This is a genomic window from Mucilaginibacter sp. P5_A6 (genome assembly GCF_056400585.1).
Genome location: NZ_JBFUKZ010000017.1, coordinates 57,672 through 154,451, shown reverse-complemented (window position 1 = coordinate 154,451; position 96,780 = coordinate 57,672). Strand labels below are relative to the sequence as shown.

At 41.6% G+C, this 96,780-nt stretch carries 77 protein-coding genes, 1 tRNA gene and 1 pseudogene; 49 read left to right on the top strand and 30 right to left on the bottom strand.

Translation table 11 applies throughout. The annotated features are described in order from the left end of the window. Positions 1-185: 185 nt before the first annotated feature. From AC1DO4_RS18070 to AC1DO4_RS18035, 8 genes are all read left to right on the top strand, one after another. Positions 186-1,985, top strand: coding sequence for a DUF885 family protein (locus AC1DO4_RS18070; RefSeq protein ID WP_477418311.1), 1,800 nt, complete (start codon positions 186-188; stop codon positions 1,983-1,985). 84 nt (positions 1,986-2,069) lie between these two features. Then, complete coding sequence (locus tag AC1DO4_RS18065; RefSeq protein ID WP_477418309.1) at positions 2,070-6,284, top strand: hybrid sensor histidine kinase/response regulator; 4,215 nt, start codon at positions 2,070-2,072, stop codon at positions 6,282-6,284. 659 nt (positions 6,285-6,943) lie between these two features. Continuing rightward, the gene (locus AC1DO4_RS18060; protein ID WP_477418307.1) at positions 6,944-10,090 is read left to right on the top strand and encodes a SusC/RagA family TonB-linked outer membrane protein; all 3,147 of its coding nucleotides are present in this window, start codon (positions 6,944-6,946) and stop codon (positions 10,088-10,090) included. A 21-nt stretch (positions 10,091-10,111) separates the two neighbouring features. Then, the gene (locus tag AC1DO4_RS18055; protein ID WP_477418305.1) at positions 10,112-11,779 is read left to right on the top strand and encodes a RagB/SusD family nutrient uptake outer membrane protein; all 1,668 of its coding nucleotides are present in this window, start codon (positions 10,112-10,114) and stop codon (positions 11,777-11,779) included. 8 nt (positions 11,780-11,787) lie between these two features. Next, complete coding sequence (locus AC1DO4_RS18050; RefSeq protein ID WP_477418303.1) at positions 11,788-12,948, top strand: IPT/TIG domain-containing protein; 1,161 nt, start codon at positions 11,788-11,790, stop codon at positions 12,946-12,948. Between the two features lie 72 nt (positions 12,949-13,020). Further along, entirely contained in the window at positions 13,021-13,560 is a 540-nt protein-coding gene (locus tag AC1DO4_RS18045) for a hypothetical protein (protein WP_477418301.1), read from the top strand. Positions 13,561-13,567: 7 nt separating this feature from the next. Then, entirely contained in the window at positions 13,568-14,479 is a 912-nt protein-coding gene (locus AC1DO4_RS18040) for an AraC family transcriptional regulator (RefSeq protein WP_477418299.1), read from the top strand. 78 nt (positions 14,480-14,557) lie between these two features. Beyond that, positions 14,558-16,300 carry an alpha-L-arabinofuranosidase gene (locus tag AC1DO4_RS18035; RefSeq protein WP_477418297.1) on the top strand — a complete coding sequence of 581 codons (1,743 nt, stop codon included), beginning with the start codon at positions 14,558-14,560 and terminating at the stop codon, positions 16,298-16,300. A gap of 161 nt (positions 16,301-16,461) precedes the next feature. On the opposite strand, the gene AC1DO4_RS18030 is transcribed toward AC1DO4_RS18035, so the two are convergent. Next, entirely contained in the window at positions 16,462-16,734 is a 273-nt protein-coding gene (locus AC1DO4_RS18030; RefSeq protein ID WP_477418295.1) for a LytR/AlgR family response regulator transcription factor, read from the bottom strand. Positions 16,735-16,935: 201 nt separating this feature from the next. Between AC1DO4_RS18030 and AC1DO4_RS18025 the strand changes: the two genes are divergently transcribed. The 4 genes from AC1DO4_RS18025 (at position 16,936) to AC1DO4_RS18010 (ending at position 21,838) form a co-directional block, all read left to right on the top strand. Beyond that, the gene (locus AC1DO4_RS18025) at positions 16,936-18,012 is read left to right on the top strand and encodes a cellulase family glycosylhydrolase (RefSeq protein ID WP_477418293.1); all 1,077 of its coding nucleotides are present in this window, start codon (positions 16,936-16,938) and stop codon (positions 18,010-18,012) included. A gap of 312 nt (positions 18,013-18,324) precedes the next feature. After that, the gene (gene nagA / locus AC1DO4_RS18020) at positions 18,325-19,521 is read left to right on the top strand and encodes an N-acetylglucosamine-6-phosphate deacetylase (protein ID WP_477418291.1); all 1,197 of its coding nucleotides are present in this window, start codon (positions 18,325-18,327) and stop codon (positions 19,519-19,521) included. Between the two features lie 3 nt (positions 19,522-19,524). Further along, positions 19,525-20,280, top strand: coding sequence for a 6-phosphogluconolactonase (locus AC1DO4_RS18015; protein WP_477418289.1), 756 nt, complete (start codon positions 19,525-19,527; stop codon positions 20,278-20,280). A 10-nt stretch (positions 20,281-20,290) separates the two neighbouring features. Further along, on the top strand, positions 20,291-21,838 hold the full coding sequence (locus AC1DO4_RS18010) for a beta-N-acetylhexosaminidase (RefSeq protein ID WP_477418287.1): 1,548 nt from the start codon (positions 20,291-20,293) through the stop codon (positions 21,836-21,838). Positions 21,839-22,178: 340 nt separating this feature from the next. On the opposite strand, the gene AC1DO4_RS18005 is transcribed toward AC1DO4_RS18010, so the two are convergent. After that, positions 22,179-23,267 (bottom strand): phosphotransferase enzyme family protein, encoded by a 1,089-nt coding sequence (locus AC1DO4_RS18005; RefSeq protein WP_477418285.1) that lies wholly within the window; start codon positions 23,265-23,267, stop codon positions 22,179-22,181. Positions 23,268-23,351: 84 nt separating this feature from the next. Beyond that, positions 23,352-24,377: a LacI family DNA-binding transcriptional regulator gene (locus AC1DO4_RS18000; protein WP_477402874.1), complete on the bottom strand. Its 1,026-nt coding sequence runs from the start codon at positions 24,375-24,377 to the stop codon at positions 23,352-23,354. A 626-nt stretch (positions 24,378-25,003) separates the two neighbouring features. On the opposite strand from AC1DO4_RS18000, the gene AC1DO4_RS17995 reads away from it, so the two are divergent. From AC1DO4_RS17995 to AC1DO4_RS17960, 8 genes are all read left to right on the top strand, one after another. Continuing rightward, positions 25,004-26,353: a Gfo/Idh/MocA family protein gene (locus AC1DO4_RS17995; protein ID WP_477418283.1), complete on the top strand. Its 1,350-nt coding sequence runs from the start codon at positions 25,004-25,006 to the stop codon at positions 26,351-26,353. A 388-nt stretch (positions 26,354-26,741) separates the two neighbouring features. After that, entirely contained in the window at positions 26,742-28,187 is a 1,446-nt protein-coding gene (gene sufB, locus AC1DO4_RS17990) for a Fe-S cluster assembly protein SufB (RefSeq protein WP_477418280.1), read from the top strand. Positions 28,188-28,232: 45 nt separating this feature from the next. Next, positions 28,233-29,012, top strand: coding sequence for a Fe-S cluster assembly ATPase SufC (sufC, locus tag AC1DO4_RS17985; RefSeq protein WP_477418278.1), 780 nt, complete (start codon positions 28,233-28,235; stop codon positions 29,010-29,012). A gap of 8 nt (positions 29,013-29,020) precedes the next feature. Then, a complete protein-coding gene (gene sufD, locus AC1DO4_RS17980) occupies positions 29,021-30,334 on the top strand; it encodes a Fe-S cluster assembly protein SufD (RefSeq protein ID WP_477418276.1) in 1,314 nt (437 codons plus the stop codon). Between the two features lie 4 nt (positions 30,335-30,338). Next, entirely contained in the window at positions 30,339-31,583 is a 1,245-nt protein-coding gene (locus AC1DO4_RS17975) for a SufS family cysteine desulfurase (RefSeq protein WP_477418274.1), read from the top strand. Next, complete coding sequence (locus AC1DO4_RS17970; RefSeq protein WP_477418272.1) at positions 31,580-32,023, top strand: SufE family protein; 444 nt, start codon at positions 31,580-31,582, stop codon at positions 32,021-32,023. The genes AC1DO4_RS17975 and AC1DO4_RS17970 overlap by 4 nt, the downstream gene beginning before the upstream one ends. Before the next feature lie 9 nt (positions 32,024-32,032). Next, on the top strand, positions 32,033-32,350 hold the full coding sequence (locus tag AC1DO4_RS17965; protein ID WP_477418270.1) for an iron-sulfur cluster assembly protein: 318 nt from the start codon (positions 32,033-32,035) through the stop codon (positions 32,348-32,350). A 37-nt stretch (positions 32,351-32,387) separates the two neighbouring features. Then, the gene (locus tag AC1DO4_RS17960; protein WP_477418268.1) at positions 32,388-32,861 is read left to right on the top strand and encodes an RrF2 family transcriptional regulator; all 474 of its coding nucleotides are present in this window, start codon (positions 32,388-32,390) and stop codon (positions 32,859-32,861) included. A gap of 150 nt (positions 32,862-33,011) precedes the next feature. Here AC1DO4_RS17960 and AC1DO4_RS17955 read toward each other — a convergent pair. Beyond that, a pseudogene (locus tag AC1DO4_RS17955) lies at positions 33,012-33,302 on the bottom strand (carbonic anhydrase); the annotation flags it as partial. Between the two features lie 161 nt (positions 33,303-33,463). On the opposite strand from AC1DO4_RS17955, the gene AC1DO4_RS17950 reads away from it, so the two are divergent. The 5 genes from AC1DO4_RS17950 (at position 33,464) to AC1DO4_RS17930 (ending at position 41,891) form a co-directional block, all read left to right on the top strand. Continuing rightward, positions 33,464-34,582: a Gfo/Idh/MocA family protein gene (locus tag AC1DO4_RS17950; RefSeq protein WP_477418266.1), complete on the top strand. Its 1,119-nt coding sequence runs from the start codon at positions 33,464-33,466 to the stop codon at positions 34,580-34,582. 404 nt (positions 34,583-34,986) lie between these two features. Beyond that, complete coding sequence (locus tag AC1DO4_RS17945; protein ID WP_477418264.1) at positions 34,987-35,559, top strand: RNA polymerase sigma-70 factor; 573 nt, start codon at positions 34,987-34,989, stop codon at positions 35,557-35,559. 68 nt (positions 35,560-35,627) lie between these two features. Next, the gene (locus AC1DO4_RS17940) at positions 35,628-36,758 is read left to right on the top strand and encodes a FecR family protein (RefSeq protein ID WP_477418262.1); all 1,131 of its coding nucleotides are present in this window, start codon (positions 35,628-35,630) and stop codon (positions 36,756-36,758) included. 263 nt (positions 36,759-37,021) lie between these two features. Next, positions 37,022-40,360, top strand: a complete 3,339-nt coding sequence (locus tag AC1DO4_RS17935; protein WP_477418260.1) for a TonB-dependent receptor — start codon at positions 37,022-37,024, stop codon at positions 40,358-40,360. Between the two features lie 28 nt (positions 40,361-40,388). Beyond that, positions 40,389-41,891 (top strand): RagB/SusD family nutrient uptake outer membrane protein, encoded by a 1,503-nt coding sequence (locus AC1DO4_RS17930; RefSeq protein ID WP_477418258.1) that lies wholly within the window; start codon positions 40,389-40,391, stop codon positions 41,889-41,891. A 300-nt stretch (positions 41,892-42,191) separates the two neighbouring features. On the opposite strand, the gene AC1DO4_RS17925 is transcribed toward AC1DO4_RS17930, so the two are convergent. Continuing rightward, positions 42,192-43,103: an AraC family transcriptional regulator gene (locus tag AC1DO4_RS17925; protein ID WP_477418255.1), complete on the bottom strand. Its 912-nt coding sequence runs from the start codon at positions 43,101-43,103 to the stop codon at positions 42,192-42,194. A gap of 496 nt (positions 43,104-43,599) precedes the next feature. Between AC1DO4_RS17925 and AC1DO4_RS17920 the strand changes: the two genes are divergently transcribed. Further along, positions 43,600-46,320: a sugar-binding domain-containing protein gene (locus tag AC1DO4_RS17920; RefSeq protein ID WP_477418253.1), complete on the top strand. Its 2,721-nt coding sequence runs from the start codon at positions 43,600-43,602 to the stop codon at positions 46,318-46,320. A 135-nt stretch (positions 46,321-46,455) separates the two neighbouring features. Here the strand turns inward: AC1DO4_RS17920 and AC1DO4_RS17915 are convergent. The 4 genes from AC1DO4_RS17915 to pyrE form a co-directional block, all read right to left on the bottom strand. Next, positions 46,456-46,528, bottom strand: a tRNA-Lys gene (locus AC1DO4_RS17915). Positions 46,529-46,658: 130 nt separating this feature from the next. Then, a complete protein-coding gene (locus AC1DO4_RS17910; RefSeq protein ID WP_477418251.1) occupies positions 46,659-48,287 on the bottom strand; it encodes an ABC-F family ATP-binding cassette domain-containing protein in 1,629 nt (542 codons plus the stop codon). Between the two features lie 389 nt (positions 48,288-48,676). After that, the gene (locus tag AC1DO4_RS17905) at positions 48,677-49,072 is read right to left on the bottom strand and encodes an SRPBCC family protein (protein WP_477418249.1); all 396 of its coding nucleotides are present in this window, start codon (positions 49,070-49,072) and stop codon (positions 48,677-48,679) included. Between the two features lie 148 nt (positions 49,073-49,220). Next, positions 49,221-49,880 (bottom strand): orotate phosphoribosyltransferase, encoded by a 660-nt coding sequence (gene pyrE / locus AC1DO4_RS17900; protein WP_477418247.1) that lies wholly within the window; start codon positions 49,878-49,880, stop codon positions 49,221-49,223. Here pyrE and AC1DO4_RS17895 point away from each other — a divergent pair. Further along, on the top strand, positions 49,879-50,517 hold the full coding sequence (locus tag AC1DO4_RS17895; RefSeq protein ID WP_477418245.1) for an NUDIX hydrolase: 639 nt from the start codon (positions 49,879-49,881) through the stop codon (positions 50,515-50,517). The two genes, pyrE and AC1DO4_RS17895, sit on opposite strands and share 2 nt — an antisense overlap. Here the strand turns inward: AC1DO4_RS17895 and coaD are convergent. From coaD to nudK, 3 genes are all read right to left on the bottom strand, one after another. Further along, on the bottom strand, positions 50,486-50,947 hold the full coding sequence (gene coaD / locus AC1DO4_RS17890) for a pantetheine-phosphate adenylyltransferase (protein WP_477418243.1): 462 nt from the start codon (positions 50,945-50,947) through the stop codon (positions 50,486-50,488). The two genes, AC1DO4_RS17895 and coaD, sit on opposite strands and share 32 nt — an antisense overlap. A gap of 70 nt (positions 50,948-51,017) precedes the next feature. Next, complete coding sequence (locus tag AC1DO4_RS17885; protein WP_477418241.1) at positions 51,018-51,386, bottom strand: DUF4406 domain-containing protein; 369 nt, start codon at positions 51,384-51,386, stop codon at positions 51,018-51,020. Beyond that, positions 51,383-51,961, bottom strand: coding sequence for a GDP-mannose pyrophosphatase NudK (nudK, locus tag AC1DO4_RS17880; RefSeq protein ID WP_477418239.1), 579 nt, complete (start codon positions 51,959-51,961; stop codon positions 51,383-51,385). Before nudK ends, AC1DO4_RS17885 begins: the two co-directional genes overlap by 4 nt. 58 nt (positions 51,962-52,019) lie before the next feature. Here nudK and AC1DO4_RS17875 point away from each other — a divergent pair, with 58 nt between their 5' ends. Beyond that, positions 52,020-52,769, top strand: coding sequence for a DeoR/GlpR family DNA-binding transcription regulator (locus AC1DO4_RS17875; RefSeq protein WP_477418237.1), 750 nt, complete (start codon positions 52,020-52,022; stop codon positions 52,767-52,769). Here the strand turns inward: AC1DO4_RS17875 and rsmD are convergent. The 3 genes from rsmD to AC1DO4_RS17860 form a co-directional block, all read right to left on the bottom strand. Beyond that, positions 52,766-53,317, bottom strand: coding sequence for a 16S rRNA (guanine(966)-N(2))-methyltransferase RsmD (gene rsmD / locus AC1DO4_RS17870; RefSeq protein ID WP_477418235.1), 552 nt, complete (start codon positions 53,315-53,317; stop codon positions 52,766-52,768). The two genes, AC1DO4_RS17875 and rsmD, sit on opposite strands and share 4 nt — an antisense overlap. Beyond that, a complete protein-coding gene (locus AC1DO4_RS17865) occupies positions 53,293-54,105 on the bottom strand; it encodes a DUF3822 family protein (RefSeq protein ID WP_477418233.1) in 813 nt (270 codons plus the stop codon). The genes rsmD and AC1DO4_RS17865 overlap by 25 nt, the downstream gene beginning before the upstream one ends. Before the next feature lie 80 nt (positions 54,106-54,185). Continuing rightward, complete coding sequence (locus tag AC1DO4_RS17860; RefSeq protein ID WP_477418231.1) at positions 54,186-54,650, bottom strand: hypothetical protein; 465 nt, start codon at positions 54,648-54,650, stop codon at positions 54,186-54,188. 78 nt (positions 54,651-54,728) lie between these two features. On the opposite strand from AC1DO4_RS17860, the gene AC1DO4_RS17855 reads away from it, so the two are divergent. The 3 genes from AC1DO4_RS17855 to AC1DO4_RS17845 all read left to right on the top strand — a co-directional run bounded on the left by AC1DO4_RS17855 (position 54,729) and on the right by AC1DO4_RS17845 (position 59,466). Beyond that, a complete protein-coding gene (locus AC1DO4_RS17855; protein WP_477418228.1) occupies positions 54,729-56,150 on the top strand; it encodes an ATP-dependent DNA helicase in 1,422 nt (473 codons plus the stop codon). A gap of 549 nt (positions 56,151-56,699) precedes the next feature. Beyond that, entirely contained in the window at positions 56,700-57,452 is a 753-nt protein-coding gene (locus AC1DO4_RS17850; RefSeq protein ID WP_477418226.1) for a nuclear transport factor 2 family protein, read from the top strand. 895 nt (positions 57,453-58,347) lie between these two features. Beyond that, a complete protein-coding gene (locus tag AC1DO4_RS17845) occupies positions 58,348-59,466 on the top strand; it encodes a hypothetical protein (RefSeq protein WP_477418224.1) in 1,119 nt (372 codons plus the stop codon). Between the two features lie 926 nt (positions 59,467-60,392). Here AC1DO4_RS17845 and AC1DO4_RS17840 read toward each other — a convergent pair. Next, positions 60,393-60,998, bottom strand: a complete 606-nt coding sequence (locus tag AC1DO4_RS17840) for a hypothetical protein (RefSeq protein ID WP_477418222.1) — start codon at positions 60,996-60,998, stop codon at positions 60,393-60,395. A 257-nt stretch (positions 60,999-61,255) separates the two neighbouring features. Between AC1DO4_RS17840 and AC1DO4_RS17835 the strand changes: the two genes are divergently transcribed. From AC1DO4_RS17835 to AC1DO4_RS17805, 7 genes are all read left to right on the top strand, one after another. Then, positions 61,256-61,699 (top strand): hypothetical protein, encoded by a 444-nt coding sequence (locus AC1DO4_RS17835; RefSeq protein WP_477418220.1) that lies wholly within the window; start codon positions 61,256-61,258, stop codon positions 61,697-61,699. A 562-nt stretch (positions 61,700-62,261) separates the two neighbouring features. Further along, on the top strand, positions 62,262-62,609 hold the full coding sequence (locus tag AC1DO4_RS17830) for a winged helix-turn-helix transcriptional regulator (protein WP_477418218.1): 348 nt from the start codon (positions 62,262-62,264) through the stop codon (positions 62,607-62,609). A gap of 567 nt (positions 62,610-63,176) precedes the next feature. Beyond that, positions 63,177-63,857, top strand: coding sequence for an NADPH-dependent F420 reductase (locus AC1DO4_RS17825; protein WP_477418215.1), 681 nt, complete (start codon positions 63,177-63,179; stop codon positions 63,855-63,857). 206 nt (positions 63,858-64,063) lie between these two features. Next, positions 64,064-64,852: an NADPH-dependent F420 reductase gene (locus AC1DO4_RS17820; RefSeq protein ID WP_477418213.1), complete on the top strand. Its 789-nt coding sequence runs from the start codon at positions 64,064-64,066 to the stop codon at positions 64,850-64,852. 263 nt (positions 64,853-65,115) lie between these two features. Further along, on the top strand, positions 65,116-65,934 hold the full coding sequence (locus tag AC1DO4_RS17815) for an SDR family NAD(P)-dependent oxidoreductase (protein WP_477418211.1): 819 nt from the start codon (positions 65,116-65,118) through the stop codon (positions 65,932-65,934). Between the two features lie 60 nt (positions 65,935-65,994). Beyond that, complete coding sequence (locus AC1DO4_RS17810; protein WP_477418209.1) at positions 65,995-66,891, top strand: helix-turn-helix domain-containing protein; 897 nt, start codon at positions 65,995-65,997, stop codon at positions 66,889-66,891. A 98-nt stretch (positions 66,892-66,989) separates the two neighbouring features. Next, complete coding sequence (locus AC1DO4_RS17805; RefSeq protein ID WP_477418207.1) at positions 66,990-67,160, top strand: OsmC family protein; 171 nt, start codon at positions 66,990-66,992, stop codon at positions 67,158-67,160. A gap of 146 nt (positions 67,161-67,306) precedes the next feature. Here AC1DO4_RS17805 and AC1DO4_RS17800 read toward each other — a convergent pair whose 3' ends face one another. From AC1DO4_RS17800 to AC1DO4_RS17790, 3 genes are all read right to left on the bottom strand, one after another. Further along, positions 67,307-68,101, bottom strand: a complete 795-nt coding sequence (locus tag AC1DO4_RS17800; protein WP_477418205.1) for a hypothetical protein — start codon at positions 68,099-68,101, stop codon at positions 67,307-67,309. A gap of 476 nt (positions 68,102-68,577) precedes the next feature. Continuing rightward, on the bottom strand, positions 68,578-69,207 hold the full coding sequence (locus AC1DO4_RS17795) for a response regulator (protein WP_477418203.1): 630 nt from the start codon (positions 69,205-69,207) through the stop codon (positions 68,578-68,580). Positions 69,208-69,270: 63 nt separating this feature from the next. Continuing rightward, on the bottom strand, positions 69,271-72,135 hold the full coding sequence (locus tag AC1DO4_RS17790) for a sensor histidine kinase (protein ID WP_477418201.1): 2,865 nt from the start codon (positions 72,133-72,135) through the stop codon (positions 69,271-69,273). 811 nt (positions 72,136-72,946) lie between these two features. Between AC1DO4_RS17790 and AC1DO4_RS17785 the strand changes: the two genes are divergently transcribed. The 4 genes from AC1DO4_RS17785 (at position 72,947) to AC1DO4_RS17770 (ending at position 80,066) form a co-directional block, all read left to right on the top strand. Next, positions 72,947-74,872 carry a glycoside hydrolase family 127 protein gene (locus tag AC1DO4_RS17785; protein ID WP_477418199.1) on the top strand — a complete coding sequence of 642 codons (1,926 nt, stop codon included), beginning with the start codon at positions 72,947-72,949 and terminating at the stop codon, positions 74,870-74,872. Between the two features lie 89 nt (positions 74,873-74,961). Further along, positions 74,962-75,888 carry a hydroxypyruvate isomerase family protein gene (locus AC1DO4_RS17780; protein WP_477418197.1) on the top strand — a complete coding sequence of 309 codons (927 nt, stop codon included), beginning with the start codon at positions 74,962-74,964 and terminating at the stop codon, positions 75,886-75,888. A gap of 90 nt (positions 75,889-75,978) precedes the next feature. Further along, the gene (locus AC1DO4_RS17775; RefSeq protein WP_477418195.1) at positions 75,979-79,104 is read left to right on the top strand and encodes a PVC-type heme-binding CxxCH protein; all 3,126 of its coding nucleotides are present in this window, start codon (positions 75,979-75,981) and stop codon (positions 79,102-79,104) included. Positions 79,105-79,535: 431 nt separating this feature from the next. Beyond that, a complete protein-coding gene (locus AC1DO4_RS17770) occupies positions 79,536-80,066 on the top strand; it encodes an SRPBCC family protein (protein WP_477418193.1) in 531 nt (176 codons plus the stop codon). A gap of 567 nt (positions 80,067-80,633) precedes the next feature. On the opposite strand, the gene AC1DO4_RS17765 is transcribed toward AC1DO4_RS17770, so the two are convergent. The 4 genes from AC1DO4_RS17765 to AC1DO4_RS17750 all read right to left on the bottom strand — a co-directional run bounded on the left by AC1DO4_RS17765 (position 80,634) and on the right by AC1DO4_RS17750 (position 84,257). Then, positions 80,634-81,857, bottom strand: a complete 1,224-nt coding sequence (locus AC1DO4_RS17765; protein ID WP_477418191.1) for an IS4 family transposase — start codon at positions 81,855-81,857, stop codon at positions 80,634-80,636. A 180-nt stretch (positions 81,858-82,037) separates the two neighbouring features. Beyond that, entirely contained in the window at positions 82,038-82,364 is a 327-nt protein-coding gene (locus AC1DO4_RS17760) for a HesB/IscA family protein (RefSeq protein WP_477403396.1), read from the bottom strand. Between the two features lie 139 nt (positions 82,365-82,503). After that, positions 82,504-82,917, bottom strand: coding sequence for a Fe-S cluster assembly scaffold IscU (gene iscU, locus AC1DO4_RS17755; RefSeq protein WP_090646927.1), 414 nt, complete (start codon positions 82,915-82,917; stop codon positions 82,504-82,506). A gap of 128 nt (positions 82,918-83,045) precedes the next feature. Continuing rightward, positions 83,046-84,257 (bottom strand): IscS subfamily cysteine desulfurase, encoded by a 1,212-nt coding sequence (locus AC1DO4_RS17750; RefSeq protein WP_477403399.1) that lies wholly within the window; start codon positions 84,255-84,257, stop codon positions 83,046-83,048. Between the two features lie 107 nt (positions 84,258-84,364). Here AC1DO4_RS17750 and mce point away from each other — a divergent pair, with 107 nt between their 5' ends. The 6 genes from mce to prmA all read left to right on the top strand — a co-directional run bounded on the left by mce (position 84,365) and on the right by prmA (position 89,182). Beyond that, positions 84,365-84,763, top strand: coding sequence for a methylmalonyl-CoA epimerase (mce, locus tag AC1DO4_RS17745; RefSeq protein WP_477418189.1), 399 nt, complete (start codon positions 84,365-84,367; stop codon positions 84,761-84,763). 315 nt (positions 84,764-85,078) lie between these two features. Beyond that, positions 85,079-85,327 carry a type B 50S ribosomal protein L31 gene (locus AC1DO4_RS17740; RefSeq protein ID WP_477394939.1) on the top strand — a complete coding sequence of 83 codons (249 nt, stop codon included), beginning with the start codon at positions 85,079-85,081 and terminating at the stop codon, positions 85,325-85,327. 66 nt (positions 85,328-85,393) lie between these two features. Further along, entirely contained in the window at positions 85,394-86,578 is a 1,185-nt protein-coding gene (locus AC1DO4_RS17735; protein WP_477418186.1) for a GlmU family protein, read from the top strand. 147 nt (positions 86,579-86,725) lie between these two features. Next, the gene (gene tpiA, locus AC1DO4_RS17730) at positions 86,726-87,490 is read left to right on the top strand and encodes a triose-phosphate isomerase (RefSeq protein WP_477407830.1); all 765 of its coding nucleotides are present in this window, start codon (positions 86,726-86,728) and stop codon (positions 87,488-87,490) included. 120 nt (positions 87,491-87,610) lie between these two features. After that, positions 87,611-88,078, top strand: a complete 468-nt coding sequence (locus AC1DO4_RS17725; RefSeq protein WP_477418184.1) for a hypothetical protein — start codon at positions 87,611-87,613, stop codon at positions 88,076-88,078. Positions 88,079-88,345: 267 nt separating this feature from the next. Further along, entirely contained in the window at positions 88,346-89,182 is an 837-nt protein-coding gene (gene prmA, locus AC1DO4_RS17720) for a 50S ribosomal protein L11 methyltransferase (protein WP_477418182.1), read from the top strand. Positions 89,183-89,267: 85 nt separating this feature from the next. Here the strand turns inward: prmA and AC1DO4_RS17715 are convergent, their stop codons facing one another. Next, the gene (locus AC1DO4_RS17715; RefSeq protein ID WP_477418180.1) at positions 89,268-89,912 is read right to left on the bottom strand and encodes an NAD(P)-dependent oxidoreductase; all 645 of its coding nucleotides are present in this window, start codon (positions 89,910-89,912) and stop codon (positions 89,268-89,270) included. Positions 89,913-89,966: 54 nt separating this feature from the next. Further along, positions 89,967-90,374: an Rrf2 family transcriptional regulator gene (locus tag AC1DO4_RS17710; protein ID WP_477418178.1), complete on the bottom strand. Its 408-nt coding sequence runs from the start codon at positions 90,372-90,374 to the stop codon at positions 89,967-89,969. 348 nt (positions 90,375-90,722) lie between these two features. Between AC1DO4_RS17710 and AC1DO4_RS17705 the strand changes: the two genes are divergently transcribed. After that, on the top strand, positions 90,723-91,064 hold the full coding sequence (locus tag AC1DO4_RS17705) for a helix-turn-helix domain-containing protein (RefSeq protein WP_477418176.1): 342 nt from the start codon (positions 90,723-90,725) through the stop codon (positions 91,062-91,064). Between the two features lie 28 nt (positions 91,065-91,092). Here AC1DO4_RS17705 and AC1DO4_RS17700 read toward each other — a convergent pair whose 3' ends face one another. From AC1DO4_RS17700 to AC1DO4_RS17680, 5 genes are all read right to left on the bottom strand, one after another. Then, positions 91,093-92,211, bottom strand: a complete 1,119-nt coding sequence (locus tag AC1DO4_RS17700; protein WP_477418174.1) for a GNAT family N-acetyltransferase — start codon at positions 92,209-92,211, stop codon at positions 91,093-91,095. A 76-nt stretch (positions 92,212-92,287) separates the two neighbouring features. Further along, on the bottom strand, positions 92,288-92,485 hold the full coding sequence (locus AC1DO4_RS17695; protein ID WP_477418172.1) for a hypothetical protein: 198 nt from the start codon (positions 92,483-92,485) through the stop codon (positions 92,288-92,290). A gap of 139 nt (positions 92,486-92,624) precedes the next feature. Then, on the bottom strand, positions 92,625-93,176 hold the full coding sequence (gene scpB / locus AC1DO4_RS17690; RefSeq protein WP_477418170.1) for an SMC-Scp complex subunit ScpB: 552 nt from the start codon (positions 93,174-93,176) through the stop codon (positions 92,625-92,627). A 92-nt stretch (positions 93,177-93,268) separates the two neighbouring features. Further along, complete coding sequence (mqnC, locus tag AC1DO4_RS17685; protein ID WP_477418168.1) at positions 93,269-94,393, bottom strand: cyclic dehypoxanthinyl futalosine synthase; 1,125 nt, start codon at positions 94,391-94,393, stop codon at positions 93,269-93,271. Between the two features lie 137 nt (positions 94,394-94,530). Next, positions 94,531-96,528, bottom strand: coding sequence for a M1 family metallopeptidase (locus AC1DO4_RS17680; RefSeq protein ID WP_477418166.1), 1,998 nt, complete (start codon positions 96,526-96,528; stop codon positions 94,531-94,533). Positions 96,529-96,780 lie beyond the last annotated feature (252 nt).

Genomic DNA, 96,780 nt, shown 5'->3' with positions numbered 1-96,780 from the left:
GTTGCCTACAAATGCGGCTTTAAAAGCATCACCAATTTTAACCGTGTTTTTAAATATGTAATAGGCAACTCGCCACGCGGTTACCTTGATTCCTATAACAATAACCTCATTAGCCTGAGCAGGGCAGCAAGCTAAACTCATTTGATTAAATAACTACTTTCTACTTACGCTTTAAATATTCCATTGTGCCAATCACAACAAAAAAACTGTACACCTTTATCATTGTATTTTGCTTAACCATATGTGCATTTGCAGCTAATGCACAAACCGGTACATCCGCTACCAGTCTTTACGAACAAACCAGTGAATTAGCCGGTAAAATAATTCAATATGGGCAGGATATAAATGCCATAAAAGATTTTTACTCACCATACAATGTAAATGAGCATGCCGAAGATCAGGACAAAATGAATGTGCTTAATTCGCCCGAACAGCGTAAAAGGCTGGTTGAGGTGAATAACGACTATTTAAAGCAACTGCAGCAAACAGATTTTGAGTCGCTGAGCATTTATGGCAAGGTTGATTATATATTGCTTAAAAAGCGAATAAATTTTGATCTGAATGAGCTAAAAAAAGAAGAAGAGAAGTATAACCAGGTAACAAAATACCTTTCATTCGCCGATGAGATCTATCTGTTAGAGAAAAAGCGCCGCCGCGGTGACTTTGTGGATGGCGAAAAAGTGGCTACTGAACTTAATGGCATCCTTAAACAACTTAAAGCAGATTCGGCGGTATATTCAAAAAATGTAAGCGTGGATATGCCGCTGGCAAAAATTACCCGCGATGCGCTTATTGGTTTAAAAGGAAGGTTAAAGGATTTTTATGGATTTTATAATGGTTATGATCCTGCCTTTAGCTGGTGGGTGCCAGAGCCTTATAAAGCCCTTGATAAGGCATTGTTGAAATATAGCGAATTGGCAAAGCGTAAAGGAAAAGTTAATACAACTCAAAAGCCCGATAGCAGCGACATAAAAGGCGTACCTATTGGTCGTGATGCGTTGATAAGCCAGTTACAGGCCGAAATGATCCCTTACACACCGGAGGAACTGATAAAGCTGGCTAACAAAGAATTTGCCTGGTGTGATAAAGAAATGCTAAAAGCATCGCAGGAAATGGGCTTTGGCAACGATTGGAAAAAAGCGCTGGAAAAGGTAAAAAACAGTTATGTACCAGTAGGGCATCAGCCAGAACTTATTGTGAAACTATATAATGATGCCATCAGTTTTATTAAAGAGCGCGACCTGATAACCATACCTCCGCTTGCCGAAGAAACCTGGGGCATGGTCATGATGTCGCCGGAAAGGCAGCTGGTTAACCCTTTCTTTACAGGTGGTAAAGAGATCAGCATATCGTACCCCACAAATACCATGGAGGCCCGGGATAAGCTGATGAGTATGCGGGGCAACAACCCTTATTTTTCACGAGGTACCGTACAGCACGAATTGATCCCTGGTCATAACCTGCAATATTTTATGAATAGCCGGTACAAAGCCTACAGGCAGGATTTTACCACTCCCTTTGCTACCGAAGGGTGGGCCTTATATTGGGAGTTATTACTATATGATAAAGGCTTTGCCAAAACACCCGAGGAGCGGGTTGGTATGCTGTTTTGGCGCATGCACCGTTGTGCCCGCATCATATTTTCTTTAAATTATCATTTAGGCAACTGGACACCGCAACAATGTGTTGACTTTTTAGTAGATAGGGTAGGCCACGAAACAGCAAATGCCCAGGGCGAAGTAAGGCGTTCATTTGAAGGTGGATATAGTCCGCTTTACCAGGTAGCTTATTTACTGGGCGGATTGCAGCTTACGGAGCTGAAAAAGGAAATGGTTGATAGCGGCAAAATGACCTACAAACAGTTTCACGATGCCGTTATAAAAGAGAATCTTATTCCCATAGAAATGGTAAGAGCCACATTAATTAATCAGCCTTTAAAAAAGGATTTTACCACCAGCTGGAAGTTTTACGATTTTAACAAATAATCGCCTGCGTTCTTTTACCGTACTTAACTAAAAATCGATAGTTCTATATTAAGCTATAATTTTTCTTAATATTTCTTCATTTTAATGCTATATTTATGGTTATTTATCCGGGGTTATAAACCATTGTATACGCTTAGTACCGCCATGAGGCTTAGGGTTTTCCTATTGATTTTTTTGATGCAGTTTGTGCTGCGTACGGTAAACGCGCAAAATAACCAGTTCCTGTTTTCGCACCTCGATATCAAAGCTGGCCTGTCGCATAACCAGGTAAACTGCATTTATAAGGATAAAAAAGGGTTTATGTGGTTCGGCACGCTATCGGGCTTAAATAAGTACGATGGCTATAGCGTTAAAACCTTTAAACACATTGACGGCGATACCACAACCTTAGATGACGATTATATTGTAAGCATAAACCCCGGACCCGAAAATAAATTGTGGATAGAAACCCGTACGGGTTTTAATATATATGATCCTGCTACAGAAAAGTTTAGCAAAAATCTGAAGGATTTTATGTATAAAATTAAAGTGTATGATACGTACATTTTAGCCATTAAAAAGGATAGGTTCGGCAACTTTTGGTTTCTGGAACACAATAAAGATCAGGGTATTTTTAAGTATGATCCCATAACAAAAGAGACTATCAAACTGGTTCATAAGGATGGCGATACCACTTCTATTTATTCAAACCTGGTTACCGATCTGTCGGTTGATTCAAAAGGAAATATCTGGGTTGTATCCAGTTCCGGCATATTAGAACGGCTCGATCCCCGGAGCTATAAAGTTAATTACAGGCTAAAACTGGGCCAGCTACCTGCGGCTTTAAGCACAACCTATAAGATATTTATTGATAAGCAGGATGATATCTGGGCTTTTGTCCCCAGTTACTCAAAAGGGGTGTTTTTTATCAGCCTCAAAAACAAAATATTTAAGCACCTTTTAAAATCAACCGGCAATATAAATACCGATGTAATATCAGACGTAACCCAGGACTTTCAAAACAGGATGTGGATTGTTACCGACCATGGCGGTATAAATTTGCTAAGCAAGCAGGATTTTAAAACTCAATACCTGCTTAACCGCGAAGACGATGATAAAACAGTAGCTCAAAATAGTATCATCTGTGTTTATGTGGATGATTTAGGTATTATTTGGTGCGGTACCTATAAGCACGGCATTAGTTATTATCATCAAAGCATTATTAAGTTTGCCAATTATACACATCATCTGTCTGATAAAAATAGCCTGCCGTTTAGTGATGTTAACAGCTTTGCCGAAGATAAACTGGGCAATATATGGATTGGCACCAATGGGGGAGGGCTAATTTATTGGGACCGAAAAGCAGACACATTTAAGCAATATTTGCACAACGCTGCAGATAAAAATAGTCTCACTAATAACGTGATAGTTAAGCTGTTTATCGATCACGAACAAAAGTTGTGGATAGGCACCTACTATGGTGGCCTTGATTGTTTTGATGGCAAAGTTTTTAAACACTACAAGCATTCTGATGCCAATGCCAACAGCATATCCGAAGACAGAGTTTGTGCCATAGCAGAAGATAGTGAAAACAATTTGTTAGTGGGTACTATATCGGCTGGTTTGAATATCCTTGATAAAAACAGGAATGTTGTAGCAGTTTACAGGCTTGAAGGAGATGTGAGTAAAAGTACAATTCATTCCAATTATATAAGTTCGGTAATTGAAGACAGGCATAAAAATTTATGGATTGTAACGGCTTATGGTTTAGATCTTTTACTGAAAAAAAAACACCGGTTTCTACACTATTTACATGATGATAATAATCCCAACAGCCTGATTAATAATAATACCAATAATATTCTTGAAGATACAGATGGCCTGATCTGGATAAGCACCCGCGAGGGAATAAGCATATTTGATTACAAAACCGGCAAGTTTACCAATCTCAACAAGCTTAATGGTTTACCGGATAATACAGTGATTGATATGCAGGAGTATAGCAGGAATAATATTTGGGTGAGTACGCCCAATGGATTATCCAGCATTTTTATCGATCGGTCATCAGGTAAGTTAAAATTTCGTTTTGTAAATTATAATGAAACAGAAGGGCTGCAGGGACGGGAGTTTACCGAAAATTCATCATATAAAACCCGCGAAGGAGAATTATTGTTTGGCGGGGGCAATGGTTTTAACCTGTTTAAACCGTCAAATATCGTTACCAATAAAAAACAACCCGATTTGATATTTACCGATTTTCAGGTATTTAACAGGAGTTTAAATGTTGGTGAAAAAGTTAATGGCCGGGTTTTACTGCCAAAGTCAATAACAGTTTTGAAAGATCTTAAGCTTAATTATGATGATAATGTATTCGCTATAGAATTTGCGGCACTTAATTATTTTAACCCAGGTAAGGTAAAGTACCAGTATAAAATGGTGGGTTTTGATAATGATTGGATAAATGCCGATTACAAAACCAGAAAAGCCCCCTATACCAACCTCGATCCAGGTAATTATACATTTAAAGTAAGGGCCGGTGATAATGAAGGCTGGAATAATAAAGAACTTACATTAAACATCAGTATATCACCGCCATTTTGGAAAACTACCTGGGCTTATATCCTATATGTTGGCCTGGCAGTTGGTTCGCTATTGTATTTAAGAAAACGCGGCATCGAAAAGCTACGCGCGCAATTTTCTATTGAGAAAGAGCGCGAAGAGGCTCAGCGGATGCATGAACTTGATTTGATGAAGATTAAATTCTTCACAAACGTTAGTCATGAGTTCCGGACGCCTTTATCGCTCATTATGGCCCCGGTTGATAAGATACTTAAACAAATTAATGAGCCCGAAGTGCAGCGTCAGCTTATGCTGGTGAACCGCAATGCAAAACGTTTGCTCAACCTGGTTAATCAGCTGCTTGATTTCAGGAAGATGGAATATCAGGAACTAAAGCTGCATAAGATGAATGGCAATATTATCAGTTTTATAAGAGAGCTGTCATTTGCTTTCACCGATGTGGCTGACCAAAAAAATATCCGTTTTGTGTTTGATTCGGAAATTGAAACCTATTATACAAGTTTTGATCATGATAAAATAGAAAGGATTATGTTCAACCTGCTTTCAAATGCTTATAAGTTTACTCATGAGGGGGGGCAGGTAAGCGTTTTGATTAACCTGGTAGATAAAGGAGTTGAAAATGATGATTTACTGGAAATCAGGGTTGTGGATACCGGAATAGGTATTGCTGCCGATAAACTTAACAGGATATTTGATCCGTTTTTTCAGAATGATCTGCCGGGATCTATGCTCAACCAGGGTAGTGGGATAGGTTTATCGATAACCAAAGAGTTTGTAAAGCTTCATGATGGTGAAATTTTTGTTGAAAGTGAGTTTAACCAGGGAAGCTGTTTTACAGTTTTATTGCCTGTAAGCCGGTTAGATAACATTGTTTTTACCGATACACTTTTACCATTTGACCATACCAATGAATCATTACCCCACAACACCCCGCAAAGGAACGATCTTCCTAAAGAGAACCGGGATGGTAAAAAACCTACCGTATTATTGGTGGAGGATAATGAAGATTTCAGATTTTACATTAAGGACAATTTAAAATCGGCATTTAACATAATTGAAGCAGGGAACGGTAAAAAAGGTTGGCAAAAAGCACTGGCCCAGCATCCTAACCTGGTTGTGAGCGACATCAGTATGCCCGAAATGAACGGTATTGATCTGTGTTTAAAAATCAAGAATGATAAACGCACCTCACATATTCCTGTAATATTGTTAACGGCATTAACCGGGGAAGACCAGCAGTTAAAAGGGTTGGAAACAGGTGCTACCGATTATCTAACCAAACCTTTTAACTTCGAGATACTTCAGTCAAAGATTCGAAATATACTGAGCCAGCAGGAAAGCATGCGCAAAACCTATACCAAGCAGGTGGAAGTAAGTCCTACCGAGATGCATGTGGATTCGCCGGATGAACTGTTCATTAAAAAGGTGCTTACCCTGATTGACAGCAATATCTCGAACCCCAATTTTTCTGTTGAGGAATTAAGCAACGAGGTTTTTGTAAGCCGGTATACCTTATATAAAAAGATATTGGCTATGACAGGCAAAACTCCTAATGAACTGGTGCGATCCATGCGGTTAAAGCGCGCTGCCCAGCTTCTGGAAACGGGGCATCTAACCATATCCCAGATCTGCAATAAAGTAGGGTTCAAAAGCCAGAAATACTTTGTAAAGATGTTTAAGGCCGAATACAATACCATTCCATCTAAATACCTGGAAGATGCCGAAGAGGCAGAATTATAGTTTACTATACTATAATTTTCCTTTACAGAAATAGATTTTTGTAGGTCTTTTATTTATAAAACATAGATATATATAAGTCTTCTTTGGTGTTTCAAGTGGTTTTTCCGTTAGAAACAGGCAGCCTTAAATTATCAACTTGGTCTCCGTAATAGGTAAGCGTCTGCACTGTCAGGTGCAAATTGGGTTTCGATACCCTTCAGTTGTTAGCACCAAACTAATACTATTATAGCACTTTTAAAAACAAAATTGAAACAGTATGGGGATACATTTGTAATCTTTTTTGTGCCTTTTAATTGTAAATATCTCCTTTTATTTAATTAAATAGCTGATAATCAGTTAAATAATTCAGGTTGACATTTGTGCCCCTATTTATCCACAACCGGGGTTTGTTTAGCATATAATTTTACCATCAACAAAACGAATATTCAATGAATTGCTTTTAGCATATCAGCTGAATAATAAACCTGAAAAATTAGTTTACAGATTTTAGTGAAGACAGTTTACCCGCAATTATAGCTGGCCTAACTGTAGATGCCGGTTGAAGTTGTTAACCTGCATCTTTCCGAACCTACTGATCTGTTTCTGATTTGAAGAACGTGTTGTACCAATTAGCAAAACCAAAAACAATCAATAAATCAATTATCAATTAACCAATTATTATGCGAAAAATTCTACGAATAGCATTGCTGTTCCCCTTACTGTTAATGTGCATCCGGGGGGTGGCACAAAACCAGGGAACGGTGATCCAGGGAACAGTTTCTGACGAAAAAGGTCTTACCCTGCCTGGTGCTACAGTTTCAGTTAAAGATACCAAGGTTTCGGTTGTAACCGATATTAACGGTAAATACAGTGTTACCCTACCCGCAAACGCCAAAACTCTTGTTTTTTCGTTTATCGGAGCCGAGAAGCAGGAAGTGCTTATTGGCGCTAAAACAACGATTAATGTTACACTTAAATCATCAACAACAAGTTTAGCCGAAGTTACCGTAGCGATTGGTTACGGCCAGCAAAAGCGGCAGGATGTAAACGGTGCCATATCATCAGTAACCGCCAAAGACATTCAGAATATTCCCCAAACAAGCGTTGATCAATTGCTACAGGGAAAGGCCGCGGGTGTTACTGTTACCAACGGTACAGGCGCGCCGGGTAGTTCGGCCTCGGTGCACATCAGGGGTATCACATCTCTTTCAGGTTCAAATGAACCCTTATACGTAGTTGATGGTGTGTATATTGATGGTTCTGCCTATACCACTCAAAACCAAAATAATGGCGAAAATACAGTTAGCCCACTAAGCTATATTAACCCAAATGATATTGCATCTATCGATATATTGAAAGATGCATCGGCTACAGCTATATATGGTAGCCGTGGTTCAAATGGTGTAATCATTATTACCACCAAAAAAGGCAAAAATAGTACCGCCCATTTAAATTACGATGGTTATTATGGTATTCAGCAGCAGGGACGTTTCCTTAAAATGATGAACCTGCCTCAATATGCCGGTATACAAAATGCGATAGCAGATATTACCGGCATTGGCCGCAGAGGTGAGTTTGCAGATCCAAGCCTGCTTGGTCCGGGTACCGACTGGCAAAAGGCGGTGTTCAGAACCGCGCCAATGCAAAGCCATAACCTTTCGATGAACGGCGGTAACGAAAACGTGAACTACTATATATCAGGCGGTTTCCTTAAACAAAATGGTACTATCATAGGGTCAAACTTTAAACGCTACTCTTTCCGCACCAATGTGGAGGGAAAGTTGAAAGACTGGTTTAAACTTGGTTCAAACATCACGTTGAACCGTACTGACCAAAATATAGGTGCGAGTGATAATGGCGGTATTGTTTACCAGGCGTTGTTGAATGCCCCCGATCAGGCAGCCAGCAATCCCGATGGCAGCTTTACCGTAGCCCCGGCATCTTACGGCAGCGGTACTTTTATAAGCCCTGTTGCACTGGCAACCTTAAACACCAATAACCTGGTGCGCAGCCAAATAAATGCAAATTTTTACGCTGATATACGTTTTACAAAAGATCTGACATTAAGATCGGAAATTGGTGGTTATGATAATTTTTCAAAAAGTGTATTATTCTTCCCTTCGTACACCGTAACATCCCCCACTAATCCTACGCTGGTGTATGGTAATCCCATAGCAAAGTTAAGTGAATACACAGATCAGGCTTTGGGATGGAACTGGAAAGAATATATCACCTACAACCATACATTTGCCCAAAAACACAGCGTAACCGCAACTGCAGGTTATGAATTGAATGAGGGTAATTATAATAGTATGAGTGCGGGGACCGATACATTTTTAAGTAACGATTTACCCACGCTTAATCTTGGAGGCGCTAAAATACCTACAATTGGCGAAAACAAGTCGTCTAACACTTTGCAGTCTTTTTACGCCCGTGCAATTTATGACTACGATAACAGGTATAGCTTAACTGCAACTATCCGGTCGGATAGGTCTTCAAATTTTGCACAAGGCCACCAAATAGGTTATTTCCCATCTGCAGCCATTGGATGGACGGTTTCAAATGAATCATTTATGACCGGCATTAAAAGCGTAGCTGATAATGTTAAGTTCAGGATAGGTTACGGTGAAGTAGGCAACCAGAATATACCGGGTTATCAATACGGATCTGCACTTAATCCCACTATCACAGGCTTAGGTACCGGTTTTAACGTATCAAATTATAATAACCCTAACCTAACCTGGCAAACATCTATACAAACCGATATAGGTTTGGATTTCACTTTATTTGGCAGGGTTAATGCAACTGTTGACTGGTATAATAAAACCTCGAAGAAATTCCTTTTCCAGGCACCTTTGCCTGAGTTTTTAACCGGTGGCCCGAATTATCTTGGCGGGATCAGTCCGCTTTATGTAAATGGAGGCGAGGTTAGCAATAAAGGTATCGAGTTCAGCATTAATTCAAAAAATATTGTTTCAAAGAATTTTAACTGGAATACTACGGTAACGTTTAGCCATTACGTTAATAAAGTTGTTTCTACATATAACAACAGTATAATTAATGCGAGCGTTACCTCTGGTTTTTTGCAGATCCCTGTTACGCGAACTGCAGTTGGCGGCCCCATAGGCGAGTTTTATGGATATACTGTTAAAGGAATATTTAAAACTGACGACCAGCTCCAAAATGCGCCGATACAATTTGGCCAGCCTACAAGCGCAACGCCGGGTGCCACGGGTGCAACAACTTTAGGTGATATACAGTATGTTGATACAAACCATGATGGTAAGATTGATGCAAACGATATGAGTGCCATCGGTAACCCTAATCCTAAGTTTACTTATGGCTTTACAAATAATTTCAGCTATAAAGGTATTGATCTGTCCATATTCCTGTATGGGTCTTACGGTGGTAAAGTGCTGAACTATCTGGATTACACCATAGAAGGCCTGAACGGGTTATATACCAATCAACTTGCCGAAGCTTCGAATTACTGGAGCCCTACTAACCCTAATTCTAACATTCCTGCTCCAAAGGGCGGTGTTAACCCCAACCTCAACATGTCAACCAGGTTTTTGCAAAGCGCGTCTTTTTTAAGGTTTCAAAATGTGCGTTTAGGGTATAACGTACCGTTGGCATGGGCTAAACATATGGCGCTTAGTGGTTTAAAAGTGTATTGCAGTGCGCAAAATTTGTTTGTAATAACAGGTTATAAAGGTTTGGACCCTGAAGTTGGCCAGCAAAACCAAAACGTGTTTTTAACCAATGTAGATTTGGGAAGGTATCCTTCGCCAAGGGTTATTTCTTTTGGAATTAACGCGGAATTTTAATTTGACCATAAAAGATTTAAAATGAAAGCAAATATTAAATATATAATCAGCGCGACAGTTATTGGCTTTGTTACCATAACAGGCTGTAAAAAAGATTTCTTCAACAGGCCGCCCGAAAATGCGATCGCAATTGATAATTTTTATAAAACCGATGCCCAGGTAGCATCAAGCACAATTAACCTTTACAATTCACTTTGGTTTAACTATTGCGCCAAACCAGGCTGGGCGGTATGCGAGATGACCGGTGGCAACGGCCGCAGTTACTCATCAGACGTTACCGACTTTGGCAACCTGAACGGTGCGGTTACCAACCTCAATTCACAGAATGATGCTGCATGGTCTTCATTATGGACTGTCGTGGCGCAGGCTAATGCCCTTATCAACTTAATGCCCCCAAGAGCAGGTGCGGGCGTAACCCCGGCTGTTTTAAATAATGCTTTGGGCGAAGCTCATTTTATGCGTGCCATGGCTTATTTTCATATCGTTAGGTTATGGGGCGCGGTGCCTATAATTGAGGATGCCAGCAACTTTTTAACCAATTTTCAGGTAAATACCAACAGGATAGAGGATATATATACCTTTATGGTTAAGGATATGAAATTTGCCGAAGCAAATTGTACTGCTATGGTCAGGACCGGTTCTATTTCACAAGGACATGTATCCAGTGGTTCAGCTTCGGCTATGCTGGCCAAATTATACCTGTACATGCAGGATTATCCTAATGCGCTTAAGGAAGCACAAAAAGTAATTAACAGCGGCGAGTTTAAGTTATATGGTATAGATCTGCCTAATAAAACTTACAACGATCTGTTTAAAACAGCTAACAACAATAATGAAGAGAGCATTTGCCAGATACAATGGGCAGGCGGTGCTTCTTATGGTCACGGAAACCCGGCGCAAGCTTCTCTGGCGGCCAGTGGTATTATTACAGGTACAGGTGATGGCTATAGCGTATTGGGCCCAACTATCGACTTGCAAAAATCTTATGAAGGAGGAGATTTACGCCTGCATGCTACTATTATGCAAGCGAAGGATGTTTACCCCGAAATTACTGCGGCAGCCGGAGGTTACACAGTGCCTGATAATATTAATTCCCAGGGCACTGATGCTGCTATAAAAAAATATGTAGTTGGTACGCCTGCGGACAATGGTGGCATTGGCTCGGCACAATCTGCAGCAAATAACACTTATTTAATGCGTTATGCCGAAGTTTATTTAATTGCAGCAGAAGCAATTGTTGGCAAAAATTCTACCTCTACCGATGTACAGGCTTTGGCTTATATCAATGCCATCAGGAAAAGAGCGAATTTAGCGGCGTTGACAGTAATAAACCGCAACCACTTAGTTCCTAACCCTAACTATGATGCAACGTATAACAATGGTGTACCTAAAACTATTATCCAGGATGATATTTTAAGTGAAAGAAGGCACGAGTTTGCTATCGAAAACGACTACTGGTTTGACCTTTGCCGTATCGATGGATGGAATGGTATATTGAATAACGCACACCCACTGGCAACTCAATTGATAAGCCAGCAGGAAAGAGGTACTTATGCCGATGACCGTAAAACTATATACCATAGCGCGGTTGCGCCAAAAAGTACCGACTTTTTACTGCCTATACCAATAAATGAAACAACAGCCGACCCTAAATTATTAGAACCAGCAGTACCATACACATTTAAATAAATACAGCTATGAAAAATTTAAAATCGATATTTTTTTACTGCATACTTTCACTTGTGGTGGTATTAAGTATAAGCTCCTGTAAAAAGCATGATAGCGGCGGGGACGGCCCTCCGGTTATAACCAGGATACGCACTGTTTTCAAAAGCACCCAAACTTCACAATCCGTTACTGCTTTTGATTCAACAATAAGCGATGGGAAGATTGGAACCTTATATGCAATTATAGGTAACAATTTAAGCACTACAAAAGCTATTTATATTAATGGTACTTCTATATATTTCAACATAGCTTACGCTTCAAATACCAGCCTTCAATTTTCGCTGCCCAATACGGTGCCTTTTAGCAACGACACTACAAGTAATATACTTACTGTTGTTACAGCCCACGGAAAAGTTAGTACCCCTTTTATAATTGAACAACCTGTCCCTGGCATAATTTCGGTTAGCCAGCTTGCAGGCAACCCCGGCGATGTTATCACCATAACAGGTACAACATTCAATGGCCTTACAGGTGTGTCATTTGGTACAGTGCCGGCTACGGTGCTTACCAAATCACCTACGGTAATTACCGTAAAAGTACCATCAGGCGTAACTGCCGCGCATCTATTGGTTACCACATCAGCTACTAAAGGTGGGGGTGTAGGTACAGGGCCGGTTGTAACCTCGGGCACAAGCTTGTTATCTAATAATGTTTCATCTATAAAACAAACCAATTCAATATTTGGGTTTAGCACGGCCATTTATGAAGATACATTCGAAAACGGCTGGAGCGATTATGGCTGGGGTGCCGGAGCAAAGGATGATAAAACTAATACAAGGAGAGGGACCACATCCAGGGCATATAGCTACACCGGCGGGTATGATGCTTATGTAATACAACCGGGGAGCGGAAACAGCGTTGGTGCCAACACGGCTCTTAAGTTTTCAATATTTGGCGGCAAGGGCACTACCGGTAAAAATATCCATCTGGTACTCAATTACAATTTTAACACTGCCGTTCAGATAACGCTTACCGAAGGCAAATGGACAGATTATCAAATTCCAATTGCTAACTGGGTAGACGCCGGCAATCCACTGCCATCAAGCATCAGTGCCTTGGTTTTCCAGGAATTTAGTGGCAATGCCTCTACTTTTAGCATCGATGATGTTGGAATTGTAGATGTGAAATAGTAGAATTAACGGGCCTGATCGATATCGTCGCCAGGATAAATATGGCGGCGATATTTTAAATTCATTTGACTGATGAAAGCGATTAAAATAATATTCAGCATGTGTTTGATATTGCTGATGTTAAAAGCCAAAGCACAAAAAAACCTGTTAACCAATGGTGGTTTTGAAGATAATTTTTATGGCTGGAATGATGGCGGGGGGCAGCTTACGCCTTGGAATATTAAAAGCGGCAAAAGCAGTTGTGCCATCATAACCACCAGCGCCGATAAGTGGGTGGGTGTTGATCAAACAATCCGTATCCCCAAAAAGGCAACCAACCTGGAAATTAGTGCCTGGTTAAAAACCTTAAATGTTGTTAAAGGCAAAAATGATTGGGATGGCGCCATATTTAGTGTTGTTTTTATGGATAGCGGCGATAAAGAAATAAACGGTGGCGAAAACATAGCCCGCTTAACAGGTGATCTGGAATGGACCCTTTTTACTAAAGCGATTAAAGTACCTGAGAAGGCTTCGAACTTTAAAATTCTTCTTGCAATGGGTAATGCCTCCGGAACGATGATAATAGATGATGTTACAGCCAAGGTTGTTGCCGACCAGCTGGTAGTTAAATAAAATTATTATGATGACAAGCAATGTAATGCGCGAAATTACCCCGCTGACAGCCGGCGATTGCTTTACCGTTTTCGCGAAGACCGATAATAAATTTGATTCGCCTCTTCATTATCATGATGATTATGAACTTCATTTGATTTTGAATGCCAAAGGAGCCAAACGGGTTGTTGGGGGCCATATGGACGTAATTGATGATCTTGAACTGGTACTTATCGGCCCCGACCTTTACCACGGCTGGTTTACCAATGAATGTAAGAGTGAAGAAATAACAGAGATCATTATCCAATTTCATAAGGACCTTTTTGATGAGAAATTCTTAAGGAGAAATCAACTCAGTTTTTTAAAGGGTATGCTTCAACGTGCACCTATGGGTATCATATTCGCTCCGGAAACAATTTTAGCGGTAAAGGATAGGATTTTGGCCTTAAATAAAAAAAGCGGGTTTATATCTGTTTTAGAACTGCTATCTATTCTGCACGAGTTGTCAACCTCGCCCGATATGAAAACATTATCGGATCTGAGCTTTATAAATGAAAGATTTTATTATAACAGCCGGCGAATAGAGAAGGTATTTGAGCATATGAACAATAATTACAACCGCCGGGTAACACTGGCCGAGGCTGCCCGGGTTATTCATATGCCCGAAGCGTCGTTTAGCCGTTTTATAAAAAAGCGCACCGGCAAAACGTTTACCGATAGTTTAAACGAAATAAGATTAGGGCATGCTTCAAGGATGCTGATAGACTCCACAACTACAGTGGCCGAGATAGCTTATGAATGTGGCTTCAACAACATATCCAATTTCAACAGGATATTTAAACGCAAAAAACAATTCACCCCAAATGAGTTTAGGTCAACCTATATGATAGCAGGTTGTATACTACACCCACAGGTTAACTTAAAAGCGTCAGTGGCATAATTTATAAAAAAAACATCTGTTTGGCAAGCCGGCCATACAAGCCATATTTAAACCCCTATTAAGGCAAAAAACGACAGAATGAAATTGACAACAAAGAATGTATTTGTATTATTAATTGCCGTTGTAACATCAGAGGCATGTAAAAAGGATAAAAAAATTGATACAACGGTGGTTGTCGCTATAGATAACGGAGGGGCAACCGGCCCGATTACGTCACCAACAGATCCTGCTATCGCGGTTTCGCAAGGCTTTTTTTTAGATAACTGGGAGGGTAAAATATTTACAAAACCATCGGCGCAAAATGCAGCTAAACCCGGTACCATATCAACAATCACGATAACGGCAGATTTTGCACAAGTGGTATCAAAAGTTTCAAAGAATTTGTTTGGTAACAATATGAATCCATTTACAGGGCAATTTACTGATGCAGGCCTGGTAAAAAATATAAGCAATCTTTCGCCTAATATTATCAGGGCCCCCGGTGGCAGCTTATCGGATGTTTACTTTTATGATCTGCCTTCGGGCGGTAAGCCCGCCGATGTTCCGGCCCAATTATTAAAAGCCGATGGCAGCACCGATCCAACTACCGGGTACTGGAGCGGTATGGTTACCGATAACTGGTCAATAAGCCTCGATAATTATTATTCGTTGTTACAAAAAACTAATAGTACGGGTATTATCACTGTAAATTATGGCTATGCGCGTTATGGATTGAGCGACCACCCGGTAGAGACCGCTGCGCATTATGCTGCCCAATGGGTTAGAAATGATAAAGGCCGTACCAAATTATGGGAGGTGGGTAATGAAAATTTTGGTAACTGGGAAGCCGGTTACCGTATTGATGTATCAAAAAATAAGGATGGGCAACCCGAAATTTTAACGGGTCAGCTATATGGAACCCATTTTAAGGTTTTTGCGGATTCGATGCGCAAAGCCGCCAGCGACGTAGGTGCCTCCATTAAAATAGGTGTTGTACTTACCGACATAGATGACCAAAACAATTCGGTAGGAGTGCAAAACTGGAATGCAGGCGTATTATCAGCCGCCGGTTCATCGCCCGATTTTTTTGTGGTGCATAACTACTATACACCATTTAACCAAAATTCAACTCCAGAGGTTATCCTGGCAACCCCATCAGCGGTTACAACTTCAATGCTAAACTGGGTTAACAGCTCCGTTCAAAAGGCAGGCGTGGCACAAAAACCGGTTGCTATGGACGAGTGGAACATATTTGCAGCCGGTTCAAGGCAGCAGGTATCGTATGTGAATGGTGTACACGCGGTTTTGGTACTTGGCGAGTTAATTAAAAACCAGGTAAGTATGGCCTGCCGCTGGGATTTAGCCAATGGCGGCAGCGATGGTAATGATCATGGTTTGTTTACCTATAAACAGGATGGCACAACGGATTTTACCCCGCGACCGGCGTTTTATTACCTGTATTATTTTCAAAAATACTTTGGAGATAGGATGATAAGTTCATCTGTAACGGGTAATACAGATATTGTTAGTTATGCATCTTCGTTTACATCGGGCGAAGCCGGTGTTACCTTGGTAAATAAAAGCGGTACCGACCAGGTAGTTAATGTCAACTTTAAAAACTATTATACCGGGGCCAGCTACTACTATTACACGTTGAAGGGCGGCACCGATAACGGATCATACTCTGGTAAGGTAATCATAAATAACAACGGTCCATCCGGCGATGTTGGCGGTCCATCAAATTATGCTGTGCTTCCGGCAAGCTCATCAAATACAAGTGGGGGGATAAAAGTTTCCGTGCCCGCAAGAGGAGTTGTCTTCCTGGTTTGCGATAAGAAGTAGTTATATTATCAGTGTTTTGCAAAGTACCCTATGTTATAAAAAAGCATATACCCCTAATTTAATAATTGATTAACATGTAGATAGCCTGCTTTGATTACGATACGTTTGTCGTAGTCAATGCGGCTATTTTTTATCCCAAAGCCTGTTGGTAACTACCTGCTTTATAACCTGCTCCGGGTAATTACGGCTAATGGGAGTTTTGCTGTCTGTATAAAAATTTCGTTGCCCTCTATCCCCGCTATTTTGCCGATTGCTACCATATATGATTTATGTACCCTGATAAAGGCTTTGCCCGCTAGATTCTCATCCAGATTTTTGAGGGAGAGCATGGTTACATATTTGCCTTTTAAGGTGAATATGTTTACGTAGTTCTGCATTCCTTCTACATAAGCATCCTGAGAAGTCGATCGAAATAATCCATCGTGGGTGGCCAAAGGATGGCAACCTTACTAATGCAAGCGCCCCTGTTGAATTAAAGGTAAAAGATTCATCATGAACTATTGATCACTACGGCCTTTGTGGTATATTGCCGCAAAGCCCGGTTAAAACTAAGTGGAACAAAAAATATACACAGTTTTAGATGTAAGTGGCATATAACATCCTGTTAGTTAGTAAGAACCATAAAATACCTATATATGCAGACTAAATTAAAAGTATTAATCCTGGCTTTGTTAATGCCATTGAGCATGAGGCTGGCCGCCCAACCAAAAGCAACCGCACAAGTATGGTCGCAACAAAGGGCAAAGGAGTGGTATGCTAAAAATCAGTGGCTGGTTGGCAGCGATTTTATACCAAGCAACGCCATAAACCAGCTGGAAATGTGGCAGGCCGATTCATTTGATCCCAAAACTATTGATCGTGAGTTGGGCTATGCCCAGGGCTTGGGTATGAATGTGATGCGCGTATTTTTACATCACCTTGCCTGGCAGCAGGATCCGGAAGGGTTTAAGAAACGTATGGATCAATATCTGGCCATATCCGGTAAGTATGGCATCAAAACCATGTTTGTGTTTTTTGATGATTGCTGGAACAAGGTTCCAAAAATTGGCAAACAACCCAGTCCAAAACCGGGGATCCATAACTCGGGCTGGATGCAGGACCCCGGGCAACCGGCATCCGAGGAGATGGCCGATTCCCCGATTCTACAGAAATATGTAAAGGATATTTTAACCCGGTTTGCTACCGATAAGCGCATTTTGCTTTGGGATTTGTACAATGAACCAGGCAACTCGGATAAAGGCAATAAATCTTTACCACTGCTTAAAAACATATTTAAGTGGGCAAGGCAGGTAAATCCCGCCCAGCCGCTAAGCGCGGGTGTATGGGCATGGAATTTAGAGGATCTGAATCGTTTTCAAATAGCTAATTCGGATGTGGTTACTTATCACGATTATTCGCCGGAGGCTGAGCACTTAAAAACTGTTCAGTTCCTTAAGATGATTGGTCGCCCGCTGATTTGTACTGAGTATATGGCCCGCCCGCGTAACAGTCTGTTTAGTACCATATTACCGATGTTGAAAAAGGAAAATGTGGGCGCCATCAACTGGGGTTTTGTATCTGGCAAAACCAATACCATTTATGCCTGGGATGCGCCAATACCAGATGGCAGCGAACCTAAATTATGGTTTCATGATATCTTTCGCCAGGATGGTACGCCATATAAAACTGATGAAACCGACTTAATTAAAAGCTTAACCGGGAGAGGGAAATAAATATAAAGCGTTTAGGTGTTCCACCGGAACGCCTGGTACGCCCCGAACGGTGTGGAACGCCATTTGTGCTGGTAGTCAGCTGTTTAGTGTTTGTTAAAAGATATGGGTGGAACACTCAATTATTTGATTATAAGTGTTTTAGTGTTTTGTGGATTTTTATTTATTTAAGAAACCATAGGACAAACCGCAGATTTAAATGGGGATAAGCCGTTTGATCAAAGTAGCTAAACCGAACAAATTTTTACTCGAGAAATATCGGGAAAAATGTATAAATATAGCTAAAACGACTTAACTTGTAGGCCATTATAGCAAATGGATAAACAAATAAAGATCATAAACGGCCGCGTTATTACACCCTATCGCATTAGCAATGCAACGGTGCTTATCAGCGGAAAAAAAATTAAAGCCGTAAGCGAGCGTGATATCGACGCGCCGGATGCCACCGTTATTGATGCAGCAGGTAAATACGTTTCCCCGGGGTTTATTGACATTCATGTGCATGGCGGCGGTGGTCACGATTTTATGGATGGCAGCGAAGAAGCGTTTTTAGCAATAGCCCGCACACATGCCCGCTACGGTACAACAGCCATGGTGCCAACAACCCTTACTTCCGAAAAAGCCGACTTGTTAAAAACACTTGATCTATATGCCATTGCCGATGCTAAAAATACCATGGGCGCACAGTTTTTGGGCATGCATTTAGAAGGGCCTTACTTTGCCATGAGTCAGCGCGGTGCGCAGGATCCCCGTTATATCCGAAATCCCGATGAGGAAGAATACAAAGAGGTCATCGCCTATTCAAAAGCTATTAAACGCTGGAGCGCTGCGCCCGAGCTACCGGGAGCAATCAAATTTGCCAGGTACCTGCAGGCAAATGGTATTATGCCCGCTTTAGCCCATACTGATGCTATTTATGAGGAAGTTGTGGAGGCTTTTGAAAACGGGTATACCTTGGCTACGCATTTATATTCGGGTATGTCGGGTGTTTCCCGGCGCAATGCTTTCCGGTATGCAGGTGTTATCGAGAGCGCGTTTATAATAGATGCCATGGATGTTGAAGTAATTGCGGATGGCATCCACCTGCCTGCTCCCTTGTTAAAATTGATTTACAAGATCAAGGGGCCCGATAGGATTGCCCTTATCACCGATGCGATGCGCGCCGCAGGTATGCCCGAAGGTGAAAGTGTGCTGGGCAATAAAAATACCGGGTTAAAAGTAATAGTAGAAGATGGTGTTGCCAAACTGCCCGACCGATCGTCATTTGCCGGGAGTGTTGCCACCTGCGACAGGCTGGTGAGGAATATGGTGAATATGGCGAACGTTCCCCTGGTTGAAGCTATAAGGATGATGACCCAAAATCCGGCTACCATTATGGGGGTAGGCGACAACAAAGGTGCTTTAGCTGAAGGAAAAGACGCCGACGTTGTAATATTTGATGAGCAGATCAATATTCAAACAACTATGGTGAATGGCAGGGTAGTGTATGAAGCAAACCAAACACTGAACTAAATAATGAAAGAACTTATTAAAGATAACCTGGCAGTTAAAATTTTTGGAAGCAGGCATTTGATGGGCCTGGCTGCCGCCATAGCAGTTGCCGAAAAGATAAATGAGCTGTTTAATGTAAAACCCTTCGTGAATATTGTTTTCGCTGCGGCGCCATCTCAAAATGAGTTTCTGGAGGCTTTATTAATGCAGGGTATCGACTGGACGAGGATTAACGCCTTTCATATGGATGAGTATTTAAACCTCGAGGCAGATGCATCGCAGGGTTTCGGGAATTTTTTGAAAGAACGTTTGTTTAGCAAGGCGACCTTTAACAGTGTGAATTACCTAAACGGCAATGCACCTGATGCGGATGAGGAATGCCTGCGTTATGCAGATCTGTTAACACGGTTCCCTGCGGATATTGTTTGCCTGGGGATTGGCGAAAATACACACCTGGCATTTAACGATCCGCATGTGGCCAATTTTAACGACCCCGTTTTGGTAAAGGTTGTCGATCTGGATAACGCATGTAGGATCCAACAAGTTAATGATGGCTGTTTTGCCCGGATAGAAGATGTGCCTACGCATGCTTTAACGTTAACTATCCCGGCGTTGGTAAGTGCACCTTACCTGTACATAATTGTTCCCGGTGAAAAAAAGGCCGAAGCTGTTTATCATACTTTAAACGCTGCTATCAGCGAAAAATATCCGTCAACCATATTGCGTAAACATCTCGACGCGCTGCTTTTTGCTGATGACAAAAGCGGCGTACATATCTGAAATATCAACCATGAAAAAACTGTTACCTGTTTTATTACTGCTGGCTTGTTTAAATACTTTGTTTGCACAACAAAGTAAAACGATAACTGCCCCGTTTCCCGTCAGGGGATTTCACCTTGATCTGCGCATCCAGGTCATGACCATGCCCGCCCTGATGGGTTTTGCCTTAAAGCTAAAGCAGCATGGCATGAATACGCTGGTAATGGAGTGGGAGGGTACTTATCCTTTTGAGAAGCACCCACTGATACCAAACCGTTATGCATACAGTAAACAGGAGATAAAAAACTTTATTAAATATTGCGATAGTTTGGGTATTGATGTAATACCCCTGCAGCAAAGCTTTGGGCATGTGGAATATATCCTGCGGCATGAGAGGTATAAGAAGCTACGCGAAGATCAAAAAGATGTATCACAGGTTTGCCCCCTGGAAACCGATGGCGATAAGGCGCTGTTTACCGACCTGTATACCGAACTGGCAGCCTCGCACACATCAAAATACATCCATATTGGCGGCGACGAAACCTATTTGCTGGGGCACGATGCCAAATGTAAAGCAAAGGCCGAAAAGGAGGGCAAGTCCAAACTGTATACCGATTATATTAAAATGCTGTGCAATATTGTAATCAAATTAGGTAAGCGGCCCGTGCTTTGGGCGGATATTGCTTTAAAGTATCCGGAAGCCATCAAATCCCTCCCTAAAGAAACCGTATTTGTAGATTGGAACTACGGTTGGGATATGAGCCATTTTGGCGACCATCAAAAGCTGATGGAAAGCGGTTTCGAGATCTGGGGTTCTCCCGCATTGCGGTCAAGTCCGGATAATTATAACCTTACCCAATGGGAAAAACACTTCAAAAATATCCGCGATTTTATACCTGCGGCAGCCAGCTTGGGTTATAAAGGCATGATCATGACCTCCTGGTCAACATCGGGCCAATATTCGTCGGTCTATGAATCAGAAGCAGATGTTGCCGAACTATACGCCATAAGGCATGTGTATCCATTATCGGGGTTTAATATTGCGATAGCAGCTTACTTCGAGGCACTTAAAAGCAAGCAGTCATTAGATATTAACCTATTTGTTTATAAATACGCCGAAGATCGTTTTGGATTGGATAAGGCCGGGGCATCCTCGTTTTGGGAAACGCTTAAAACAGCACCCTATGAAATTCAACAGGGCGAGGTTATATCGCCAACCCCAATGTCTATTGCGCAATTGTTGGATAGTTGTACCATAGCCCAACAAAAGCTTTATGCATTAAAACCGCTAAAGAACCAGCAGGAGTTTGAACATTTTAAGCTGATGGCCGATATCAGGGTTTATTACCTTACTTACCAGCTGATAGAAAAAGAGGTAAATCAGCCCTCGTTTAATGAAGCGCAAAAGCCTGCTGTTATTGGCAAATTAAAGCAGCTGTTAACAGGTTCAAAAAGTCTGGATGAAAGATTTGCAAAGCTGAATAAGGATTTTTTAAACCCATCGGCCATTGCGGAAGAAAACCAGTTAAGAAATATGAAAGTGATTGGCTTATTTGATCGGCTGTCGGGCAATAAATAGGGAACCACTATAGGCTTTTATCCCACCGTCATTGCGAGGTACGAAGCAATCCCTAACAATGCAGAGAGGCTCTTTAAAGCCTGCGATTGCTTTGTGCCTACCTATGATGTATTTGCTAAAGAAACTCTTTTGTCATCCTGAACGCAGTGAAGGATCTACTCTCCGCCATACTTCTTCGCCCTGTACAGTCTGCGAATAGATCCTTCACTGCGTTCAGGATGACAAACCTTTTAAAACGTCATTTCCCCTTCAGAGTTTTGCGAAATTTTAGCTCTCGACGGTCTAATTTATTTATTTTTAAACAGCTTCTTATCAAATATGCTGTTGCTGATAAAAACCGCTAATCAATTTGATTGGTGGCAGTCAAAAAATCTTTGTTAACGTTTGCTATCAGTATTTTAAATGAAGGCTCAGCGTTAACGTATTCGGTAAGCAGCTTAAATTGATTTTTTGCACGCATTAAATTATGACCGGGGTATTGCGAGCCGTAATAAACATCGTTGTTCAAAAAATCTGTTAAAAAACGCAAAGCCTGCATGTATATCATCAGTTTGCCTGAGAAAATAAAAAGCTGTTTTTCGGTTTCGGTTAAAATGTCGCCCATTTCGGTCATGTAACCTTTGTATATCGCCCTGAAGAAATCTTCCCTGATGTGTATTTTATCCATATCGGTTTCTTCTTCGTTGGCAGGCGACAGGTAGGTGCGCATCATATCGCCCACATCGCTTAAATAATACCCCGGCATTACGGTATCCAGGTCTACAAGGCAAAGGGCTTTACCGCTATCATCAAACAGCACATTATTGATCTTGGTATCATGATGTACAACCCTCAACGGAATTTCATTATTAGCTACTACCTGGTTATAGGTTTGTACAACCTGGTGATGGTTATAAACTTCCTTTATCTCTGCCGCGGCCTGCGCTGATTTAGCCGGATCGGCATTTTGAGCGGCGGCCTTAAACTGATCGAACCGAAGTTTAAGATTATGAAAATCAGGCAAAGTATATTTAAGCTGATCTATATCAAAATGGTTCAGGAGGCAGGTAAATCTGCCAAACTGCAAAGCAGCCTCATGAGCTTCGGTACTGTTTTGCAAAAAATTTACCGTATGTGATCCCTCAATAAACGGGAACAGCCTGTAAAACTTGCCATCTGATGAGCTAACCATAAAGTCGCCCGAAATGGTTTTTAACGGCGCTACAAAAAGGTAACCGGGGTTGGTTTTATTAAGGTACTCTTTTACCAAAGCCAGGTTGCTGACTATGTAACCGGGATTTTTAAATACGCTGGTATTAATTTGCTGAAGGATATAGGTCCCCTCATTGCCGCTTAGCTTATACGTATGGTTTATTAAGCCGGAGCCAAAAGCCCGGATGTCATATGCTGAAACATTTAATCCAAAGCCCCTTAGTATATCATCAAACATATTATTTTATTGAGATTATTTGGTCAAACATACCTAATTGGCTTATGAAACCGGTGTGCAAACGTTTGAGTGTTTTTTAATGGTTTATTTTTTGTTTTCGATCAGTTGCGATTCAATAATGAGCTTGTAATATGCACTTTGTTCATTTGTTCCTTTATGCTGGTGATGCAGCAGGTCTATCAGGATATCGGTAGCCTTTTGCCCCTGCAAATAGGGGAATTGCTCAACAGAAGCCGCGGGTATATTTTCCATATAATTAATCAAAGGTAAGTTGGCGTAGCTCACAAATTCAAGGTCTTTGTTTATTTTAATATTCAATTTTTGTGCGTGTTTGATAGCAAAAAGGGCCACATAATCATTAAAAGTTACAACCGCGGTAGGTTTCCTTTTGCCGGCTAATAATTTATCCAATGCTTTTTTTGTGCCCTCTTCGGTAAGGTCGCATGATACAATTAATGAGGGGTCATATTTTAGCCTGTTTTTGGTCATGGCTTTAATGTAGCCTTCCTTTCTTTCGCCTGTAGCCACCATGGTTTGCGGACCGTTTATCATCCCAATTACACGATGCCCCTTTTTTAATAAATAGCTAACGGCCTCAACAGTACCTGTTTCCATATTGCAGGCTACGTAGTGTATGTTGGGCATAGGGGGGATGCGGTCGAAAAAAACTACCGGGATATTGTATTTTTTTAAATTCTCAAAATGATGAAAAGACGAGGTGTTTTTACTCAGCGATATCAGTAAGCCATCAACACGGTGATTTTTCATTTTTTCTACAAGCAACTTTTCTTTATGCTCATCATCGTGCGATTGTGCAAGCAGTACGGTGTAGTTTTTTTTGTAGGCGGTATCTTCAATCGCGCTTATGGCCGATGAGAAGAAAGCTTCGGAAAGCTCGGGTAAAATAACACCGATGGTGTGGGTTTTGCCTTTCTGTAAAAATATGGCTGTTTGATTTGGCTCGTAATTTAACTCGCCGGCCAGTTTTTTAACCCTGGCGCGGGTAGTAAGCCCAATACTGGGATGATCATGCAAGGCCCTTGAAACTGTAGAAACCGAGATGCCCAGTAATTGCGCTATCTCTTTTATAGTAGTTGGTTTTGATTGCATTATCCCGGGGCTGTGTGTATGTTTTTGCAAATTTAAAGTTAGGAGATTATTATGATATTATTGCTTTGCAAACGTTTGCGTGTTGTTTTGGCTGCAAGGTATTTAAATACACCTGCTTAATGCGTAATTTCATTACAGTTTTAAAAGAGTTACTATAAATTGCTAATTTAAGTTTTTATCAACCTAAAATATAAATGCCGCCACTATAACGGTTAAAAGCGGGGCATTGCCAATGGCCGGGAGATTATGCTTTGTGAGTTTTATATAGGGAAAAGGCTGTCGGGGAGAGCTAACCACAATTGTTATTTGTAGATATTGGTTAAATGATAAACACGACAGGATTACAAACGTTTGCGTTAAAATGGAAGCTATATATTCTTTACAAAAACGATGAATGCCAGTACATTTATAAAATGATACGCTGTTTATATGTTCGTGAAACACATATCCTGTCGTTATCGCAAGGCACGAAGCAAAGAGCCCCACCCAACCCTCCCCGGAAGGGAGGGCTTAAAAAAAAACGAAGATTAAAAAGTCTCCCCTACCGGGGGAGATTTAGAGGGGGCTCTTTACTTCGTGCAAGGACGATTTATTTATAACCTCAAAGCAACTAACAATAATTATAAATGGAAAGAAGAGAATTTATCAAAAACAGTGCGATTGCCGTAGCCGGTTTTAGCATATTACCCACCGGAAGCTTATTTGCTTCGGCATCTGCCAAGGTTCGATTAGGTTATATAGGCGTTGGCGCCCGCGGCATGAGCCATATTGCCGAAGGTTTGCTGCGCGATGATGTGGAGATAGCAGCCATTTGTGATACGCAGGAAAGCTCGCTTAAAATTTGCCGGGAATACATTGCCAAAAAAGGCCATGCCCCGGTTAAGGAATATACAGGCGGGTTGGATGCTTATAAAAAGTTATTAGATCGTAAGGATATTGATGCCGTGATTATTGCCACTCCATGGCAGTTTCATCATCCGCAGGCTATAGATGCCATGAAGGCCGGTAAGTATGTAGGCTGCGAGGTAATTGCAGGCTTAACGGTAGATGAGCATTGGGATATAGTACATACATCTGAAAAAACAGGTATGCCATATATGACACTGGAAAACGTTTGTTACCGCAGGGATGTAATGGCAGCCCTGAACATGGTGAGGCAGGACCTGTTTGGGGAGATGATTCACTTAGAGGGAGGTTACCAGCATAACCTAAGGAATGTACTTTTTAATAACGGCAAGCAATACTATGGCGGGGGCGTGGAATTTGGCCCTAATGCTTTGAGCGAGGCCCAATGGCGTACCCAGTATAATATTGATGTGGATGGCGATATTTACCCAACTCACGGAGCAGGCCCTTGCATGCATTACGCGAATATCAATGCAGGTAATCGTTTTACCAATTTGGTTTCGTTTAGTTCAAAAGCGAAAGGATTAGCCGCTTACGTGGAGGAACAATCACCTGGCCATAAAAACGCGAAGATCAATTACAAAAATGGTGATGTAACTACCACCATGATCAATTGTGCAAATGGCGAAACTGTATTGCTAAGTCACGATACACACTTGCCAAGGCCGTATTCCTTAGGTTTCAGGGTACAGGGAACAAAGGGGCTTTGGATGGATGTAAATAAGAGTGTATATATCGATCATCAGTCGAAAGAAGATGATTCATGGGATCCGGCAAAATTATGGTTCGATAAATACGATCATCCCCTGTGGAAAAAATACGAAAAGCTGGCCGAAGGTGCAGGGCATGGGGGTATGGATTGGTTTGTATTTAACGCCTTTATAGAGTCGGTGAAGCAAAAACGGCAAACGCCAATTGATGTGTATGATTCGGTTACCATGAGCGTAATCACGCCATTATCAACCCAATCATTAAAAGAAGGTAACGCAAGTATCCAATTTCCGGATTTTACAAAAGGTAAATGGAAGGAAAGGAAAAATACTTTTGCTTTGGATGACAGCGGATTTTAAAGCCGGGTAGATAAATCTCATCGCAACAGGCTGCTCTTTTCACTTGTGTACAAGTAGCCCGTTGGGAGGAATCGCACGGGCGCAGCCTTTTATAATCTTCCCTACATCTATAGTCGGTATACCCTTAGGAGCCGACCATTCCCAACCGGCTAAAATAGTTGGAGAATCGGGCGCTGCAATTGCGCCCGGTTCTTAAAACAGCCCCAAATCCTAAAAGATGCCCTGAACAGGTACTCATGGATCCCCTTATTTCAAAAATTAGTGTGAATTGTTGCCGGATTACCTAAAGTGATGCCATTGTCATATTGTTTATACTTTTTTGTATAAACAGATAATGACCGTATCTTTGTAGTGTTATTATTACTGATTCCACTTAAAGACCGGCATCATGAAAGAAGAACTGAATACACTGGAACAAACTGTATTAAATGATTATAAATACGGTTTTGTTACAGATATAGATACGGACACTGCTCCGAAGGGGATTAACGAATCGGTTATCCGCCTGATCTCGGCCAAAAAAAACGAGCCCGATTGGATGCTGGACTGGCGTCTTAAAGCCTATGCCCAGTGGATGAAAATGGAAGAGCCAAAGTGGCCGAACGTGACCTATCCGCCAATCAATTACCAGGATATTATTTATTATGCCGCTCCTAAACAAAAGCAGCAGTTAAACGGTTTGGATGAGATAGACCCCGAATTGCGCCGCACGTTTGAAAAACTGGGTATTTCCCTTGACGAACAAAAACGGCTGAGCGGGGTAGCGGTAGATGTGGTGATGGATAGCGTTTCTGTGGCCACTTCATTCAAAAAGCAACTGTCAGAAATCGGAGTTATTTTCTGCTCCATGAGCGAGGCTATACAACTGCATCCCGAACTGGTAAAAAAATACATGGGTTCTGTAGTGCCCATGACCGATAATTATTTTGCAGCGCTGAATGCGGCTGTTTTTACCGATGGTTCTTTTTGCTATATTCCTAAAGGTGTACGCTGCCCCATGGAGTTATCCACTTATTTCCGGATCAATACAGAAAACTCTGGCCAGTTTGAACGTACGCTGATCATTGCTGAAGACGATAGCTACGTTAGCTACCTGGAAGGGTGTACAGCCCCTATGCGTGACGAAAATCAACTGCACGCAGCCGTAGTGGAGCTGGTAGCGCTTACCAAGGCGGAGATCAAATACTCCACTGTTCAAAACTGGTATCCCGGCGATAAAGAAGGGCGCGGCGGCATTTATAATTTTGTTACCAAGCGGGGCATATGCCAGGGCGATCATTCCAAGATATCATGGACACAGGTAGAAACCGGTTCGGCAATTACCTGGAAATATCCAAGCGTAATTTTAAAAGGTGATTATTCCATCGGCGAGTTTTACTCCGTTGCACTTACCAACAACTATCAGCAAGCGGATACCGGTACCAAAATGATCCACCTCGGCAAGCATACCAAAAGCAGGATCGTAGCCAAAGGGATTTCTGCAGGGCATAGTAATAATAGTTATCGCGGGCTGGTACGCGCCAGCAAATGGGCCACTAATGCCCGTAACTATTCACAATGTGATTCCCTGCTGCTGGGCGACAAATGCGGTGCTAATACCTTTCCGTATATTGAGGTTAAAAATACAACATCAATTGTTGAGCATGAAGCAACCACCTCAAAAATTGGTGAAGACCAGCTTTTTTACTGCAGGCAACGGGGTATTGATACCGAAACTGCCGTGGCATTGATAGTCAACGGATTTGCCAAAGAAGTAATGAATCAGCTGCCTATGGAATTTGCCGTAGAAGCGCAAAAACTGCTGGCTATCAGCCTGGAAGGCAGCGTAGGGTAATTTTGAAACGCACAGATTATTTATAAAACACGTTATAGAACTGCTATGTTATCTATAAAAAATATACACGCGGCCATTGAAGGGAAGCAAATACTAAACGGGATTGACCTTGAAATCAAACCGGGGGAAGTTCATGCCATTATGGGGCCGAATGGTTCGGGGAAAAGTACGCTGGCGCTGGTACTGGCCGGAAGAGAAGAGTACGAAGTAACCCAGGGTTCGGTTACCTTTTTGGGTAAAGACCTGTTGCAGATGCCGCCGGAAGACCGGGCCCGTGAAGGTTTGTTTTTGGCATTTCAATACCCTGTGGAAATACCTGGGGTAAGTACCACCAATTTTATTAAAGCCGCCGTAAATGAAAAGCGGAAATACCTGGGGGAAGAACCGCTGGATGCCGTTACCTTTCTGAAAACGATGAAGGAGAAAATGGCGTTAGTTAATATTGACCAGGCCTTATTGAGCCGTTCTGTTAATGAAGGTTTTTCTGGCGGGGAGAAAAAACGCAACGAGATTTTCCAGATGGCTATGCTGGAACCCAAACTTGCCATACTGGACGAAACAGATTCCGGTTTGGACATTGATGCCCTGCGTATTGTGGCTGCGGGGGTAAACCAACTGCGCAACAAGGACCGGGCCATACTGATAATTACTCATTACCAGCGCTTACTGGATTACCTGCAACCAGATTTTATACATGTATTATACAATGGCCGTATGGTGAGATCAGGAGGTAAAGAACTGGCCCTGGAACTGGAAGAAAAAGGGTATGATTTTATTAAGGATGAGATCAATTTAGCCGAAGGCTTACCGACAGGTACTAATTAAACAGGATCATGACAGATGTAAGTTATTTTAAAGACCGCTTTGAACAGTTGCAGGGTGCAAGCCCGGATAGCGAAATTGCCAGGATGCGCCAGGAGGGCTTTGATAGTTTTAATAGCGCAGGCCTTCCGTCTTTGCGTAACGAAGAGTGGAAATATACCAATATCAGCAGTTTGTTTGATAAAGAATATCATGTTGCAGCTGTTGAGGAGAAACCTGTTCTTAGCCAGGCAGACGTTGATTCCATCCGCTTGCCGGGATATTCGGGCGCTAATGAACTGGTTTTTGTAAACGGCCGGTTTATGCCCTCGCTATCCACCATCCGTTCGCCGGGCGACCAATTAGCCGTGATGCCGTTGGAAGATGCCGCAAAGGGAATATATAAAGACCTGGTTAAAGAACATCTTGGACAAAGCAGTAAGTATATTAAAGACGGAATCCATGCGCTTAATACCTCATTCATCTATGGGGGGGTATTTATCTACATCGCTAAAGGGCAACAATTGAAGCATCCTGTTTACCTGTATCATCTGGCAGATGCACGTGAAGATCAAATGCTTTCGCAGCCCCGCAGCCTGGTATATGTGGGCGAAGGAAGTAAACTGCAACTCGTGGAAACGTATCAAACAACAGGCACCGCCGATAGTTTCACCAACCAGGTGATGGAGATGGTGGTTGACAGCGATGCCTATGTGGAATATTATCAGCTCCAGAACGATGGGGCTAATGCCAGCCAGGTGAGCACAACACATATCCGGCAAATGGGCCGGAGTTACGTACACACTGTAACGATTACGCTTAACGGCGGTATGATCCGCAATAATATGAACCTGGTATTGGATGCAGTAGGCAATGAAACACACTTGTATGGTTTGTATATGCTTAAAGGCCATACCCATGCCGATAACCATACTTTGGTAGATAACCGCAAACCAAATTGTTTCAGTAATCAGCTATATAAAGGGATTGTAGATGATAACGCAACAGCCGTATTTAACGGAAAGATCATGGTGCAGCCCCAGGCGCAAAAAACCAATGCTTATCAATCCAATAAAAACATCCTGTTGTCTGATAAGGCAAGTATTAATACCAAGCCCCAGCTGGAAATTTTTGCTGATGATGTAAAATGTTCACATGGCTGTACTGTAGGTCAACTGGATGAAACAGCCTTGTTCTATTTAAGGGCAAGAGGTATCCCTAAAGAAAATGCACAGGCCATGCTGTTACAAGCCTTTGCCGAAGATATACTGTTGCAGATAAAACCCGAATTGCTTCGCGAATATGTAAGGCAATTGATTACAGCGCAGCTTTTTAATGATAAATAAAAAAATGACAGCTTTAAGCACGATATCGCCCGTTTTTGATGTGTATGCCCTTAGGAAGGCATTCCCCATTCTTGGCCGTATGGTTAAGGGTAAGCCGTTGGTATACCTGGATAATGCGGCAACATCACAAAAACCATTAAGCGTAATTAATGCCATTAATGATTACTATACTGGTTATAATGCCAATATTCACCGGGGCATCCATAGCCTGGCAGAAGAAGCTACTGTAGCCTATGAGGCCTCGCGTTACGCAGTAAAACAATTTATTGGTGCGGCAGCTACCGAAGAGATCATTTTTACCAGGGGAACAACGGAAGGCATTAACCTGGTTGCCTATACCTGGGGCAGGCAAAATATTCATGCAGGAGATGAGATCATTATTTCGGGCATGGAGCATCATTCTAATATTGTGCCCTGGCAAATACTTTGTGATGAAAAGCGTGCCGTACTCAAAGTGATCCCGGTTACAGAAAGCGGAGAGCTTTCTTTAAAGGCTTACCAGGAGCTGTTGACCACTAAAACAAAGCTGGTTTCCATTGTGCAGGTATCAAACGCTTTAGGAACGGTAAATCCGGTTAAAGAAATGATTGCCGCGGCGCACCAGGCCGGGGCCCTGGTATTAATTGACGGGGCACAATCGGCCGTTCACCTGGATATTGATGTGCAGGAGCTTGATTGTGATTTTTTCGCCTTTTCGGGGCATAAGGTTTATGGGCCAACCGGGGTAGGGGTGCTGTTTGGTAAAAAAGCGATACTGGAGAATATGCCGGTTTTCCAGGGTGGCGGGGAAATGATAAAAGAGGTGACTTTTGAACATACCACGTATAACGAGCTGCCCTATAAATACGAAGCCGGCACGCCCAATATAGCGGATACCATTGCATTAAAAGTTGCCCTGGATTTTATTAATACAACCGGGAAAGCCGAAATCCGGAAACACGAAGCCGGGTTATTGGCCTACGCTACGGAGCAACTGGAAAACATCCCCGGGCTCACGATTATTGGCAAAGCCAGGGAGAAGGTGAGCCTGGTGTCGTTTGTGATTAAAGGAGCACATCCGCAGGATATTGGTATTTTACTGGACAATCAGGGAATTGCCGTGAGAACCGGCCACCACTGCTGCCAGCCCCTGATGAAACGATTTGATATTCCAGGTACAGTAAGAGCTTCATTTGCGCTATACAACACCAGGGAAGAAGTAGATAAATTGATTATAGGTTTACATAAAACCATCAAAATGTTGTCATGATGATAACAGAGAACAACGGGCAAATGCAGGATACCGAGGCCGCAATTATTGCAGATTTTTCTTTTCTGGACAACTGGGAGGATAAGTACGAATATATCATCGACCTGGGTAAAAAGTTACCGGCATTAGATGAAGCTTATAAAGTAGAGGAAAACAGGATTAAAGGCTGCCAATCGGCGGTGTGGCTGGTAGCAGATTACCGTGATGGCAGGGTATTTTTTAAAGCAGATAGTGATGCGGTTATAGTAAAAGGTTTGGTGAGTATGCTGATCCGTGTGCTGTCAGGACGTACGCCTGGTGAGATCATCCGGGCAAAGCTTGATTTTATAGAGCAAATAGGCATGATGACACACCTGGCACAAACCCGTTCCAACGGTTTGCTGGCCATGATCAGGCAGATGAAAAATTATGCCTTGGTCTATCAAACAGTTGGGAATTAAAAAAACGCGATGATGAACGAGGAAGCATTGAAACAAAAGATCATAGATTGTTTGCAAACTATCTATGACCCTGAGATCCCGGTAAGTATTTATGAACTTGGGCTGATCTATGAAACAACGGTTATGCCTCCTTTGAACAATGTACAGGTTGTGATGACACTTACTGCACCGGGCTGCCCTGCCGCGCAGTCATTACCGGCAGAAGTGGAACAAAAAATAAAACAAATTGAAGGCGTGAATGAAGTGCATGTTGATGTAGTATGGGATCCACCCTGGAATAGGGAAATGATGTCTGAAACGGCTAAGTTCGAATTAGGTATGTTATAAAAGATATAAGCACAAATACTAAAATATAGCGTTAAATATGAAAATTACGGCCCAGGAAGAGTATGGTTTACGGTTATTACTGCGCATTGCGAAATGTGGGGATAACGGCGGGATGAGCATTCCGGATTTAAGCGAGGCCGAAGGCTTGTCGGCAGCTTACGTAGCCAAGCTTACGCGCATATTGCGCATAGCCGGGTATATCAGCAGCACACCGGGCTACAAGGGGGGCTATGTACTGGCCCGACCTGCCGGTGAGGTAAACATCAACCAGGTTTTGAAATTGCTGGGCGGTACTTTGTACAGTAAGGACTTTTGCGGCAGCTATGCCGGCATACGGCCTTTGTGCACTAATTCCGTGGACTGTTCTGTGCGGTCACTCTGGCAAATCATTCAGCTCTCGGTTGATCAATTATTAGATCAGGTAACTTTGGCCGACCTGGTTGGTTCTGAACACGCATCTGGTCAATTGCTCAATACGCTAATAGCGCAACGTATTAAGGTATTGTCTTGATGCACTTGACTATCAGCTTGCATGGCCGGTGTTATAAATAGGTGTTGAAAAGATTTATTAAATCCCTCCCAACACCTATTGTGCAAATATTGGTTGTCAATGGTTGCCAAACCTCCGGTAAATGATTGAAATCATTTGGCCACCTGGGCCTTATTTGGATTTCTTTTCCGGAAGATCCTTCAAGGTTTCTTTTAAGAATTCTACTTTCCCGGTGTGGATATCATACACGGCGCCTACAATCAGGATTTCTCCCTTTGAATATTTTTTATGTAAAATAGGATCTAAATCTCTAAGAGCATTTACCTGGTCGATCACGTTTTGTCTTACAGCATTATTCACAGGATCTCCCGGATGGTGCGCAACCTTTGCTACTGCAGGTTTAATTTCGTTTATTAAAGTAACAATATGCCCGGGAACATCTTCCGGCCTCTGAACTGCCGCAGCTACAGCGCCATAGTCGAACGTACTTCTATCTCAGAAGCAATGTCTTATTAACGATTGTAAAAAGAAAATTGCGGTGGAAAGATAAACTATCTCAGGCAGTTGAATTTTTTAAATAAATGAGTAATTTGTGATTTATAAACAACATAAATAACTTGGTTATGAATTCACGTCGCGACTTTTTACAGAAATTAGGACTATCCGCCTTAGCATTGCATTTGGCCCCAATTACAGCATGTGCAGATAGCAAAGATAATCATAACGAAGCCTATAAGGGGCCGGTTTTACGTGTAGCTATAATGGGCCTTGGAAGTTATGGAACCCGCGTTGCTGAAGCCATGCAATCCTGTGTAAAGGCCAAATTGGTTGGTGTAATTAGCGGTACGCCCTCAAAAATTAAAGACTGGCAAAGTAAGTATGCCATACCTGCAAAGAATTGTTATAATTATGAAAATTTCGACGATATAAAAAACAATCCTGATATTGATGCAGTATATGTAATAACCCCAAATGGATTGCACCATGACCAGGTGATACGGGTAGCTAAGGCCGGCAAACATGTAATTTGCGAAAAGCCAATGGCAGTGAATGCCAAGGAAGGGCAGGAGATGGTAGACGCCTGTAAAAAAGCGAATGTGAAATTATTAGTTGGCTACCGGATGCATTTTGAACCCAAAACGCTTGAAATTATCAGGATGAGAAAAGCCGGTGATTTTGGAAAAATTTTGTTCTTCCAGGGATTATGCGGGTTTACGATCGGCGATCCCACGCAATGGCGATTAAATAAACAACTGGCAGGCGGCGGCTCTTTAATGGATATAGGTATTTATGCCATCAATGGTTCCAGGTATATGACCGGCGAGGAGCCCGTTTGGGTTACCGCACAGGAGACTAAAACAGATCCCATAAAATTTAAGGAAGGCGTTGATGAAACTATACAATTTCAATTTGGTTTTCCCAGCGGAACCACGGCATCCTGTTTATCAACTTATAAAATGAATAACCTGGACCGTTTTTTCCTGAATGGAGAAAAGGGATTTGCAGAGTTACAACCATCCACTGGCTATGGGCCTATCAAAGGGCGTACCAATAAGGGCGAATTGACTCAGCCCATTACTGTTCATCAAACTGTGCAAATGGAACAAATAGCAGGGATCATCTTCGAAAACAAACAGCCTGTTGTTCCAATAGACGGTGAAGAAGCTGTAAAAGATCTAAAAATAATTGATGCGATCTATCTGGCGGTAAAAACGGGGAAAAAGGTTGATATTAAGATTTAATTTGCTGCCGGTAAAGATCGTCCTAAGTTTTGGAAAAGTTTACGAAGCAAATAAAAAATATTGGTTTTCCACTGCAAAAGTTTTTTTCCTCATAAAAAAAATGAAATAAAAAGTTTTTCGCTCTCAGAATTAAAATGGATGTTGTGGCTCGAACCAAAAAACATTGCTGTTCTACGTCAGGAACGGTTGGGAAGTATTTCACTTTTGAATCCAATAAAAATGAATTTATTGCCAATTTTGCTGAATCAAATGCTAAACTCGCGAAATAATGATTCATAAACATTTATCATTTTTATAAACCATTATAAACGTCTTTTTTTTCAATTATCAAACCAATATTAATATTGATAATTTATTTGAAGACAAATTGCCTGATATTTTTCCTGATGATTTAAAACTTTTGTATGCCCGGCTACGGTGTTTATTCGGATAAAGAATTAGCATATCTCTTAAATGATAGCGATAAAGCCGCTTTCACTGAAATTTATAACCGGTTTTATGGAGTTCTTTACCGGCATGCATACAAAAGTCTGCCCGACTCTGATGCATTAAAAGATATGCTTCAGGAGGTTTTTGTTTGTTTATGGAATAACAGGACAAATATAAAACCTGAAGAAAACCTTGCGGCATACCTGTATATGTCTATCAGGAATAAATTGATTAATAATTTCAGGCACCTTAAAATTAAAAATAATTACATCGCATCGTTCCAGGATTACCTGGATAACAACAATCAACCTGAAGCAGACGAAACCATACGTTTAAAGCAGCTGATTTCTATTGTTGAGGCAGAAGTGGCCAGGCTTCCTGCACAAATGCGACTCATATTCCAAATGAGCAGGAACGCTAATCTTTCGCATCAGGAAATTGCAGCCGAGCTTGGTCTCAGCATACTAACAGTAAGGAAACAGGTTAACAACTCCCTTAAAACCCTGAGATTGAAGCTGGGAAATAAGTTTTTTTTATTTTTTTTCTAAATCGTCTACTCCCTTCGCGCTCGCTAAGTGTATATAGCATAATCGGGGAAAATAGCCCCTTACCAATTATGTCTAAAAAAGACGCAACAGATTTATTGAACAGATACCGTAATGGTCACGTATCCGAAGATGAAAAAGCTTTGGTAGAAAGCTGGTATTTGAATTATACCCAAAAGGCTGCTAATCCTGAAATCAGCGACCTGGAACTGGAGGCTAATCAGCATAAGATACTTGATCATATCATGGCTGAAATTGGGCCGGAACGTAAAATTCATTATTGGCGTTATATGAGCGTTGCTGCCGCTGTTCTGGCGGTAGTATTTGCCGGGGGAATACTCCTGAAAGAAAACAGGCTCCCTAATAAAGTATTATCCTCTGTTATAAAACGGGAAGGTAATCATTTGCCGCCCGGGGGTAACAGGGCTACGTTAATTTTATCAAACGGCAACTCCATAAACCTTAGTGGTATAAAAATCGGCACCCTTGCCAGTGAAAAGGGGGTTGTTATTAATAAAAACGCCGACGGCCGGATAACTTACAGCCACGGCAAGAGCAATGCTGCACCGGCAAATGTATTTAACACGGTTTTAACTCCAAGAGGGGGCCAATACCAGCTTGTTTTAAGTGATGGAACCAAAGTTTGGCTAAACTCAGCCTCATCTTTAAAATATCCGGTAACCTTTACTGCTACGAAACGTGAAGTTGAGCTTTCTGGAGAAGCTTACTTTGAGGTTGCGCATAATCAGCGTAAGCCATTCCTGGTGATATCAAACGGGCAAACGGTACAAGTTTTGGGTACCCATTTCAATATTAACGCCTATCAGGACGAACAAGCTACCAAAACCACGTTGCTGGAAGGAAGTGTTAAAGTGCTTACAAATGGAGTAAGCAGCAAAATTAAACCCGGAGAGCAGGTTCAGCAAAAAAATGGCAAGTTGTTTGTCTCGGAAGTAGACATAGAAGAAGCCATAGCCTGGAAAAATGGTTTCTTTTATTTTAAAGACGATAATATTAAAACAATTATGCGGCAGCTTGCCCGCTGGTATGATGTTGAAATAAAATATGAAGGGCAGATCCCGGAAAGGGAATTCTCCGGCCAAATGAATAAAAACATCGATGCCTCACAACTGATGCACATTTTAAGTATCGAAAAAATACATTACCGCTTAGAGAACAGAACCATAGTTATAATACCATGATAATAATCCAATTATTCACTTAAACCCCTTTTTATGAGAAAAAACACACGCAAATAAATGTCTTAAGGCCACCCGGCCAATGGTTAAAAGCAGAAACGTACCCCGACGGCAATCAGGGTACGTGTATCTGAGCTAACCTCTTTAAAAGAAAATGATCTAATTCGGTAATCATCCATTAACTCAAACTTATCAAAAGTATGAAATTAAATGCTCTTTCTGTGGCAATAGGTAAACTACGGCCGCCCCAAAAAATAATATTGGTTATGAAACTGACCACCTTAATTATTCTTTTAGCTTTTTTGCAGTGCAGTGCTAAGGTTTTTAGTCAAAAAATTAACCTTAATGAAACCAATGCGCCTTTAAAAAAGGTACTGAAAGTTATTAATAGTCAAACTGGCTATGTGTTCTTTTATGAATCAAAAGCCATTCGTAATAAAAACATCACTATACAGGTTAAAGATGCATCTCTTGATGCCGCTTTAGTGGCTTGTTTGAAAGGTCAGCACTTAAGCTATGAAATAGTTAACAACACTATTTTTATAAAGGATCAGCAAACACCTGCCCAAATTCCATCGGTAAACTTACAGCAGGTTGCAGTGAAGGTAAGCGGTTTGGTTTATGACGAAAAAAACACCCCCCTGCCTGGTGTTACAGTTAAATTAAAAGGCGGTACCGCCGCCGTAATTACAGACAAAGACGGGAAATTTAATATTGATGTTCCTGATGCAGACGCCGTTCTTGTTTTTTCGTTTATCGGCTATACAAAGCAGGAACTAACCATTGTGCAGGGCGGCCTGATGACTGTTCACCTGCAGCCGGAACAATCAAAACTAAATGAGGTAGTTGTTGTAGGGTATGGCACTGCCAAAAAAACGGATTTAACAGGTGCTGTTGGCTCGGTGCGAAGCGAAGCCCTGCAGGAGCGGCCGGCTTCATCCCTTAACCAGGCCCTGGCTGGCCGTATATCGGGGGTAAACGTATCTTCCAATTCGGGCAGGCCCGGCGGTAAAACCAATATCCGTATCCGTGGTTCAAGCTCGTTGCTCACAACCAACAATCCGTTGTATGTAATAGATGGTGTTATTATGAGTAATATAGACCTCAGAAATGGAAGTACGCCAATTGATTATATCAATCCCAATGATATCGCCTCTGTTGAAGTATTAAAAGACGCCTCGTCTACAGCTATTTATGGCGCCCGCGGTGCAAACGGTGTTATCATGGTTACAACCAAACGCGGAAGCACCAGTGGTGGAAAGATATCGTATGACCCTGATTTCAGCATTGGCGTACTGCCTAAAGAGCTTCCTGTACTAAACTCAAAGGAGTTTTTAGCTTTAGAGGACCTGGCCTATGCCAATGCGGCAAAATATGATCCTGTTGGATGGGCTACCGGTACCAAATATACCGACCCTAAAACCAAGAGAACTAACCCGCTATTGTTTGATGCACAGGGTAATCCGCGGTATGATACCGATTGGCAAAAATTAGCCTTCCAAAAAGCATTTACACAAAACCAACAGCTTTCATTTACCGATGGTGATGAAAAGCGCAGCCTTGGTGTTTATTTAAACTATCGTAACCAACAGGGGCTGGCGCGTGGTTCATGGCAAAAAAGGTACTCCGGACGCTTTGTGTTTGACAGCCAGATAAAAAGCTGGGCAAAAGTTGGAGGAACATTGGGTTATACCGATCAGACCGATAAACAGGTAGACCAGGTTGATGGAGCCGGCATTACCATGATGCGGGATGTTTTGGAAGAATTGCCTATTATTCCGGTAAAATATGCAAATGGGGCCTGGGCCAGTAACAGGGATTATCCGGGTATGGAAGGCGGCGACAATCCTTTGAGGCTTGCCGCTGATAGGAATGACTTTCTTAAAACTCAAACCTTGCTGGCCGATGTGTATGCCACGCTTCACTTTGCCGAAGGTTTGGACTTTAAATCAACAATTGGCACCAACCTGATTAATCAATCCGAACAATATTCGGCCGCCGCGGGATTACAGTATATTTCTGATAAGGGCGATGCCAGCGTATCTAACAGCCGGATCACTTCCTGGCAATTTGAAAATTACCTTACTTACAGCAAGCAGTTTGCCAAGATACATTCAATTAACGCCGTGGCGGGTTTGTCATGGCAGCATAACGATCGTTTTGACAGCTATGCGGCTTCCAGTAATTTTTTCGATCCTTACTTTCAGTTTAATAACCTTGGTGCAGGCGCCAGTCCGCAAGCTCCATCTTCGGGCGCCACAGCTTCCGGGTTAAACTCATATTTCGCCCGTTTAAATTATGGATTATTTAATAAATACCTTGTTACTTTCACGGGAAGGAGGGATGGCTCGTCAAAGTTTGGAAAAAACAATCAATATGCCTATTTCCCGTCCGCAGCACTCGCATGGAGGGTGATAGAAGAAGATTTTATCAAAAATATACCTGTTATTTCAAACCTGAAACTTCGTGCAAGTTATGGATTAACAGGTAATTCTGAAATTGCGCCGTATAGTGCTAATGCCGGTTTAACCACCGATGGCTATGTGATAGTTTTAGACGGAACCCGCCAAACAGGGGTAGGCAATGCCCGTATGGCGAATGATAATTTAAAATGGGAAAAAACGGCTCAAACCGATATGGGTTTAGAACTTGGTTTGTTTGCCAACAGGGTAAATTTTGAATTTGATATATACCGCAGAAAGGTAAATGATATGCTGCTGAACCAGCCTTTGCCACTCAGCAGCGGATTTTCAAGTGTTGTTGCCAATGTTGGTAGTATGGAAAACAAGGGTTTTGAATTGGCGTTGAATACCATTAATATCAAAACAAGTAGTTTCTCATGGAGCACCACATTCAATATTTCTGTAAATAAAAACAAAGTGCTGGCCTTAGCCGGTGGTCGCGATATATTCTCGGGTAACGGAATTATAAGGGTAGGCGAACCTGTAGGTTCTTTTTATGGAAGAGTTAGCCTTGGAACATGGGGTAGCAACGAAGCGGCAGATGCAAAAAAATACGGTATGCTGCCGGGCGATATAAAGTATAAGGATTTAAATAATGACGGCACCATAAATGATCTTGATCGAACCATCATCGGAAAGGGTATTCCAGACGGCTATGGAACTTTCCTGAATACCTTCCAATACAAAAACTGGGCATTAACAGTTGATCTTCAGTACATGTACGGCAATGATGTGCTTGACAGAAGTATTCACTCGGCAGAAGACCGGCAAGGTATTGCCAACAGCTACAAAACGGTATTAAACGCCTGGACAGAAACTAATCAAAATACGCCTATTGCGCAAATACGCCCCATTAACGCCTATTATACCACTAATAATGACAGCCACAAGGTAACCGACGGATCGTTTATACGCGGGCGCAACCTGTTGCTTGCTTACACGCTTCCATCATTGGTATCGTCCCGGTTAAAACTGAGCAGGTTAAGGGTTTATGCATCTGTGCAAAACTTTTTTGTAGCCACCAAATTCAAGGGCTATGACCCTGAAGTTTCCAACTCCAGCGCGCCATTTGACCAGGGCTTAACATTGTACGATTACCCGAAGCCAAGAATATTTATGCTTGGCCTTAATGTTGGACTGTAATTAATACCAATTCTTTAAACAAGGAAAAATGAAAACAATAAAGAAATATAGTTTGCTGGCATTAATAGTTGGCATATCAGGGCTATTCGGCTGTTCTAAATTTTTAAACGAAACAGATCCGAGCAACTTTACAGTGGGAGCGTATTTTACCAAACCAGAACAGGCCAGAACTTCCGTAAATGCTATTTATGCGAGCTTACGCGATCCGATGTCTGGTGATTTTGGTGGTGCGGCCTGGACAATGACAGAATTTGCTACGGGGCAGGCGGCCACCGATTTGGGGCAGGCGGTTAATAGCTATTTTATAAAAGACTTGAAAAATACAGCAGAAAACGGCTATGGACAAACCTACTGGCGAAGTTATTATAGGGGTATTGGCAATGCCAACCTTTCTATAGCTAACATACCCAAAATAGCGGGCATGGATGCCACACAGGTTAAACAATTGCTTGGGGAAGCCTATTTTTTAAGGGCCTGGTATTATTTCAGCCTGGTGCAAATGTTTGGTAATATACCCCTGATCACCGAACCCATTGACTTGACGTCATCGCAGTTGAAACCCAAACAGGCAACTCCGGAAGATGTTTACAAATTGATTGTGAGTGATTTAACAACGGCCGAGGCGGCAGGTTTACCATGGGTAGATGCTGGCGGGAGGGTAAGCCTGGGGGCGGTAAAATCATTGCTGGCCAAAGTATACCTTACTATGGCTGGGTATCCGTTAAAAAAAGGTAATGACTATTATGACCTGGCCGCAAAAAAAGCAGCGGAGGTTGTTGACTCAAAACAATTTAAGCTGTTTGATAGCTATTCTGATTTGCATAACCCGAACAAGAAGAATATTGAGGAAAATATTTTTATGATCCAATTTAAAACACAGGTTATCCCCGGTAGCTGGCAGTCATTGATTATTCCTTATAACAAAAATATTTCGGCCTATTCTGCAGAAACCGGCGGTATTTACGCCACTGCAGATTTTGTAAAATCGTACGATCCGGCCGATTTGCGCGCCAAAGAAGGGCAGTTCTTTTTTACCAAATTTACCAATCAGGACGACAGGAAAATTGAGGTGAATTTAGGAGGCTACTTCCTTTACAAACTTTTTGATGTTGATGCACAAACCAATACAGCCAACAGCGATCTTAACTGGTCGCTTATCCGTTATGCTGATGTGCTGCTGGTATATGCCGAAGCATCCAACGAAGTAAGCGGCCCAACAGGTAAAGCGTATGACGCTGTTAACGGGATAAGAACAAGGGCGCAGTTACCAAACCTGGCCGGCCTGTCAAAAGATCAGTTTCGCGAGGCCGTTTGGAAAGAACGCTGGTATGAATTATGTTTTGAAGATGTTACCTGGTTCGATATGGCCCGTCTTCGAAAAGCGTTTAATGTTAGTTCCAAACAGTTTGACGAATACGTTGGGCATAAATTCTCTTATGGCCCCGTTTTAACCGAAAGAGAGCTTTTGTTTCCTATTCCGAGTATTGAGTTGCAAAATAATCCCAATTTGATACCGACGAAAGGATATTAATATTCAAAGCCCGCTTTATTAGCTATTAAAACAATTGTTGAATAATAATCCTGATGAATTTTGTTACATCAGGATTATTATTTCTTATATCTGTTTAGGTAATCATTCATCTGTACATGAGGCAAAAGAAATTTGAATATTATCACTAACAAAAAAGCAATGCTGAAAGGGGGGCGATAACCGCTATTAGAGATACAATATAATTAAAAGGCGCAATAATATTGTGTGCTACTGTGCTTTTGTGACCAACCACAGGTTTCAAACACCTTTTATAGATGATTTGAAGAAATTTGGCAGATTCTACGGATATTTAATAGCGGATCTGTTTTTACGATATTCTTTTGGCCCAAATCCCATAGTTCGGTTAAAAAGTCTTGAAAAATAAAATTGGTCATGGATGCCGACTTTAAAGGCGATTTCCCGAATTCTTAGGTCTGTGAATTGAAGATATTGACAGGCTTTCTGAATTTTGAGGTGATTAAAATACTCGATAGGAGAAAATCCGGTTTTTCTTTTAAATAAGAATGTATAATGGCTGACGGATAAGTTGACCGAGGCCGCGAGTTCAGATAAATTCAGGCCTTTATCCAGGTTGCTTTGCATAAACAAAATCGATTTTTCAGCAGGGTCAGTGTGGATTTCTGGCCGAATGGCATAAAATCTGTCCCGAAATGCAAATGAACATAGAAATTGCAAAAACAGGAGATTGACATAGGTTAGATTTTCCGTGCTGTAACCTTGTTCTAAAAAATTGTAAAGCTTGTCAAAAAGATTGATTCGGTCGTTAACAAACTCAACGCTATATCGATAACTCTGTTCTTTAGAAAGGATTTGTGCTACAATTGCGTCCGATTGCAAGCCTTTGAAATGACACCAGTAAATGGTCCATGGGCTGGTGTCATCGGTTTCGTAGAAGTGTTTAATGCTATGGGGAATAATAATAAAATCACCTGGAGCGATATCGTACGTGAAGGAATTAATATTGACCGTTCCCTTCCCGTCGATACAATAAATCAAAATGTTCTGTTCTGCTCCTTCCGGTCGTGCTCTTCCATGAAATTTTGCTTTTGGATAATAGCCAATGTCGGTTATATAGGTGCCACTGATAACTTCGTTTCCTGCACAAAATCTGGTCAATATTGACTTTGGTATTACAATTGCCCGCTGACCTTCAAATCCGTCTTTTTTAAAATTTACCCAATGGCTACTCATTCTTAATTTCACTTTACCATGATAAAGTTAAAAAATAATGAATTGATATTCATGCCTTAAATAAGACAATTATCCATTAAAGTATGAAGGCTACAACTTTGCAACGTAGAAGTTCAAGTCAATGACAAATTTTGGTTTACGAATGACAGATCGTTGACGTAATATTCTATCGGGGTAAAAGCCGATACGGTAATTCTGCCTGAAAAGTGTCCGCAAATCTTAGATCGGAATATTGTCCATATTTTACAAGATATTGTCTATACTCAGTTTTGGGATAACGATTAGATTTGTTTATCCTTTTATAATTCCAAAATACCTGATTATGAGAAAAAACTTATTTTAACCATAACACCATACTGAAAGCTCATTTGAGGTTTAGATTATAACTGCCGACAAAAATCTTATAAAAATAGCAATACCCATTGGAGCGATAGAGCTTAAGCCCCGTTCCGTGACTATTTTAACTGGTTATTATCAATAATACAACATTCCTTTCATGAAGAAAATCGTCGCTCTCCTAATGGCCATTTTGACAAGTCTAACCGTATCGGCACAGGTGCGGCCAATTTCTCTTGCCGGTACATGGCAGTACCTGCTCGACTCGCTGGACAAAGGCTCGAATGATAAATGGTATCAGCAAAAATTTACGAAGGCAATAAAACTACCTGGTACACTGGATGATGCTGGTGTTGGCAAACCCATAGAAGCTGACACATCTACACTAACCAAGGAAGTTATGCTGCATCTTTCCAGGAAGCACCGGTATATTGGCGCTGTGTGGTACCAGCGTACTTTTAATCTTACCAGCCGGATGAATAACGCACGGCTTTTGCTTGAAAGGGTGATCTGGCGAACCGATTGTTGGATTGACGGAAAACAGGTAAGAACGCAAGAAAGCCTCGTCGCGCCACAGGTTTTTGATCTGGGGAGCCTTGATGTAGGAAAGCATCTGATCACGATTCGAATTGACAACCGCAAACAGCATGATATCAGTATCAATGACTTTGCGCATGCCTATACCGATGGTACGCAAATTATCTGGAACGGTATTATCGGAAAAATACAGCTTACGGACATGGGCGAGAAGGCGATCACAGGAACAATGATTTTTGCTTCCTTGTCAAATCATACTGTAAAAGCAGTCAGCAAATTCAGCGGTGGTAGCAAGGTAAAGACCTATATACGCACTACCTTATTTTTCGGAACGAAAGTCATTATGCGAACCAAGCCAACCGTTGTTAACGGTGAACAGCAGGAAATTACTCTCCAAGTCCCCCATGCGCAATCATGGGACGAGTTTCATCCTCGACTGTATCATTTGCGTACTGAATTGACCGACGTTTATAGCAGGATATTAGACGTAAGAATGGAAAGTTTTGGCTTCAGGAATATCTCGGTAAACGGGAACGAGCTGAAAGTGAACGGGCGACCGCTATTTCTGCGCGGAACACTTGAGTGCAATATTTTTCCGTTGGAGGGCCATCCTCCCATGAGTACTGCAGGATGGCTCAAAATGTTTAAAACAGCCAGGGCCTATGGGCTGAACCATATCCGCTTTCATTCCTGGTGCCCTCCGGAAGCAGCATTTCAGGTAGCCGACTCCCTCGGTTTTTACCTGCATGTGGAACTGCCGCTTTGGAGTTTGTCTGTTGGTAAAGATCAAAAGACATTAGCTTACCTGGATGAAGAAGCGCAAAACATCATTCAAAATTATGGAAATCATCCATCGTTTTGTTTCTGGAGCATGGGCAATGAACTGGAAGGCGACTTTAGGTGGTTGGAAAACCTTGTGCGAAAGCTTAAAAAGGAAGACAGCCGGCATCTTTATACCACTACCACGTTCAGTTTTCAGAACGGACATGGTAAAACCCCTGAGCCTGCGGACGATTATTTCATCACCCAGTACACCGAAAAGGGCTGGGTACGGGGGCAAGGTATCTTTAACACCAGTATCCCTAATTTCAAGACCGATTACGGTAAAGCGTTGCAGGGAACATCGGCACCGCTCATTATTCATGAAGTGGGTCAGTATTCCGTATATCCGGATCTTAAAGAAATCGCAAAGTATACGGGGGTACTTAGGCCGGCCAATTTTGAGGCAGTAAGGAATGACCTCCGTAAGAAAAAGATGCTTGGCTTGGCTCCTGATTACCTCAAAGCCAGCGGGGCCCTGGCCGTTCAACTTTACAAGGAAGAAATTGAGCGGGCTTTAAAAACCCGAGGGGTAGGAGGATTTCAACTGCTCGACCTGCACGATTTTCCTGGCCAGGGAACGGCTCTTGTGGGTATATTAAATGCTTTTTGGGATAGTAAAGGATTGATTACGCCAAACGATTTTCGCAATTTCTGCGGACCCGTCGTACCGTTAATTCGATTTGAAAAGGCTGCCTACAACAACGATGAGCATTTCGAGGCTTCTGCGGAGATCGCCAATTACAGTGATCATCAAATTGACGACGAAATTTGCTGGTCAGTCAGGTCCATCGACGGGCGTATTAATTTTCAGGGTTCGCTCGGCAAAAAATCCATTCCTATCGGCAATGCTCATCCGGCCGGTCATTTTTCAGTTGACCTTACTAAAGTGGATCAGGCCTGCGAACTGACTGTGTCAGTCCGTATGATCAAATCAAAATATAACAATCACTGGAAGATATGGGTGTATCCCGCAAGAATGCCTGAACAGCCGGGCAACGTAATATTTACGACAACAATAGACAGTGCCATCCGTTATCTGGAAGCTGGAAGAAAAGTTATATTGAACCCGGACACTGCGCTGATCAAAGGTATAGACGGCCGTTTCGCCCCGGTTTTCTGGAGCCCGGTCCATTTTCCTGACCAACCTGGCAGCATGGGACTGTTGATTGAAAAGAAAAACAAAGCCTTATCAAACTTTCCAACGGATTTCTATACTGACTGGCAATGGTGGGACCCCGTAACGCATTCCCGATCGCTCATCCTGGATAAACTGGCAACTAAACCTATCCCTATAGTTCGTGTCATCGATAATTTTTTTAAAAACCGCAATCTGGCGACGCTAATTGAATTTAAAATTGGTCCCGGTAAATTGATCTTATGTACAATGGACATTCATCATAAACTATCAGAGCGACCAGCTGCAAGGCAATTACGCTATAGCCTGATTCGCTATGCGGCGGATAGTGCTTTTCATCCTACTAATGAAATCGACAGCAGCAATTTGCGCAAACTATTGAATTAAGAGCGAAAGAATATATAGTTCTTGTTTTGCGATCAATTATCTACTGCCGCCCAAAACAGGCAATAATTATTTAGCATATTTTGAGATAAAAAAAGACCGCAAAACAGGGTGTTAAATCTGATTTGCGGTCTGAGGTGACCTGGGAGAGGATCGAACTCTCGACCCACTGATTAAGAGTCAGTTGCTCTACCGGCTGAGCTACCAAGTCGTTCCGGTTTTTTACCGGGTTGCAAATATGCTAATTTTTATTTGAGTCGAAAAGTATAGAAGTCGGAAAGTCTGGAAAAATTTGTCATTTTCTAACTTCCTGACTTTCCGTCTTGCGGACTTTCTGACTTTTAAACCATAGCGTACAAATCTTCGCGTTGTTTTTGAACTACTGCGCTGTTGATATATTCATCATAAGTCATCAGCTTATCAATGTAACCACCTGGGGTAAGCTCAATAATACGGTTGGCAACTGTTTCAACCAGTTCATGATCCCGTGAAGTGAACAGGATGGTTCCCCTGAAGTCTTTCATGCCATTATTAAGCGCTGTGATCGATTCCAGGTCGAGGTGGTTGGTTGGCTCATCAAACATCAGCAGGTTTGCTTGTTGTAGCATCATACGGCTAAACATGCAGCGCATTTTTTCGCCTCCTGATAATACATTGCTTTTCTTTAATACTTCCTCGCCAGAGAATAACATCCGACCCAAAAAGCCACGAATAAACTGATCATCTTTCTCACCCGGCGAGTATTCGCGTAGCCAGTCGATAAGGTTATCGTTTTTGCCTTTAAAGTATTCGGCATTATCAATTGGAATATCGGCCGGGTTAATGGTAACACCCCATTTAAAGCTGCCTTTATAATCGGTATCCCTGCCGGTTAAAATATTATATAGGGCGGTAGTAGCTAAGCTGTTTTGAGAGAGGATAGCAATTTTATCACCTTTGTTTACCGTTAAGCTGATATTATTGAATAACAGTTCGCCATTAAGGCTTTTCTTCAAGTTTTCAACTTGCAGAATCTGGTCACCAGCTTCGCGGCCAAGGTTATTGAATATAATTCCCGGGTATTTACGGTTTGAAGGCTGAATCTCATCTATATTAATCTTATCCAACGCTTTTTTACGGCTGGTAGCCTGTTTTGATTTTGATGCGTTCGCGCTAAACCTGCGTATAAATTCCTGCAACTCCTTAACCCGCTCTTCTGTCTTTTTATTCTGATCAGAACGTTGTTTCAACGCTAACTGGCTCGATTCGTACCAGAATGTATAGTTACCGGTATAAATGGTCATTTTAGCAAAATCAATATCAACCACGTGGGTACACACAGTATCCAGGAAGTGTCTGTCGTGCGATACTACGAGCACAATCGCCTCGTATGAGGCTAAAAAGTCTTCAAGCCAGCTTACGGTATGGATGTCCAGGTCGTTGGTAGGCTCATCCAATAGTAAAATATCAGGTTTGCCAAAAAGGGCTTGTGCCAATAACACACGTACTTTTTGAGTATTGTCCAAATCTTTTACAAGGTTATAATGAAATTCTTCTTTAATGCCCAGGTTACTTAATAGGGTAGCAGCATTGCTTTCGGCATTCCAGCCATCCATTTCGGCAAAAAGGTTTTCCAGCTCCCCTGCGCGTTCGCCGTCTGCATCAGTAAAATCTTCTTTTAGGTAAATGGCGTCCTTTTCTTTCATAATGGCATACATCTCCTTATGGCCCATCATAACGGTTTCAATCACCGAAAATTCGTCAAACGCATAATGGTTTTGACTTAATACAGCCATTCGCTCGCCGGGCGTAAAACTCACCGAACCACTGGTTGGATCGATATCGCCAGAAAGAATTTTTAAGAATGTTGATTTTCCTGCACCGTTGGCACCTATAATGCCATAGCAGTTACCTTGCGAAAACTTAAGATTAACGTCTTCAAATAATGTACGCTTACCGTAACGTAGAGATAGATTGGATACCGTGATCATGCTGCACCTGTAATTTGGCGCAAAAATAAGGTAAATACTTTGTTTTATGGTAAACTAAGCCGACATTATGTTTGTGTGGAGACTGGGATAAGGGGGTGTTCCTGTTTTCCCCAACTATTTTGGCAACCGTGGATACAATTGCTCAAAATATTTGCACAAACGAAACTAAATGCCCTTTTTATACGTTATAAAGCATAATTCACCAATGCCAGATAAATGGTATAACCTTTGACTTAACATTCTTATATTCTTTACTATTATTTATTAAACAATACCAGTCATGGGAGCATTAATTGTAGGTTTGATCATCGTAAATATTGTGATAGCCATTAATAATACACAAAAACGCAAGGTATATTAATTACCAACATAAAACCTGCAACACATACTTAAATTAATATATTATTTAAGGTTTGTGTTTCATGGTTAGCTAATTTTTGCAGAGGCCCCGAGGCGAGCATCTTTAACATCATGTTCAAATCTGCATTAATTGTAAAAAGGACATTTGTTTGGTCATTATTGGAAGATAATGACCATTTTAATTTCAAATCGAACGGTGGTTTTGCTGCCGGTACAATCACAATTTCCTCATTAGTTATGCGGCTTTCTATTTTTAATGATAGTTGGGCCATATTTGGTATGCTAAAGCTGGCCTCATCTGCCGTAGATACCCATTCCTGTATGTTATCAGGCATTAGTTTCTGGTGATTATTAAAATCGGCCAGGTAAGTGTATACCTCAGTTATGGGTTTGTTGATGCTGATAGCACTGGTGAATGTAGTCATTGATGTAGATGTGAGATATTAGATTAACTTAGTTGAGGTCTTTGCCGTTTGAGACAAGGGGAAAAGTATTAGTCAAAATCCTTCAATCTTACGAATCAAGGTTAATACAAATCAAATAAATTATAAAAAAGTACTTAAAATCAACTGTTTAACTCGATGCAATTTGTCCCCATGTCGAGGGTGCTTCGCGCCATTGTTTTAAAATAGCAACATCTTTTTCGGTAATATATTGGTTTTCCCCGGCGTATTTAATCAGTGCATTGTAGTTTGACAAAGTAACAAAAGGACAACCTGCATTCCTGAAATTTTCTGTTGCTACATCAAACCCATAGCTAAATATGGCTGCAAGGCCTGCAACTTCAAAACCAGCGGTTTTCAACGCGTCAACAGCCTGCAAACTGCTTTTTCCGGTTGATATCAGGTCCTCAATTACCACAACCCTTTTGCCGGTAGTAGTAGTTATATCTCCTTCAATTAAACTCCCTGTGCCATGTTCTTTTGCTTTGGCACGTACGTATATAAACGGAAGCCCCAATTCCTGCGCTACTAATGCGCCTTGGGGTATACCTGCAGTTGCAACCCCTGCTATGCAGCCAACACTACCAAATTTCTCCTGGATAATAACAGTTAATTGCTGCCTGATATAGGTACGGATTGATGGATGAGAGAGCGTTACGCGGTTATCGCAATAGATAGGCGATTTCCATCCTGAAGCCCATGTAAAAGGATTATTAGGTTGTAATTTAATTGCTTTAATTTGCAGCAGGAATTCGGCAACCTGCTGTTCTATCTCATTATTATTAAACATGGCTCAAAAATACAGAATTTATATTAACGAAAAGGTTATCCTGCTAACAGAATCAGAACCTCATAATGTTGAAAGTTATGAAAAGCTTGAAGCAGAGACCTTTGATCTTAAAATAATTTATACCTGGATACTGGCTAATCCCAAAAAACTGTTCTATATAAAATGCAATAACGCCAAAGAGTTTTTAAGATCTGTTAAGAAAAATATAACACTTATTGAGGCCGCTGGCGGACTTGTTAAGAATACCGCCGGGCACTATTTATTTATTTACCGTAATGATAAATGGGACTTGCCAAAGGGTAAAATTGAAAAGGACGAAAAGGTGAAAGAGGCGGCTGTGCGCGAGGTAGAGGAAGAGTGTGGTATAAAAGTGAGCAAGCTTAAAGATAAGATATGTAAAACTTACCATGTTTATATTAACCGTGGTGATGTGGTGCTTAAGAAAACACACTGGTTTAACATGGATTGCAAGGGCAGGGAAAAGTTAAAACCGCAAAAAGAAGAAGGTATTACCGATGTGCGCTGGTTTGAAAAACATCATATTGAACCTATAATTGATAATACCTTTCCATCTATTTTGGATGTATTACATAAAGAAAAACTGGCTATAAATAGGCTAATGCCTCAGAAGGGATAAATTGGGCAACATCACCATGATGGCGCATAATTTCGCGCACTATGGTTGAGCTGATGGATGAATAGCCTGGTTTGCTTACTATAAAAATACTTTCAATGTCGGGCACCAGGGCGTGGTTCATTTGGGCAATGGCTTTTTCGTACTCAAAATCGGATACAGTACGGATTCCCCTGATCATGTAAGTGGCGCCAATGCTTTTGCAAAAATTAACGGTGAGGCCCTCATAAGCTATAATATGAATCCGGTCATCGTGCTTAAAAACGGCTCTCAGCATTTGCTCCCGGGTTTCAATACTTAATAAGCCTTTTTTGCTGCTGTTTGCACCAATCCCAATGTAAACCTTATCAAACAGATCAACTGATCTTTTCACAATGTCAACGTGGGCCTTGGTAACCGGATCAAACGAACCCGGGAAAAGAGCGATCTTCATAATAGGGTAGTGTTAATGCTTCCACCAAAAGTAACAATGATTTTTAATGTTTGAATATATTAGATTGAATTTAAAGCGCTATAATATCTTCCAGTTGGTAATAAACTTTTATGCCGTGTTCTTTTGCTACCTTAACATCTTCATCAGCTCCTTTAGATTCACCTGAAATCCTTAAAATGGCATCGCATTTGGCCAGTATACGCCGCGATACAGGATATGAAATTTCCTGATACGCTTTATCGCCCGGGTGTTTTGAGCCTGCTTGCTTTAAAAGAGGTAGGGCAAACCATTCGCCAATTACAGGGATATGGCCGGCCCTGAATATAGGAAGTGCTGCTTCTTCCATTTTCTTTAAATTTTCTGCCATTAATTCGGGGTTATCGTTTGTGCCTGAACGGTACGGCCCCGCTATTAATATTGTTAAAATTTTGTTCGTCATGATATTAAATTATTTATCTGGGCATATTGTAAAAGCATTATGGTTTTAGCGTCTCTTATTTCGCCGTTGTTGATCATATTTAAAGCTTGAGAAAACGGCAGTTCCAATACTTCTATGTTTTCGTTTTCTTCATCCAGGCCACCACCGTTGCTTACTTTCATGTCTGGAGTGTATTCGGCTATAAAAAAATAAAGTATTTCTGTCACCGATCCCGGCGACATGTATGCCTCGAACACTTTTTTTACATTGCTAACCTGGTAGCCGGTTTCTTCTTCAGTTTCTTTCCTTATACAATCTTCTGCATTATTCTTATCAAGTAACCCGGCACAGCTTTCTATGAGCATTCCACTTGTATTTCCATTGATGTAAGTAGGCATCCTGAATTGCCTCGTAAGTATTACAGATTTATTGGCAGCATTGTATAAAAGGATGGTTGCACCGTTGCCTCGGTCATAGGCTTCACGGCTAAGCAACAATACCGTACCATCTTTTTTTGTTGCCTCAAAGGTTATTTTATTTAGCGTATACCAATTATTTGACAGGATATCGATATTTAAGATTTTTATTTTCTTCATATAATTTGATTGAGTTTGATCGATTATGATTATTTTTGAACAAATCAACAATATTTAAATGAACTTTCAAAAAAGAAAACAAAAAATACTTGATAAACTAAGTAGTTTAGGTGAGGTTGATATTAAAGAATTAGCCGTAACACTGGCTATCTCGGAGATAACTGCCAGGCGCGATTTAAACCAGCTTGCCAGCGATGGTTTACTTTACCGTACTCATGGCGGCGCCATGAAGGTTGATCCTTTAGCAAAACCGCAGGCCTTTGTAAATAAGGCGGCCCAAAATTCGAGCGTTAAAGACAACATTTGCCGTAAAGCTGCCGAGCATATTCACGACGGAGATATTATTTTTATGGACTGCGGCAGCACCGTTTTTAGGCTGTGCCAGTTTATAAAAAATAAAAAGATAAGGGTGATAACCAACTCGTTACCTGTTATTTATGAGTTGCAAAACTGCCAGGTGTCCCTGAATGTAATAGGGGGCGAATTTGACAGCAAAAGGCAGGCTGTACATGGTAAAGCAGCCAACGAGCATATTGGCCGATACAGGGCCGGTAAGGCTTTTTTAGGGGTTGACGGCATATCGCCAAACGGTTTATTTGCAAATAGTGAACTTGAAGCAGAAATAACATTAGCTTATATTAACCAAAGTGCTTTTGCCTATATATTATGCGATGCCGGTAAAATAGGCAACGAACTTTATTTGAAATTTGCAGATATAAACCAGGTTGGCGCTATTATTACCAATGCCGATGATGAAAAGCTTAAACTTTTTGCTGATACCGCTTTAGTCCTTTTAAAGATTGATTAAGCAGGCTCCACGACATTGTTCCTAAAAAATGAAAACGACGAATGTCCATACTTACGCTGCTCCACAAAAGCCGGGTGCTGACTTATGTTTTGCATTGATTGATGCTCAACTACCAATAATGCGCCAGGCAAAAGAATATTCCTTTCAAAAACAATTTTTGGTATGTCGGGGATCTTATTCAGGTCATAGGGGGGGTCGGCAAATACAAGGTCATATTGTTCCGTTTCTATCTGGAGATATTTGAACACATCTTCTTTATAAGCTTTTATTTGGGTTAGCTTATGCTGGCGCGATGTATCTTTCAGGTAATTAACACAATGAATGCTGCGGTCAACCGATATAACTTCGGCAGCGCCCCTGGAAGCAAACTCCAATGAGATATTGCCTGTGCCGCTAAACAGATCGAGTACCTTGATGCCCTCGAATTCTATTTGATTTAGCAGGATATTAAACAAGGCTTCCTTGGCCAGGTCGGTAGTAGGGCGTACCGGAAGGTTTTTAGGGGGATTAAGCCTTAAACCTCTTAAAGTGCCTCCGATGATACGCATAATGAAAGAGCAGAAAGTGACAGTATTTTATGGCCCTCAATTTCTGAAGGTAACAGAAGGGGCGTTACAGTGTTGATCTCCACCTTGCCAAAAAACTCAGCTAAACGGCTCATATTTTTATCGCCGGTATTAACCTCTCCACTCACATAAACAGAAGTGTGGGCGGGTTGTAAACTAAGTTCGCTGGTTACTAACGATACAAAATAAGCCAGTTCATCTTCGCCGGTAAACTCAAAAGTATTATAAAAGCGCAGTTTACTAAAGCCGAAGTTGGCTATTTCAGCCGTTTCACCGTTGATATTCAAATATAAGTCACTGTCGCTGGGCTGGTTGTTGGCTATGGCATTTAGCCATCCTTTTGATGAAAATACGGTATTACGCAAACCAAACTCCTCTGCAGCGTTTAGTACATCGCCGGGTGTTTTATAAATAATGATGTTTTTATTATCTAATGGCTGGCTCAAAACCTTTTCGTCTGCCCTTACATCAAGGAAACGGGCCAGGTCGGCTACCTTATCCTGGTTGAAAAGGCTTTGTGGCAAAAGGGAAAACCCGATTGCGGGTAAACCGATAACTACATTTTTATAGCTTGCCGATAACAGGTCCAGCAATTCCTGCGGATCGTTTAATTCATCCAGCGGGTGCTTATCAGCCAGGGCGATAAGTTTGTTTTGATCGCTTACAGCGTACGAAAACGATGTTTTATCAATTTGTATCAATAAATTATAACCTTGCGCCTTATCAAGGCTAAAGGTATCATCATGGTAATTGTAGTTGTGTTCGCTCATGCCAGTTTAACAAAAGTAATATTTTTTAGCAGATACCCTATAGGCAACTATTAAATATGCTTTCATTGTTGGGTGAAACTTTAAACCAGGAGCTTTGAAAAAAGAGATAAAAGAATGTAAATAATCAGGGGCCGCCAGATAGGTTTAGGATAATAATCATCGTCAGGAAAATACTTTTTAAAGAAGTACCTTGTTAGTATTAGCCCGGCTATAATGTTGAGTGCTATAATTAAGCCCATAAGCTCCAACATTGGTAATAGTTGTGTAAATGTTAAGGGCGTGCCCGACGAAGCCTTTTTAATTAATTCAGGATCTATCTTAATGCCCGAATACCTTATTGCATTAATATATATTAAATAAAAAACCACCAGGAAAAGTAAAACCTGGGTTATAGCTTTTTTATACCCGGCCGCCCATAAATTAAGAATAAGCAAAACGCCTGCAAATAAAAAACTGAAAATAGAAAAACCGAAAATGGCCCGTTTTGAATAGATATCTACAAAATCCTCTTCTTGTTCTTCTACCTTATCTTCATTAAATTCCATGGCCAAATTTATAACTAATCCTGTTAGCTTTTTAGTAAGGGTAAAGGTTTTTCAATTACTTATCATCATTTTTGTAAAGTGGCAGAAATTGATCATATCCGCAAAGCCTTTCCGCATACCCCAACCGGCCAGCAACTTGAACTGTTTGACCGCCTGCATGCCTTTTTACAGAGCCGTGACGGCGACGAATGTTTTATCCTGAGGGGATACGCCGGTACCGGTAAAACCACCGTATTGGGGGCGCTTGTAAAAGCATTAAAGCAATACAACTACAGGTCGGTATTACTGGCGCCAACCGGGCGGGCTGCCAAGGTGATCACCAATTACTCGGGTAAAAAGGCTTTTACTATTCATAAACGCATCTACCGTAAAAAATCGGCGCTTACCATGGATGGTGGTTTTACCATTGCCGATAACCTGGCCAGCGATACGCTGTTTATTGTTGATGAGGCATCAATGATAAGTGATGAACCTGTTGCCGGCCATGCATCTTTACTGTACGACCTGGTAAGGTACGCGTACAACGATAAAAATTGCAAACTGGTACTGGTAGGCGATACCGCCCAGCTGCCGCCTGTAGGCTCTGATAACAGCCCTGCGCTCGATGAAAAGATCATGAAAGGGAAGTTCAGGCTTAATGTTTTTAAGTATGAACTTACTGATGTGCTTCGCCAGCAAAAGGATTCGGGGATTTTATTTAATGCTACAGCTATCCGCGATATCATCCGCCTGGAAGAAATAACTACTCCTAAAATAGTTACCAAAGGCTATAAGGATGTTTTCAGGATGACGGGCGAGCGATTGGAGGAGGGATTAAACTACGCCTATAATAAGTACGGGTATGATCGTACGCTTATTATTTGCCGCTCAAACAAGAACGCTAACCTATATAATGGGCAGATCCGCAACCGGATACTGTACCGCGAGGAAGAACTCACCGGGGGCGACCAGATCATGGTGGTTAAAAACAACTACTTCTGGCTTAAGGATAATGACGAAAACAGTACCGATTTTATTGCCAATGGCGATATTGCCCGTATCAGGAAGGTGCGCCGTACAGAGGATATGTATGGCTTCCGTTTCGCCGATGTGCAGATAGAGTTTATTGATTATGCCGAAGACCCGGTATTGGATTGTAAGATACTGCTGGATACCCTGTATGCCGATTCGCCGGCGCTATCACAGGAAAACCAAAAGAAGTTTTACGAGGAGGTTATGAAAGATTATGCCCACCTTACCAATAAAAGGGCCATGCATAACGAGCTGAAGCTGAACCCGTATTACAATGCCCTGCAGATCAAATTCGCGTATGCCATTACCTGCCACAAGGCCCAGGGTGGCCAATGGGATGCCGTTTTTGTTGACCAGGGCTACGTAACCGACGAAATGATCAACATGGATTTCCTGCGCTGGTTTTATACCGCCGTTACCCGTGCTACCACCGAACTGTTTTTAGTGAATTTTGATAACAGGTTTTATAAAGTTCCGGCTGAGTTTTAGTGATCAGGTGTTCCGTTCCAACAGAGTGAACAAGTGCAAAAAAAAATCGTGAAACAGGTTTAATTTTGTTGTAATTAATTGACAATGAGTTTTTTGAGTAGGTATTAAAAAAAATTATGTACGACACGTGTTGTCGTACACCCAATAAAAACATCAACCTGGAACACTTTTTTAATATGAATTGACAGATGCATAAGTTCCCTTTTTTCCAAAATCCATATTAAAAAAAGTCCTTTATCCTTTGTCTATAAGTCCTTTATCCAAAAAACCTTTATCCATAAATTCTTCATCCTAAAAAACTATCTTTATCCCATAATTACTTTAACAACATACCAAACAAGGATTGCCAAAAATCCGGCCTGTTAATCCAGGTTTTCTGAAACGCTGAATGCCCGGCGCAAGTGTTTGCTATGCCATAATTTTTCAGCGCTAATCTTCAAGTTTTATCAATAAATATTACACTTCTGTAAAGAAATATACAGATATATCGGCATTTAGCTCATGTGTTTTAAATAAGCATAAGTCTGGCCATTAAATCAAAATACAAACATGGATATCCTATCAAATAAACAAAAAGTACTATCGTTTTATAAGTTGATCGTCCGCGAGCGCAAGGCCGAACTCATTCCCGAATTTGTGTTGGAAGATTACAAACAACATAACCCAACGGTTGCCCAGGGTAGGGCAGGCATCGCCGCTATGATCAACTATTTAAAAACATTACCGCTACCACCGGCCGACGCCCCATCGCCCATCATCAGGGCCATTCAGGAAGGCGACCTGGTTATAACTCACCTGGATATTACATTCATGGGCAAACACCTGGTGGTTATCGATCTGTTTAAGCTAAAGGATGGCATGCTGGCCGAACATTGGGATGTTATACAGGAAATGCCCGACCAAACCGACCAGGCTATTACCGCCACCAATGGCGAAGCAACTATCGACGAAACGGCATCCGCAGAAAATAGTAAACAGGTTGTGAACAGGTTTTATGAGTCGGTTATCAATAAGCAATTGCCTGCCGGGCTTATTAAGCCGGATTACATTGAGCACGATCCATCCGTAATCAGCAGCGGTAAAGGCCTGGTGGATTACCTGTTTGCCGGGCATGATCGCGAAATCAAAATCCACCGGTTAATAGCCGAAGGAGATTTTGTAGTAGTTCAATCGCAATTTAAAAGAGGAGGGAAGGCGTTTGTGCTTTATGACATCTTTAGGGTTGAGCAGGATAAGATTGCCGAACACTGGAGCGCAGAGCAGACCGTACCGGAAGGTATTGAGGCCGGGGATATGTTTTAAAAGGTTTGTCATCCTGAACGGAGTGAAGGATCTATTCGCAGACTGTACAGGGCGAAGAAGCATGGCAAATAATAGATGCTTCACGAAATCCCAGACTTACGAAGTTTCAGAAACTTCGTAAGTCTTTCGCCGATTTGTTATTCACTGCTGACTCCCCACTGCTGTCACCCGTGCAATGCCATTAAGTTAAGAGGTTTTTCGCGCAAAGATCGCAAAGGCGCAAAGTGATTTTCTGGCTTTCCTAAGCGTCCTGGCCATTTTTGGTGAAATAAATGGCAATACCTGCGGTCCGGTCCGCCAACTGGTCGGATCATACTGAGCAGGCATTAGTCACGGCCAACCCTTGTGCCCCTCGCCCGGCCGGTATCCGCGCCTATCCCTATTGCTGCAATTGCTGGTGTTGTAACCCATCGGTGTCCGAAAGAAATAAGAGAGGCAGGGAATTGTAAAACCCCTTAATATGTTTGATAACCAATGTCTTATGAGTGGGATAATTACTTACGCACCGAATTACGCACCACTTTTTTGCTACAGATTAATTGCAAATCTTATTATATATAAGGTACAAAACATTGCAATATTTACCAATTATTTCTTAGGAAAAGAACCGCAAGGCGAACAGGGATTTTTTTCTTTTGTCTGGCAGATCGTTTTAATACGTATCAGATATTAGAAATATTATTGAAGTTCTATTTGTTTGAAATGATAAATAATTATATTTGAAGCACCTAATCTTAATATAATTATGAAATTATCACAGTAAGAAATCCCCGCCCTTAACCTTCAGAAAGGCTTCAATCACACGGATTTTATTCATTCTCTAACAACATAGTATCAATCTAATACAGATTGACTTTATACACATATCTTAATTAAACTTTTGGCACCTTATATCATGAAGAAACTCATCTTTTCACTATCTCTATTTTTAAGCTTTTCATCATTAGTTCATGCCCAATGGACAACTAATGGAACAAACACTATTACTTCAACTACTAATTCTGTAGGTATTGGCACAACCACACCTGATGAAAAATTGGTAGTAAGTGGTACGATAAAAACCATTTTGGATCCCAATCCAAGTTTTAGTGCTAAAAATGTCGTACGCATTATTCCTGTTGGAGTATCCGGTATCACGGGTGCTCAAAATTGGGCCATCAGAGGTGTCTATCAATATGGAAACGGTGTAGGTCTTAACGCAGTTGGTGGTGACCTTGATATTATTAAATCGTTAAATGGTAATTCAATCTTAGGAACGAAAACAGACGGTACAGCACTTGGAAACATCGGTATAGGTACGCTGACTCCTAATACCAGGCTTGATGTTAATGGAGTGATCTCGATGAATTCATTTGGGTATCTGTCATGTTTGCGGATTCCTGCTAATGGTTTTACAAATTTATTTTTAGGGGGAGCTATAAAAGATAACGCTGATGGTACATACACTATTTATGGAGATGGTGGGTCAAATTATTTCAGCGCGATCAAAATGGATAATGGAGGAGATAATGGCGCAGGAATTAATTTTTACAACGGTGCAGCTACAGGAGGTTCAAATTATACAGTTACCGGTGCGAATCTTCCTAATTATCTACAAATGAGGATAGCTGGAGGGAATGTATCCATCGGAACCTCAGACAGCAAAGGATATAAATTAGCGGTAAATGGCAGCGCCATCGCCACTTCCATGACAGTGAAACTTAACTCAGCATGGCCTGACTATGTTTTCAAAAAGGACTATCAATTGTCATCTCTTGAGGACGTTAAAGCCTATATCGATCAGAATCAACATTTACCTGAAGTGCCATCAGAACAGCAAATTGCTAAAGAAGGCTTGAATCTGGGAGAGATAAATAAGCTGCTGATGAAGAAAGTGGAAGAGTTGACACTGTATCTGATTGATGAACATAAAAAGAAAGAAGAACAGGCTGAATTGCTGAGCAAACAACAGGAACAAATAAATCAATTGATCAAACAGGTGGAGTTACTCAATAAAATTTCAACCAAAAATTAGTCATTCAACAATTTGTATAGTTGTTTCCAAATACATTTAAATGAAAAAAAATCTCTTTCTTTTACCCCCAGCTACAGCAAGCGTTTTTCGCTGTCGCAAGGGCTTTTGAACGCTACTGCAGGCCTCCTGGCCTGTAGTTCGAATGCTAAGTATTGAATATGCAAATCCCGGATGTTTGTTTTCATCCGGGATTTTGTATTTTTAACGTATGAGCTGCAATTATAAATTCAGAAATCCGGGAGGATTATATTTTGGAAGTTTTGCAACTGTTTTTTTGATAGATGTTTTTGTAAGCTGCAATATTTTGATTGCTTAGCATAGTGCCCACGTAAAGGCTTGGCACATACATAGCATGTGGGTCACAAGGCTGGAGCCTTGCGACAGCGGAGGCGAAATAAATGGCAATACCCGCGGCCCGGTCCGCCAACTGGTCGGATCATACTGCGCAGGCCTTATCCGCATTGGCCGGTATCCACTTCTATCCCTATTGCAAAAAAAAAACCGCTGTTCGAATGTCTCCGACTTCGAACCAATATGTAAAGTAGTCTAACAGACTACTTGTGCTGTGCGCTACTTTTGCTATCCATACGGGTTTTGCAAACTACAGGCATAGTAGTTCGAAGTCGGAGACATTCGAACAGCAGAAGACTTCGGAGAGGGGGTAAACACTCTGCTAAGCAATCTTTTAAGCCATGATGCATTAAGTTCATCCGGGCTTTTTGTGCGTTGATTAATGTTAAAGGAATGATTGTAGCTTTATACAAAATACCATAACCGTGCCTGGCTTTTTTGTAAGTGACAATAATTGTGCTAAGCAATCTGGACACACGCGACACGCGTGCGCCAGCTTTGGGGACATTACTTTACAATGGTTAGCGACCTGACTGCACATTTTTATTTTTCGCAGAATGGCCATTATCTGTCAGCTAATGGGGGGGTAGAAAATCAGCTGTTAAATAATAGTTATACATAGAATCCGTCAATTTAAATCGCTCTTTTATCCATGGCAGCCGCTCAATTTCGAATTCATCATTGTCATATTCATCGAAATAGTTATAAGCACAAAACCAAAAATCACCATTTTCTTTATAATAAAACTTACAATATTCCGTGCTTTTTTCGTCGAAATATTCACCCAAAAATTTAAACGTGTCTGCAAAAATCGGCTGATTCGTATTTATATCTAATTCTTCTATGCAGATCGTTCTGTCTTCGGCATCCTTTAGAAATTTCCACCTCTTTGTTTGCTGATTGTTTGCGTAAGCATTTTCTTTTAATATTATGTAGCCGTTATAAATTTCTCTTTCTCTTATTCCGTATGACACCCCTAACGTTGATAAAATTGCTTTTGCGTCTTCCTCACTTTCTCCATTGTCTCTGTAATAATTTACGCGAGAAAGCTGATTGTTATAATATGTTTCTTCTTTTTTAATTAAACCATTGGGCAAGCTATATACCTTATTAAAGGCGCTTAATAACTCAGCTTGCTGGGGTGTTATCTCTTCACCAAGATTTAAATACGATATATCCATTAGCTATCCCTTTTTGATTTGAACAAGATAATGACAAAACAAAATATAATAATATTATTAATTTAGTTAATCGGCGTAGCGGCGTGATATCGATTACTAAAGCTTCCAAGTTGCGCTTTTCCATTTTTATCCAGGTTTAATTTGTTTACAAGTTATCAATGTTCGACATGTACGCAGCTTTACTGTCTCACTAAATGTACTCTAAATCGACTAACTTTGGGGGGATTTGCCTCTGGATTTCATTGATTTATAACAATATGATAAAAAGACCAATTTTAAAATTTTCAATTGTCGTAGCAATCTGCTGCATTTTCTATGGATGTTATGACGTTATAGTTAACCATGACCTTTCAATAACGAATAAATCGAAAATCACGATATCATTACTGTATTCAAACCATGTTGAAAAGAATTTAAAAGAAAACAATATTGCCTACTTTATAAGAGATGATAAGATTTTAAAACCAGATTCATCACTTGATATAACTATCTTAGGTGGGAGGGAAGCATGGCATGATTATATTGAAGAAGGGAAAACTAAAAGACTATTTTTGTATATTTTTTCAACGGATACACTAACGAAATATAACAATCGCTTTTCCATCGATGACTTAGTTCATCAGGGTAAATACCTTAAACTTCTCAACTATTCGGAGAACGATCTAAATAAAACAAATTGGAAAATTGTATTTAAAATGTAGCCAATCAGGGGGATACCCGGTTGGATTACATCAATTCCTAGCTGTAGCAGTTGGTGAATCGGGTGGAGTCTTTAATACTACTGAAGCAAAAACAATCGGAAGCAGCATGATAAACCGAATAAATTAAGCCAACAGCGGAAGACTACCGACAGCAAGGTACGCAACCTAAGGTTCCGTACCTCTGGTACGGAGCCCCATTTTTGTTTTTTTCTACAAAGCTATTCCCCCGCTGGGGGAGAAAACACCCGCTGTTCGAATGTCTCCAACTTCGAACCAATATGTAAAGTAGTCTACAGACTACTTGTGCTGTGCGCTACTTTTGCCATACATACGGGTTTTGTAAACTACAGGCATAGTCGTTCGAGTCGGAGACATTCGAACAGCGGAAGCATCTCCCGTCTGGATCAAAATAACCAGATGATGGCAACCTTTCCTTCTAATCTTTTCATGTCGTATTAATTTTAGAGTTATTACTCAATGAATTATTGCAAAGTTGCCATCTATTGCTTTCCTTTGTATAGTCATTTCCCAAAGGAAAGTAAAATTGTTTATATCGAATATTATGGCTCAGAAAAAAACACACTGCGATTGCCTGAATACAGTGAAGCCTGTACGGGATGCTCTCGACGTGATCAGCGGCAAATGGAAACTACCCATTATTATCTCGGTGGGTGTTGGCAACGACCGATTTACCGACATACAGGAAAGTATCCCCGGAATAACCCCTAAAGTATTGGCTAAAGAACTTAAGGAACTTGAACAGCACAAACTTCTAAAGCGCACTGTTGTAGGTGAGTACCCCGTTAAGATTTTATATACTTTGGAAAAATATGCAGATACGTTAACCCCAATCATATATTCTTTAAAGGATTGGGGTGCAAATCACAAAAAGGTTGTTTTTGCGGATTAGTACCTGCCTGCTGATAACAGCATTGGATTAAATAATCAGCGATATGTCAATTAAGAAGTGATCTGTCTATGTTGTTGATACTGAAAACTGCAAACATCTAAAATTGGTTGAAGAAACTGGTTTTGGTGCCTTTGATGCAGATTATTTGGAAGATTCCTGGCGACCCAGCCGGGATCACCTACCTATTCTAACATCTTGCTTTAATAAATAGCAACTCAACGACATTAGAAAAGGAACGTTGGTGACATTCAATGCACCATCTATTCTAGAGATCTGAGCGGGATACATAAGGTATTTGTCAGCCAGAAGTAATTACCAATTAAAAAGAACTTTCCTTTAGGAAACTACTATAAAAAGTAAAGTGGTTTAAATCTACTTTTACAACAGTTTCAGAGGTAGGTGAGCCACTAAAAAACGAAGTTGTCTAAATTCAGCAGCAGCGATGACTTATTCTTAGGACTGGAAAAAATAGGTCAGTACGCTAAGACTCAGGAGCTCCCCGCGCGATGTAGAATTGCGCCGGTGTTTTTAAAAGATTAATAACAATTAACTTAATATATATTAAAAATGGAAATAGGAATAATCGGATCCGGTAACATTGGAAGTACACTTGCCGGACATTTGACTGCCTTGGGGCATGAGGTGAAAATTGCGAATTCGCGGGGACCGGAATCATTAGCAGAGGTCGCTACAAAAACCGATGCAACGCCGGTGACAGTAGAACAGGCGGCAGGGGCTAAAGACATCATAATTATCGCTGTACCTCCTACGGCGATGGAAAAGCTTCCGGTAGCTATCTTGTCCGTCTCACAGGCGATTATTATAGATACAGGTAATTACTATCCATCACGTGACGGAGAGAATATTAATCTCAAGGATGGATTGACGGATAGTGAATGGGCTGCAAAAGTGATAGGCCACCCTGTAATCAAAGCTTTCAACAATATTCTTTCGCAAAGTTTGGCTTCAAAATCAACACCTGTAGAAAGCCCTGACCGAATAGCTTTATCTGTTGCAGGTAATGAAGAAGAGCATAAAAATATAGTTAAGGCAATTATTAACGAAATTGGTTTTGACGCCATTGACGGTGGATCGCTTTCAGAATCCTGGAGACAGCAGCCCGGTACTCCCGCCTATTGTAAGGATCTTGATAAGGAAGCGTTAGCAGCCGCATTACAAGAAGCCGATGCAAGCAAGCGTGCACAATATCTTGAAATGGCTGACGAGTCAATTCGTCCGTTTTTATAACATTTGGTTTAGAATATTTTAGCACTTATCAGGTTGGATAATTGTTAAAATATTTTCTATCAATATGTTACAGCAAGGTAATTTGGAAGTATTGGGATCTTCTCAAAGACTATTTACTTCCAAATAAAGGCTGAAATCCTTAATGCAAAAACAAACAGCCGATACTTAAGCACTTGATTTTGTACCGGGATGTAGGAAATTAAACAGTGCACAACAAAAAATTAAAAATTAAAAAAATGAAAATAGGAATTATTGGAACAGGTGCTATTGGTAGCACACTGGCAGAGAAATTGTCTCATGCAGGACACCAGGTGAAAGTAACCAACACCCAGGATTTCGCTGAGCTTAGCAAAATTGCAGAACGGTTGGGAGCAAATGCTGCAACACTTAAGGACGTTGTTAAAGATGTAGAGGCCATTATTTTGTCCATTCCTTTCAAAGCATATAAAGACCTGCCGAAAAGTTTATTGCAGGATGTGCCCCAAGAGGTTATCATTATGGACACCTCTAATTATTCTCCTTTACGTGATGGCGAGCTTCCGGGCTTAGAAGGTAAAACGGAAAGTGAATATATTTCCGAAATATTGGGAAGACCGGTTGTCAAAGTTTTTAATATTGTCCTGGGGCACACGCTCAAGCATAACGGTAAAGCTGCTGGGGAAAAAGGAAGGATAGCTATATCGGTAGCTGCCGATAACGATGAACATAAGAAATTAGCCGCTGAAATAGTTGATCAAACAGGCTTTGATACTGTAGATGGGGGAAGTCTTAACTTATCGTGGAGGCAGGAACCGGGAACTCCAGCTTTTTGTACGGAACTAAATGCAGACGAACTCAAACGGGCACTTACCGAAGCTGAAAAAGGAACAGCCCCCGCCAGAAGGGATTATATTATAGACAAATTAATGAAAGCTGAACGACCGCCTTCTCATGAAGAAACAGTTGCCTTAATGCGCTCAGGATCATCAAAAAATTTGAAAATAGGTAATGTGTAAAGACATGAGATACTAAGGCTCTTCGTCACTTGGGTTTTGAGAACCTGACTTACTTTTCGCGTCTGGTGCTCCGGAGCAATACGGAATTGATCCATGTGTTTAAAAAACTAATAGAACACTTAACACCTTTCGTTAAACACAAAAGGCAAGCGTGCCTAAAAGTCGCTTTAGCGTTAAAACGTTTCATTATTGCCTACTTTTGTATCACAATAGCTGCCATTAACTCGCCGAACTTTGTCCTTATAAATATTAAAAATAAAATAATGGCAAAAATAATTTTTATAACAGGCGCATCCCGTGGATTCGGCAGGATCTGGGCAGAAGCGTTCCTAAAACGCGGAGACAATGTGGTAGCCGCAGTTCGAAACCCTGATGCGTTAACGGAACTTTCAAAAGAATTTACCAAAAATCTTTTGGTGCTTAAACTTGATGTAACTGATAAAAAAGCAAGTTTTGAAGCAATTGAAACTGCAAAATCTCACTTTGGCCGCATCGATGTACTCATCAATAATGCCGGCTACGGACATATCGGAGCTGTAGAGGAATTAAATGAGCAAGATGTAAGGACGCAGTTTGAAACTAATGTACTGGGTTCATTATGGACTATACAAGCGGTTGTGCCCATCATGCGTCAGCAAAAATCAGGACAAATCATTCAACTGTCAAGCGCTTTGGGTTTGAATACGGTATCATTAATGGGATTGTATAGTGCATCTAAGTTTGCAATTGAAGGTCTTACCGAAACACTGGCTGGCGAAGTAAGTGGTTTCGGTATTAAAGTAACCATACTGGAACCGGCTGGTTTCTCCACGGATTTCTTCGGTACTAACTCCCTTGCATTGAGTGAATCCATGCCGGCTTACGATGGTATAAGAAAAGATTTTTATGAGCACGCTGGTGATCAAGATTCCGGTAACCCTGCAGCAACTGCCAATGCGCTACTTACCCTGGTGGATTCGGAAAATCCGCCATTAAGATTGCTATTGGGTAAAACTGTTTACCCTTGGGTAAAATACACTTACGAAGAACGCCTGAAAACATGGGAATCATGGCAGGATGTTTCTGTGGCAGCACATGGTTAAGGGAAGTAACATTAGCGGGATCCGGATTTTCCGGGTCCTGTTTTTATAATAGCGAACAATATGAAGCATTTCAAAAAAATCAGCGAACTGCATGAAGTTCTTGGTGTAAAGCCGCCTGAGCACCCTCTTTTTAGTGTGGCTTACGGCGAACGGGATAATTGCACCGGCATCAGCGAACTTGAATTTACTTCAGCATTTTACATCATTGGATTCAAAAAGCTGAAATCAGGGCAAATGCTATACGGAAAAACCAAGTACGACCATGATCTTGGCTCTATGTCATTTATCAAACCGCAGCAGAAAGTATTTTTCCAAAATATGGAGCTAGAGGAAAAGGGGTTTCTGATCATTATCCACGAGGACTTTTTACCTGGAACGCCCCTCTACAGTGAAATTAAAAAATACAGCTATTTTGACTACGAGGTAAATGAGGCACTGCACCTTTCACCGGCAGAAGAAAATATTATCTGGAACCTGTATTTCACCATAGAAAAGGAGTATAACAATAATACAGATGAACATAGCAAAATGATCATCATCAGTCATATTGATTCGATGCTGAAATATGCCCAGCGTTTTTATAAACGACAGTTTATTCACCGGACAGAATTAACCGGGGCGACGCTAACCAGGTTCAATGCATTACTTGCTGCAAATTTCGAAGAAAGAAAATTGAAGGGTACCGGGCTGCCAACTGTAGCTTTGCTGGCAGAAAAGATGCATATTTCTCCTCGTTACTTAACTGATCTGCTTAAAGAAGAAACGGGTAAAACAGCGTTAGAGCTTATTCACCTTTTTTTGATCGGTGAGGCAAAAAATATGCTCACAGGGGGCGATATGAACATATCGGAAATCTCGTCGTCGCTTGGTTTTGAGAATCTAACCTACTTTTCGCGTCTGTTTAAAAAAGAGGTCGGCAGTACTCCCAATAAATTCAGGGATAGTTTATTGAATTAGGACAGAAATCTTGCTTAGGGTTAGTTCAATTGTCAGCACCTGGTAGTAAACCTACTCAAGTCCAGTGCGAAAGTTATTATCAAATTTAATTTAAAAAAATGAAGCGTACAGCAAAAGCATATTGGTCAGGAACTATAAACGAAGGGAAAGGTGAACTGACCACACAAAGTAAAATTCTGAACAAGACACCCTTTAGTTTCAAATCCCGGGTCTCTGCAAACGAAAAAGGCACAAATCCTGAAGAACTGCTTGCGGAAGCCCTTTTTTAGCGCAGGTCTTGTGTTGTGGATTGTGCAATGGCTGACCTGTGCTTTACGATGTGATTAGTTTACAAAAGTCACAAGTGATCCTCGCGCATTCCGCCGCTCAACACTTGCGCCAAAGTGGATTTTTGCAGCACAGAAGGCGCAGTACGTTAAGTAATGTAATCAAATGATAAAAGATATACATCATCGTTCTTTTTGAGAATATAATCTGATTTTAAACCGCTGTCATATTTCAACTGAAAAATCTCAAAATCCTTTGTTCCCCAAATTGACCAAATTGAAAACAGAATTCTGTTTCTTATTACCTGTAAGTAATCTAAGTCTATATTAGATTTATTATATTCAAACGGGCTACCGATTTGTTTCAAAAGATCGGTTACTACATCATAACCGGTTTTATCAGCGCTTGTAATTAATATCTTTTCATAATGCTGAGGCGTGCTACCTTCCCAACGAAAATAAGGGAGATTAATTCTACTTCTAAAACTTTCAAATGTATATTCCCACTGCACATATCTATCCGGTAATGAATCATAATCCGAAGCCATTTTTAAGAAATTATTTACTAATTCTTCCTTAAAAGATTTATCATATGCCTTTTTGAATCGGGGCGGAAAAACAGGTAAGTTGAATTTCTCAAGCCCTTTTGCAAATTGCGTTATAAACCAAATTTCATCCCATTCTAAATACGGTTCGTCATTTAAACTAAAAAAGTTTTTCCAAAGCCATTCTTCTGGCACTGTTTGCCCATTCTCTTCGACCCAAAACTCCGGACGAGTATGGTCAGTAATTATATATCGATCTTTAATGTCCGTACCTACCTCGTTATTTTCAGTGAGAATATAATACTGATTGACATCCATACCAAGTACTAAATATTCTATGTCCTTACGAACATCCCCAAATACGCCAATGGCGGGAGTTTCTTTAAACCGAATTTTCACAACGTTTTTTTTCTAAATATCGGCTTAAGAACTTAGGCTTACAAATAATGAATTTTAGCGATGTTTATTTTTGGAGGAAACCTTATCACAAACGGTCACAGAGAATGTGACCGAAATTAACCCGGAGAGCCGACCCGGATAAAGTGGGCGCGGCATGGTCATCGCCTTTACAATGGGCAATGAGAACAGGATACCACCATATCGAAGAAATTTTGGTGAAAGCCGTTGCGAGGGCATAAGTCAGCGTGATGGTAAAATAAACCGGCAACCCGTTGTCCAATCCCCGTTGTCCGAAGTCAATGACATTCGGACAACGGAAAACTCTGTGTGCAGCAAAGGGACTAAGAGATTTAAATTACGATAAGGTTTAGGTTTTAAAACTACTAACAGGTGAGTTAGCTTTAACATCGCCTTTTAGTTTATAATGCTAAATTAGCGTTAACCTTCTGCCTCTGCAATACTGAAAAAGTGGTATATTAAATCGAGCGGAATTTATTAATAGCTTCTACCTTATTTTGTACCTGGAGCTTGACATACGTATTACGAATGTGTTTTTTTACGGTGCCGGTAGTAATTTCAAGGCGATCGGCAATTTCTTTGTACTGCAGGCCGCGAGCCAGGTGGTTAAGAACTTCTACCTCCCGTTCTGTCAGGTTTTCGGCGGCAACGGCGGCTGGTTTTGCCGCAGCAGTATTGAATGACGCTATCACCCTGCGCGAGATATAGGCGCTCATGGGCGAGCCCCCTGCCGCAATTTCGGTAATCGCATTTCGGATCTCTTCGGCCGATGATTCTTTGAGTAAGTAGCCTGTTGCCCCGCTCTTTAACGATTCAAAAATATTGGTATTGTCATCGTTTATGGTACATACCATGAATTCGGTACCCGGCAGCAGCGGCTTGGCCCGCCGTATAAATTCAATGCCCGACATACCTTCCAGGTTTATATCAACTATAAAGATATCCGCTTTAAGCTCGTTAATTTTCTTTAATAAAGTTTCGGCATTGGCGTATGATCCCATCAGGCTTACTCCGCTCATGTCATGAATAATCTGTTCAAGCCCCCGCCGGTAATGTAAATTATCCTCTAACAAAACTATCTGGATCATGCTTGCAGTATTATGAAATGCTAATATCCTAAATTATCCCCGCTTTATCCTTACCGCCATCATCTAAAGGTTCAGTTTAAGGCTGATGGATGCACCTTTGCCCGGTGCTGTGTCAATTTTCAATTCGGCGTTCAACCTTTTTGCACGTGCATAAATGTTACGGATGCCCATGGTTTCGTGCCTGCGCGTATCGGGATCAAAGCCCCGGCCGTCGTCACGGATGCTGATATGCAGCCGGCTTTTGTAAAGGCTGATTGCCAGGAACGCGTTTTGTGCCTCCGAATGTTTAACTATATTATTTAAAACTTCTTTTATAAGCAGGTACACCTGCCGCCTTTTTTCGCCACTGATGGAAGTTGCGGTTTCGCCAACCGAGGTACTTTCGTGAAGGCGGATGCTGCTGGCTTCAAAAATCTTAACAGCCTGTTTATGAATAAAATTAACCAGGTTGCTTACCTCGTCGTTTTCGGCATCAAGGCTCCAGATAATTAGCCTCATCTGGGTAGATATATCGGTGATAGCCTCATGAATGGCGTCTATCTCCTTAAAAGCAGGCTGATTGGCCACTTTCCGGCTCAGCAACTCGGTTCGCAGCTTGATGCCCGATATGCTTGCCCCCAGATCGTCATGCACCTCGCTGCTGATGCGCTGGCGTTCACGCTGCAGGGCAAGCTCGCTTTCATAGTCCTTTTTTTGTAAGCCGATGATGGACAGGTAATATTTGCGCACCAGTAAAAAAACAATAACTATAGCGCCTATAACAGCTATAGTCTGCAGCCATAGCTGCTGATACCATAAAGGAATAACGTCAAACTGAAAAACAAGCGATGGGCTCAGCTGGTTAAAGCGGTCGGCAGCCACTGCTTCCAGCTCATAGTGTCCGGGGGGTAACAGATCAAACCGTTTTTCGCCGGACGGCGCAATGCTCCAGTTTTTATCAACCCCCCTGAGTCTGAACCGGTATTGTATTTTACCCATGCTTTTGTAGGATAGGGCAACGCAGTTAAATACAACAGGCTGGCCGTAAGTAAAGTTATCTTGTTTTCCCGGTATCCCGTCGTTAATCATTACCGGCCGGGGCAGGTTGGCGTTCCCTAAATTTTGAGTAACCGCTATGCCCTGATCAGTGGCTATATAATAATCACGGCCGTTCTGTACAACATCGGCAACGTTATCTGACGGCAGCCCGTTGCTGGTGTTTAGCAGGCTTACGCGGTAATTTTGATAATTATTACTAAAGTTAATAACGCTTGCGCCATTAGCGGTACAGGCCCATAAGGTATTGGCATCCGTCCATACCAGGTTGCGGATATTGCCGGACGAAATAGCAGGCGCATTAAATTGAACAATTTTTTTGCCTGCCACCAGGAACACGCCCTGGGCTTCGGTACCTATCGCATACACATTGTTATTTGAAGCCAGGCATTTTACAACCTTTATCCCCTTATCGCCCAATAGTCGTACACATTTAAAATTGTCATTGTCAGTGGGAGGTATAAACTCATATAATCCATAAAGTGACCCTACAAGCACCCGGCCATTTTGCCATATAAGGGATGTTATCCGTATATTTTCAAATAGGTACCCTTTTAAATGTTTGAGGTGAGCTGACAGCACGGCGAGAGAATTATGTGAGAGGAAGTACACCGTATCAGGCCGTTCAATAATATCTTTTACCGAACCCGTGAAATAGTTTGTAGCACGCCATGATAGCGGGTTGCTGTTTGATACGTCTAACCCGAATACACCATTATCAGTACCAACCATAAGCCTGTTGCCTGTAATCGGGCGCAAACTGGTTATCCGGTTAAAGTCCGACCGGTTTTGATTTATAGAAAAGGTACCAATGGGTGAATTTTGATTTGCGCCAAGCTTCATATAACTCAGCGTGCTTAAAACGTGCCCCGTAAAAAGGTAACCACGTGCAATGCACAGTTTTAAAACGTCCTCATCAGCCAGGCCGCTTTCTTTGTTAATGATCTTTACTTCGGGGTTGGTACTTAAAAAAAAGCCGTTGTCATAACTGCCAAACCATATATTATTTTCCCGGTCAATAAGGGTACCGGTAGTAATGTATTTGTTAAGATAATTTTTCCGTTCGCCGGTAAGGTAGTTAATGATGTATGTGCCCTGTTTCACCGTGGTAACGGCAAAAGTATTTTTACCGGTAAGATAAACCGAAGTTATATCGCCGGTAAAAGATATTTTATGAAGCGGGATGATCCCGTTTTTTTTATACTGATAAACATACACCCATTCTTTGGTTATCAGTAACAGATGATTTTGCCGGATAGCTAATTTGTACGGTTTGGTATTGGTTTTGGCGGTTTCATAACTTAACTGCCCGGCCGAAAGTTCTTTCTCGAGTACGTTAACATCATTTTCAGACAGGATAATCTCTTCCCCGTCCGTGCCATAAATATATCTGCCCGGGTGTTGTATGGTGTGTTTTTTTGATCTTAGCTCGTGAAAGTGAAAAACTTTGGTACTGAGCCCATAATTTACACAAAGCTCATTGTAACGGTTAAAAAAGAAATTGGCAAAAGGCAGTACTAATATCTTTTGAGTGGGGGTGAGTTTATGTATAAGGCCGTTTTCATAATAACAAACCTGGTAATTATTACAGTAAAAAAATATCCGGTGATAATTGTCCTCGGCTACCCGGAAACATTCATTGCTTTCCAGCCCGTCGGCCGATGTGAAGTTTTTAAAGTGCTGCCCGTCAAACCTGCTTACACCTTTATCGGTGGCTATCCAGATAAAGCCCCGGCTGTCCTGCATTAAATAATTAACCTGTGAACTGGGCAGACCTTCAGGCGCGCCGTAGTTTTTCAGGTAAACTACCTGGTAGGGCGTGCCGGCGTATACGCCCGAAAATAAAAACTGCGTTAATATTAAAAGTTTGAAAAAAAGACTTTTTAATGGCATTTTATTATCTGCACAATTTTAACAACGCCGCTTTTTTTAATGTACAATGATATGGTGTGTACGGCTTTGTATAGCCTGATAAATATAAAAATAAATGCTATATAACGTGTTTAGCGATTGGATATAGAAGAAATAAATAAAAAAAGCGACGAAAAAATCCATGCATGTTGCTGAAAATCAGTATCTTAATAGTGTAAATTCTCTGCCCTTGTTGGAGTTGTCTCCAACAAGCCGATGCCAGTTGAGAGCAGAAACATCAATGGTTAATTGAACATTATCCTCCGACGGTTTTGTTGGAGACAACTCCAACAAAGCGAAGACGATAACACTGGCTTACGACAAACAAGAAATTACGCTCGGCCCTTGTTGGGGTTTGTCTCCAACAAGCCGATGCCAGTTGATAGCAGAAACATCAATGGTTGATTGAACATTATTCTCCGAAGGTTTTGTTGGAGACAACTCCAGAGTGGATAGCCTGGCGCCGTTTCTACCGGCGGCGTACGCCATGATTACACACGTGCGCCAACGGGGCGTATTGATAAGTGCAATTCCAGTAATTATATGCGTATGTATATGAAAGTATTAACTATTAAAAAGTCGGATTTGTATAAAAAAAAAGCTAATTTGCTTACATTCTGATGTTTCTTTCAACCTAAATTTGATGATTCCGAAAAAGGCGTTTATATAGAATGCCAAACCAATTATAAGCACAGTCATTTAAAAAGTTATCCGGCATTTACTAAAGCCGAAATTCATGAAGAGAAGAGCACTCATAAAAGGTCGGTATAACACCTGTTACTAAATTTGCAATATGAAAAAAAAAGCAATACTTAAAACTATCGTAATCGCCGGCCATTTTATTACCGTTATGCTCATTTGCAAGCCGGCTTTTTCACAATATATCGGCCAGTATCAAATAAAGCCGACCAGCCGGCTTAAAGTCGCCGCAAAGGCACAAAGCTTTAATTTACAGGATGTAAGGTTATTAGACAGCCGTTTCAAACAAAACATGGAACGCGATGCCAAATGGATGTTGAGCATTAGTAACGCAAGCTTGTTGCATACCTGGCGGTTAAATGCCGGTATCGCATCCAATGCCAAACCCCTGGGTGGATGGGAATCACCAAATTGTGAGTTACGCGGACATATTATGGGCCATATACTTTCGGGCCTTGCGTTGATGTATGCTTCAACGGGTGAAATAGTTTACAAACAAAAAGCCGATTCGTTGGTGACAGCACTTGCCGAATGCCAGCAGGTTTTGGATGAAGGTGGTTACCTAAGTGCTTTCCCAAAACAATTTATCAACCGGGCGATTAAGGGTGAGTGGGTGTGGGCACCCTGGTATACTATTCACAAAGTGATGGCAGGGCTAACCGATATGTATCTGTATACAGGCAACAAGCAGGCTTTGGATATTGCAGAAAGGATGAGCGGATGGGCTTTTCATAAACTTGAGCCTTTAACGCCTCAGCAATTGGCCACCATGGAGAAAACTGAGTTTGGCGGAATGAGTGAAGTTGCCTATAATTTGTATGCCATAACAGGAAACAGGAACGACAAAAAATTAGCAGAACTTTTTTATCATCACGCTATTATGGACCCTTTAGCAAATAAGGAAGATAAACTCGCGGGGGTTCACGCTAATACCCAAATCCCTAAAATAATAGGTGCAGCGCGCGGATATGAACTTACACATGATGACACGCTAAAAACGATTGCTGAATTTTTTTGGCAAACGGTTATCAATCACCATACCTTTGCAACCGGTGGTAACAGCGATCAGGAATTTTTCTTTACTCCTGATCAAATCTCGAAACATATTACAGCCACTACCACCGAAACCTGCAACACCTACAATATGTTAAAACTGACACGCCACTTGTTTACCTGGACAGCAGACGTAAAGTATGCAGATTATTACGAACGCGCTTTATATAACCATATATTGCCATCGCAGGAAGCGGGGACTGGTATGGTAACCTATTTACAATCCCTAAAGCCCGGTTTGTTCAAGACCTATAGTTCACACGACGACTCCTTTTGGTGTTGCGTGGGCACGGGTTTTGAAAATCATGCTAAATATGCCGAAAGTATTTATTACCACACGGATAATGGCGTTTATGTTAACCTGTTTATCCCATCGGAATTGAACTGGGGCGAGAAAGGCTTTAAAATAGTTCAACAAACCCGCTATCCCGAAGAAAGCGTGACTAACCTTACCGTAAAGGAAGCGCCGTCGCGGATTCCCTTTTCGTTATATATCCGATATCCGCATTGGGCAACGTCAGGTGCTACGATTACAATAAATGGTAAAGCAGTTAAAATATCAGAAAAGCCCGGCAGTTATATTGAGTTAAAAAGAGTATGGAAAACCGGCGACAAAGTGGTTGTTAATTTTCCCATGTCATTGCGATTGATCCCGGCAAACGATGATGCAAAGGTGGCCGCAATCGCTTACGGCCCATTGTTGCTGGCGGGGGATATGGGCACCAACGGAATAAACCCGCCTGCACCTTTTGCTAAGGACCAGCTGGACTTTGTAAATTATAATATCCCTGAAGACGTTATCAGTTCACTAAGCGTTAAAGACCGGAAATTGACTGACTGGCTAACACAAGCGACGGGGAAGCAGCTTATCTTCAAAACCAAAGATGTGGCGGCCAGGCCTATTACACTTATTCCCTATTACGAAATTGATAAGCAGCGCTATGTACTCTATTGGAACTTGAAATGACCCAACTACAATTATGTGAAATGCCGGTATTCCACTTTTACCCAACCAATTAAAATAAAACCCAACCAATTAAAATAAAAATAAGTTCTATGAAACGCAGAAACTTTGTTCAAAACTCTGTACTGGCAGGTGCATCAATATTAACAACCGGACTTTTAAAATCAAATTCAGCAAATGCCAGGACCACAAATGTTGGTAACGGCAAACCTTTTAATTTAAATTATGGCATACATGATGGCATGTTTAAAAACCATGCGGGTGGCGATTTTATTGATCAAATTAAGTTTGCTTACGAGCAGGGATTTCGAAGTATCGAAGATAACTGGATGGGTGGGCGGCCAGTTGATCAGCAAAAAAAGATTGGAGATACACTGGCCAAATTGGGTATGTCCATGGGCGTTTTTGTACAACCTGGTTTAGGCAATGATTCTAACCTATTAGCATCAGGCAAAGCGGAACATATTGATAAGTTTGTTGCCAGCTGTAAGGAAGCGGTTGAAGTAGCCAAACGTATCAATGGTAAACTGGTTACCGTCGTTCCCGGAGATTTTGTACGCAACCTGCCTATTGGCATACAAACAGGTAATGTAATTGAAGCTATCAAAAAAGGAACAGCCATTATTGAACCCCATGGCCTGATCATGGTGCTGGAACCCCTTAGCGACAACCCCGACCTTTTTTTACGTACCCCCGATCAAGCTTATGCTATTTGCAAGGCAGTAGGCAGTCCATCTTGCAAAATCTTGTACGATATGTACCATATACAACGCAACCAGGGCAACATTATCCCTACACTTAATTGGGTTTATGATGAAATAGGTTATTACCAGGTTGGCGATAATCCTGGCCGCAACGAACCCGGTACCGGCGAGATTAATTACAAAAATATATTCAAATTTATTTATGATAAAGGATACAAGGGAGTGGTAGGCATGGAACACGGCAATGCGGGTGCTGGCAAAGCAGGCGAGCTTGCTTTGATCAAAGCATATCGCGAAGCTGATAGTTTCATTTAGGCAACAGGAAGAACTGAGTATTTTTATAATAGAAATGGACAACAATAAAAGAAAATATAGAAATGAGCAACAATAAAAGAAAACATAGAAATGGACAACAATAAAAGAAAACGTTTTTTACTAATAAGTGGCTCAGTGGCGGCGATTCCTTTGTTAGTAGCATTGGGGGCCTTTACCAATATTTCTGAAAAACACTCATCGTATAATTTGGCTACGATTGATACGCCGCTCACTGAAACACAAAAACATTTGGCTAAAAATGGCTTGAAGGAGCTCGACGTGGCGCCTGGTCTGCGTGTTGAAACTATGGCAACCGAACCCATGTTGATTAACCCTACCAATATCGACGTGGATGAAAAAGGAAGGGTTTGGGTGACGGAGGCCTATAATTACCGGTTTGAGATTAATCATAACAAACCTAAAGAGGCAGGCGACCGCATAGTAATTTTAGACGATAAGGATGGAGATGGAAGTTTGGAAACAAGCACGGTGTTTTATCAGGGCCCCGAGGTTAATGCACCTTTAGGTGTGTGCGTATTAGGTAACCGGGTATTGATATCGCAAAGCCCATATGTTTGGGCTTTTTATGACGACAATAATGATGGTAAAGCCGACCGAAAAGAAATACTATTCCAGGGGATAGGTGGTATACAACATGATCATGGGATGCACAGCTTCGCATTTGGCCCGGATGGTAAACTATATTTCAATTTTGGGAATGCTGGTAAAACCCTCAGAGATAAAAATAATGAGGTCGTATTGGATCAGGATGGTGATGAGATAGGACCTAAAAAATACAAAGAAGGAATGCTATTCCGTTGTGATCCTGACGGTACTCATGTGGAATGCCTGGGCCATAATTTCAGAAACGAATACGAATCGGCGGTAGATAGTTATGGAAATATATGGCAAAGTGATAATGATGATGACGGGAATAAAGGAGTACGAATCAATTACGTTATGGAATATGGAAATTATGGCTACACCGATGAAGTAACCGGTGCGGGCTGGACTGCTAAACGCATTAACATGGAAGATTCGATCCCGCTTCGTCACTGGCATCAAAATGATCCGGGTGTTATTCCCAATCTTTTACAAACAGGTTCCGGTTCCCCTACCGGAATGATTTTTTATGAAGGGACGCTGTTACCGCAGCAGTTTCAAAATGGGATGATCCATGCCGAACCGGGACATAATGTTGTTCGGGCCTATCCTGTTCAAAAAGCTGGCGCGGGATATACTGCCGGTATCCTCAACATGCTTAATGGCGATAGGGACCAATGGTTTCGCCCGGCAGATGTCTGTACAGCTCCGGATGGTTCTTTAATTGTAGCCGACTGGTATGATCCTGGCGTTGGCGGACATCGGGTGGGGGATCTTCAGCGTGGTCGCATATACCGGGTTGTTCCGGAAAATATGAAAGCGACCTATAAAATACCTGAACAGGATTATACCACTCCGAAGGGTGCAGTCATTGCCTTGCAAAATCCAAATCTCGACGTTCGCAGGCATGCTTTCGTAGCATTAACCGGCATGGGAGAATCAGCAATAGCGGAGCTGGAAAAGTTATGGGCAACGTCGCCCAATCCCCGTATGCGTGCCCGGGCCCTATGGGTGCTTTCAAAATCAACAAAGGCCACAAAATATCTTTCCGAAGCCATCAACAATCCTAACCCTGATTTAAGGATAGCCGGGCTGAGGGCGGCAAGAGAAGTAAATACCAATGTGCTTAAACTTGCAGGAGCTTTAGTAAATGATCCAGACGCACAGGTAAGGCGCGATTGTGCGATTGCGTTACGGCATCGGAATGAACCGGAAGCCGCGACGATATGGGCGGCACTTGCAGCGAAACATGATGGCAATGACAAATGGTATTTAGAGGCACTGGGTATCGGGGCCGACAAGCAATGGGACCAATTCTTTGCAGCCTACCTGAACATAGTACCGGATCCTTTATTAACAGCCGGAGGCAGAGATATAGTCTGGCGGGCCCGAACAAATACCGCGCTTCCATATCTGGTAAAGCTGGCTAAAGATGCAGGTGTTCCGTTAAAATCCCGTTTGAGATATCTCAGAGCTTTTGACTTTTATCCAGAAGCTGAGAAATCCAAAGCTTTAGTTAAATTATTAGAAGAGAATAATGGTAAAGATTTGAAATTAAGTGCGATAATATTGAAGTCATTAAATCCTCAGGATATATCAGGTTCACCTGTATCTCAGCAACAGGTGAAACAGGTTTTAAATTCATACACTGGAACACAGGATTTTGTTGATATGGTAAAACAATATAATATTACCACAGAAGCCGATAAATTGATGGATCTGGTAAAATCCAATGGTATTCAGAGTAACGGAGGATATCAGAGCGGAGGAATCGGGGCCGATGCGGCAAGGCTATTACTTAAAGCCAATGAAGACCCTCGCTTCCTAAATGTGATTAAAGGTAAAGATCAGAAAAAGACGTCCAATGTTTTAGCAGTACTTGGTGCAATAGGCAACAATGAATCAACAGCTATCCTGTCAAAGGTGATTTTATCAAACCAGTACAGCATATCCACTCGTCAAAAAGCGATTCAAACGCTGGGTAAAAGCCAAAATGGGGAAGACCGCGTTCTGGAAATGCTCCAGGGAAAAAAATTGCCTCAGAGTTTAATTACGCCAGCCGTTGCAGGCTTGAGCGGAACACTCAGAAAAAGCACATTGGACAAAGCAAAAGCCTTTTTATCCAAAACCGATGTTGCCAAAACTGCTAAAACCAGGATGCCTTCTGCTAATCTTAATGCCTTACTTGCTTTAAAAGGAAATGCACTGAAAGGAAATGCCGTTTTCCTCAGAACCTGTTCCGTATGTCATAGAGTTAATAAAGCTGGTTTTGAATTTGGACCTAATTTATCAGAAATAGGTGCGAAATTACCACAGGAAGGATTATTTGATGCTATTGTTAACCCCTCTGCAGGTATTAATTTTGGATATGAGACCTCACAACTTATTATGAAAGATGGATCGACCCTGGTGGGGATTATTTCGAGCCGGACGGAGACAGATATCGAATTGAAATACCCTGGAGGCTCTGTTCAGAAAATAAAAACCAATGATGTTAAGCAAATAAAAAAAGTGTCAACCTCTATGATGCCGGCCGGCCTACATCAAACAATGTCAAAACAAGAATTCGCGGATCTACTTACGTTCCTTGCCTCTTTGAAAAAGAAAAGATAATACAAATAAAGCAGTAGCCTGCCTAAGGGCCATAATGTTAGCCCTCTGCAACTTAAGGACGGAAGATATGCGGTCCCCAGCTATCACAAGGTCTTTTCGCTGCTACAAGGCCCAGCCTTGTGGCCTGCTGACAGGTAAACGCCATGCAAAGTAATAAATATGCAACACCCGGATGTTAATTTCATCCGGGTGTTTTTGTATACCCGCAGCGTACGCCCAGATTAGATTTGAGATGTGAGATATTAGATTTGAGATTCGGGTTGCATTGAATTCCGTCGGCTTCTTGTGTATTAGTTGGCAATAAGAATGATTGATATTGAGGAAATGATGTAGCTTTATACAAAGCATTAATGTCGCTTGAATTTTTGTAAGCAGCGATAGTTGTGCTAACTGATTCGGACACAGCCCAAACCATCAATAAAAAAATAATCATGAATATTTTAATCATCATTTTACTTGTAATAGGAGGCATTATTGCTTTGCTGTTAATTATTGCGCTTTTGATGAAGAAGGAACATTATGTGAATAGCGAAATTATTATCAACGCGCCCCGGCAAAAAGTATTCGACTATTTAAAACTGCTCAAAAACCAGGACAAATTTAACAAACACGCGATGGCCGCCCCCGATAGGAATGCAGAATTCAAAGGAACAGACGGAACGGTTGGATTTATTTATGCCTGGAGCGGAGATAAAAATGCCGGTGTAGGAGAAAAGGAAATTATGAACATTATTGAAGGGAAAAGGGTTGAGATGGAAATTCGTTTTGTAAAACCAATGGTAACCAGTGCCCGCATTATTATGGAAATGGAAGCTTTAGCCGACAATAAAACCAAAGTAACCTGGAGCAATGCCGGTACATTGAAATATCCGGTAAACATGATGATACCAATGATGGAAAAACATGTTGCGAAAGATATGGATATCAGTTTATCGACTTTGAAAAATATTCTGGAACAATAAACACAACGCATATAATACAACTAAACGCGTTTGGCATTTGTGCTTCATATGGACTAACAGTGAAACGAGCAACCATGACGTGTTCGGTTTTACAAACATACGCTTAAACGCTGGCCACGACTCACCCCGGCTACGCTATGCTGGCCGACCCTCTCCGCAAAGAGGGTTAAGCTCCAATTTTTGTTTTATTGCCCCTCTATGCGACGCAGTCGGAGAGAGGGGCAGACGGGCGTAGCCTCGTCGGGGTGAGTCGACTCGCTGCCATGCGATATACGTCATTTCCCCTTCAGAGTCCCCGGATTTTACCACTCGGCATGACAGCCCTTTTAGCAACATCATTTCCCCTTCAGAATTACCCATGCCGTGTTTGAAAAAAAAGCCTTTTGTCATGCTGAACGTAGTGAAGCATCTATTATTCGCCATGCCTCATCGCCCTGTACAGTCTGCCAATAGATCCTTCACTACGTTCAGGATGACAGACCTTTTAAAGTGTCATGTCTAAAAAACCTCAAAACAAAAAAAGGCGCCAACATGGCACGAATGGTCGGAAGAAATTCCGGCCATTTTTTATGTTTTAAAAAAGAGGCCTGGATCACCGCCGCATTGTATAACGATCAGAGCGATTGCCAGGTCTCTGACTTCCATAGCAAATCGTCTTTTGGAAGTTTTATAGCCCTGTTTATTCCCTTTTTTGTAGATCAACACCAGCAAGCTGGTTATCAATGTCATATATAACATAACCTGCAGTCCATTTTGATTAAGGGAAACCAGGTGAGATACGTTGAGTTCTTGTTTGAGGAACCGGAAAAACACCTCGATGTCCCAACGCCTGCGATAGGCCTGGGCAATCTCTTTGGCCGATAAGCCGAACTCATTGGTTAACAACCAGTACTCTTTACCCTCATCAGATTTACTTTTTACAATGATCAGGCGAAAAGGGCGATCCACCAGTATTTCTATGTAATGTTTATTCCCTCGTTTATTGGTTACAGGCATACCTGTATAAAGCCGGACAATGCTATCTCTGAGCAAAATAGATTCCCCCATATCCATATCCTGCCCTTCGGCGATCAGCGATTCTACTAACTCGAACTTCCTGTTCTCCTTTGCGCGGCAGATGAAGTTTATCTCGCTTTCACTGAAAGCTTTCATTGTCCGGGTAGATTGAAGCCCCCTGTCTAAAACATAGATATTCTGATGCCCCGGTTCTTTCTTAACATGCGCCATTACTACTTCCGGCAAGGCATTGTCTTCATTGCCATAGTTTGGGCTGGTAAATACCTGGGCCAGTCCAGGCAGAATGCCATCAAAAGCAAGGCTGTATTTGACCGCTTTCTTACTGCTGCCGGAAAGAGCGATGCCTTCGGATAACTTTCCGGCGGTTTCACTAACTATTGTACTGTCTACCCGGATCAGGTTGTATTGCTTTCTTTCCGTTAAAGTATAAGCCGCAGAAAACTGCTCATAGATAAATTCGTAGATCTGCCTGAAATAATCCGGGTCAACTTTAGACAATCTTTCCGAGATGGAACTCCGGCGCACCTTTTCATCTTCATCAAGGTTAAAAAGCATCTTGAATACCGAATCATTGAACGTGTCCTCAAGGCTTCTCTGGCTAAGCCTGTCATTATCCAAAATGCCATAGAGCAGCAAAGAAAATAACTTATTACCATGCAAAACCTTTGCATAACGATCGATCCTGGTTGTGAGCGACAAATTTGCTATCAATGCTTCAGGAATAAAGCCTAAGAGCTGTTTTACGGTGATACTATGATCTTTAAAAATGGCCATATCTCATTGATTTACAGCATTTAATATACTTGAAATCAATGAGAAAAACAAATAAATAATTGATAATCAGATAGTTAAATAAAAAAAACAACCCGTCCATAAACAAAAAAAGTCGGAAGATTAATCTTCCGACCATTCGTGCCAACATGGCGCCTCTTTGAATATGATTCATAGTAAATTTTAGACAGAGAAACTTTCGCCGCAACCGCAGGTACGACTGGCGTTGGGGTTATGGAAATTGAAGCCTTTTCCGTTTAAACCGTCAGAGAAGTCAAGCTCGGTACCGGCAAGGTACAGGAATGATTTCATATCCAAAGCAATTCGGATCCCATGGTCTTCAAAAAACTGGTCGCCCTTTTTTTCTTCGTTATCAAAATCAAGATTATATGATAAACCAGAGCAACCACCTCCCTGTACAGACACCCGCAGAAAATAAGAAGCATCAAGCCCCGAATCCTGCATCAGGTGTTCTATTTTACTTTTCGCTTTATCAGTTATGGTTACCATTTTTTTAGATTTGAGATATGAGATTTTAGATTTGAGATCAATTGCCACAAACCCAACTCAATCTATTAAACAACACACCATTTAAAAATCTGCGCCAGATATGGGATCTCAAATCTCATATCTAACATCTCAAATCTTATTAATGATGTACTTTTTCGCTTGCAATTGCTTCCAGGCCGTTTTTTACGCGGAAATCGTTAATTGCTGCTTTAATTGCATCCTCTGCCAAAACCGAGCAGTGGATTTTTACCGGTGGAAGGGCCAGTTCTTCAACAATATCCATGTTGTCTATCTTCATAGCATCATCAATGCTTTTGCCTTTTAACCACTCTGTAGCTAAAGATGAAGAAGCGATTGCCGAACCGCAACCAAAAGTTTTAAATTTTGCATCGGTAATAACGTTGTTATCATCCACCTCAATCTGCAGGCGCATAACGTCGCCGCATTCCGGAGCACCAACCAGGCCTGTACCTACCTTGTGGCTGCTTTTATCCAAAGTGCCCACATTGCGGGGGTTGGTGTAGTGATCAATTACTTTATCAGAATATGCCATTTTTCTTAATTTTTTAATTTGAAAATTTGAGGATTTGAAAATGATTCAGATCCCTTATTTATTTAAGTACTGTTATTAATTGAACCTGGTAATTTTCAAATCTTCAAATTACCAAATCTTCAAATCAATTAATGTTCTGCCCACTCAATTGAGTTAAGGTCGATGCCTTCTTTAAACATTTCCCAAAGTGGTGAAAGTTCGCGCAGGTGAGTAACCGCTTTTTTGGTTACTTCAACAGCGTAATCAACTTCCTCTTCGGTAGTAAAGCGGCCCAGGCCAAAACGGATTGATGAATGTGCCAGATCGTCTGATAAGCCCAGGCTTTTCAGTACATATGATGGCTCCAACGAAGCTGATGTACAGGCCGAGCCTGATGATACAGCCAAGTCCTTCATCGCCATCATTAAGCCTTCGCCTTCAACATATTTGAACGAGATATTGGCTACATGTGGTAAGCGGTGTTCAACGTTTCCGTTAACATAGCTTTCTTCCAGTACGGTTAATGCCGATTCCAGTTTATCACGTAAAGCCGATAAGCGTTTTGCTTCGCTTTCCATTTCTAAACCGCAAAGCTCACAGGCTTTACCCAAACCAACAATACCTGGTACGTTTAACGTGCCAGAGCGCATACCACGCTCGTGACCGCCGCCATCCATTTGTGCTGTTACTTTAACCCTTGGTCCTTTACGGCGAACGTATAATGCGCCAACGCCTTTAGGGCCGTATATTTTATGTGCCGATAATGCCAAAAGGTCAATACCATCAGCATTAACGTCAACAGGTATTTTACCAACCGCCTGTACAGCATCTGTCATAAACAGCGCGCCATATTTGTGGGCGATAGCAGATATTTCTTTTATAGGCTGAATAACGCCGATTTCGTTGTTGCCATACATTACCGATACCAGTATGGTTTCGGGGGTCATGGCTGCTTCTAAAACAGCAAGGTCAACCAGGCCGTCTTCTTTAACGGGAAGATAAGTAACCTTGGCGCCTAATTTTTCAACGTGTTTGCAGGCATCAAGAATTGCTTTATGCTCGGTAACGGTAGTTATAATGTGGTTGCCTTTGTCTTTATACATTTCAAAAACACCCTTGATAGCAAGGTTATCTGATTCTGTAGCGCCCGAAGTAAAAATTATTTCTTTCTCATTGGCACCAATTAATTTGGCCACCTGCTCGCGTGCATAATCAACACCTTCTTCGGCTACCCAGCCAAAAGGATGGTTACGGCTGGCTGCATTACCAAATTTTGTGGTAAAATAAGGTAACATTGCCTCCAAAACCCGCGGATCCATTGGTGTTGTAGCGTTATTATCTAAATAAATTGGGATATTCATGTTCTATGATATATTAACAATGACAAAGATAAGCAAGTTTTAATTGAATTTCAGCTAAAAACATTCGCAAATTATTAAAGCTGACTATTAATTTACAATATTTGGACATGAATAAAGTAGAGCACATAGGTATAGCGGTTAACAGTGTTAACCTTGCGGGCAGCATCTACCAAAAGCTATTGAACACATCGGTTTATAAAACCGAAACGGTTGAAAGCGAAGGCGTGCTCACCGCTTTTTTACAAACCGGCCCCAATAAAATTGAGTTGCTGCAAGCTTTAAATGACGATAGCCCGATAGCCAGATTTATTGCCAAAAAAGGGGAGGGGATTCATCATATCGCTTTTGAGGTAGATGATATAGTTGCCGAAATGCAGCGGCTGAAAAGTGAAGGGTTTGTTTTGCTGAATGAGGAACCTAAACGAGGTGCAGATAACAAGTTAGTTTGTTTTGTTCATCCTAAAAGTGCTAATGGGGTGCTGATTGAGCTTTGTCAAAGCATGTAAGAAGCTGTTTTAAAATAAATAAAACAGACCGTCATTGCGAGGTACGAAGCAATCCCCGATAAGCAGAGCGAACCTTAATAGTCTGCTCTGTATAGTTAGGGATTGCTTCGTACCTCGCAATGACGGTTGGCTATATGTTTCAGGAAAAGCGTAAGCACTCACACACAATACACGTTCAAAAAACCCGCAACCCGCACCACGATCCCCGCACCAAACCCCATCCTGCAAATCTTTTTACTTTTGCCTTTTGAATTTTGAATTATTTTATTACATTTGCGCCTCTTTTAAAGACTACAGAAGATAAGTTTATATATAATGAAAAAAGATCTGCATCCATCAAACTATAGATTAGTTGTGTTTAAAGATATGTCAAACGACTATGCTTTCATGACTAAATCATGCATCGATACACGTGAATCCATTAAATGGGAAGACGGTAACGAGTATCCACTGATCAAATTAGAAATTTCGCACACTTCGCACCCTTTCTATACCGGTAAAATGAAACTGGTTGATACTGCAGGTCGTATCGATAAATTCCGTACACGTTACAACAAGAAGTAATTTCCTGTTTAATTAAATATTTACAAGTCTCGGCTTTGCAGCCGGGACTTTTTTTATTTTTGTTCCATGGGAATTATCCTTTTTGACGATAACGCACACCAAACACTGCTACCGCTTACCTATACCCGGCCCGTGGCCGATATGCGCATAGGTATCCTTACCATTGCAGAAAAGTGGGCCAGGCATTTAAATGCCAATACTTCTTTTTATACGCTTGATTATTTACAGGCCAAATTCCCTGCAAAAATTGAGGCCGATAATTTATTTATTAATGGTGCGGTTTGCCCCGACGAGAACCTGCTGGAGGCTATAGAAAAGCTGCAAACCGGCGAAGCGCTAAAGTATAACGATCAGCTGCTGGCTGTAAAACTTAACCAGGCTGATGCCGAAAGTTTTGATGCTGCTGCAAAGTTTGATAAGGTTACGGCATACACCAACCTGTTTGTATTTATCCGCTATCCCGAAGATATTTTCAGGAAGAATGATATTGAGCTCCGGAAAGATTTTCAATTGCTTACCAAAGGCCGTACAAGTGCTGCAATAGGTTCAACCAATATCATTATTGGTGATGGTTTTTTTGCCGAAGAGGGCGCGGTTGCCGATTGTTCTACATTCAACACAACCAACGGGCCAATATACTTATCAGCCAATACCGAAATTTGGGAAGGCACCCATATCCGTGGTCCTTTTGCGCTTTGCGAACATTCGCAGGTAAAAATGGGTGCGAAGATTTACGGTGCAACTACAGTAGGCCCATACTCACGGGTAGGCGGCGAGCTGAACAATGCGGTGATCTGGGGATATTCGTCAAAAGGGCATGAGGGCTATTTAGGTAACTCTGTATTAGGCGAATGGTGTAATATTGGTGCCGATACCAACAACTCCAACCTTAAAAATAATTATGCCGAAGTGCGGCTTTGGGATTACGATACACAGCGTTTTCGCAAAACCGGCCTGCAATTTTGCGGACTCATTATGGCCGACCATGCCAAATGTGCCATCAATACCATGTTTAATACCGGTACGGTAGTAGGGGTTAGCGCCAATGTGTTTGGCGCCGGCTTCCCGCGTAATTTTATAGCCGATTTTTCATGGGGAGGAGCACAGGGTTTTGAGGTATACTCGATCAGTAAAATGTTTGAGACCGCCCGGAAAGTATTTGACCGCCGCGACCACCGTGAATTTAGCGTAGTGGAACAGGAAATATTGCAAAAAGTATTTGAATTAACAGAAGAGTACAGGCGTTTTTAGTGAGTAGTTACTGGTTGATTAGGTGAATGGTTTAAACGGGCGGTGCAGTAAACCTGCAACCACTCACCTAATCAACTTAATCAACCACTCACCAAGCCAACATTCTACCCAATCAACCACTCACATAATCAACTAAAATATAAAATCATGAGAAAAAAAATTGTTGCCGGAAACTGGAAAATGAATCTTGACTATAATGAAGGTTTAGGCGTATTTACCGAAATCATCAACATGGTTAAAGACGAAGTTACCGGCACCCAGGAAGCGGTTATCTGCAGCCCTTTTATCCATATCAACAGCCTGGTACAATTAGCAAAAGGTTACAATAAAGTATCGGTAGGTGCGCAAAACGCCCACCAGGCCGAAAGTGGCGCTTATACCGGCGAAATCTCTGCCAGGATGATCAAATCTATCGGCGCAGCTTATGTTATTCTTGGTCACTCAGAGCGCCGCCAGTATTTTGGCGAAAGCAATGAGTTGCTGGCTAAAAAAACTGATACCGTATTGAAACATGATCTTCGCCCTATTTTTTGCATCGGCGAAACTTTGCAGGAGCGCGAAGCAAACCAGCATTTTGATGTGATTAAATCACAGCTTGCTGAAGGCGTGTTCCATTTAGAAGCTGCTGATTTTTCAAAATTGGTTTTGGCTTATGAACCGGTTTGGGCTATTGGTACAGGCGTAACTGCTTCATCGGCACAGGCACAGGAAATTCATGAATTTATCCGTAAAGAAATTGCTGCAAAATACGGCCAGGATGTTGCTGATAGCACTACCATTTTATACGGAGGCAGCTGTAACCCAAAAAATGCCGCCGAACTATTTGCCCAGCCCGATATTGATGGCGGCCTTATAGGTGGGGCATCCCTGAAATCACGTGATTTTGTGGATATCATCAAGGCGTTTAATTAGATAGGAGATGAGCCGCGCTTGTCGGGTTTTTTAGATCAAACAGAAATAGGCAACAGATGTTAGATAGGTGGGATTTGAGGCTAATCTCAAATCTCACATCTAATAGCTCGCATCTAAAATATGAAAGTTTTTCTCCCGCCTTTAATTGCTTTTATGGGCTTTGCTGCTTTTGTAATAGTTAGCGCGCTGGGCCGTACTATGCAGTTAAGCGATATGGGAGAGGGCAATGTGCATGCTTTTATGGCCTGTTTTTATTATTGCTGGCCATTGTATTTTATTGTTGCCATATTAACGCAATGGATAATTATTGTTCCGGTTTGGGAGGCTTTTGTGCTACGGTCTGCAACAGCAGCGCTGGTCACTTTTATTATGGTTGCTATCGTTTGTGCAGGTGCAGCGGGAGGGGTGGCTTACGCTATCTGGGATGAGCAATCGGGGTACGGTAATCTAACCGGGCTTACTACAATTATGCTGCTCATTCAGCTGGCTTATTGGGCCGTTAATTTTTTTATTATGTTTTTAGTTACCGGGAAGACGGTTACATTGAAAAAGAAGGTTGTTGAAGAAGCGGCTGTGCAGGAAGAATAAAAACAGGAAAAACAGCTTGTCATAGGCAAATACGAAGTAATCACAGGCTTTACAAAGCGAATCTGCATAGTTTGCGATTGCTTCGTACCTACCCATGACAAGTTGTAGAATCCCAGACTTACGAAGTTTTAAAAACTTCGTAAGTCTTTCGCCGATTTGTCATTCCCCCTTCAGAGTTACCGGATTTTAGCTCTTATAATGACATGGTTTTTAAAGCCCTCCCCGGAGGAGAGGAGCGGCAATAACGTGTTGTAAAAACATTATCTTATGAACTACTACGAACTATTTTTTACCATCATAACTACCGAAGATTACCAGCAGGACCTGCTGATCAACGCTTTAGGCGAAATTGGTTTTGATACTTTTGAAGAGCTGGATTTTGGGTTTAAAGCCTATATACCGGAGGATGATTTTGATGAGGCAACGGTAATAGAGCAATTATTACCGTACCAAGAATTGTTTACCTTTAGTTATGAGATAACCCTTATTCCGCAAAAAAACTGGAATGAGGTATGGGAACGTAATTTTGAACCGATTGCGATTAGTGATAAGATTTATGTAAGGGCAACCTTTCATCCCGCCCGGCCCGAATTTCCGTATGAGATTGTGATCGACCCCAAAATGGCTTTCGGTACCGGTCATCATCAAACTACATCGATGATGCTGGAGTTGATGCTGGAGAACGATTATAACGGGAAAAACGTGCTTGATATGGGTTGCGGTACCGGCATCCTGGCTATCATGGCATCTAAACTTGGCGCTGCACAGGTTACTGCTATTGATTACGACCTGGTGTGCTATGAGAGTACCATCGAAAACTCCGCGCTAAATAATATTGACAATATCATACCGCTTTGCGGCTCAAAAGAAACGATCCCCGATGAGCAATATGATATCATATTGGCCAATATCAACCGCAATATTCTTATAGACCAGATGGAACGTTATGCCGAGGTGCTAAAACCCGATGGCGAGATCTATTTCAGCGGATTTTATGAAACTCCCGATCTGGATATCATTACCGATGAAGCCCGCAAATACGGCCTGAAATACATCATCCATAAAAAAGATAAGGAATGGGTGGCGGCTAAGTTTATAAAGTAAAAAGCCGGCCCCCTCTAAATCTCCCCCGGAAGGGGAGACTTGAGAAAGTTGAAAGCCCTCCCTTCCGGGGAGGGTTTGGGTGGGGCTAATACCCCACCGTAAATCTTCTTTTCACAAACTGGTTATTTTCCAATTCATTTAAAATAGCTACAGCCAGGTCTTCCACAGTAATTTCGTGTTGACCTTTTTCGTTAAATACGGGCTCATCGGTGCCTAAACGGAATTTGCCGGTACGCTCGCCCGGATGTAGGTGTATAGCAGGGCTTAAAAATGTCCAGTCGAGCTCATCTTCTTTTTTAAGGGTATTAAGATAATCACGGGCCGCTGTAGCACCGGCTTTCCACTCGGCAGGGAATTGTGGCGTATCTACCAATTGCAAGCCCGGAGCAGCGTATAAACTACCGGCACCGCCAACAACCAATAAGCGTTTAATGCCGGCTTGTTTTACAGCCTGCTGAATAGCTTCTGAACCTTTTATAAAATCATCGTAAAGGTTAGGGTTAGCCCAGCCGGCATTGTATGCGCTTACCACAGCATCATGACCTTCAAGCACGGCAGCAAGGGATGCGGTATCAAATACATCAGCAGCTTTAGGTGTAACTTTATCGCTTGCTGCATCTACTTTTTGCGGGTCGCGTGCTATAGCGGTTACATCATAACCACGTTGCAATGCTTCGTTTAATACCGCTTTGCCTACAAAGCCGGTGGCGCCTATCAGTGCTAATTTCATAATTGTTGTTTTTATATTGTAATTAAATTTGTTACAGTTTTGTTTAAATTTTTTTTATTCGAACCGGTCGCTAAAATCGGCCAGGGTAATGGTCTTTAATTTATCAAATATAATGGTATCAACTTCCCCGGCTAATGCATCCAAATGCTGATTAATCTGTTTACCTACCAGGCAATCGGGATTAGGCTTGTTTTTTGCCTGCCCCAAAGCAGGTTGAACTTTTACAGCCTGGTATACATCGCTCAAAAGTATTTTTTGAGAAGGTAATTTTAAGGTATAGCCACCGGTTTTGCCTTCTTTACTATCAATAAGCCCATATTTACGCAGGTTGCTGATCTCCTTACGTACAAGTGCCGGGTTAATGTTGATGCTGCCGGCAATATAATCGGACGATAACAGCTCATCCGGCTGCTTGCTAAGCAGGGTGAGGATGTGTACCGCTATTTGAAATTGTCCGTTCATTCTGTAATTTTTAATATTACAGTACAAAGGTAAACTTGTTTATGGTATATGCAAGAATTTTTTAACTGTTATTTTTTTAATTACAGTTAAATGATGGTTTGCGAGATGGAAACAGTTACCCAACATCGTGGTGACTAACAAAGAACGCGGATTAATTAAGAGTTAAAATGCTTGAAAAGTCATCAGTAGGGCTCATTTATTCGTCTAAAACCCAGCTAAACCCTAATTGTTTTATTTATGTGCACTTTGAAAAAAATATTATGCAAATTAGTTGATAATTAGCGTGATAATAAATATTATTGTAAAATAATTAACTTTTGCGAAACCTTTATTATTTATTTCAATTACATGAAGACACTTGGAAAAAAAATCAGACTGCTACGTCATCAAAAAGGGTGGAGCCAGGAAGATGTTGCAAAGCGGTTGGATATTTCCATTCCTGCATTCTCAAAGATTGAGACGGGGATTACTGATATTAACTTATCAAGGCTTGAGCAAATTGCAACCTTGTTTGAAATGACAGTAGTTCAGTTGCTTACATTTAATGATGCCGAACAGGATCAGAAATTTGTTAACGAACTGGAAACTGTTAACAAACGGTTAATGGATCGTGAAACTGAGGTTATCGATCTGCAGAAAAAAGTGATTGAGTTGTTTGAAGAGCTTCGACACTCAAAGGCTATTGCATGAATTTAAGCCCGGCTGCAACCGGGCTTGGTTAAAATGTGCAACGCATTGTTAAGTGTTTTTTGCCAAATGTAGCGCCAACGGCCGCGTGAATAGCAATCATTTTCTCATTAAAATCTCCCACCCACGATAGTTCCAACTCATCGTATTGCTTTAAAGGTAAAACATATTCTTTTAGTTTAATAAAGATGGCCGACTCGAGCCCGTGTTTTTGGTATTTTTGCTTGGTTCCCATCACTATAGCCCTCATCCGGGATACGCCCTTCCAGCGGTAATATAAAAATTTAAGCTTACCTATCAGGTTGAGTTTGCCGTTTAAGGGTTTAAGCATTTGGTTGGCATCGGGCAAAATGATGGTGAATGCTGCGGGTTCATTATCGATGTAGGCAAACCATATCAGCTTTTCGTCCATCAATGGTTTCATTTTCTCAAAGCTTTCGGCAATGGTGGCATGGGTAATCGGTACAAAATTCTCAAAATCGCGCCAGGCATCATTGTAAATTTCGATAAAGTCAGCAGCGAATTTTTCCATTTTCTTCACCTCAAAATGCCTGAAATCATAACCAGGCTTCTTTATAACCCAGTTGGCAATTTTGGTGAACCGCTCCGAAAATGGTTTGTGCACATCCAGGTGGTTGGTGATCTGCTCATACAGGGTTTTAAAGCCATATTCCTCAAAAAAGCCTCTGTAATATGCAAAGTTGTAGTTCATGCCATAGGAGGGATGCGTAAAGCCCTCAACCAGTAATCCCCAAAAATTATCATTCTCGCCAAAATTTATAGGTCCGTCCATGGCTTGCATGCCATTAGCCATCAACCAGTTTTTAGCGGTATCAAATAGCAGGAAAGCCGCTTCTTTATTATCTATACATTCAAAAAAACCCATACCGCCTGTTGGCTGCTGGTAATGGTAGGCTTTTTTGTTATTTATAAATGCCGCTACCCGGCCAATTGGCTTATTGTTATGGTCTGTAAGTATCCACCGGGTACATTTGCCATCCTGGTGAAAGCTGTTTTTAGCCGGATCAAATACCGCCTCCACATCATTATCAAGCGGGCAAACCCAGTTTTTGTCATCTTTATAAAGAATACGCGCTACGTTTAAAAATGCTTTTTTTGATGCCTTATCTTTTACTTCTGTTATGATCATAGGAGGGCTAAATATAAAAAAAAGCATTCAGGGCATGTGCTGAATGCTTTACAAATAGAATATGTTTCTTTAAGGATTAATAATCGTCGTCATCTTCTTCGTCAAAAGAATCAAATCCCCTGCCCAGATCATCATCTAACGGGCCATCAAAATCATCATCGTCGTCATCAACCTTTTTCTTTGTTTTTGAGTCGAGAATCAGATCATCATCGTCTTCATTGTCATCTTCGGAATTGTCGATCTTCTTAGTAATCGGTTTTTTTGGCGCTCCCATTGTAACGGATTTTATTTGTAAAACTTTGTCAATAATACTTTAAATCGGATAAAAAGCAAGAATTTTTTTGAGACTTTTATTTCCTTATCCAATAGTAAAAATAATCAATTTCATTTTTATTAAAAAGATGAAATTAAAATTATTCTGTTTGTTCGCCTATAGCGATTGAATTACTGGTAAAATCTTTAATCTGAGGCAATTCCTGTATGCTGTTGATGCCGAAATAATCCATAAATAAGCCACTGGTGCCATAAAGTATTGGTTTCCCTAAGGCTTCCGACTTCCCAATTATAGCTATTAGCTCTTTTTCCAGCAGTTTTTGGATCGAATAATCGCAGTTTACACCGCGGATCTGCTCTACATCAGTTTTGGTAACCGGCTGCTTGTAGGCGATGATGGCCAGGGTTTCCAGCGCGGCCTGGCTTAATCTTTTTTTTGATCGCTGTAACTGCAACAGGTTAATAACAGGATGGTATTGCTTTTTGGTAAAAAACTGGTACCCATTACCCACTTTTACCAATTCGATGGCCAGTTTATCGTCACTATATTTTAGTTCGATGGCTTTAAGGCTTTCATTTACCTCATCTGTATTAAAATCGCGTTCAAAAGCAGCCTGCAAACAATACATGATCTCCTCCATACGGATACCTTGTTCTGACGCGAAAATGAGTGCTTCTATGTAATGTTCCATTTTTGTGAATGGTGGGTGGTGAGTAGTGAGTAGTGAGTGGTTGGTTAAGTTAACAAGCAAAAACTCGCCACTCACTACTCACCACTCACCAATCAATAGTTAATAACCTGTTCTTCAATTTCTACAGGCACATCGCGCCAATCGTATTTTTGGGTGCGTAGCTGTGGTTCAAAACCGGCTTCGATGATAGATTCCTGGATGCCTTTTGCAGTGAACCTGTGCGGAGCCCCTGCAGCCGAAACCACATTCTCTTCGATCATGATCGACCCAAAATCGTTAGCGCCGGCATGTAAGCACAGCTGTGCTACCTGTTTACCAACGGTAAGCCATGAGGCCTGTATGTTTTTAATATTGGGAAGCATAATGCGGCTAAGCGCTATCATGCGGATGTATTCATCGCCGGTTACATTATTGGTGATACCGCGTACCTTACGCAACAGGGTACCATCATCCTGAAAAGGCCATGGGATAAAGGCCACAAAACCATAATGTCCTTCAGGCTTTTCTGCCTGTACCTCGCGAATCCAAACCAGGTGCTCAAAACGTTCTTCAATGGTTTCAATATGGCCAAACATCATAGTGGCAGATGTCGGCAAATTCAATTGATGGGCCGCACGCATTACATCCAGCCACTCCTTGCCGCCGCATTTGCCTTTTGATATCAGGCGGCGCACACGGTCGTTCAGGATCTCGGCACCCGCGCCGGGCAGTGAATCCAAGCCGGATTCCTTCATGGCCCGCAGCACATCAATATGGCTCATGCCTTCCAGCTTAGCTACGTGTGCAATCTCGGGCGGGCCTAAAGAGTGTAGTTTTAATTTAGGGTATAGCTGCTTCAGTTCGCTGAACAGGTCGGTATAAAACTTCAGCCCTAAATCAGGGTGATGACCGCCCTGCAATAGCAGCTGATCGCCGCCGTAGCGGAAAGTTTCCTCTATCTTTTTCTTATAAGTCTCAATATCTGTAATGTAACTATCCTCGTGGCCGGGCCTGCGGAAAAAATTACAGAACTTACAATTGGCTATACAAACGTTGGTGGTGTTAACGTTACGGTCTATCTGCCAGGTAACCTTACCGTGCGGAACCTGCTTTTTACGCAGTTCGTTGGCGGTGTACATGAGGTCGGCAGTGGATGCGTTGTTATATAGGTAAACGCCTTCATCCTGGGTTAAAAAATCAAACCGCAAAGCGCGTTGCAACAGATCGGCTGTGTTCATGTTAACAAAGATAAAGCTTTAGGTTATTAAAAGATTAATGTAAGGGCTAAGATTGACAAATTAATGAGAAGCCCCCCAGCCCCCCTGAAGGGGGAGCAATAATAAACGAGGTTAATTGCAAATCAGAAACTCCCCCTTTAGGGGGTTGGGGGGCTCACCTTCACACTATTATTCCCCCTGTTCAAATCAGGCAAAGCATTATCCGGGTCTATGGTTATGCTTTCAGCATCCTGTGTGGCTGGTAAGGTAACGGTGACCACTTTACGCTGCATCCAGGTTTCAACCGGCAGATAGCTGCGCTTTTTGCTGCCGTCTTTATATTTTATCTCTACGGTAAATGGCATAGGTAGTTGTTCCTTGTTCACAACGGTTATTTTTACCCCTTTAGTGGCATCACTAACTACATTTTTGGCATCTATAATAGCAATATCGCTAACCCAGTTGTTATAGAACCAGCCTTTCCAAAACCAGGACAGATCTTCGCCAGCCCCGTTTTCCATCGACCTGAAAAAATCATCCGGCTGCGGATGTTTATAGGCCCATTTGCTGATGTAGTTGCGGAAGGCATAGTCAAACCTGTCTTTACCCAATATCTGCTCGCGCAGTAAAACCAGCCCGAATGCTGGTTTAAAATACACTAATGGATGGCGATATTTCTCGGGTGTGGCATCGGCAGCTGTCATAATGGGCGGCGAGCCGGCGTCAGTTAAAATCGGGATGATCTCATCGGCAGGGTTGCCGCCGCCGGGCGCATACTCGCCATCACGTTTTGGTGCGTACTCGCCTTTATTAAAGGCATCAGACGCGTAAATATCTATGAAGGTGTTAAACCCTTCATCCATCCAGCCAAAGCGGCGCTCGTTTGATCCTACGATCATCGGGAACCAATTGTGACCAATTTCATGAGCGGTTACCCAATAAAGTTCTTTGCCTTTATCGGTAATGCCGTCAAATACAATGCCGGGGTATTCCATGCCACCTGCAATACCGGCTTCGTTAATGGCAACGGGATAGGGGTAAACAAACCATTTTTCTGAAAAATACTCAATCGACTTTTTCAAATATTCGGTAGCCCGGTTCCAGGCATCGGCGCCAACGCTCTCTGCAGGGTACACTGACATTGCAAGCGATTTTTTACCGCCGGGTAAATTTACTCTTGCGGCATCCCATATATAAGCTTTTGATGCACCAAAGGCAACATCGCGGGTGTTAAGCATTTTATAATGCCAGGTAAGCGTGCTTTTATTTACCGGGCGGCTTGACGGATCGGTCACCTCGGCCAGGCTGCGGATCATGATGGTTTTGTCGCTGTTACGGGCTTCATCCAGACGGGCAATTTGCTTAGCTGTAAGCACTTCCTTAGGGTTTACCAATTCGCCCGATCCGGCTACTATCATATCCCAGGGTAAGGTAATCTGGTAATCAAAGTCGCCATAATCCAGGTAAAACTCGCCGGCTCCTAAAAACGGCAGGGTATCCCAGCCCCGGCTATCGTCATAAACACGCATGCGCGGAAACCATTGGGCTATTTCATAGATCTTGCCGTTTTTTGTATCTACATAATCGGTACGGTTGCCAAAATCGCCGGGAATGGTATAATGGTATTTGATCCTTAAGCGCAAGGCTCCTTTGCCCAAAGCATGGGGCAGGCGTACCTGCATCCGGGTATCGGTAATAACAAAGGGTATTTGTTTAACAATGTCGCCCTGGTCTAATGCCACCGATTCTATGGTATAACCGTTGGTATGTTGGTTTGGGCCCGGCACCCGGCCGGTAAAAAAGTTGGAGCGGGCTTCTTTTTTATAGGTGTTTTGATCTAATTGCAGCCACAGGTATTGTAATTCATCGGGACTGTTGTTGATATAATCTATCGATACCGTACCATCAATGATTTTGTTTACGGTATCCAGCGTTACTTTAATGTTATAATTAGCCCTGTTCTGCCAGTATTTTGGTCCCGGATCGCCATTGGCCGAGTGAAATTCATTACCCTTTTCGCTATAAAACTGGGGCGAAAATGCTGTTGCCGGATTGTAGTTTGAGGTAGTATCGCTGGGGTTTATCTTTCTTCTTTGAGCCCGGGCATTAACAGCCAAAAGTGCAAGTAAAACTAAGCCTGTAAATTTAATTTTCATGGGGATGCTTTAATGGCAGCAATATACAAAGGATGCCCGGAAATTTTATTTTGCTTTGGAAATGATACGAAAAATTAAAAAGATTTATGGAAAGCCTGATCTGACCGCATCATATAGAAAACTGACTTAGAAGCTGTTTAAATTTGATTTATTAAGTGTTCCATTTGAGTGCAGTGGAACAACCCGAACGCTTTGAAACGCATTGTGGCTGATTATCAACAACTTAAGCTTTTTAAAAACCAACAAAGACCG

Excerpts from the sequence above, each read along its gene's own strand:
- AC1DO4_RS17775 (WP_477418195.1), top strand. The coding sequence starts at position 75,979 with ATGGACAACAATAAAAGAAAACGTTTTTTACTAATAAGTGGCTCAGTG.
- AC1DO4_RS17770 (WP_477418193.1), top strand. The coding sequence starts at position 79,536 with ATGAATATTTTAATCATCATTTTACTTGTAATAGGAGGCATTATTGCT.
- AC1DO4_RS17895 (WP_477418245.1), top strand. The coding sequence starts at position 49,879 with ATGGCTCAAAAATACAGAATTTATATTAACGAAAAGGTTATCCTGCTA.
- pyrE (WP_477418247.1), bottom strand. The coding sequence starts at position 49,880 with ATGTTTAATAATAATGAGATAGAACAGCAGGTTGCCGAATTCCTGCTG.
- AC1DO4_RS18040 (WP_477418299.1), top strand. The coding sequence starts at position 13,568 with ATGATGACAAGCAATGTAATGCGCGAAATTACCCCGCTGACAGCCGGC.
- AC1DO4_RS17965 (WP_477418270.1), top strand. The coding sequence starts at position 32,033 with ATGATGAACGAGGAAGCATTGAAACAAAAGATCATAGATTGTTTGCAA.
- AC1DO4_RS17795 (WP_477418203.1), bottom strand. The coding sequence starts at position 69,207 with ATGATCCAGATAGTTTTGTTAGAGGATAATTTACATTACCGGCGGGGG.
- AC1DO4_RS17700 (WP_477418174.1), bottom strand. The coding sequence starts at position 92,211 with ATGATCATAACAGAAGTAAAAGATAAGGCATCAAAAAAAGCATTTTTA.
- AC1DO4_RS17920 (WP_477418253.1), top strand. The coding sequence starts at position 43,600 with ATGAAGAAAATCGTCGCTCTCCTAATGGCCATTTTGACAAGTCTAACC.
- AC1DO4_RS17940 (WP_477418262.1), top strand. The coding sequence starts at position 35,628 with ATGTCTAAAAAAGACGCAACAGATTTATTGAACAGATACCGTAATGGT.
- AC1DO4_RS17805 (WP_477418207.1), top strand. The coding sequence starts at position 66,990 with ATGAAGCGTACAGCAAAAGCATATTGGTCAGGAACTATAAACGAAGGG.
- nudK (WP_477418239.1), bottom strand. The coding sequence starts at position 51,961 with ATGAAGAAAATAAAAATCTTAAATATCGATATCCTGTCAAATAATTGG.
- AC1DO4_RS17740 (WP_477394939.1), top strand. The coding sequence starts at position 85,079 with ATGAAAAAAGATCTGCATCCATCAAACTATAGATTAGTTGTGTTTAAA.
- AC1DO4_RS17840 (WP_477418222.1), bottom strand. The coding sequence starts at position 60,998 with ATGGATATATCGTATTTAAATCTTGGTGAAGAGATAACACCCCAGCAA.
- AC1DO4_RS17725 (WP_477418184.1), top strand. The coding sequence starts at position 87,611 with ATGAAAGTTTTTCTCCCGCCTTTAATTGCTTTTATGGGCTTTGCTGCT.
- AC1DO4_RS17930 (WP_477418258.1), top strand. The coding sequence starts at position 40,389 with ATGAAAACAATAAAGAAATATAGTTTGCTGGCATTAATAGTTGGCATA.
- AC1DO4_RS17790 (WP_477418201.1), bottom strand. The coding sequence starts at position 72,135 with ATGCCATTAAAAAGTCTTTTTTTCAAACTTTTAATATTAACGCAGTTT.
- AC1DO4_RS17935 (WP_477418260.1), top strand. The coding sequence starts at position 37,022 with ATGAAACTGACCACCTTAATTATTCTTTTAGCTTTTTTGCAGTGCAGT.
- nagA (WP_477418291.1), top strand. The coding sequence starts at position 18,325 with ATGGATAAACAAATAAAGATCATAAACGGCCGCGTTATTACACCCTAT.
- AC1DO4_RS17860 (WP_477418231.1), bottom strand. The coding sequence starts at position 54,650 with ATGGAATTTAATGAAGATAAGGTAGAAGAACAAGAAGAGGATTTTGTA.
- AC1DO4_RS17695 (WP_477418172.1), bottom strand. The coding sequence starts at position 92,485 with ATGGGAGCGCCAAAAAAACCGATTACTAAGAAGATCGACAATTCCGAA.
- AC1DO4_RS17760 (WP_477403396.1), bottom strand. The coding sequence starts at position 82,364 with ATGGTAACCATAACTGATAAAGCGAAAAGTAAAATAGAACACCTGATG.
- AC1DO4_RS17960 (WP_477418268.1), top strand. The coding sequence starts at position 32,388 with ATGAAAATTACGGCCCAGGAAGAGTATGGTTTACGGTTATTACTGCGC.
- AC1DO4_RS17945 (WP_477418264.1), top strand. The coding sequence starts at position 34,987 with ATGCCCGGCTACGGTGTTTATTCGGATAAAGAATTAGCATATCTCTTA.
- AC1DO4_RS17925 (WP_477418255.1), bottom strand. The coding sequence starts at position 43,103 with ATGAGTAGCCATTGGGTAAATTTTAAAAAAGACGGATTTGAAGGTCAG.
- AC1DO4_RS17910 (WP_477418251.1), bottom strand. The coding sequence starts at position 48,287 with ATGATCACGGTATCCAATCTATCTCTACGTTACGGTAAGCGTACATTA.
- AC1DO4_RS17850 (WP_477418226.1), top strand. The coding sequence starts at position 56,700 with ATGGATATCCTATCAAATAAACAAAAAGTACTATCGTTTTATAAGTTG.
- AC1DO4_RS18005 (WP_477418285.1), bottom strand. The coding sequence starts at position 23,267 with ATGTTTGATGATATACTAAGGGGCTTTGGATTAAATGTTTCAGCATAT.
- AC1DO4_RS18045 (WP_477418301.1), top strand. The coding sequence starts at position 13,021 with ATGAAAGCGATTAAAATAATATTCAGCATGTGTTTGATATTGCTGATG.
- AC1DO4_RS17785 (WP_477418199.1), top strand. The coding sequence starts at position 72,947 with ATGAAAAAAAAAGCAATACTTAAAACTATCGTAATCGCCGGCCATTTT.
- AC1DO4_RS18055 (WP_477418305.1), top strand. The coding sequence starts at position 10,112 with ATGAAAGCAAATATTAAATATATAATCAGCGCGACAGTTATTGGCTTT.
- AC1DO4_RS17815 (WP_477418211.1), top strand. The coding sequence starts at position 65,116 with ATGGCAAAAATAATTTTTATAACAGGCGCATCCCGTGGATTCGGCAGG.
- AC1DO4_RS18000 (WP_477402874.1), bottom strand. The coding sequence starts at position 24,377 with ATGCAATCAAAACCAACTACTATAAAAGAGATAGCGCAATTACTGGGC.
- AC1DO4_RS17975 (WP_477418274.1), top strand. The coding sequence starts at position 30,339 with ATGACAGCTTTAAGCACGATATCGCCCGTTTTTGATGTGTATGCCCTT.
- AC1DO4_RS17830 (WP_477418218.1), top strand. The coding sequence starts at position 62,262 with ATGGCTCAGAAAAAAACACACTGCGATTGCCTGAATACAGTGAAGCCT.
- rsmD (WP_477418235.1), bottom strand. The coding sequence starts at position 53,317 with ATGCGTATCATCGGAGGCACTTTAAGAGGTTTAAGGCTTAATCCCCCT.
- AC1DO4_RS17705 (WP_477418176.1), top strand. The coding sequence starts at position 90,723 with ATGAAGACACTTGGAAAAAAAATCAGACTGCTACGTCATCAAAAAGGG.
- AC1DO4_RS18060 (WP_477418307.1), top strand. The coding sequence starts at position 6,944 with ATGCGAAAAATTCTACGAATAGCATTGCTGTTCCCCTTACTGTTAATG.
- AC1DO4_RS18050 (WP_477418303.1), top strand. The coding sequence starts at position 11,788 with ATGAAAAATTTAAAATCGATATTTTTTTACTGCATACTTTCACTTGTG.
- sufB (WP_477418280.1), top strand. The coding sequence starts at position 26,742 with ATGAAAGAAGAACTGAATACACTGGAACAAACTGTATTAAATGATTAT.
- AC1DO4_RS17710 (WP_477418178.1), bottom strand. The coding sequence starts at position 90,374 with ATGAACGGACAATTTCAAATAGCGGTACACATCCTCACCCTGCTTAGC.
- mce (WP_477418189.1), top strand. The coding sequence starts at position 84,365 with ATGAATAAAGTAGAGCACATAGGTATAGCGGTTAACAGTGTTAACCTT.
- AC1DO4_RS18015 (WP_477418289.1), top strand. The coding sequence starts at position 19,525 with ATGAAAGAACTTATTAAAGATAACCTGGCAGTTAAAATTTTTGGAAGC.
- AC1DO4_RS18010 (WP_477418287.1), top strand. The coding sequence starts at position 20,291 with ATGAAAAAACTGTTACCTGTTTTATTACTGCTGGCTTGTTTAAATACT.
- AC1DO4_RS17905 (WP_477418249.1), bottom strand. The coding sequence starts at position 49,072 with ATGACTACATTCACCAGTGCTATCAGCATCAACAAACCCATAACTGAG.
- AC1DO4_RS17735 (WP_477418186.1), top strand. The coding sequence starts at position 85,394 with ATGGGAATTATCCTTTTTGACGATAACGCACACCAAACACTGCTACCG.
- AC1DO4_RS17865 (WP_477418233.1), bottom strand. The coding sequence starts at position 54,105 with ATGAGCGAACACAACTACAATTACCATGATGATACCTTTAGCCTTGAT.
- iscU (WP_090646927.1), bottom strand. The coding sequence starts at position 82,917 with ATGGCATATTCTGATAAAGTAATTGATCACTACACCAACCCCCGCAAT.
- AC1DO4_RS17875 (WP_477418237.1), top strand. The coding sequence starts at position 52,020 with ATGAACTTTCAAAAAAGAAAACAAAAAATACTTGATAAACTAAGTAGT.
- sufC (WP_477418278.1), top strand. The coding sequence starts at position 28,233 with ATGTTATCTATAAAAAATATACACGCGGCCATTGAAGGGAAGCAAATA.
- AC1DO4_RS18025 (WP_477418293.1), top strand. The coding sequence starts at position 16,936 with ATGCAGACTAAATTAAAAGTATTAATCCTGGCTTTGTTAATGCCATTG.
- AC1DO4_RS17765 (WP_477418191.1), bottom strand. The coding sequence starts at position 81,857 with ATGGCCATTTTTAAAGATCATAGTATCACCGTAAAACAGCTCTTAGGC.
- AC1DO4_RS17750 (WP_477403399.1), bottom strand. The coding sequence starts at position 84,257 with ATGAATATCCCAATTTATTTAGATAATAACGCTACAACACCAATGGAT.
- AC1DO4_RS17995 (WP_477418283.1), top strand. The coding sequence starts at position 25,004 with ATGGAAAGAAGAGAATTTATCAAAAACAGTGCGATTGCCGTAGCCGGT.
- AC1DO4_RS18065 (WP_477418309.1), top strand. The coding sequence starts at position 2,070 with ATGCTATATTTATGGTTATTTATCCGGGGTTATAAACCATTGTATACG.
- AC1DO4_RS18035 (WP_477418297.1), top strand. The coding sequence starts at position 14,558 with ATGAAATTGACAACAAAGAATGTATTTGTATTATTAATTGCCGTTGTA.
- mqnC (WP_477418168.1), bottom strand. The coding sequence starts at position 94,393 with ATGAACACAGCCGATCTGTTGCAACGCGCTTTGCGGTTTGATTTTTTA.
- AC1DO4_RS17970 (WP_477418272.1), top strand. The coding sequence starts at position 31,580 with ATGATGATAACAGAGAACAACGGGCAAATGCAGGATACCGAGGCCGCA.
- scpB (WP_477418170.1), bottom strand. The coding sequence starts at position 93,176 with ATGGAACATTACATAGAAGCACTCATTTTCGCGTCAGAACAAGGTATC.
- AC1DO4_RS17680 (WP_477418166.1), bottom strand. The coding sequence starts at position 96,528 with ATGAAAATTAAATTTACAGGCTTAGTTTTACTTGCACTTTTGGCTGTT.
- AC1DO4_RS17835 (WP_477418220.1), top strand. The coding sequence starts at position 61,256 with ATGATAAAAAGACCAATTTTAAAATTTTCAATTGTCGTAGCAATCTGC.
- AC1DO4_RS17715 (WP_477418180.1), bottom strand. The coding sequence starts at position 89,912 with ATGAAATTAGCACTGATAGGCGCCACCGGCTTTGTAGGCAAAGCGGTA.
- AC1DO4_RS17845 (WP_477418224.1), top strand. The coding sequence starts at position 58,348 with ATGAAGAAACTCATCTTTTCACTATCTCTATTTTTAAGCTTTTCATCA.
- prmA (WP_477418182.1), top strand. The coding sequence starts at position 88,346 with ATGAACTACTACGAACTATTTTTTACCATCATAACTACCGAAGATTAC.
- sufD (WP_477418276.1), top strand. The coding sequence starts at position 29,021 with ATGACAGATGTAAGTTATTTTAAAGACCGCTTTGAACAGTTGCAGGGT.
- AC1DO4_RS17885 (WP_477418241.1), bottom strand. The coding sequence starts at position 51,386 with ATGACGAACAAAATTTTAACAATATTAATAGCGGGGCCGTACCGTTCA.
- AC1DO4_RS17950 (WP_477418266.1), top strand. The coding sequence starts at position 33,464 with ATGAATTCACGTCGCGACTTTTTACAGAAATTAGGACTATCCGCCTTA.
- AC1DO4_RS17780 (WP_477418197.1), top strand. The coding sequence starts at position 74,962 with ATGAAACGCAGAAACTTTGTTCAAAACTCTGTACTGGCAGGTGCATCA.
- AC1DO4_RS17810 (WP_477418209.1), top strand. The coding sequence starts at position 65,995 with ATGAAGCATTTCAAAAAAATCAGCGAACTGCATGAAGTTCTTGGTGTA.
- tpiA (WP_477407830.1), top strand. The coding sequence starts at position 86,726 with ATGAGAAAAAAAATTGTTGCCGGAAACTGGAAAATGAATCTTGACTAT.
- coaD (WP_477418243.1), bottom strand. The coding sequence starts at position 50,947 with ATGAAGATCGCTCTTTTCCCGGGTTCGTTTGATCCGGTTACCAAGGCC.
- AC1DO4_RS17825 (WP_477418215.1), top strand. The coding sequence starts at position 63,177 with ATGGAAATAGGAATAATCGGATCCGGTAACATTGGAAGTACACTTGCC.